At 35.0% G+C, this 115,343-nt stretch carries 102 protein-coding genes, 1 other RNA gene and 3 pseudogenes (1 of these 106 running past the window's edge); 54 read left to right on the top strand and 52 right to left on the bottom strand.

Annotated features, from left to right (window positions below):
• A protein-coding gene (rhaD, locus tag U8521_RS00530; protein ID WP_334351517.1) for a rhamnulose-1-phosphate aldolase crosses the window boundary here: on the top strand, nucleotides 1-142 show its final stretch. The gene continues 692 nt to the left of window position 1, outside the view; 142 of the gene's 834 nt are visible here — the last part of the coding sequence; the start codon falls outside the window, past its left edge; it ends in the stop codon at nucleotides 140-142.
• An 86-nt stretch (nucleotides 143-228) separates the two neighbouring features.
• Here rhaD and U8521_RS00525 read toward each other — a convergent pair whose 3' ends face one another.
• Nucleotides 229-1,212 carry an AraC family transcriptional regulator gene (locus U8521_RS00525; RefSeq protein ID WP_334351516.1) on the bottom strand — a complete coding sequence of 328 codons (984 nt, stop codon included), beginning with the start codon at nucleotides 1,210-1,212 and terminating at the stop codon, nucleotides 229-231.
• 113 nt (nucleotides 1,213-1,325) lie between these two features.
• Between U8521_RS00525 and U8521_RS00520 the strand changes: the two genes are divergently transcribed.
• Together U8521_RS00520 and U8521_RS00515 are read left to right on the top strand one after the other, a co-directional pair.
• Nucleotides 1,326-3,713, top strand: coding sequence for a glycoside hydrolase family 2 TIM barrel-domain containing protein (locus U8521_RS00520; protein WP_334351515.1), 2,388 nt, complete (start codon nucleotides 1,326-1,328; stop codon nucleotides 3,711-3,713).
• A 218-nt stretch (nucleotides 3,714-3,931) separates the two neighbouring features.
• The gene (locus U8521_RS00515) at nucleotides 3,932-5,134 is read left to right on the top strand and encodes an MFS transporter (protein ID WP_334351514.1); all 1,203 of its coding nucleotides are present in this window, start codon (nucleotides 3,932-3,934) and stop codon (nucleotides 5,132-5,134) included.
• 54 nt (nucleotides 5,135-5,188) lie between these two features.
• Here the strand turns inward: U8521_RS00515 and U8521_RS00510 are convergent, their stop codons facing one another.
• Nucleotides 5,189-6,175, bottom strand: a complete 987-nt coding sequence (locus U8521_RS00510; RefSeq protein WP_334351512.1) for an AraC family transcriptional regulator — start codon at nucleotides 6,173-6,175, stop codon at nucleotides 5,189-5,191.
• Nucleotides 6,176-6,238: 63 nt separating this feature from the next.
• Here U8521_RS00510 and U8521_RS00505 point away from each other — a divergent pair, with 63 nt between their 5' ends.
• The gene (locus tag U8521_RS00505; protein ID WP_334351511.1) at nucleotides 6,239-8,866 is read left to right on the top strand and encodes an alpha-L-rhamnosidase; all 2,628 of its coding nucleotides are present in this window, start codon (nucleotides 6,239-6,241) and stop codon (nucleotides 8,864-8,866) included.
• A 22-nt stretch (nucleotides 8,867-8,888) separates the two neighbouring features.
• On the opposite strand, the gene U8521_RS00500 is transcribed toward U8521_RS00505, so the two are convergent.
• On the bottom strand, nucleotides 8,889-9,869 hold the full coding sequence (locus tag U8521_RS00500) for an AraC family transcriptional regulator (RefSeq protein ID WP_334351510.1): 981 nt from the start codon (nucleotides 9,867-9,869) through the stop codon (nucleotides 8,889-8,891).
• Between the two features lie 138 nt (nucleotides 9,870-10,007).
• Between U8521_RS00500 and U8521_RS00495 the strand changes: the two genes are divergently transcribed.
• The 4 genes from U8521_RS00495 (at nucleotide 10,008) to U8521_RS00480 (ending at nucleotide 14,205) form a co-directional block, all read left to right on the top strand.
• Nucleotides 10,008-11,186, top strand: coding sequence for an MFS transporter (locus U8521_RS00495; RefSeq protein ID WP_334351509.1), 1,179 nt, complete (start codon nucleotides 10,008-10,010; stop codon nucleotides 11,184-11,186).
• Nucleotides 11,187-11,306: 120 nt separating this feature from the next.
• The gene (locus tag U8521_RS00490; RefSeq protein ID WP_334351508.1) at nucleotides 11,307-11,870 is read left to right on the top strand and encodes a glycosylhydrolase-like jelly roll fold domain-containing protein; all 564 of its coding nucleotides are present in this window, start codon (nucleotides 11,307-11,309) and stop codon (nucleotides 11,868-11,870) included.
• 70 nt (nucleotides 11,871-11,940) lie between these two features.
• The gene (locus tag U8521_RS00485) at nucleotides 11,941-13,380 is read left to right on the top strand and encodes a glycoside hydrolase family 1 protein (RefSeq protein ID WP_334351507.1); all 1,440 of its coding nucleotides are present in this window, start codon (nucleotides 11,941-11,943) and stop codon (nucleotides 13,378-13,380) included.
• 141 nt (nucleotides 13,381-13,521) lie between these two features.
• Nucleotides 13,522-14,205 (top strand): type 1 glutamine amidotransferase domain-containing protein, encoded by a 684-nt coding sequence (locus U8521_RS00480; RefSeq protein ID WP_334351506.1) that lies wholly within the window; start codon nucleotides 13,522-13,524, stop codon nucleotides 14,203-14,205.
• A gap of 108 nt (nucleotides 14,206-14,313) precedes the next feature.
• On the opposite strand, the gene U8521_RS00475 is transcribed toward U8521_RS00480, so the two are convergent.
• The 4 genes from U8521_RS00475 to U8521_RS00460 all read right to left on the bottom strand — a co-directional run bounded on the left by U8521_RS00475 (nucleotide 14,314) and on the right by U8521_RS00460 (nucleotide 21,183).
• Complete coding sequence (locus tag U8521_RS00475; RefSeq protein ID WP_334351505.1) at nucleotides 14,314-14,985, bottom strand: YczE/YyaS/YitT family protein; 672 nt, start codon at nucleotides 14,983-14,985, stop codon at nucleotides 14,314-14,316.
• Between the two features lie 145 nt (nucleotides 14,986-15,130).
• Entirely contained in the window at nucleotides 15,131-16,669 is a 1,539-nt protein-coding gene (locus U8521_RS00470; RefSeq protein WP_334351504.1) for a glycoside hydrolase family 43 protein, read from the bottom strand.
• A 2-nt stretch (nucleotides 16,670-16,671) separates the two neighbouring features.
• The gene (locus U8521_RS00465) at nucleotides 16,672-19,470 is read right to left on the bottom strand and encodes an alpha-L-rhamnosidase (RefSeq protein WP_334351503.1); all 2,799 of its coding nucleotides are present in this window, start codon (nucleotides 19,468-19,470) and stop codon (nucleotides 16,672-16,674) included.
• Between the two features lie 9 nt (nucleotides 19,471-19,479).
• A complete protein-coding gene (locus U8521_RS00460) occupies nucleotides 19,480-21,183 on the bottom strand; it encodes a glycoside hydrolase family 3 protein (RefSeq protein WP_334351502.1) in 1,704 nt (567 codons plus the stop codon).
• Nucleotides 21,184-21,325: 142 nt separating this feature from the next.
• Between U8521_RS00460 and U8521_RS00455 the strand changes: the two genes are divergently transcribed.
• Together U8521_RS00455 and U8521_RS00450 are read left to right on the top strand one after the other, a co-directional pair.
• On the top strand, nucleotides 21,326-22,351 hold the full coding sequence (locus tag U8521_RS00455; protein WP_334351501.1) for an AraC family transcriptional regulator: 1,026 nt from the start codon (nucleotides 21,326-21,328) through the stop codon (nucleotides 22,349-22,351).
• Nucleotides 22,352-22,504: 153 nt separating this feature from the next.
• Nucleotides 22,505-23,698, top strand: coding sequence for an MFS transporter (locus U8521_RS00450; protein ID WP_334351500.1), 1,194 nt, complete (start codon nucleotides 22,505-22,507; stop codon nucleotides 23,696-23,698).
• Nucleotides 23,699-23,782: 84 nt separating this feature from the next.
• On the opposite strand, the gene U8521_RS00445 is transcribed toward U8521_RS00450, so the two are convergent.
• The 3 genes from U8521_RS00445 to recU form a co-directional block, all read right to left on the bottom strand.
• A complete protein-coding gene (locus tag U8521_RS00445) occupies nucleotides 23,783-24,820 on the bottom strand; it encodes a zinc-dependent alcohol dehydrogenase (RefSeq protein WP_334351499.1) in 1,038 nt (345 codons plus the stop codon).
• A 135-nt stretch (nucleotides 24,821-24,955) separates the two neighbouring features.
• Entirely contained in the window at nucleotides 24,956-27,424 is a 2,469-nt protein-coding gene (locus U8521_RS00440) for a transglycosylase domain-containing protein (protein WP_334351498.1), read from the bottom strand.
• Nucleotides 27,421-28,047 (bottom strand): Holliday junction resolvase RecU, encoded by a 627-nt coding sequence (recU, locus tag U8521_RS00435; RefSeq protein ID WP_334332437.1) that lies wholly within the window; start codon nucleotides 28,045-28,047, stop codon nucleotides 27,421-27,423. Before recU ends, U8521_RS00440 begins: the two co-directional genes overlap by 4 nt.
• Nucleotides 28,048-28,112: 65 nt before the next feature.
• Between recU and U8521_RS00430 the strand changes: the two genes are divergently transcribed.
• The 4 genes and pseudogenes from U8521_RS00430 to U8521_RS00415 all read left to right on the top strand — a co-directional run bounded on the left by U8521_RS00430 (nucleotide 28,113) and on the right by U8521_RS00415 (nucleotide 30,888).
• A complete protein-coding gene (locus U8521_RS00430) occupies nucleotides 28,113-28,661 on the top strand; it encodes an SLOG family protein (RefSeq protein ID WP_334332438.1) in 549 nt (182 codons plus the stop codon).
• A 63-nt stretch (nucleotides 28,662-28,724) separates the two neighbouring features.
• A pseudogene (gene gpsB, locus U8521_RS00425) lies at nucleotides 28,725-29,165 on the top strand (cell division regulator GpsB); the annotation flags it as partial.
• 180 nt (nucleotides 29,166-29,345) lie between these two features.
• Nucleotides 29,346-29,702, top strand: an RNA gene (rnpB, locus tag U8521_RS00420) — RNase P RNA component class B.
• A 67-nt stretch (nucleotides 29,703-29,769) separates the two neighbouring features.
• The gene (locus U8521_RS00415) at nucleotides 29,770-30,888 is read left to right on the top strand and encodes a THUMP domain-containing class I SAM-dependent RNA methyltransferase (RefSeq protein ID WP_334351497.1); all 1,119 of its coding nucleotides are present in this window, start codon (nucleotides 29,770-29,772) and stop codon (nucleotides 30,886-30,888) included.
• Here U8521_RS00415 and U8521_RS00410 read toward each other — a convergent pair.
• From U8521_RS00410 to U8521_RS00400, 3 genes are all read right to left on the bottom strand, one after another.
• The gene (locus U8521_RS00410) at nucleotides 30,885-31,829 is read right to left on the bottom strand and encodes a magnesium transporter CorA family protein (protein WP_334332441.1); all 945 of its coding nucleotides are present in this window, start codon (nucleotides 31,827-31,829) and stop codon (nucleotides 30,885-30,887) included. The genes U8521_RS00415 and U8521_RS00410 overlap by 4 nt on opposite strands.
• A 94-nt stretch (nucleotides 31,830-31,923) precedes the next feature.
• The gene (lplA, locus tag U8521_RS00405; RefSeq protein ID WP_334351496.1) at nucleotides 31,924-32,937 is read right to left on the bottom strand and encodes a lipoate--protein ligase; all 1,014 of its coding nucleotides are present in this window, start codon (nucleotides 32,935-32,937) and stop codon (nucleotides 31,924-31,926) included.
• Between the two features lie 64 nt (nucleotides 32,938-33,001).
• Nucleotides 33,002-33,406, bottom strand: coding sequence for a reverse transcriptase-like protein (locus U8521_RS00400; protein WP_334332443.1), 405 nt, complete (start codon nucleotides 33,404-33,406; stop codon nucleotides 33,002-33,004).
• 28 nt (nucleotides 33,407-33,434) lie between these two features.
• Here U8521_RS00400 and U8521_RS00395 point away from each other — a divergent pair, with 28 nt between their 5' ends.
• The 7 genes from U8521_RS00395 (at nucleotide 33,435) to U8521_RS00365 (ending at nucleotide 40,986) form a co-directional block, all read left to right on the top strand.
• Nucleotides 33,435-33,833 (top strand): EbsA family protein, encoded by a 399-nt coding sequence (locus U8521_RS00395; protein WP_334332444.1) that lies wholly within the window; start codon nucleotides 33,435-33,437, stop codon nucleotides 33,831-33,833.
• Nucleotides 33,817-35,499 carry a formate--tetrahydrofolate ligase gene (locus tag U8521_RS00390; protein ID WP_334351495.1) on the top strand — a complete coding sequence of 561 codons (1,683 nt, stop codon included), beginning with the start codon at nucleotides 33,817-33,819 and terminating at the stop codon, nucleotides 35,497-35,499. The genes U8521_RS00395 and U8521_RS00390 overlap by 17 nt, the downstream gene beginning before the upstream one ends.
• Complete coding sequence (lspA, locus tag U8521_RS00385) at nucleotides 35,499-35,963, top strand: signal peptidase II (protein ID WP_334332446.1); 465 nt, start codon at nucleotides 35,499-35,501, stop codon at nucleotides 35,961-35,963. The genes U8521_RS00390 and lspA overlap by 1 nt, the downstream gene beginning before the upstream one ends.
• Nucleotides 35,956-36,864: an RluA family pseudouridine synthase gene (locus U8521_RS00380; RefSeq protein ID WP_334332745.1), complete on the top strand. Its 909-nt coding sequence runs from the start codon at nucleotides 35,956-35,958 to the stop codon at nucleotides 36,862-36,864. The genes lspA and U8521_RS00380 overlap by 8 nt, the downstream gene beginning before the upstream one ends.
• 96 nt (nucleotides 36,865-36,960) lie before the next feature.
• The gene (gene pyrR, locus U8521_RS00375; protein WP_135371387.1) at nucleotides 36,961-37,488 is read left to right on the top strand and encodes a bifunctional pyr operon transcriptional regulator/uracil phosphoribosyltransferase PyrR; all 528 of its coding nucleotides are present in this window, start codon (nucleotides 36,961-36,963) and stop codon (nucleotides 37,486-37,488) included.
• Between the two features lie 28 nt (nucleotides 37,489-37,516).
• Entirely contained in the window at nucleotides 37,517-38,605 is a 1,089-nt protein-coding gene (locus U8521_RS00370; protein WP_334332447.1) for a carbamoyl phosphate synthase small subunit, read from the top strand.
• Nucleotides 38,596-40,986 carry an ATP-binding protein gene (locus U8521_RS00365; protein ID WP_334351494.1) on the top strand — a complete coding sequence of 797 codons (2,391 nt, stop codon included), beginning with the start codon at nucleotides 38,596-38,598 and terminating at the stop codon, nucleotides 40,984-40,986. Before U8521_RS00370 ends, U8521_RS00365 begins: the two co-directional genes overlap by 10 nt.
• A gap of 23 nt (nucleotides 40,987-41,009) precedes the next feature.
• Here the strand turns inward: U8521_RS00365 and U8521_RS00360 are convergent, their stop codons facing one another.
• Complete coding sequence (locus tag U8521_RS00360) at nucleotides 41,010-42,668, bottom strand: Rqc2 family fibronectin-binding protein (RefSeq protein WP_334351493.1); 1,659 nt, start codon at nucleotides 42,666-42,668, stop codon at nucleotides 41,010-41,012.
• A gap of 136 nt (nucleotides 42,669-42,804) precedes the next feature.
• On the opposite strand from U8521_RS00360, the gene U8521_RS00355 reads away from it, so the two are divergent.
• The gene (locus U8521_RS00355) at nucleotides 42,805-43,671 is read left to right on the top strand and encodes a DegV family protein (RefSeq protein ID WP_334332450.1); all 867 of its coding nucleotides are present in this window, start codon (nucleotides 42,805-42,807) and stop codon (nucleotides 43,669-43,671) included.
• A gap of 129 nt (nucleotides 43,672-43,800) precedes the next feature.
• Nucleotides 43,801-45,057 carry a CAP domain-containing protein gene (locus U8521_RS00350; protein ID WP_334351492.1) on the top strand — a complete coding sequence of 419 codons (1,257 nt, stop codon included), beginning with the start codon at nucleotides 43,801-43,803 and terminating at the stop codon, nucleotides 45,055-45,057.
• Between the two features lie 55 nt (nucleotides 45,058-45,112).
• On the opposite strand, the gene U8521_RS00345 is transcribed toward U8521_RS00350, so the two are convergent.
• The gene (locus U8521_RS00345) at nucleotides 45,113-45,913 is read right to left on the bottom strand and encodes a MerR family transcriptional regulator (RefSeq protein ID WP_334351491.1); all 801 of its coding nucleotides are present in this window, start codon (nucleotides 45,911-45,913) and stop codon (nucleotides 45,113-45,115) included.
• Nucleotides 45,914-46,042: 129 nt separating this feature from the next.
• On the opposite strand from U8521_RS00345, the gene U8521_RS00340 reads away from it, so the two are divergent.
• Together U8521_RS00340 and U8521_RS00335 are read left to right on the top strand one after the other, a co-directional pair.
• Nucleotides 46,043-48,553: an excinuclease ABC subunit UvrA gene (locus U8521_RS00340; protein WP_334351490.1), complete on the top strand. Its 2,511-nt coding sequence runs from the start codon at nucleotides 46,043-46,045 to the stop codon at nucleotides 48,551-48,553.
• 21 nt (nucleotides 48,554-48,574) lie between these two features.
• Entirely contained in the window at nucleotides 48,575-49,549 is a 975-nt protein-coding gene (locus U8521_RS00335; RefSeq protein WP_334351489.1) for a zinc-binding dehydrogenase, read from the top strand.
• Nucleotides 49,550-49,676: 127 nt separating this feature from the next.
• Here U8521_RS00335 and U8521_RS00330 read toward each other — a convergent pair whose 3' ends face one another.
• Nucleotides 49,677-50,264: a site-specific integrase gene (locus U8521_RS00330; RefSeq protein WP_334332455.1), complete on the bottom strand. Its 588-nt coding sequence runs from the start codon at nucleotides 50,262-50,264 to the stop codon at nucleotides 49,677-49,679.
• Nucleotides 50,265-51,048: 784 nt separating this feature from the next.
• On the opposite strand from U8521_RS00330, the gene ppsA reads away from it, so the two are divergent.
• On the top strand, nucleotides 51,049-53,442 hold the full coding sequence (gene ppsA / locus U8521_RS00325; protein WP_334332456.1) for a phosphoenolpyruvate synthase: 2,394 nt from the start codon (nucleotides 51,049-51,051) through the stop codon (nucleotides 53,440-53,442).
• A gap of 154 nt (nucleotides 53,443-53,596) precedes the next feature.
• Entirely contained in the window at nucleotides 53,597-54,052 is a 456-nt protein-coding gene (locus U8521_RS00320) for a dihydrofolate reductase family protein (protein WP_334351488.1), read from the top strand.
• Between the two features lie 54 nt (nucleotides 54,053-54,106).
• Here the strand turns inward: U8521_RS00320 and U8521_RS00315 are convergent, their stop codons facing one another.
• The 3 genes and pseudogenes from U8521_RS00315 to U8521_RS00305 all read right to left on the bottom strand — a co-directional run bounded on the left by U8521_RS00315 (nucleotide 54,107) and on the right by U8521_RS00305 (nucleotide 56,926).
• Nucleotides 54,107-55,369, bottom strand: a complete 1,263-nt coding sequence (locus U8521_RS00315; protein WP_334351487.1) for a replication-associated recombination protein A — start codon at nucleotides 55,367-55,369, stop codon at nucleotides 54,107-54,109.
• A gap of 197 nt (nucleotides 55,370-55,566) precedes the next feature.
• A pseudogene (locus U8521_RS12740) lies at nucleotides 55,567-55,890 on the bottom strand (acyltransferase); the annotation flags it as partial.
• Nucleotides 55,891-56,092: 202 nt separating this feature from the next.
• Nucleotides 56,093-56,926, bottom strand: a complete 834-nt coding sequence (locus tag U8521_RS00305; RefSeq protein ID WP_334332460.1) for an aldo/keto reductase — start codon at nucleotides 56,924-56,926, stop codon at nucleotides 56,093-56,095.
• A gap of 107 nt (nucleotides 56,927-57,033) precedes the next feature.
• Between U8521_RS00305 and U8521_RS00300 the strand changes: the two genes are divergently transcribed.
• The gene (locus U8521_RS00300) at nucleotides 57,034-57,924 is read left to right on the top strand and encodes a LysR family transcriptional regulator (protein ID WP_334332461.1); all 891 of its coding nucleotides are present in this window, start codon (nucleotides 57,034-57,036) and stop codon (nucleotides 57,922-57,924) included.
• A 66-nt stretch (nucleotides 57,925-57,990) separates the two neighbouring features.
• Nucleotides 57,991-58,203, top strand: coding sequence for a type II toxin-antitoxin system RelB/DinJ family antitoxin (locus U8521_RS00295; protein WP_334332462.1), 213 nt, complete (start codon nucleotides 57,991-57,993; stop codon nucleotides 58,201-58,203).
• 206 nt (nucleotides 58,204-58,409) lie between these two features.
• Here U8521_RS00295 and U8521_RS00290 read toward each other — a convergent pair whose 3' ends face one another.
• Nucleotides 58,410-59,303 carry a LysR family transcriptional regulator gene (locus U8521_RS00290; protein ID WP_334351486.1) on the bottom strand — a complete coding sequence of 298 codons (894 nt, stop codon included), beginning with the start codon at nucleotides 59,301-59,303 and terminating at the stop codon, nucleotides 58,410-58,412.
• 127 nt (nucleotides 59,304-59,430) lie between these two features.
• Here U8521_RS00290 and U8521_RS00285 point away from each other — a divergent pair, with 127 nt between their 5' ends.
• The 5 genes from U8521_RS00285 to U8521_RS00265 are packed head-to-tail and all read left to right on the top strand — an operon-like array spanning nucleotide 59,431 to nucleotide 62,285.
• Nucleotides 59,431-59,823, top strand: coding sequence for a hypothetical protein (locus tag U8521_RS00285; RefSeq protein ID WP_334351485.1), 393 nt, complete (start codon nucleotides 59,431-59,433; stop codon nucleotides 59,821-59,823).
• 9 nt (nucleotides 59,824-59,832) lie between these two features.
• Nucleotides 59,833-60,471 carry an NAD(P)H-binding protein gene (locus U8521_RS00280; protein WP_334351484.1) on the top strand — a complete coding sequence of 213 codons (639 nt, stop codon included), beginning with the start codon at nucleotides 59,833-59,835 and terminating at the stop codon, nucleotides 60,469-60,471.
• Nucleotides 60,472-60,500: 29 nt separating this feature from the next.
• A complete protein-coding gene (locus U8521_RS00275) occupies nucleotides 60,501-61,244 on the top strand; it encodes an SDR family oxidoreductase (protein WP_334351483.1) in 744 nt (247 codons plus the stop codon).
• An 18-nt stretch (nucleotides 61,245-61,262) separates the two neighbouring features.
• Entirely contained in the window at nucleotides 61,263-61,580 is a 318-nt protein-coding gene (locus U8521_RS00270; protein WP_334351482.1) for a cyclophilin-like fold protein, read from the top strand.
• Nucleotides 61,581-61,625: 45 nt separating this feature from the next.
• A complete protein-coding gene (locus U8521_RS00265; protein WP_334351481.1) occupies nucleotides 61,626-62,285 on the top strand; it encodes an NAD(P)H-binding protein in 660 nt (219 codons plus the stop codon).
• Nucleotides 62,286-62,462: 177 nt separating this feature from the next.
• Here the strand turns inward: U8521_RS00265 and U8521_RS00260 are convergent, their stop codons facing one another.
• The 3 genes from U8521_RS00260 to U8521_RS00250 all read right to left on the bottom strand — a co-directional run bounded on the left by U8521_RS00260 (nucleotide 62,463) and on the right by U8521_RS00250 (nucleotide 64,747).
• Nucleotides 62,463-63,419: an NAD(P)H-dependent flavin oxidoreductase gene (locus U8521_RS00260; RefSeq protein ID WP_334332469.1), complete on the bottom strand. Its 957-nt coding sequence runs from the start codon at nucleotides 63,417-63,419 to the stop codon at nucleotides 62,463-62,465.
• 73 nt (nucleotides 63,420-63,492) lie between these two features.
• Nucleotides 63,493-64,347, bottom strand: a complete 855-nt coding sequence (locus U8521_RS00255) for an arginase family protein (protein WP_334351480.1) — start codon at nucleotides 64,345-64,347, stop codon at nucleotides 63,493-63,495.
• A 79-nt stretch (nucleotides 64,348-64,426) separates the two neighbouring features.
• Entirely contained in the window at nucleotides 64,427-64,747 is a 321-nt protein-coding gene (locus U8521_RS00250) for an ArsR/SmtB family transcription factor (RefSeq protein WP_334332471.1), read from the bottom strand.
• Nucleotides 64,748-64,834: 87 nt separating this feature from the next.
• Between U8521_RS00250 and U8521_RS00245 the strand changes: the two are divergent.
• Together U8521_RS00245 and U8521_RS00240 are read left to right on the top strand one after the other, a co-directional pair.
• Nucleotides 64,835-65,227, top strand: a pseudogene (locus tag U8521_RS00245) (EamA family transporter); the annotation flags it as partial.
• On the top strand, nucleotides 65,216-65,695 hold the full coding sequence (locus tag U8521_RS00240; RefSeq protein ID WP_442886103.1) for a DMT family transporter: 480 nt from the start codon (nucleotides 65,216-65,218) through the stop codon (nucleotides 65,693-65,695). The pseudogene U8521_RS00245 and the gene U8521_RS00240, both read left to right, overlap by 12 nt.
• Before the next feature lie 119 nt (nucleotides 65,696-65,814).
• On the opposite strand, the gene U8521_RS00235 is transcribed toward U8521_RS00240, so the two are convergent.
• From U8521_RS00235 to U8521_RS00225, 3 genes are read right to left on the bottom strand one after another with little or no spacing between them, the layout of a single operon-like run.
• On the bottom strand, nucleotides 65,815-65,964 hold the full coding sequence (locus U8521_RS00235) for a type II toxin-antitoxin system Phd/YefM family antitoxin (RefSeq protein ID WP_334351479.1): 150 nt from the start codon (nucleotides 65,962-65,964) through the stop codon (nucleotides 65,815-65,817).
• Nucleotides 65,965-65,998: 34 nt separating this feature from the next.
• Complete coding sequence (locus tag U8521_RS00230; protein WP_334332473.1) at nucleotides 65,999-66,157, bottom strand: hypothetical protein; 159 nt, start codon at nucleotides 66,155-66,157, stop codon at nucleotides 65,999-66,001.
• A gap of 56 nt (nucleotides 66,158-66,213) precedes the next feature.
• Nucleotides 66,214-67,080, bottom strand: a complete 867-nt coding sequence (locus U8521_RS00225) for a LysR family transcriptional regulator (protein ID WP_334351478.1) — start codon at nucleotides 67,078-67,080, stop codon at nucleotides 66,214-66,216.
• Between the two features lie 134 nt (nucleotides 67,081-67,214).
• Here U8521_RS00225 and U8521_RS00220 point away from each other — a divergent pair, with 134 nt between their 5' ends.
• From U8521_RS00220 to U8521_RS00200, 5 genes are all read left to right on the top strand, one after another.
• Nucleotides 67,215-67,958 (top strand): SDR family oxidoreductase, encoded by a 744-nt coding sequence (locus U8521_RS00220; RefSeq protein ID WP_334351477.1) that lies wholly within the window; start codon nucleotides 67,215-67,217, stop codon nucleotides 67,956-67,958.
• Between the two features lie 14 nt (nucleotides 67,959-67,972).
• Nucleotides 67,973-68,353, top strand: a complete 381-nt coding sequence (locus U8521_RS00215) for a DUF2255 family protein (RefSeq protein WP_334332476.1) — start codon at nucleotides 67,973-67,975, stop codon at nucleotides 68,351-68,353.
• Between the two features lie 83 nt (nucleotides 68,354-68,436).
• Nucleotides 68,437-69,111: a flavodoxin gene (locus tag U8521_RS00210; protein ID WP_334351476.1), complete on the top strand. Its 675-nt coding sequence runs from the start codon at nucleotides 68,437-68,439 to the stop codon at nucleotides 69,109-69,111.
• A gap of 12 nt (nucleotides 69,112-69,123) precedes the next feature.
• Nucleotides 69,124-70,413 carry a ferric reductase-like transmembrane domain-containing protein gene (locus U8521_RS00205; protein ID WP_334351475.1) on the top strand — a complete coding sequence of 430 codons (1,290 nt, stop codon included), beginning with the start codon at nucleotides 69,124-69,126 and terminating at the stop codon, nucleotides 70,411-70,413.
• Between the two features lie 175 nt (nucleotides 70,414-70,588).
• A complete protein-coding gene (locus tag U8521_RS00200; RefSeq protein ID WP_334332479.1) occupies nucleotides 70,589-71,770 on the top strand; it encodes an MFS transporter in 1,182 nt (393 codons plus the stop codon).
• Between the two features lie 62 nt (nucleotides 71,771-71,832).
• On the opposite strand, the gene U8521_RS00195 is transcribed toward U8521_RS00200, so the two are convergent.
• Nucleotides 71,833-73,017: an amidohydrolase gene (locus U8521_RS00195; protein ID WP_334351474.1), complete on the bottom strand. Its 1,185-nt coding sequence runs from the start codon at nucleotides 73,015-73,017 to the stop codon at nucleotides 71,833-71,835.
• Nucleotides 73,018-73,170: 153 nt separating this feature from the next.
• On the opposite strand from U8521_RS00195, the gene U8521_RS00190 reads away from it, so the two are divergent.
• Together U8521_RS00190 and U8521_RS00185 are read left to right on the top strand one after the other, a co-directional pair.
• Nucleotides 73,171-73,749, top strand: a complete 579-nt coding sequence (locus U8521_RS00190; protein WP_334351473.1) for a DapH/DapD/GlmU-related protein — start codon at nucleotides 73,171-73,173, stop codon at nucleotides 73,747-73,749.
• 14 nt (nucleotides 73,750-73,763) lie between these two features.
• Nucleotides 73,764-74,354, top strand: a complete 591-nt coding sequence (locus U8521_RS00185; protein WP_442886101.1) for a sugar O-acetyltransferase — start codon at nucleotides 73,764-73,766, stop codon at nucleotides 74,352-74,354.
• A gap of 91 nt (nucleotides 74,355-74,445) precedes the next feature.
• Here the strand turns inward: U8521_RS00185 and U8521_RS00180 are convergent, their stop codons facing one another.
• A complete protein-coding gene (locus U8521_RS00180) occupies nucleotides 74,446-75,069 on the bottom strand; it encodes an NAD(P)H-binding protein (protein WP_334351472.1) in 624 nt (207 codons plus the stop codon).
• A 310-nt stretch (nucleotides 75,070-75,379) separates the two neighbouring features.
• Nucleotides 75,380-76,549, bottom strand: coding sequence for an RNA-guided endonuclease TnpB family protein (locus U8521_RS00175; protein ID WP_334351471.1), 1,170 nt, complete (start codon nucleotides 76,547-76,549; stop codon nucleotides 75,380-75,382).
• A gap of 243 nt (nucleotides 76,550-76,792) precedes the next feature.
• Between U8521_RS00175 and U8521_RS00170 the strand changes: the two genes are divergently transcribed.
• The gene (locus U8521_RS00170; protein WP_334351470.1) at nucleotides 76,793-77,656 is read left to right on the top strand and encodes an ABC transporter ATP-binding protein; all 864 of its coding nucleotides are present in this window, start codon (nucleotides 76,793-76,795) and stop codon (nucleotides 77,654-77,656) included.
• Nucleotides 77,646-78,536, top strand: coding sequence for an ABC transporter permease (locus U8521_RS00165; protein WP_334351469.1), 891 nt, complete (start codon nucleotides 77,646-77,648; stop codon nucleotides 78,534-78,536). Before U8521_RS00170 ends, U8521_RS00165 begins: the two co-directional genes overlap by 11 nt.
• 26 nt (nucleotides 78,537-78,562) lie before the next feature.
• Here the strand turns inward: U8521_RS00165 and U8521_RS00160 are convergent, their stop codons facing one another.
• A complete protein-coding gene (locus U8521_RS00160; RefSeq protein WP_334351468.1) occupies nucleotides 78,563-79,105 on the bottom strand; it encodes a TetR/AcrR family transcriptional regulator in 543 nt (180 codons plus the stop codon).
• 309 nt (nucleotides 79,106-79,414) lie between these two features.
• Between U8521_RS00160 and U8521_RS00155 the strand changes: the two genes are divergently transcribed.
• Nucleotides 79,415-79,966, top strand: a complete 552-nt coding sequence (locus U8521_RS00155; protein ID WP_334351467.1) for a GNAT family N-acetyltransferase — start codon at nucleotides 79,415-79,417, stop codon at nucleotides 79,964-79,966.
• Nucleotides 79,967-79,978: 12 nt separating this feature from the next.
• A complete protein-coding gene (locus U8521_RS00150; RefSeq protein ID WP_334351466.1) occupies nucleotides 79,979-82,876 on the top strand; it encodes an MMPL family transporter in 2,898 nt (965 codons plus the stop codon).
• A gap of 1,987 nt (nucleotides 82,877-84,863) precedes the next feature.
• On the opposite strand, the gene U8521_RS00145 is transcribed toward U8521_RS00150, so the two are convergent.
• The 10 genes from U8521_RS00145 to U8521_RS00100 all read right to left on the bottom strand — a co-directional run bounded on the left by U8521_RS00145 (nucleotide 84,864) and on the right by U8521_RS00100 (nucleotide 95,299).
• Complete coding sequence (locus U8521_RS00145) at nucleotides 84,864-85,709, bottom strand: metallophosphoesterase family protein (RefSeq protein WP_334351465.1); 846 nt, start codon at nucleotides 85,707-85,709, stop codon at nucleotides 84,864-84,866.
• Nucleotides 85,710-86,017: 308 nt separating this feature from the next.
• Nucleotides 86,018-87,817, bottom strand: a complete 1,800-nt coding sequence (recQ, locus tag U8521_RS00140; RefSeq protein WP_334351464.1) for a DNA helicase RecQ — start codon at nucleotides 87,815-87,817, stop codon at nucleotides 86,018-86,020.
• 50 nt (nucleotides 87,818-87,867) lie between these two features.
• The gene (locus U8521_RS00135) at nucleotides 87,868-88,515 is read right to left on the bottom strand and encodes a TetR/AcrR family transcriptional regulator (RefSeq protein ID WP_334351463.1); all 648 of its coding nucleotides are present in this window, start codon (nucleotides 88,513-88,515) and stop codon (nucleotides 87,868-87,870) included.
• A gap of 4 nt (nucleotides 88,516-88,519) precedes the next feature.
• Nucleotides 88,520-89,587 (bottom strand): ABC transporter permease, encoded by a 1,068-nt coding sequence (locus tag U8521_RS00130; RefSeq protein WP_334351462.1) that lies wholly within the window; start codon nucleotides 89,585-89,587, stop codon nucleotides 88,520-88,522.
• A complete protein-coding gene (locus tag U8521_RS00125; protein WP_334351461.1) occupies nucleotides 89,584-90,300 on the bottom strand; it encodes an ABC transporter ATP-binding protein in 717 nt (238 codons plus the stop codon). The genes U8521_RS00130 and U8521_RS00125 overlap by 4 nt, the downstream gene beginning before the upstream one ends.
• Nucleotides 90,301-90,410: 110 nt before the next feature.
• Nucleotides 90,411-90,899: a methylated-DNA--[protein]-cysteine S-methyltransferase gene (locus U8521_RS00120; RefSeq protein WP_334351460.1), complete on the bottom strand. Its 489-nt coding sequence runs from the start codon at nucleotides 90,897-90,899 to the stop codon at nucleotides 90,411-90,413.
• Between the two features lie 365 nt (nucleotides 90,900-91,264).
• Nucleotides 91,265-92,596: a PTS sugar transporter subunit IIC gene (locus U8521_RS00115; protein ID WP_334332492.1), complete on the bottom strand. Its 1,332-nt coding sequence runs from the start codon at nucleotides 92,594-92,596 to the stop codon at nucleotides 91,265-91,267.
• Nucleotides 92,597-92,726: 130 nt separating this feature from the next.
• On the bottom strand, nucleotides 92,727-93,587 hold the full coding sequence (locus U8521_RS00110) for a MurR/RpiR family transcriptional regulator (RefSeq protein ID WP_334351459.1): 861 nt from the start codon (nucleotides 93,585-93,587) through the stop codon (nucleotides 92,727-92,729).
• Between the two features lie 66 nt (nucleotides 93,588-93,653).
• On the bottom strand, nucleotides 93,654-94,550 hold the full coding sequence (gene murQ, locus U8521_RS00105) for an N-acetylmuramic acid 6-phosphate etherase (RefSeq protein WP_334351458.1): 897 nt from the start codon (nucleotides 94,548-94,550) through the stop codon (nucleotides 93,654-93,656).
• 11 nt (nucleotides 94,551-94,561) lie between these two features.
• Nucleotides 94,562-95,299: an alpha/beta hydrolase gene (locus U8521_RS00100; RefSeq protein WP_334332495.1), complete on the bottom strand. Its 738-nt coding sequence runs from the start codon at nucleotides 95,297-95,299 to the stop codon at nucleotides 94,562-94,564.
• A gap of 146 nt (nucleotides 95,300-95,445) precedes the next feature.
• Here U8521_RS00100 and U8521_RS00095 point away from each other — a divergent pair, with 146 nt between their 5' ends.
• From U8521_RS00095 to U8521_RS00075, 5 genes are all read left to right on the top strand, one after another.
• Nucleotides 95,446-96,336 carry a BadF/BadG/BcrA/BcrD ATPase family protein gene (locus tag U8521_RS00095; RefSeq protein WP_334351457.1) on the top strand — a complete coding sequence of 297 codons (891 nt, stop codon included), beginning with the start codon at nucleotides 95,446-95,448 and terminating at the stop codon, nucleotides 96,334-96,336.
• Between the two features lie 17 nt (nucleotides 96,337-96,353).
• Nucleotides 96,354-97,442 (top strand): DUF871 domain-containing protein, encoded by a 1,089-nt coding sequence (locus U8521_RS00090; protein WP_135371421.1) that lies wholly within the window; start codon nucleotides 96,354-96,356, stop codon nucleotides 97,440-97,442.
• A gap of 276 nt (nucleotides 97,443-97,718) precedes the next feature.
• Entirely contained in the window at nucleotides 97,719-98,198 is a 480-nt protein-coding gene (locus tag U8521_RS00085; protein ID WP_334332497.1) for a PTS sugar transporter subunit IIA, read from the top strand.
• An 80-nt stretch (nucleotides 98,199-98,278) separates the two neighbouring features.
• Nucleotides 98,279-99,106, top strand: a complete 828-nt coding sequence (locus tag U8521_RS00080) for a site-specific integrase (RefSeq protein ID WP_334332498.1) — start codon at nucleotides 98,279-98,281, stop codon at nucleotides 99,104-99,106.
• Nucleotides 99,107-99,118: 12 nt separating this feature from the next.
• Complete coding sequence (locus U8521_RS00075) at nucleotides 99,119-99,688, top strand: LOG family protein (RefSeq protein ID WP_334351456.1); 570 nt, start codon at nucleotides 99,119-99,121, stop codon at nucleotides 99,686-99,688.
• Nucleotides 99,689-99,912: 224 nt separating this feature from the next.
• Here the strand turns inward: U8521_RS00075 and rbsK are convergent, their stop codons facing one another.
• The 12 genes from rbsK to parE all read right to left on the bottom strand — a co-directional run bounded on the left by rbsK (nucleotide 99,913) and on the right by parE (nucleotide 113,546).
• Complete coding sequence (gene rbsK, locus U8521_RS00070; RefSeq protein WP_334351455.1) at nucleotides 99,913-100,818, bottom strand: ribokinase; 906 nt, start codon at nucleotides 100,816-100,818, stop codon at nucleotides 99,913-99,915.
• A gap of 61 nt (nucleotides 100,819-100,879) precedes the next feature.
• Nucleotides 100,880-101,839, bottom strand: a complete 960-nt coding sequence (locus U8521_RS00065) for a D-ribose ABC transporter substrate-binding protein (protein WP_334332501.1) — start codon at nucleotides 101,837-101,839, stop codon at nucleotides 100,880-100,882.
• Nucleotides 101,840-101,867: 28 nt separating this feature from the next.
• Complete coding sequence (locus U8521_RS00060) at nucleotides 101,868-102,854, bottom strand: ABC transporter permease subunit (RefSeq protein ID WP_334332502.1); 987 nt, start codon at nucleotides 102,852-102,854, stop codon at nucleotides 101,868-101,870.
• Complete coding sequence (locus U8521_RS00055) at nucleotides 102,838-104,337, bottom strand: sugar ABC transporter ATP-binding protein (RefSeq protein ID WP_334332503.1); 1,500 nt, start codon at nucleotides 104,335-104,337, stop codon at nucleotides 102,838-102,840. The genes U8521_RS00060 and U8521_RS00055 overlap by 17 nt, the downstream gene beginning before the upstream one ends.
• A gap of 16 nt (nucleotides 104,338-104,353) precedes the next feature.
• Nucleotides 104,354-104,746, bottom strand: coding sequence for a D-ribose pyranase (rbsD, locus tag U8521_RS00050; protein WP_135373383.1), 393 nt, complete (start codon nucleotides 104,744-104,746; stop codon nucleotides 104,354-104,356).
• Nucleotides 104,743-105,774, bottom strand: coding sequence for a LacI family DNA-binding transcriptional regulator (locus tag U8521_RS00045; protein ID WP_334351454.1), 1,032 nt, complete (start codon nucleotides 105,772-105,774; stop codon nucleotides 104,743-104,745). The genes rbsD and U8521_RS00045 overlap by 4 nt, the downstream gene beginning before the upstream one ends.
• Nucleotides 105,775-105,918: 144 nt before the next feature.
• Nucleotides 105,919-106,803 carry a ribose/proton symporter RbsU gene (gene rbsU, locus U8521_RS00040; protein ID WP_334351453.1) on the bottom strand — a complete coding sequence of 295 codons (885 nt, stop codon included), beginning with the start codon at nucleotides 106,801-106,803 and terminating at the stop codon, nucleotides 105,919-105,921.
• Between the two features lie 277 nt (nucleotides 106,804-107,080).
• Complete coding sequence (locus U8521_RS00035) at nucleotides 107,081-108,013, bottom strand: manganese-dependent inorganic pyrophosphatase (protein WP_334351452.1); 933 nt, start codon at nucleotides 108,011-108,013, stop codon at nucleotides 107,081-107,083.
• Between the two features lie 25 nt (nucleotides 108,014-108,038).
• Complete coding sequence (locus U8521_RS00030) at nucleotides 108,039-108,644, bottom strand: LysR family transcriptional regulator substrate-binding protein (protein ID WP_334351611.1); 606 nt, start codon at nucleotides 108,642-108,644, stop codon at nucleotides 108,039-108,041.
• 6 nt (nucleotides 108,645-108,650) lie between these two features.
• Nucleotides 108,651-108,998, bottom strand: coding sequence for a LysR family transcriptional regulator (locus tag U8521_RS00025; protein WP_334351451.1), 348 nt, complete (start codon nucleotides 108,996-108,998; stop codon nucleotides 108,651-108,653).
• 89 nt (nucleotides 108,999-109,087) lie between these two features.
• Nucleotides 109,088-111,532, bottom strand: a complete 2,445-nt coding sequence (parC, locus tag U8521_RS00020; protein ID WP_334351450.1) for a DNA topoisomerase IV subunit A — start codon at nucleotides 111,530-111,532, stop codon at nucleotides 109,088-109,090.
• A gap of 10 nt (nucleotides 111,533-111,542) precedes the next feature.
• Nucleotides 111,543-113,546, bottom strand: a complete 2,004-nt coding sequence (gene parE / locus U8521_RS00015; protein ID WP_334351449.1) for a DNA topoisomerase IV subunit B — start codon at nucleotides 113,544-113,546, stop codon at nucleotides 111,543-111,545.
• A gap of 205 nt (nucleotides 113,547-113,751) precedes the next feature.
• Here parE and plsY point away from each other — a divergent pair, with 205 nt between their 5' ends.
• Together plsY and U8521_RS00005 are read left to right on the top strand one after the other, a co-directional pair.
• On the top strand, nucleotides 113,752-114,372 hold the full coding sequence (plsY, locus tag U8521_RS00010; protein WP_334332510.1) for a glycerol-3-phosphate 1-O-acyltransferase PlsY: 621 nt from the start codon (nucleotides 113,752-113,754) through the stop codon (nucleotides 114,370-114,372).
• Between the two features lie 134 nt (nucleotides 114,373-114,506).
• Nucleotides 114,507-115,226, top strand: a complete 720-nt coding sequence (locus U8521_RS00005) for a DUF3862 domain-containing protein (protein ID WP_334351448.1) — start codon at nucleotides 114,507-114,509, stop codon at nucleotides 115,224-115,226.
• Nucleotides 115,227-115,343 lie beyond the last annotated feature (117 nt).

Raw genomic sequence — 115,343 nt, 5'->3', positions numbered from 1 at the left:
TTGCCAAATTTATACTACTATTCAAGCTCAAGGTGGCAATATCTTACAAAGTATCACTGATGATGACTTGAGAGATTTGGCCAAATCATTCCACGTGACACCAAATCCTAAGTTCTTGTCAACTGAAACAGTCAACAGCTAATAGGTGACTTATAAAAATTTATTCGAATACAAATAAAAAGCCTGGTAATCGTTTTGATTACCAGGCTTTTTGGCTTAGTTGTTTAACTATGGTTCTAAACGGCTTGTTCCACGCTCTGTAAATTTATTTCGATAAACATTAGGGGATAAGTTCACATGTTTTTTAAAAAAATGATAGAAATAAGTTTCATTACTAAATCCTAATTTTTGCGCGATATTTTGAACAGTTAAATCTGTTGTCGTTAATAGCTCTTGAGCTCGATGGACTCGAACTTCTTGCGAGTAAGTAGTTATCGTTTGCTTAGTTTTTTCTTTCAAAAGTCGGTTTAAATATTCAGCGTTGTAATGTAATTGTTCCTCTAAAGACCTTCGAGAAATATTACCAGCGTTTTTATCGATCAATTCGATAACTCGATCAGCCAGAAAATCTTGCTTAGAATTATCAAGTAAGTTAGTGATAACTTGAAAATGATGTTGATCTTCTAATTCCGCTAACAATCTTAATACTAGACCACTTTGAAAATATTTTGCTCCAATTTTGACGGTAGTTATTTCTTGTTGCAACGAATCCAAAATGATTTTTAAAATTCTATCAGAATTGCTATTGAGGCGATGAAATTTCAAATAATTCCGTTGCCAACCGTTTTTGTCATCAAGATTGTGTTTCAAAAATGCAAAAACTGTATCTTCAAGTTCGATGTCGGCTAAAAGCTGGCGTAATAGTGTTTCTGACAAATTCAAAAAGACTACTAAACAATCGTCTTGTAATTTTTCCGTGTGCTTGACTTGGGGATTCAGTAGGCAGCCTTCACCAGTTTGGAAAGTGAACGCTTGATCTTCTAAATAATTCGTCAACTGTCCTTTTAAGACATACATTAATTCAAAATCTCGATCACGGTGCATTTTTTGATAGTCTGGAGCTTCAAAAGAATGAAATTTGCCATTTTGAAGCATCGTATACAGGACTTTTTGAGAATTCTTTCGTTTATAAAACATTGTTAAGGGAACGTTAGTGGAGATTTCAGGACCATTGTAGGCCGAAGTATCTAAATTATTAAAATCTTCCTTCATCCATGTACCTCCAAGTTGGAAAATTGCAGTAAGCGTTTGCTTAAAATCGCTTATGGACATTATAGCATAGCGGTATTTTGTCTAAAATTAAGTATGATGAAAGGATTGATATTATGACTACAAAAGAATCTTTAAATAAAAATTGGATGTTTCATTATGGTGAAGTGAAGCGTGTCCCTTATAAAACGACTAAAAAGGCTGTATCTCTGGGAGGAATCACCGCACCTATTAATGGAGAAGAGGGCAAACGTCTGCCCGTCAGTGCCGGAGGCAGTCATTTTTTGAAATTGATTGCCCAAGGCGATGAGCAACAAGGTTTACTGAATCTGGCCGACACTGATTTAACCTCAGAGTTGTCCGCGGATTGGAAAAAAGTAGATTTGCCTCACGATTGGAATCGGCAATCACCCTACATCAATCAACCTGAGAAGTTGATGAGCGGCTCAAAACCCGATGCCTGCGGTTATTACCGTAAGACTTTCACATTAGATACTAGTGATCTTAAAAAATCAAGGACAATTCTGCATTTTGACGGAGTCATGCGGATGGCTGATGTCTGGTTGAATGGAACTTATTTAGGACATAATAATAGCGGATACAATGCCTTTAGTTTCGATATTACTGAAATGGCTCGATATGGTACTGAAGGTGTCAACGTCATTTTAGTTCGAGCTGATACGACAACTGGCGCTGAAGGTTGGTGGTACGAAGGTGCCGGAATTTATCGCTCAGTTTGGTTAGAACACAAGCCACTAATTTCTTTGAAGGAAGATTCTTGTTACATTTATACCAAGTCTTTGAATGATGATGGCGCACGATTAGGAGTTGAACTGACAGTTGAAAACAATACTGATACTCAACAAGTCGTTTCACCGCGAGTTCTGTTAAATGGACAGGAAGTAGTTCAATTTGGTGATGTTGAAGTTGCCTGTTATCAGACTCAACAGTTTGAGACCACTATTAAAGTGGCTGATCCTGAACTTTGGACTCCAGAAAATCCTTATTGTTACAAGGCGGAATTTACTGTTGCAAATGATAAAGTAGAAAAGAATTTTGGTATTCATACATTCGACTATACGACGTCAGGCTTCTTTTTGAATGGGAAGAGTTACCAATTACACGGTATTTGTGAACATCAAGATTTCGTTGGTGTCGGGACTGCTTTGAATCAAGACATCGTTGATTATAAAGTTTCAGTAATGAAAAAAATGGGTGTCAATGCTTGGCGAAGTACCCATCACTTTGCTTCTGAAGAATTGTTAGATGCTTGTGACCGTTACGGAGTCATTGTCATCGACGAAAATCGATTGTTGGAGAGTTCTCCTTGGCGAATCAATGACCTACAACAGATGGTACAAAAAGATCGGATGCACCCATCAATTGCTTTTTGGTCAATTTCAAACGAAGAGTTAGTTGGTAATACACCACTGGGTAGCCGAATTGCTAAAAAAGTTGTTAGAACAATCAAGAAGTTCGATTTTGAACATTTGATTATCGGTGCAGAATTATTGACTCCTGAAGGAATCATTGATGAAGATTACGTTAAGAATTTGGACGTGCTTGGTGTCAATTACCCTGAAGCCGGTGTTATGGGTTCTGGCGCTAAATTAATTCATCAAAAATATCCCGATTTACCAATGATGAGTACTGAGAACGCTTCTTACTTTTCAACAAGAGGCGCCTATAAAGACAGTGGTGATTTGGATCAATGTAATAACTTTGGTTCATATTTCTCAATGGTTTTACCAGGAATCAGAAAACCAGGGGACCCAGGTTTAGGCGGTACAGCACATCCCGAAACGGTCATGCAATATTTGCACGAAAATCCTTATATGGGTGGCGTCTTCTTGTGGACCGGCTTCGATTATTACGGCGAACCCTCACCATTTAGTTGGCCCGCAATCAGCTCTCAATTTGGAATTGCTGATCTGTGTGGTTTTCCAAAAGATTACTATTATTACTACCAAGCTCACTGGACAACCAAGAAAATGGTGCATTTGATGCCTAGTTGGAATAAAGAGCAATTAGAATTGGATAAAGACGGCAAAGTTACCGTTAAAGCCTTTAGTAATGTCGAAGAAGTTGAATTATTCGTCAATGACAAGAGCTTCGGCAAACAAAAGGTAAGTGATTGTTCAGCTACTTGGGAGGTACCATTTGAAGCTGGTGCAATCAAAGTCCTTGCTTATGAAAATGGCTCGGTAGTAGCTTCTGACATAAGATTCACTAATAGTGATACCGTTCGAATCAAGAAGTGCAAAATCTATGAAGGACAAACAACGACACTTTACAAGTTAATGGCAATCGACGAACAAGGCAATTTGGTTGAGAATGCTAACGATGAAATTAAGTTACAAGTAAAAGGTGGCAAACTCATCGCCAGTGGAAATGGTAATCCTATTGATCAAAATCTGAGTTTTGATGATATTAATTTGTTCAATGGTTTGGCATTGGCGATTGTTTCTAAAGATAGTGAATTGACAGTTAGTATTAAAAAATAATTTTAAAAAGTAGATGTTGATGACGTCTGCTTTTTTTATTTAAACCAATCTTTGATTTCAACACTATTATCGTTCGATTTCTTTATTATTTTCAATTTCAGGAAGCGCTATCATATTGATTATAGAAAGGTAGTAATTCGAATTATTTTAATTTCAAGCTTGAAAATCTATCTTCGAAAAATACATATCAAAGATAATAAAGAAGTTTGATAAACATTATGAATAAATTAAAAATTCGTATTGGTATTTTAAGTATGGCGCTTTTAACCATGAGTGCATTGGTCATTACTAGTGCTTTTAGTGCAATTATCAGATCATTTCCTAAAGAATCCGTTGCTAAAATTCAAATGATTGGCACTTTACCCAGTCTTGGAACTGTTATCGCAACTTTTTTAGTTAGTTTTTTAGCTGTTCACATGTCAAAAAAAGTACTTGGTTTAATAGGTGTCACTCTCAGCGCCTTGGGTGGTCTCTTACCGTTAGCATTTCACAGTAGTGTTAATGTGTTATTAATGTGCGCACTTCTTTTAGGACTTGGACTTGGCTTTATTAATCCAATTATTCCAATGTTAATTTCAATGTTTTTTGATGGCGATGACCGTGCTGAAATGATGGGACAGAACACGGCTATCAACAGTCTTGGCTCTATCATTTTAATGTTATTAGGCGGTTTCTTGGGTGCTAATAACTGGGTTCATACATACTACGCATTTTTTATCACAATTATAGTTTTCTTACTTGTCTTATTTTTCTTGCCGAAGGATAAAGTTGTGAAAATGGATAACAACAAACAAGTTAATACACTTCATTTATTAGGAGGATTAAATAAGTATGTTTTTTATGCATCAATAATTGGTCTGTTTATGTCAATTATTTATACTATCTATCCAACAAATTTATCGATTATCGTTGATTCAAAACAATTGGGTGGTACAAGTATTACTGGTATCGTTAATGCCGTTGGTACAATTGGTGGTTTTATCGCCGGTTTTAGTATGAAAAAAATAAATCATGCAGTTAAAGATAAGGCCTTGCCCGTTGGATTCTTTCTTTTAGCATTAACTTTCTTATTAGTAAGAATCGCAAATAATATTGTAATTGTTTTGATTGGTGCAATTTTATCAGGTTTTGCCATGGCAATTGTTATGTCGACTATTCCATTTTATGTCTCATTAGTTTCAAAACCGATTGAGTTAGCTGTTTCAATGTCAGTTTTCCAATTTTTAAATGCCTTGGGAGGAATTTTTACACCACTGATTTTGAGCTGGTTCAACATTCAATCAGGAAATGATGCTTTTACTTTTGGAATTATTGCTAGTTTTGTAATGATGGTAGTATGTTTGTTCTTTAATATCGGTAAGAAAATCTTGCCATCATCTAAAAAGAAACAAATTCAAAGAAGCAGTCAAGTTGTATCATAAACGATGTATGATAAAAGGCACTCAACTAATGAAGAGTGCCTTTTATTGATAGACTTATTGTTTGACTTGATTCTTTACTCGAAATTGAGTAGGGGTTACATTGAAGAATCGTTTAAATTCATGGTAAAAATAGGAAGTATCAGAGTATCCTATTTTTTCCGATATTTGTGCAATGGTTTCATTCGAATGGACTAAGTATAGTGCTGCGGTATTAAGTTTTTGCAGTGTTATCAGCTGAGTAAAAGATTTACCGGTAGCCAATTTTAGTTTTGCTGATAAGTAATTTGGATGAAAATGAAAAGTTTTCGCCATGTCTGTCAAAGTCAAATTATTAAAATTATTCTCAATATAAATTAACATGTCAAAAATATCAGATGTTTTGTCAGCAATTATTTTTGGCTGTTTTGATTGGCGTAGTCTAATTAATTCAACTAACAATTTCAAGATATCTAAATTGATGATCTGTTGACTACCAAAAGTAGGTTGATAGTATTCAAAAATTATTTCTTCTAAAATGGATTGGATTTTTTTACTATCGGATGTATCAAAAAAATTATATTCACTTTGTTCGATATTTTCATTTTGTAAAACTGAGAAAAGTAGCTTAGCAACAGTTCCGACGTCCCTTAAAATCCTTAACCGTTCTTGTGTCAAAAAATCGACAGTTATAGCAATATTAAAAACAATTGCTTTCGAATTAATTTTTCTAATCGTATGGATAGTATTTTTGCCAATTAAAATTATTTGTCCTTTTGATAATTTTATCGATTCTTTGGGAAAATCTAATTGTATTTGACCATTGATGACAGTAGTCAACTCAATATAATTATGAATATGCCAAGGAGTGTCCCCAAAGGGTTGCATGGAAATGGCAATGCTTCTTTGAACAGCGTTTAATGGTTGATTCAAACCATCAGACAAAGTTTGATAGTATTTAAAAATTTTACCAAATGGTTGGATTTGGAAACTTTCAGGATCAAATTTGTTTATTGAAGTTTTTTGCGGAATTTGTGAGATTAAGTCAATTAAAGTTTTGTCCATAGTATGAGCCTACCTTTTAGTATTACCAATATATTATATAAAAGAATGTGAGGAGTTTCTTATATGAAAATAACAAAAACTAAAATAAATAATCTGTCTATTTCAGAAGATCAAATTCTTGTTCCATTGAGATTAGCAATGTTTAACTGGGTAACTGAAGATAATAAACAAAATAACTATCAACTAGGTTTCAATTTAATTATTCAAAATGAAACGGGAGAAATAGTCTTTAATTCAGGATTCGTGAAATCTGACCAAGCTAACTATCAGGTTGATTTATCAATCTTGTTGGAAAGTACGACGTATTCTTGGCAAGTTAAGGTATTTGATAAAGATCAACAAGTCAGTCCTTGGTCCAAAAAAATGTATTTTACGACAGAATTGAAAACGTGGGATGCTAAATGGATTGAGCCTAAACAAGCGCACGTTTCTGAAGAAGAAAAACTCGATTTGGCTGCTATGTTTGGTGGTAAGCCAATGCCAAAACAAGCTTCTCCTGATGAACGTTTACGTCCAGTTCAATATTTACGGAAAAACTTTGATCTCAGTAAGCCAGTTAAAAAGGCACAATTATTTATGACCGCCCATGGAATCTATTATCCAATGATCAATGGTCAAAGAGTGACATACGCTCAGTTCATGCCCGATTTCACTTCTTACAACAATATTCTGCAATATCAATATTTTGATGTTACCGATTTATTAGCTTCTGAAAATGACTGGACCACGGTTTTGGCTGACGGTTGGTATTCTGGCCGCATCAGTACAACCGGAAATGGAGGACAGTTTGGTGATAAGAATGGCATTTTGGGCGAGTTAATCGTCACTTTTGAAGATGGCACTCAAGAAGTTATTGGAACAGACCAGAGCTTTGTTTCAACGACTGGTAAATATACTTATAGTGATTTATTTATTGGAGAAAAACAGAATTTCAATAACTCACCGGATTGGTGTCACGCAACTAATGTCGAGGAAGTCGACTATAATCTCGATAATTTAGAGCCACAAAATGCTCAATATGTTCATGAATTAACACCAATTTCACCTAAGAAAATTTGGTTCGACGGTGACGATTTGTTAGTCGATTTTGGTCAAGTTATTGCTGGAAAAGTCTGTTTATCCGTATTTTTAGACAAAAATCAGGCAATAAAAATTGAACACTCAGAAGTCCTCGATAAAGATGGTCACTTTTTCAATAACATCACGGGACGAAACAAGGACCAAACTGACTTCTTTATCGGTAAGGGCAGCTTCGAAACATTAGAACCAGACTTCACTTTCCATGGATTCCGCTATGTTCGCATTACTGGCTTGCGTGACACAATTTCTGCAAGTGAGATTGTTGCAATTCCTCTAATGACTGATATGGAAGAATTAGGTTCTATCGAAACGTCAAACAAAAAAATTAATCAACTATTACAAAATATTAAATGGAGTCAACGTGGCAATATGATTTCGATTCCAACTGACTGTCCACAAAGAGAGCGTGCTGGATGGACTGGTGATACACAAGTGTTTGCGCCGACTTCCTTGTTCAATATGGATTCGACGGCACTACTAAAGCGTTGGTTAGAGAGTGTTCGTGCTGAACAAAGACCTGATGGTCAAATTCAGGATTACGCTCCAGCACCAAAGGAATTCTACACATCAAGTCCGCAATTTACCGGGACATATTCATCTGCTGGTTGGGGAGATGCTATTATCATGGTTCCTTGGACGATTTATCAAAACAATGGCGATATTTCTGTTCTAAAAAATAATTACTCGGCAATGCAGAAATGGCACGACTATGCTGTAGAAAGCGCTGCAGAAAGCAAACCAGATGATTCAAGTCAATTTATTTGGAATACAAAATTCCACTATGGGGATTGGATGTTTCCAAGTTACATGTTTGGTAAAGATGCTAAAGGACCTATGGGAACGGCTAAAGCAACGAAAGATTTAGTTGGGACAGCTTTTCTAGCATATAGAAGTCAATTGTTGAGCCAAGTTGCTAGTGTTTTGGATGATAAAGAGAAGAGTGTCCACTATCAAAATTACGCAAAAAAGGTTGCTTCAGCTTTCCAAGAACATTTCTGGAAGAATAATCAACTTACTGCCGACTTTCAAGGCTGCTACGTTTTGGCGATTGCTTTTGATCTCTTGGATAAACCAACGAAGAAATTAGCAGTCAATCACTTGGTAGATATGATTCACGCTAACAATGATTGTCTAGATACAGGATTTCTCAGTGTTCCATACTTAATGGATGCGTTAGTTAAAAATGGACAAAGTGATTTAGCAGAAAAAATACTTTTGCAAGAGAAAATGCCTTCATGGCTCTATGAAGTCGATCATGGAGCAACAACAATTTGGGAATCATGGGCTGGGATTGCTCCAGATGGAACGGTTGGAACATTCTCATTCAATCATTACGCTTTTGGATGTATAGAAAATTGGATCGTTAAAAATATTGGAGGATTAACAGCAATAGAACCAGGTTATAAAACATTCAAAGTTGTAATCCCAGAAAAATCAGATTTTACTAGCTCAAAATTGGCATACAGTTCTGTCAATGGTTTGATCAAGGTTAACTGGAAGTACACTGATTCAAACTTGGAAGTACAGTTGCATGTGCCATTTAATACCAAAGTACAATTAGTTATTAATCATGAGACGAAAACTTTGGGTAGTGGTGATTACGAATTTTAATAAAAGAACAAGATATCTAAAATTAATCAGATATCTTGTTCTTTTTTCTTATATCATTAGGTTTCTGATGATAAAACAATTCAAACTTTTTATAAAAATTTGATCGATTAGTCATGCCAATCTCTTCTATTATAGAACCAATGGGTAGATCAGTGTTTTCTAAATAGTCATATGCATGTTGCATTCTTTGCTCAGTTTGAAGCTGGGAAAAAGTTTTATTAGTTTTTTCTTTAATTAAATTACTAATATAATTTCTACTGTAGTTTAAGGTATCAGCAATTTTAGCAACGGTTATCGTAGCATAATTTTCTTCAATAATTTTTAGTATTGGATAAATTATTTCCTTGTTAACAATGTTATCATGCTCAATTTGAGTATTAATGTCGCGTGCCAACTCAAAAAAAATGATTGGAATATAATTTTTTATAATTTGATTAGAAAATGCTTTTGGAAAAAAATATTCATTCATGACATTGTTGAAGATTGTAGGTAAAGAACTATTCTGATTGTGTAAGTACATAAAGTTTTCATGATTGTTATCATCGCCGTCCATGGCAGCATTCATTATGAATTCAAATGAAGGCGAAAATTGTTGATTAAAGTTATTTAAAAAATTCAAACTTAAATCGGATCTTTTAAATAAAAAGTTGATTAGTATATCATTTTCACCCAATGGATCTATCTTATGTCGACTACCTGTGTCTAAAAGTAATATGTCATTTTTTTTCAAATATAATTCTTTACCATTAACGACTTCTCTACAAGTTCCTGAGTACATATAATTCAACTCAAGGAATTGATGTGAATGTGTGGGGTATGATGCGAATCTAAATTGTTTGGAAATATATATAGAATTGTTTTTAAAGAAGATCTCATTGTTTAAGTGATAGTGACCGTTTAAAATCCTTTTTTCTTTTTGTGGAAAATCATTGATAAAGTCATGTTTTTCCAATTCTCTTTTTTCTACGGGGTTAAGTGTTCTTAGCAAATCATCTAAATTCATTTTGTCACCACCTGTGAATGTGTTACATTTTGCAGTTACTTTTGACCTTGTGAAGATAAAGTTAACATTGTTTAATAAAATTGTAAACGATGTCAAGCAATATTTTATTTGGTTGGGACGTTTAACAGGAGGCTTTGAATGAAAAAAAGTTGGTTAAAGAAGTTTTCTCTATTATCAATTTCATTAGTGTTAACTTCGGCAGGGGCTATATCAGGCAATATTCCTGCCATGACAAAGGCATTTGCTGATGAATCTGTTTCATCCGTAGAAATGCTGATGACTATTCCGGCCTTATTTATGGTTATATTTGTACTTTTTAGTAGTTTTATTTCTAAAAGAATTGGTCAAAAACTGACAGTCATTTTGGGATTAATAATTGCTTTAATCTCAGGCGTAATTCCGGCTTTTAGCAAAAATTTCATTATTATTTTAATATCTAGAGCTACATTGGGTGCCGGTTTGGGATTATTCAATCCATTAGCTATAAGTATGATTAGTGATTTTTTTGATGGTGATGAAAGAGCAAGATTGATTGGTTTTCAAAGTGCATTTCAAGGTGTAGGAACAGCCATTATGACATATGTAGCAGGGCAATTATTAAAGATTAACTGGCATACAACATTCTGGGTCTATGCAATTATTTTGCCAATTTTAATATTGTTTATTCTCTTTGTACCTGAGCGCAAGAAAATACATATAAAGGTCGATAATTCAAATCAAAACAAAAACAAGCAGTCAATCAACCTAAAAGTAATTGGCTATATTATTTTAATATTCATAGTAATGATCATTTACACGGGAGCGCAGGTCAAAGCGGCACTCTTATTCACTTCGAATAGTTATGGTAGTGCTACCGATGCTGCAAGTATGATAAGTATTATGTCTATCGGCAGTATGTTAGCCGGGTTCATATTTGGGTCAGTCTTAAAAGTGATTAGACATTATATGACTGCACTTTCTATTTTTTTAATGGGTGGTTCATTTTCCTTATTAGCAATCTCAAAAAATATTTTCATTTCAAATATCAGTGGGGCGTTAATAGGAATTTCATTCTCATTATTACTGCCATATTTGTTTAATCAAATTGCAATAGTTTCATCAGAAGGTTCAGCAACATTATCTACATCACTACTTTTGGTTGGGGCAAACTTAGGTTCTTCATTCTCACCATATGGTTTAGCGGTCTTGGGATATTTATCAGGTGTGAAAACTGTTAATGGAATATTTATGGCTGGTGGAATCGTTTTAGTTACAATAGCGGTAATTGAGTTAGCAATTACCATTTTAAACAATGAAAAGGATAAAGAAAACAATTAATAAAGGTGGTTAAAAGTTATTTTTTTATAAATTCGCCAGAAAATGCATTTCGCATTTTGTACATAATATAGAAAAATTAATATATTAATTGGTGCAGTTCCCTTCAGTTAAGAAAAGAACTTGAAAGAAGTCGGGGGAAAGACAGCTGTTAACTATAATAATGGGAAAGTTCATTTGAGATTAGCCGCTGGTCAATCAGTAATTTTTGTTGCAAGTGATGCTTATTATCCAGTAAAGGCTGATTATGAAACAACAAATAAAATAAAATTGAATCTGAAAAACATAAAATTATCAGTTGCTAATGCAGAATCATATCCTAAATTTGAATCAAAACAAATTTTGAATAAATTAATTAATGTTAATTCAGTTAAGAATTTCAGACAATTCAGTGGCAATATCAAATATTCTATGCAGTTTGACTTGGATCAAGTACAAGAGGGGATGATACTTGATTTAGGTAAAGTTAATGAAGTGGCTACAGTCGAGTTGAATGGTCATAAACTAGGCACAAAGATTGCTTATCCTTATGAATTTAAAGATATTTCATCGTATTTGGTTGCCGGTACAAATAATTTAGAAGTAGTCGTTGTAAATAATTTAGGAATTAACCAACAAGACTTTCTATCACAATATATGTTGATTAAGCCAGCAGGATTATTGGGACCAATTTCATTGAAATATTAATATAAAAATTGAAATTCAAAATTATCTAGTTTAAAATTTAAGTTAAGCGCATACAAGAGAGGAGAATTTTATGACAGAGTTTCCAAAAAACTTCCTATGGGGAGGAGCTACCGCAGCTAATCAATTAGAGGGTGGCTACAAAGAGGACGGTCGTGGTTTTTCGATTGCGGATGCTTTACCTGGTGGAAAGCAAAGATTTGCGATTGTTCAAAGTCCTGATTTTGACTGGACAATCGATGAGGATAAATACAAGTATCCTAATCACGTTGGAATCGATTACTATCACCGTTTTAAAGAGGACATTAAATTATTCGCGGAGATGGGCTTCAAGTGTTATCGCTTCTCAATTGCCTGGTCAAGAATTTTCCCAAATGGTGACGAAACTGAACCAAACGAAAAGGGATTAGAGTTCTACGACCAAGTTATCGATGAGTGTTTGAAATATAACATCGAACCAGTTATTACAATTTCTCATTATGAGTTGCCTTTGAATTTAGCTAAAAACTATGGTGGCTGGAAGAATAAGAAGTTGATTGAATTCTTCGAGCGTTTTGCCAAGGTCGTTTTGACTCGCTATTACAAGAAAGTTAAATACTGGATGACTTTCAATGAAATCAACAGTGCTGCTCATTTCCCAGTTATGGGTCAAGGCTTGGTTCCTTCAAATGGGGCAAACGATAAATTGAACGTCTTCCAAGCTTGGCACAATCAATTTGTTTCCAGCGCTAAGGCAGTCAAGATTGGTCACGAATTGGACCCTGATCTTCAAATCGGTTGCATGATTCTTTATGCTACAACTTACAGTTATGACGCAAATCCAGTTAATCAATTAGCTACTTTGCAACAAAATCAAGATTTCAATTTCTTCTGTGGCGATGTGCAAGTTAGAGGTCAATATCCTAGCTACACTAAGAGATTGTTGGCAGAGTATGGCTTGAAAATTTCTGATTTGGACAGAACTGATGAAGAACTTGAATTGATCAAGAAATATCCGGTTGATTACATCGGTTTCAGTTATTACATGTCTTCAGCCGTTGAAACAACTAAGAAAGACAATGACACTGTTAGTGGAAACTTGCTGGGCGGTGTAAAGAATCCATTCTTGAAAGCTAGTGACTGGGGTTGGCAAATCGATCCAACTGGTTTAAGAATTGCTTTGAATCAATTGTATGATCGTTATCAAAAACCACTCTTCATCGTTGAAAACGGATTGGGTGCCATTGATAAGCCTGATAAGAATCACTATGTTGAAGACGACTATCGAATCGATTATCTTAAGGAACACATCAAAGCTATGGCTGGAGCAATTGACGACGGTGTTGATTTGATGGGTTACACTCCATGGGGCTGTATTGATTTAGTCAGTGCCTCAACTGGTGAAATGTCCAAACGTTATGGATTTATCTATGTCGACTTAGATGATGATGGTAATGGCACAATGGACAGATACAAGAAGAAGTCATTCTACTGGTATCAAAAAGTTATTGAAAATAATGGTTTAGAAGACTAAACAAAAAGAGAACCTGAGAATTAGGTTCTCTTTTTGTTATGCCGGAGCAAATGTTTGTTTATTAATTTTTTTAGCAATATACTAGAAAATACATTCTGTACATAATACAAAAAAATTAGTAAATTAAATGGAGAAATTTTTATGACGAAAGCATTAATCGTAGTAACAAATACCGCAAAATTTCCAACAATCAATCGTGCCACGGGTTTATGGTTGAGTGAGGCTACACATTTTCATGAGGTAATGGCTGAAAACAATATTGAAGTTGATTACGTTAGTCCAAATGGTGGCTATGTTCCGCTAGATCCAGGAAGTTTAGCACCGGATTCAATGGACGAGACCAACTGGAAATATTATACCGACATTAATTATCGTAACGAAAAGTTAGCTAATTCACTCAAACCAGCCGATATAAATTCCAAAGATTACGATATTATTTATTTTGCTGGTGGCCACGGCGTTATGTGGGACTTCCCAGATAATGAAGAATTAGGTAAGATTTCCCAAGACATCTACGATCAAGGTGGGATCGTTTCTGCAGTCTGCCACGGTGTCGTCGGTTTATTATCAATGAAAGACGCCGCAGGTAAAAATTGGATCAGTGGTAAAAACTTAACAGGATTCACAAATGAGGAAGAGAGAATCAATCAATTAACAGATGCTGTTCCATTCCTAACTGAAGAAGCTTTGAAGGAAGCTGGTGCTAATCACACTAAGACAGCGGCTTATACAGAAAATGTTGTTACAGATGGTAGGTTAGTAACAGGTCAAAATCCACAATCAGCACATGGTGTTGGTGAAAGTGTAATTGAGTTATTATCATAGGGTACAAATTCTATTTCGAATCATTAGAATAAAATAAGCTAGGGTAATCGAAATGCGGTTATCCTAGCTTATTTATTTCAGTAAAAAGTAATTAAAATATTTTTGGTTTCAATTTTTGTGTGCTTGAATCCGAAAATTGTGATGTAACTTAGGCCAAATATATTTATCAGCCAATCCAATGAAAGGACCTGTAAAGAACATACAGAAAAGGGTTCCAATATTAACTGAATAAATTTTATGAGTAATAAATACTGTAATGACAATGATTATTGTTGGAGCAAGAAAGTTAACGATTTGAGCTTGTACTACTTTCCCTTTAAAGAATCGAAAACGAATAATATTAGTTGTATCATCATTTGGATGCATGATTATATTTGCTCGCTGATAAAGTGAGATAGCCGAACAAAAAATAACTGTTCCGACTAAACAGAGAATTATTTTGGAAATGATTGATAATTGAGGCACGCCTATATCTGTAAAGAATGAAACAAAAATGTCGGTAAAATAACTAAAAAAAGAAACAAATAAGATTCCACCAATAAATCTCGTTGCATCCCATTTTCCAATTAAAAATTGATTAACAACGGCAGTTATTGCTCCCACCATAAATATTGGCCAACCAACAGATATTCCCAACATATGACCTAAATTTACTTCAGAAGCAGTCCAGGGACTAGTTCCCATGTTTGTGGCAACCGTTAAACCGCTTCCCAATGCATTGAATAAAAGCCCTAAAAAAAGAGCAATATATCTTTGTAACATAGAATTATTGTTTGACAATTTACGACTTCCTTCTTAACACTACATTGGTTATCCTATTTTTAGTTCTAAAAAAGTCAAGGTAATCAAAATGGTGAATCTATTATTAGACACAAATAATGGTCAGCGACATAAATCGCTGGCCATTATTAATATAAAATGAAAATCATTTTTCTTTCTTAATCATGAAACGCTTAGCTCTCTTTACAGACATCCTAGTATTTTTACCAATAATATAAAGTCCTTGAATGTCACCAGTATTCAAAGCACTGATAGCTTCATTAGAGAAGTGCATGGCAGCCACTTTGAAAGATAACTTTTGATCATTGTCTTCAGCCACGAATTCTTTAGTAGCAGGATGATTAATTAGACTGAATTTACTTGGTAAGGTATTAATTTCAGCAATTTTTTCTTTAACCACTAAATCTAGAACGTGAACTGTTTTAATTAAATCAAAAGTACTATGATCATTTTTTTGAACTGTTAAACTGGCAAAGTGATCACTGTCGATTGTCACGGCAATTCCAAATTGGCCATCTGTCAGTGAACAATTTTTGGGATTCAGATTAACCTTAAAAGTTTCGTCCTGTTCAGTTTGTCTGATTCCTAAAAACGATGGTGTGCCTATATCAGAAAGTGTTAAATTGGAACCGCTTAAAGTTAAATCGTTTTCTTTGACAGTTAGTCTATCTTTAAGTGAATTTCTCAATGAAATCCATTCTGGACTAAGGCCATTGGCGAAGTTGTCTTCAAATGATGAGATTTTTTGCTCAGACAATGTTTTAGCGTGTTCTGGGTACTTAGTTAGATCAACTTCTTGAGAAGGTAGTCCACCATTAATTACTGGCCAATCACCACTCCAATCAACAGGGTAGAGCATTGTTTCACGACCGGTGTTGGTGAAGGTCTTGAAATTGATATTAGCGGGTCTAGTTCCTAAGCAGGTGAGCCACCAATTACCATTGTTATCCTGGAATAAGTCTCCATGACCAATGTTTTGCAGTGGTTCATCGGCTCGATCACGATTAGTGAAGATTGGATTATTCGGACAACTTTCAAATGGTCCCCAAATGTTCTTGCTTCTAAAAATTGTGATCATATGTCCTAAACCGGTTCCACCTTCTGCAGCGAGTAGGTAGTAATAACCTTTATTTTTGAGGATGTGTGGACCCTCAACGTCACGTCCACCGGTTCCATAAGTTAGAATCTTTGGACCTTGGATAACTTTTCCTGAGGTGAGTTCGATTTCGACTTGTTGAAGGGCTTTTTGACCGGATTTCAAGTAGCCAGTGTATTGGACAAAAGTATGTCCATTCTCAAAGAAAATGTCAGGATCAATGCCATTTACGTCGATATTGATACGTTGCTTGTCCCAAATAATCTTGTCGTTATCTAGTTTCCCAGTAATGATGAAAGTTTTGAATTCAGCAAAATTAGTTGTGATGACGTAGAATTTGCCTTCATGATAACGAATGCAGACAGCGAAGATGCCTTCGTTGGACTTGGATTTTGTTAAATCGGCTTGGGAGTGGTCGGTCGCAATGCTAGGGAGTGTTTCCCAGTTCATAAGATCGGAACTTCTGGCCAAAGTGATTCCCGGGTAATATTCGAAAGTACTGTTGACAATATAATAGTAGTTTTTGACACGAACGATGCTTGGATCTGGGCGCATCCCACGTAAAATTGGGTTAGTGTAACTCTTCAAAGCTATCCCTCTCTTTCACTTAAGACTGGTGTGGTGACTAAGATATCTTTGATTTGTTTCATGTCACTTTCAGGGATGTTGATGAATGGGAACAACTTGTTAGCTTCTGGAATTGACATTTGACCGAGGCGTTCTACGTTTGCTGGGTCATTGAACATATCTAGTTCGTGAGTGATTGTCTTGATCTTGTCGAATAATTCTTTATCAGCTGTGATGTTCAACAATTTTGTTTCTGCTGAGTAACGTCCGATATAGTCGTGAGTAGGGATGTATGAAATTTCGTGATGTCCAACTGTTAAAGTGATTGTTTCGTCGTTAACGGTTTTACCATCGACAACAATTTCTTTACCAACTCTAGGCAAAGTCAATTTCACGGTTTGCCCAAATGGAACGTCGATTACGGCGGCAATCGTGTGTTTATCATCAGTTTCGAGGTCGTATTTAACTTTCAAGTCACCATATGAACTGTCATAATGACCAGAAATATGTTTCAAACGATAATCGAATTCTGGTTCCAAGTAGACGGTTTGATAGCCGTTAGCTTGTTTGTGTAGACCGAGGACAAACTTATAAGCCCATTCCATGATGGCACCGATAGAGTAGTGGTTAAGTGAGTTCATTCCTTCTGGATTCATTGAACCGTCAGACATAACTGAATTCCAACGTTCCCAAATAGTTGTGGCACCAAGTTTGACGGCGTACAACCAGCTTGGATAGTCTTCGTTCAAGAAAATCTTGGTAGCTAAAGCATGTTGACCATTTTCGGATAGAACTTGGCACAAGTATGGAGTACCAACGAAGCCTGTTTGGAGGTGGTCATTGTCTTTCTTGAGACGGGCAACCAAATCTTTAACAACACGTGGTTTCAAGTTTTCTGGAACTAAGTTGAAGTACAAAGTCAAAGCATAGGCGGTTTGAGTATCAATAGCGACACGACCAGTTTCAGTAATGTATTCCTTCAAGATATTTTGTTTGATATCGTCGCACAAATTCTTATAAGTTTGATAATCTTTCTCATTGCCTAAAATCTTGGCAGTTCTGGCAACGATACTTGATGAGTAGTAATAATAAACTGAAGCGATGAAGTCTTCATCAGTTTTACCATTTGGAACAGCAGGATTTTCGCTATCAAGTGAAAGCCAATCACCGAATTGGAACGAACCTGTCCAAAGGCCAGTGCCAGATTTTTCAACGTTCTTGCTAATCCAATCGACCCATCCTTTCATACTTGAGTAATTTTGCTTCAAGATTGCTGTGTCACCATATTTTTCATACATGTTCCAAGGAATAATTGTGGAAGCGTCACCCCAAATGGCAGCACCGCCTTCATCAACGTGTAGAGATGGGGCATACATCGTTAACATTCCGTCATGATGATCTTGTTCAATCTTCATATCTTTAGCGTATTTTTTGAAGAAAGCATAGACGTTCATGTTATAAGTTGAAGTGTTTGAGAAAATGTCGGCATCACCAGTCCAACCAAGACGTTCATCACGTTGAGGACAGCCAGTTGGCACATCAAAGAAGTTACTCTTTTGACTCCATTGAATGTTTTCAAACAAACGATTGACCAATGGCTTGTCAGTCTTCATAGAACCGGTCATCTTCATGTCAGAGTATACAACAGCAGCCCGGAAGTCATCTTTTTGCAATGGTTTAGTATTGCCAGATACCTTGATGTAACGATAGCCAAAGTAAGTAAAGTGAGGACGAACCCACTTCTCTGTACCATCTGAGATATAAGTAAAGGCAGCTCTAGCTTCACGCAAGTTATCACGGTAGAAATTGCCTTGTTGGAGAATTTCACCGACTTGAATAGTTATCTTTGTGCCTTTAGGTTCGCGATTGTAAAATTCAACGATACCAGCTTGATTTTGACCAAAGTCGATTACTTGCTCATCTTTTGGTGTCTTAATCAAGTCTTTAGGAGGCAAGTATTCTTGAACTTTCAATGGCAAACTTAGTCTGTCAGCTAATGTATCAGTTGGATAGTCGAGGACAGAAACTGGAGTCCAGTTTTCAGGCACAATCGTATCGTCGACATCTTCACCATAGTAAATAGCTGATTTAGTAACTTTGCCAGCAGTCGTTAACCATTTATCATCTGAATTTACAATTTCTTTTGAACCGTCGGTATATTCTAAGTGAAGTTCAAAAATAGCACGTTGTTGATCGCCATAAATTTTATCTTTTCCACCGTCGAAGCCAAGATTACCTTTATACCAACCATCACCAAGGGAAATTTCGATATTATTATGACCTTGAACAAAATTCTTAGTAACATCGTAAGTTTGAACTTGAATCAAGTAGTCGTAATTAGTTGAGCCGGGAGCGAGAAGTTCGTCACCAACTTTTTTGTCATTGATATTTAATTCATAAACACCTAAGCCTGTCATGTAGATACGGGCTTTTTTAACGTCTTTAGAAAGGGTTACGTCACGTTTTAGAAGCGTGTTTTGGATATTTTTATCTGAGTTACCAATCCATTTTCCTGTAAATGGTTCGTTCATTTTACCTGTTTCAAAAGTTGAGTTTGCGGATACTTCTTCAGACGCCGTTTTAACACTAATTGTGAGTTCATACTCAGTTCTTGGTGTTAATTCAAAATCGGGTTCGAAATAGTTGTTATCATAATCTTGCCAACCAGTTTGATAAACGATTTTTTCAGCATTTTTTATCTCTAATTTCTTTTGAACAGCGAGATTTTTATCAGTATCGAGTGCAAATTCAATTTTTAAATTGCTTAAATCAACCCCGAGCGGTTGAATCATATGATTTACTTGAATGTTTTCAATTTTCATTATTTTCCCTCACAGTCTTGTATCTAATTTGCCACAGAATGGATCTACTGGACTCTTGCCTAAAAATTCTTCTTGACCAGTGATCTTCTTAACAACAGCTTTAATGGATTCTGGGTTGCCAGTGTATGCATTGATCATTGTTGAAATATTTGGAATATCGAATAAATGATATGGATTGCACATTGAAATAAATAAGGTTGGAATAGAACGCATATACCAAGGAGCATCAGCAGCCATTAAGTGTATCCAATCAATTCTCGTGGTAGTTTGGTTACTTGCGGTTTCAATGTTGGCAACATAAATTGCTAAATCAAATTTTTCTTTCATATCTTGGACGCCTTCTTCGAAGACTTCGTGGAAATCAAGATTTTTCCGATCAAAGAGTGAAACTTTGAATCCTTGCGCTTCTAAGTCTTGCTTGAAGAGTTTTGTGACGTGGCCACCTTCTTTAAAACCACCATCATCACTATCACCCAAGACAACTAGGCGAACGCGTGGATATTTCTTGCTAGTTACAGGTAAAATTTTATCTCTATCTTTAACTAATGTAACAGCATGTTTTGCAAGATCTGCAGTTTTCTTTTGATGGTCCTCAAGCTTCAAATCTAGTTTTTCGGGAACTTGTTGAATCAATTCGTTGTCAGTATTCATAATACCTTGAGCTAATTTAGTACCAAGAATTCTACGAATAGCTTCTTCGACACGTTCCATTGAAACGTTGCCATCTTTAACTGCATCGGTTAGGAACTTATAATCCTCATCAATATTTTTATTGAATAAGATCATGTCGATACCAGCATTGATCGTAGCAGGAATAGCTTTTTCACGAGGAAGAACTGAGGTGTAACCAAGCATTGGCGTGGCATCAGTAATGGTCATTCCATTGAATTGCAATTCTTTATGAAGTAGACCGTCAATCAAGAGTTTCGAAGTTGAAGCAGGACGTAAGTCTTTATCTTCAATACCAGGTTCAAGTTTACGTTCCCAGGCTGGTTGCATGATGTGAGCAATCATTACAGCTGGAAGACCTTGCTTGATTAAATGACGATAGATTTGACCATAGGAATTCATCCATTCGTCAGTTCCTAAAGAATTGATTGAACTTACTAAATGTTGATCACGTTCATCGACACCATCGCCAGGGAAGTGTTTAGCAACTGGGATGACATCGTTATTCTTTAGTCCTTTAACTTCAGCATCGACCATCCGCATAACACGATGTTTATCACTACCAAAAGTTCTGACATTCATGATTGGATTACGGAAATTGTTATCGATATCAACGATAGGTGAGAAGGACATATTGTCACCGACTTGAGCAGCTTCATATCCTGAAATGTCACCTAAGTTGAAAGCTTGTTTTGGATCATCGGTTGCAGCAACTGACATAGGACGTCCGAACCAAGTACCTTCATTGATCAAACCATTACCACCGGCTTCAAGGTTAGCAGCAACGAAAACTGGAATCTTTGATTCGTGTTGAATCTGTTTTACTTCTCGTTTAATTTTTTCAGCACTATCAGGACGGTACATGATCCCACCAGGATGGTACTTATTGACGAATTGTTTTAAATCGACATTGTCTTCATCCTGACCAATTACGAAAAATAATTGTCCGATTTTTTCTTCTAAGGTCATTTCATTGATTTGTTTATTAATATATTTTATTTGTTCTGTCGAAAGGTTATACGGCATTTTTGTTAAATCTAACATAAAATTCCTCCACAATTTATTGATCTAATTAAATTGTAAGCCCTTAATATTTTCTCAACTATTGTCAAATGATATTCGTACTATGTTCATTTCACATATTTTATAAATAAGCTATAATGACAATTAGTGAGGTAAATGACAAATGGCTAAAAGTATCATGGAAATTTTACGTTCAAATAATTCTCCTAAGGAATTTTCTAATGTTTTGGAGAAAGTTGAGAAAAATGAAACTAGTATTGCCCCAACTAAAACGATTAATGGCAAACCAGTTTATCGATTTTTTAATACATATAACGACAATCTAGAGTTAAATACCAATCCTATATCGATCTCAGTTCAACCAATTGAATCAGACGTGCCATACCATTATCACAATTTTGTCGATATTGTTGCTCCACTGGTTGGTAACTGCACGGCATTGATCAATGATAAGGAAATTAAAATGCAACAGGGTGATTTATTATTTGTTGGTAATCACACGATTCATACAGTGGAACCGATTGGGACGAGTGACATAGTGATCGATATTGCTTTGAGAAATACAGCTTTTTCATTGAATGAATTAAATTCTTTATTACACGATAATCGTCAAACTAATATTTCGGGGATGCTGTTTTCACTCTTATCAGATAGAAATTACGGGGAAGGGCAGTATAGTTTTTTCAAGACCAATAACAATTCCAAAATCAGCCGCAATGTTTGGGATATCATTGATGAATACTACCATCCTGATAAAGAGTCAGATAAAATTACTCGTCTAGAAATTATGGTTTTGTTTTCCAGACTGATTCGGGAAACGGCTAAAACCAACAACGTTGACTGGAAATTGAATGATAAGAAAAGAGCCAATATTTTATCATTATTGCTCTATATTGAAAATAATTATTCAAATATAACGCTCGATGAGATGGCCAAACATTTTGGTTACAATTCCAATTATTTGTCGTCTTTCTTGAAAAAGTCCACCGGAATGACGTTTATTAAGCTAGTTCACTTGCAAAGAGTCAATGCTGCGGCCGAATATTTAAATTATACTAGTGCATCAATTGAAAAGATTTCTTATAAAGTTGGATATGAGAATCCGTCATATTTCTATAAAATATTTAAGAAAGTATTAGGGATTTCACCAGATTTATATAGGCAGAAAGCCCAATCTAACAACAATTAGTCTATAAAGGATTTCTCATTCAGAAAAGAACAAAAGACAAGCTAATCTGTGAAATGAACATAGATTAGCTTGTCTTTGCATATAGCCCTAAGGTGATCTTCAGAATATGATTAATTTGTAAATGAAAGCGTAAACATATTTGGAGGTTACAACATGAATAAAAAGAAAATCCCATTAGTTCTTGGTATTTTAAGTATGAATTTACTGTTGATGTCAACTTCAGCAGTTAGTGCTGCCATTGCAGCTATAGCGAAATCATTCCCCAAAGAACCAATCTCAAAAGTTCAAATGATTGGTTCAATTCCACAGTTTGGTCAATTGATTGCCACAATTATTTTCAGTTATTTAGCATTTAAATTGACTAGAAAAAATCTTGGTTTGCTAGCCGTCGCAGTCGTTGGTGTTGCCGGATTGTTACCAGTTTTCTATTCAAGTAGCTTAAATCTAATTTTGGCATGTATGATCTTAGTTGGTTTTGGTACTGGTCTTATTAGTAACGTTGCACCGGTCTTACTACAAATCAATTTTGACGGTGAAGAACGTGCCACTGCCATGGGTTGGTCTGTTGGTGCTAACAACATTGGTATGATGGTCTTTACAGCCTTAGGCGGTGCTTTAGGTGCTACTGATTGGCACAATCTTTTCTGGATCTATGCTTTGACGATCGTTATTTTCTTAATGGTATTTTTCCTAGTTCCACAAGATGTCAAACTTGCTAAACAAGGTAATGACAAGTCAGAAAAGACTAATTTCAAGAGTATCATTAGTTCATTAGATAAACACGTTTACTTAATTTTGATTATCAGTTTTGTTTTATCACTATGTATGATGATTTTCATGACAAATCAATCAATCGTTCTTGCAGGTAAAGGTCAAGGTACTGCATACGTTGCTATGGTTACTGCTATTGGTAATATTGGCGGTATCATCGCTGCGGTATTGATTAAATATATTCGTAAAATCACAAAAACTAATACAATTGCTTGGGGCTTTGTTGCTTTTGTCTTATCCTTTGTTCTAGTGCTATTCACAAATAATATCGTACTTCACATTTTAGGTAACATGTTCTCTGGTGTTGGTATTGTTTTAGTTAATGCTACAATTCCTTATGAATTATCAGTTCTAACAAATGAAAAAGAATTTACCGTTGCTATTGCGATGAATACTTTTGTATCATCCGTTGCCGGAATGTTTGCACCAATGATTATTTCATTGCTACACGTTTCAGCTGGTGAACAATCGTTCATTGCCGGTGCTATTCTTTCAACTGCAGTCTTTGTAATTTTGATTATCAGTCGCTTTGGTAAGAAGATTGAAAAGATTGGTGAAGCTGAAGGTACTGTTTAAAATATTATTAAAATCTTAGATAAAAATGAGGTCTAGAAACCAATTTGATTTCTGGACCTTATTTGCATTTCTTTACTTAAAAAATTAATCGTTATTCTTATAAACTACTTTAACGCCTGTGCCACTAATATTTTTAGCCATCGCTTCGTTCAATTGATCAATTGGATAAGCGTTTGTTATCAATTGGGTCATATCAATTCCTTCTTTTTGAGTTTCTCTTAAAAATTGTGTTGCTTCGACCCAATCTTCTGGAACATAGGCCCATGATCCAGTTACTTTAGTTTCAGGCATACAAATATTGAAATGGGGATTATAACTAGCCTTGCCGTTATCTACAAAGAAACCGACTTCACAGATTCCACCATGATCGGTCAAGAAATTCCAAATTGTGCTTGCCCCTTGTGTTGAGCCAGTACATTGAAAGGCGAAGTTAACACCTTTATTGTTTGTTAAACTTTTTACTTCCTCGATAGGATCTCCATCTTTGATGTTAACTGTATCAGTAGCACCGATTTTTGCTGCTAGTTTCAAACGGTCAGAATTGCTGTCAATGGCAATGATTTGATGAATCCCAAGTGTCTTCATTTGAGCAACAACCATTAACCCAATAGGTCCAACACCTTGAACTGCTACGGAGGAACCATGCTTAAAAGTATAAATCTCCTTGGATTTAGCAACTGCGTGTGAACTGACAGCCGCTGGTTCAATCAAAATTCTTAAATCTAGAGGCATATCAGAAACATTAAAAACAACACTATTTGGATTAATTACCATATAATCAGACAACCAACCATTGAAATAGTGTTTTTCACCGCCCATTAAACCATAAATATCACCATTAGCAGATGGACCGCAAACTATTTTATCACCAACTGATAATTTCTTACCAGTCCAATCAGTTTTGATATTTTTGCCCATTTTGACAATTTCACCAGTACCTTCGTGTCCTAAATTTACTGGAATGTATTTGAATGGGTCGCTCTTGTACTCAAAAACGTCGGTTCCACAAATGCCACATCCTTCAACTTTTACTAACATTTCGTCATCGGTAATATCTGGAATAGGTAAGTTTTTAACCTCTATATCATTTGTTTTTGTTAAAACAGCAACTTTACCATTCATAAATGAATGAACCTCTTTTCTTATTATTGAATCCGGTTTCAGTATAACATCCTTAATAATTTTTATTACCAGACGGATTGTCTGATATAAATAAAAAAGCATGACGAGATTTTCGTCATGCTTTTTATATAGAAACTATTGTTGAGCTTGTGTCACACTACCAGAAGAAGTGGAGGAACCATTAGTTGTTGCACCACTATTCGTAGTTGATCCGCTATTAGTTGTACCACCAGTATTGCTATCAGTACCACCGGAATTAGAATTATTATCGTTGGTATTTCCAGTTGTACCTCCAGTATTTGAATCGGTAGTACCACCATTAGAATTATTATTGTTATTAGTGTTTGTATCGTTGGTATTATTATTGTTATTCGTATTATTCTGATCAGTTGAATTTGTATCAGTATTCGTTTGATCAGTTGTCGTATTATCAGAGTTAGTGTTGTTATCGCTATCAGTGCTATTTTGCTCAGTATTGTCATTTTCTGAATCAGTAGATTCAGATGAACTACTTGAGTGATTGTTTGATGTTACTTCGTTGCTGCTTGAGTGTGTCGAGCTTGATGAAGTGTAATCTGATTCTTTATACGAACTTGATGGGGCATGGCCTTTAACGAATAATTCTTTAGTATAACTTTGTGAACTACCTGGTTTTAAGACTTCAGGTGTTTCTGAACCGTTACTTACGATTCTTCTCATCACAACGGAACTTGGTTTCTTCCACTTAGGATTGCTGTTTGTATTTTCCGCCAAATAACTCATTTCAGCTTTATAAATTTTACCAGCAACACTTTGGTAAGTAGAGGAGATACCATTTTGATTTGGAGAATCGTATCCTGTCCAAACACTGATTGAATAGTTCTTGGTATATCCGTTATACCATGAGTCCTTAGCAGTTCCACTTAATGCAGAATTTTGAGCAATTGATTCAGAACTGTAGTTGGTTGTACCTGTTTTACCAGCTTGGTTTAAACCTGAGATATTTGCATAAGTTGCGTAACTTGTTGGTACACCTTTGAGCATATCTGTGATCATATAGGCTGTTGAATCTTTCATTGCTGTCTTACCAGTTTTACTATAAGTATGCGTGATCCCATCAGCAGTTTCGATTTTAGATACGTAATAAGGTTTGTAATAAGTTCCACCATTGGCAAAAGCAGCATAGGCTGAAGCACCTTGAAGAGATGACACGTTACCACCAATACCGACTGATAAGCCGTCCTCAGTAATTGTAATACCTAATCTCTTGACGAACTTTTTGGCGTTAGATAAGCCGACTGCTTCCAAAGTTCTAATAGCTGGAATATTTCTGGAATTTACTAAGGCCTTTCTCATACTCATTTGACCTTCATATTGTTCATCCCAGTCTTTTAATTGAATATTAGTTCCGGCATAAGTATATTCGGTATCTTCCAATTGATGGTAAGTGGACCAATTGAGGTTTTCAATTGCGGGAGCGTAGTCGAGTAGGGGCTTCATAGTTGAACCATTACTACGACCAGTTTGAACCGCACGGTTCAAACCAAATTGAACGTCACCTAAATTTCTACCACCAATCATCGCTACAACTTTACCATTGTTAGGATTTACGACAGTTGCCCCAACTTGTAATTTTGAGTCAGGGAATGAAACGTAATTAGAAGAATTAACGATATTGTAAAGACGTTTTTGAGCTGCATAGTCCATATTAACGGTAATCTTCAAGTTGTCACGATAAGGATCGAAGCCTTTTTTCTTAACTTCAGTGATTGCTTCCTTAATGTATGGGTCAGCGATGATCCGTTTTTGATTATTGCTGTTACTTACTTTCTTATAGGGCTGTAATCCTGATGAAATAGGCGTGTTGATAGCTTCTTCAGCTTGGGCTTTAGTGATTTTATTATTGTCATACATTGCCCGAATCACCAAATCACGACGATTTTTAGAAGCTTCAGGGTGAGTATATGGATCGTAGTTACTTGGTGCATTTGGCAAGCCAGCTAGCATGGCCATTTGTGCTAAACTTAATTTATCAAGACTCTTGCCATAATAGTATTTAGCACCAGTTTCGATACCATAAATACCATTATTTAAATAAACTTTATTCATGTAAAATTCAAGGATTTGCTGCTTAGAGAATTTTTGACTGACACGCATGGCCAACCAAGCTTCCTGCATTTTACGTTTGAAAGTTTGGTCCTTTGTTTCAGTCGAGAAGACGGTTAACTTGACTAATTGCTGAGTTAACGTACTTCCACCTTGCAAAGTTCCCTTAGTAATATTGTTAAAAGCTGATTTAACGATTCTGACGGGGTCAATCCCTAATGGTTCATTGTAAAAGTTCTTATCCTCAATTGAAACGACCGCATCTTCCATCTGTTGGGGAACCTTGTCGATCGTGATGTAATTTCTTTTATTATCCCCCAAAGATGCTATTTGCTTACCAGTTGAATCAACAATAGTTGAAGAACCACCACTTTGGAGATTCTCTTGACTAATTGAAGGAGCACTGAATGCATAATAGACGAAAATGAACAAGAATATTCCTGCTAAAACAGCAATAATTGCTGCAAACCATTTCAGAATATTTTTGAATGTTAACACACTAGTATTCTTTTTCTTCATTTTTTCTCCTTCCCACTTTCGATTAACTGTTGAACAGCATTAATATAAGGTAAAGTAGGATTATAATCTGCTTTGATTTCGATAGAGCTTTTTTCAATGTCTTTTAATTGAATTGATTTAGCTCCGTCGAATTGAGCATCCCAATGAATGAAGATTTCATCCGCAGGCATTACAAAATAGCGTTTTAATTCGACGTATTTTATAATAACGAAGCAGATACCACCTTGTTTTTGACACATTTTTAGATGGTCAATTTGATGTTGGTGAAAGTTCTTTAAAGGAAAGGTATTTTTATTCTTCGTTTCCTTTGCTTCGAAATCAACATAGTAACCATTGTATACACCATTGTAATCGGTAGTTGATGCCTGTCGGAAGTATGCTTCACGAATGACAGCACGACTTCTTTTAGGATAATCAACTTTTACGATTTGAATTGGTGTTGGTTTCTTATATATTACCGCTATATCGTGTGCACGATAATATTTATTACTTTCATTAATTTCTTCCTCAAGCGTCATACCACGATCACCAAAGATCAATTTCTTTTTGGCGTTCGTCGTATGCAGTGAAGATTTTGATGGCTGATTATTAAAGATTCGACCATCGGGGTAGTTTATTTCCAAAATATCAACTCCTACTGTGCAAATTATACCATGATGGCAAAGATATTAATTAGGGGAGATTTTTTATGCTTAAAAATATATGGGTGACTGGTTATCGTTCTTATGAGTTAGGTATTTTTAAAGATAATGACCCAAAAGCAAAAGTAATTCAAGAGTTTTTTCAAGAAAGAATAATTAATTACGTAGAAAATGGTACAGAATGGATAATTACTGGCGCTCAATTAGGAACTGAACAAATTGTCGGCAAAGCTATACAAGAAGTTAAGAAAAAAGGCTATAATATTAGACATGCAGTGATGTTACCTTATGCAGAATTTGGTAATAAATGGAATGAGACAAATCAGCTATTACTAAAAAATTTTTTAAGAAACGCCGACTATGTCAACAAAGTTTCCAATATGAGTTATCATTCTAGTAGACAATTAAAAGTATGGCAGAGTTTTATGTTAAAGCATACTAACGGAGCTGTAATTTTTTACGATCCAGATAGTGGTGGTAAGCCTAAGTACGACTTTGAAGCAATTAAGTCTTATCAAGATCGTGGCGTCGATTATCAATTAGAACTAATTGATTTTGATTCCATGCAGGATTTTGCTAATATGTTAAATGATTAAGCTCCACCTTTTTAAAGAATAAAATTTTCACTGGGGTGTTTAATAATGAATAATATGAATGGAATGAACCAAAACGGCAATAACAACAATGGAAATGACTTCGCATTGAATTATCAGCCAAATGATATTCTGCAAAAGGAATTCAAAACAAAGATGCGCGGCTATGATCCTAATGAGGTTGACCAATTCTTAGATGGAATCATCAAAGATTATGAAACTTTTGCAAATGAGATCAGTCAATTAAAAGCTGAAAACGAAAGTTTGCTACAAAATCGTGGTAACAATGGTCCTCAACAGATGCATGGTAGAAGACCACAAGCTCCACAACAAAAACCTGTTTCTAGCTCAGTTGCTGAGGCTTCAACAAATTACGATATTTTGAGACGTTTGTCAAATCTTGAAAAACGTGTCTTTGGTCATGACTTTGCGAATGGCGTACCAGAAAACAATGGTCCTAAGCAATTTGCTTCTGCTGTAGTTCCTAATAATATGAATAATCATGATGGAGTAGAGAGCGGTCATACTGAGATCAATCCTGGTATGAATAGCAATTTCAACCAAAATGGTTTTTCAAATAATCGTCCAATGAACAACAATAACGGACAAAATCAAAATAATTTTAATGGAAATCAAAATAATGGTGGAAATTTTAATAGGTTTTAGTGTATACTAGTCGAGTTGGTAAATTACGAGTAATCGCGGTCTAGTTATCTAGGCTGAGGAAAGTCCACGCCAGCGCGAGCTGAGATGCTTGCAGTGTTTGTGCTTGGCCCAATAAGCCAAGGTACCTTCGGGTAACGGCAGTGAAAGCACTAAGGTTTTTAACTATGTGTGAATAGCTTGAAAGTGCCACAGAGACGCAGTGTTGTAAGAAATTACAATGATGGAACGCGGTAAACCCCGCAAGCTGGCAACCCAAACTTTGGTAGGGGCGCTTCATAACGAGAAATGAATCTACTGTGAAGGCTTAATTGTAGATAGATGATTACTGACTGCACTAGATTGCCAGTCTAGTGCATGAACAAAACGTGGCTTATAGGAATTTACTAAGGCGAAGGGACGACTTGTTCGTCCTTTTTTTATACAAAAAATTAAAGAAGAGGTCAATATGAAATTAATTGCGACTATGTCAAGCGGCTTTGAATCTGTAACCGCAAAAGAATTACAAGATTTGGGATACCAGACAAAGACCGAAAATGGGAAAGTCTATTTTGATGGCGAGAATGAAGATATTGCTAAGACTAATCTCTGGCTTAGAAGTGCTGATCGAATCAAAATTTTGATTGGCACTTTTAAAGCTACTAGTTTTGAGGAACTATTTGATAAAGTTTATGCCATTGATTGGGACAATTGGTTGCCACTCAATGCAGCTTTTCCAATCAAAGCTAGAACTGTTAAGTCAAAATTGCATTCAGAACGTGACATTCAAGCTATTACTAAAAAAGCCATCGTCAATAAGATGGCTGACGTCTTCATGCGTCGTGGTCGCTTGCCAGAAACAGGCGCAAAATTTCAAATTGAAACTCGAATTCATAAAGATATGGTTGAAGTCACTTTAGACACTACTGGTGACTCACTTTATAAACGTGGTTACCGTGTTGAACACGGTGCTGCTCCTTTGAAGGAAAATTTTGCTGCAGCAATGATTTTACTAACTGTTTGGCATCCTGAAGAAGATCCATTTTTAGATCCAACTACAGGTTCAGGAACAATTGCCATTGAAGCTGCTCGCTTAGCTAAAAATATCGCACCTGGAATCAAAAGACACTTTCTATTTGAAAACTTTGATTGGTTTGATCCCAAGATTCTTGAGAATTTGAAAGAAGCAGCTGAAACAGGAGTTAAAAAGGATTTAGATTTAGACATTTATGCAAGTGATATTGATGGTTCAATGATCGATATTGCAAAGCTGAATGCTCACGACGCCGGAGTCTTACATGACATTCAATTCAAACAAATTGCGGTCAAGGATTTGAAGATCGAAGGGGAATTTGGGACGATCGTCTCTAATCCTCCTTATGGTCAACGTATGAGCGATATGGCTGGTGTTAGAAAACTATATAAAGAAATGGGAGAAGTTTTCTCAACTGCCCCCACTTGGAATAAATACATTTTGACTAGTGATACGGAATTTGAAAAGTATTACGGACAACTCGCTACTAAAAAACGTAAACTATACAATGGTTCACTGAGAACTGACCTTTATCAATATTGGGCAAAACACTAGAGACTATTTCTGCGGTGTAGATCCCATAAAATAATTAAAATAATAACTATGGTAACGATTAGAGAAAAAATCCAGGACCAGCCTTGGTCAGCAATTGGAAGTTTCATATTCATACCATAAAAACCTGATACGATCGTGGGGATGCTTAAAATGATGGTGTAAACTGTCAGCACCTTCATGGTCGTATTTGTTCGATTATTTAAAATATTATTGTAAGTATTAGAAATTCGGTCAATTATGTCCGAGCTCAAATTTACTTGGTTCTTAATTTGCTCAATTTCAATCACGGAATCATGTAAGTGTTCTCGAGTTGATTTGGTCAAATGCAACTGCTGCACTTTACCACTTGAAATGAGTTCGATCTCGTTGACAACATTGGAATTGTCACTTATGGAAGTATTTAAATAAGTGGTTAAATCTTGCAGGTCGGCTAAATCTAAGATCAAATTTTCAGATGAACGATGGTGCTTAATAGAAATTTGAATCTTATTTCTCTTGGCATCAGTTTCACTGATTTGGTCGCTGTAATCATTAGAAATTTGATCAAATGTATAGAAAATGAATTCCCACAAGAGATTTTCTTTCTCTTCATTAAAATGATTCAAGGCATTTAACACATAGTCTTTAATGTAGTGTGTTGCATCATTAGTAAACAAAAAAAGCTGATTATCTTTAATTGCAAAGGAAATAGGTAGGACTCTTTGTGAAAGATTATCGGTTTGATTATTTTCATTTTGGACATTGTAGACGATCAAATATGTATGACTTAATTCATCATATTCAAAACGAGCGCGCTCATTTTCATCATCAGCGTAGTCTAAGATTTCATTAGTTAGACTGTAATCCTCAATCAATTTAGTCCGATCAGAATTGTTAAGATTATTGGTTGAATGAACATCTATTAATTTGTGTTGTTTATTTAAAACTATTTCATTAATCATTTTTTATATCCTCATTAAGATTAATGATACCAAAAATAAAAAGGTGGGTTGAGAATTATTTTTTCTCGACCCACCTTTTTTATTAAAATAATTTCTATGGAGTAAATAATTTCGTTAATTCATCTTGGGGAATACCCTTGAAGTAGTCATCTAAATTAAATTGATTTAAGACATTTAAAATATCTTCGCGGTCAAATTTAATATTTAATAACTTTTGCTTAATATCGTTAACATCTTTCATACCAAAGAAGTCACCGTAAATTTCCATGTCAGCAACTTTTCCATTGGCAATGTTATAACGAATATCAACTGTTCCCATATCAAAATGCTTTCTTTGCTTAGCTGTAAAAGCAGGAGATTTGCCGTAGACCCAATCCCAATTGTAGTAATAGTCTTGTTTGATCTTATCGATTTCTTGTTGGTCTTTGTCGGTGATTTGATATTCACGGTCTTTGATCTCGTCTAAACTGTCAGCATGGAATAATTCGAGTAATAAACGATCACGGAACTGTTCAGTCGTTAAATTTTGATATTCCTTAGCAAGATAGGGACGTAAGTTAGTAACACGGCTTCTAATGGATTTAATCCCCTTAGAGGCAATCTTATCCTTTTGGACGTGTAAAGCCTTCGTAAGGACATCTAAATCGACATCTAGTGATAAGGTCCCATGGGAGAATGTCTTGCCGTTACGAGAATACATGGCATTTCCAGAGAACTTCTTACCATCGACCAAGAGGTCATTTCGGCCAGAAACTTCAGCTGTGGTAGCACCCATTTGGTGTAAAGCGTCGATAATAGGTTGAGTGAATGACTTGAAATCACCAAAATTTTTGTCGTCTGAATCAACCACGAAACTGAAACATAGATTACCAAGATCTTGGTAAACAGCTCCGCCACCGGAAATTCGACGTGTTACCGTAATGTGATTATCCTCGATGTAATCACTATTGATTTCTTCGATCGTATTCTGATTACGACCGACGATGATACAAGGTTTTTCAATGTAAAAAAGAACTAGTGGTTCATCGAACTTAACGTAGTTCATTAGATATTGCTCTGTAGCTAAATTATCACGAATATCGCGATCTTTCATAACAACGTAGTACATTAGAGTACCCCCTCATCAAATTTGGAAACGTTTTTATCGTATCACAATTGTTGATTTTTGAGTATTACTTACCACTGTGTTTACGAATATTTAACATCTTTTGATGCACTAACGCATGAGCCTCACCGTTTTCCTTATCAGCAATATGTTTGATAAAATAGCTGGGAAATTGTTTTAGATCAATCAATATTTCATCTAAAATCGGTTGATAATGTTTTGAATATTTTTTTTCGACACTGTCGACAACGATTTGACTGTCTGAGTGAATTAGAATTATCTCATTATTCCATTCATTTTTTATAATTTCATCAAGGGCAATTTTTAATGCTAGAAATTCTAAATAATGGTTGTCATTATAATTTTTGACCAAGGCATCGGTATAATCATTTTTATTTACTCTTATTACAAAGCTGACAACACCAAGATTTAAATTAGTATTTAATCCGGCGTCGGTGTACAATTTAATCATATTTATTAAAAACCTTTCAGGAGAAATTATGTCAAAGAAACATTTTGTTCAACCAGCTGGCCCATGGGGGATTATTATGTGGTCGGTTGCGCTTAGTCTCATATGTTTGGGGATCATTTTACAATTGGAGATCATGGCGTTTAGTGTTTATCCATTTTTAATTTGGATATTGGACGCGGTCTATGTAGTTTATATTATAGCTAATTCGTGGGTGAGGTTTACAAATAATCAAGTGATAATCAAGGAACCTTACTACAAAACCCGTGTATTTCCCAATAGTGATGTTAAGATAAGGGCGAATAATCAATGGTCTTTGGAATTTAATTTCAGTAATCATGATTATTTTCCTTTTAAGATTACTTCCACAAAGGGTATTTTAAAATTAATTAGAAAAGAAGCAGGTGAACGCAATGTCATTTCCAAGTGATATCGAAATTGCTCAAATCAATGAGCATGATAATATGAAAAATATTAACGAAATTGCCAAAAAAATTGGTTTAACACCAGATGATATTGAACCATATGGACATTATAAAGCTAAGTTTTCTGGTCAAAGTATCAGAAAAGCCATGGAAAAAGATGATGGCAAACTTATCTTAGTTACTTCAATCAACCCAACTCCAGCTGGAGAAGGTAAATCGACTGTTGCAATTGGTTTAGCTGATTCTTTGCAATCCATCGGTAAAAAGACTGTCCTAGCTCTTCGTGAACCATCCCTTGGTCCAGTTATGGGGATGAAAGGTGGCGCTACTGGTGGCGGTTATGCTCAAGTAGTACCAATGGAGGATATCAACCTACACTTTACTGGTGATATGCATGCCTTGACTTGTGCGGTGAATACTTTAGCTGCCTTGATCGATAACCATATTCACCAAGGAAATGCTTTAAACATCGATCCTCGTCGAATTGTCTGGAAGCGCGCCTTAGATATTAATGATCGTTCTTTGAGAAATACAGTCATCGGTTTAGGTGGTCCTTTCAGTTCAATGCCACGCGAGGAACATTTTGAAATTACTGTTGCTAGTGAATTAATGGCGGTACTTTGTTTATCTCAAGATATTGATGACTTAAAGGAAAGAATTTCTAGCATCTTAATTGCTTATACTTTCGATAAAAAGCCAATTTTTGTTCGTGATCTACATGTTGAAGGGGCTATCACAGTTCTTTTGAAAGATGCTTTGAAGCCTAATTTGGTTCAAACACTTGAAAACACACCAGCAATTATTCACGGTGGTCCTTTCGCTAATATTGCTCATGGTTGTAACAGTATTTTAGCTACAAAATTGGCTATGAAGCTCGGTGATTATGCTGTAACAGAAGCCGGATTCGGAGCTGATCTTGGTGGTGAAAAGTTTATGGATATCGTAGCACCAAGATTGAGTCACGCTCCTAATGCTGTTGTTATCGTTGCCACTATCAGAGCTTTGAAATATAACGGTGGTCAAAGTCTTAAAGATATTCAAAGTGAAGACTTGAATGCTTTGAATATTGGATTTAAGAATTTGAAACGTCACATTCACAATATGCGTTATTACCACGTTCCAGTAGTCGTAGCCATTAACAAATTTGCAACAGATACCGATAATGAAATCAAATTATTGACTAGTCTTTGTGACGAAGTCGGTGTTGATGTTGAATTAGCTGAAATTCATCACAATGGTAGTAAAGGCGGTCAAGCTTTAGCTAAAGCTGTCGTTAAAGCTACTGAAAAAGAAGCTAATTACACACGCTTGTATGAAGATGAAGAAACAACTGAGAGTAAAATTGCTACGATTGCGTCTGAAGTTTACGGTGCTAATAACGTTGAATACAGTAAGAAAGCTAAATCACAATTGCAAACTCTCAAAGATAATGCTTGGGACGATTTACCAGTTTGTATCGCTAAAACTCAATATTCATTGAGTGATGACCCTAAGAAACTCGGCAGTCCTAAAGATTTCACCTTGCACGTTTCTGAAGTTGTTCCAAAACTTGGGGCCGGATTTGTCGTAGTTTTGACAGGTAATATCATGACTATGCCCGGTTTGCCTAAGAAACCAGCGGCCTTAAATATGGACGTTGATAATGAAGGTACAATCGGAGGATTGTTCTAGTGCAGTTGATCTACTGGCTATTAGCCCTTGTTTTGGTTGTTGGAGATCAAAGCTTAAAAGCTTATGTCACAAGTTCTATCGCACCAATGAGTGTTCACGAGTTCATTCCTGGGCTCTTGTCCATTACACATATCACTAATACAGGTGCAGCCTGGAGTATGCTAGAAGGGAAGATGATGTTCTTCTATCTCGTTACGATTGTCGCTGTAGTTGTTTTAGTTTACTTATTCGTTAAAGCTGATCAAAAAGAATACTTATATCGTTTCGCCTTGATTTTCCTATTGGCAGGAACTATCGGTAACGCAATTGACCGTTTTACTAGACATTTTGTGGTTGATATGTTTAATTTAGACTTTATGAATTTCCCAATTTTTAATTTAGCGGACACTTACATTACCGTTGGTGTAATATTAATAGTTGTGTCATTGATAATCCAATTAGCAGGTGAGAAAAATAATAAGTAAGTCTTTTGATTTAGAATATAATGAACCAAAGAAAATGCGTTTAGATGCATATTTAAATGATGAGATAGACGATTTAACTCGTTCTCAAATTCAGAAATTGATTAAGGATGAAAATATCTTAGTGAACGGGCAAGCTGTTGCTAAGACTGGTTACAAAATTGTCAACGGTGATAAAATTTCAGTCACTATTCCTGAAGAACAGCCGATTGAAGCAGTCGCAGAAAATATCCCATTAGATGTGGTCTATGAAGATCAAGATGTTTTAGTTGTCAATAAACCTCAAGGGATGGTTGTTCATCCTGCAGCGGGTCATCCTGATAAAACCTTAGTCAACGCTATTTTGTATCATTGTCAAATTAACGATGATGATGTGATCAGACCGGGTATCGTCCACCGAATCGATAAAGATACTTCAGGTTTGTTAATGGTTGCTAAAAATAATTTAGCTAAGCAATCGTTGATGAAACAATTGAAGGAAAAAAGTAATTTGCGGGAATATTTAGCAATCGTTCACGGAAACTTTAAAGAGAAAACTGGCAAAATCAATGCCCCACTTGGCAGATCAAAAGTTGACCGTAAGAAACAGGCAGTGATTGAAAATGGTCGCCACGCGGTGACTCACTTTGAAGTCTTAGAACAATTCGAAAATTATTCCTTATTAAAATTAAAACTGGAAACTGGTCGGACTCATCAAATCAGAGTTCACATGCAATACATCGGTCACCCAGTGGCCGGAGATCCTTTGTATGGTCCCAAAAATACCTTGGAAGGTAATGGACAATTCTTACATGCAAAGACGCTCGGATTTGAGCATCCAAGGACACATGAATGGATGGAGTTCTCGGTTGAACCACCAAAAATTTTCCTTGAGACACTCAAGCAATTACGTACAGAACATTAAGTCGTGCTATAATCTACAAATAGGATTGTGTGCGATTATAAAATAAAATGAAGCACTCACATTCTTTGTGAGTGCTTTTTTGAAAGAGGGAGAAAGATGGCTAAAGAAATTATTGACGGTCAAACAATGACACGTGCTTTGACCAGAATTACGTATGAAATTATTGAAAGAAACAAAGGAATTGATGATTTAGTATTAGTTGGAATTAAAACTCGCGGTGTCTTTGTAGCACACCGAATTGAGTCACGTTTGAAGCAATTAGAAAACATTTCTATCCCAGTTGCTGAACTAGATATTACTCCTTATCGTGATGACAAAACTCACGAAGAAAAGGATATTTCTAAAGTGAAAACTGAACCTTTAGATATTGATATCAACAACAAGCATATTATTTTGACTGATGATGTACTTTATACTGGTAGAACGATTCGTGCAGCGATGGATGCTTTGATGAGTGCCGGTCGTCCTAAGAAAATTTCACTAGCTGTCCTAGTTGATCGTGGGCATCGTGAATTACCAATTAGAGCAGATTTTGTTGGTAAAAATATTCCAACCTCTCAAAAAGAAAAAATTAAGGTTTCGATGAAAGAAATCGATGGCGAAGATAAGATTGAAATCGAGTAATTATTTATTATTGAGGAGTTGCTAAACTATGAAGCGTTATTTAATTTTAGAAGACGGAACCGTTTTTCCTGGAGAAGGGTTTGGATCTTCTATCATTACTACCGGACAATTGGTAATATCAAATAATCGAACCGGAATTGAACAATCAGTTACTGACCCTAATTCTGAAGGTCAAATTATTGTATTTACGATTCCATCAGTTGGTAGCTCAGGCATTAATCGCGATTTTTATGAATCAATCAATTCACAATGTAAAGGTGTTGTGATTGGCTCATCTAGTTTGTCAACAGTCGACAATTCGGTTTCTTTTGAAGATTGGATCACTAGTTTAAAGATTCCTGGAATCAAAAACGTTGACGTTAGAGCCTTAGCAACTCATATTGCCGAACACGGTGAAATGAAAGCTAGTATTATGGATACTCATGACGAACACGCCATCGATCAAATCAAAGCTTTGGTTTTACCACCAGATTTAGTTAAAAGGGTTTCAACAAAACAATCATATCCTAATCCCAATATGGGTTTAAAGATCGTGATAGTTGATTTGGGATTAAAATATTCAATTTTAAGACAATTATCTTATCGTGACTGTAACTCTGTTATTGTTAACTATAATTCTAGTATTGAAGAGATCAAAAACCTCCATCCTGATGGAATTATTTTTTCAAATGGCCCTGGAGATCCGAAAGATTTACCAAATGTTGTATCGATAATTCAAGCACTGCAAAAAAACTATCCCATCATGGGGATTGGCCTCGGTAGTTTGTTGATTGCACTAGCAAATAAATGTGAAATCGAAAAATTACCAACTCCGCATCATGAGTCTTCACTAGCTGTAAAAGAAGTCGCCAGTGGCAAAATTGATTTCGTTAATCACAACCATTCATACACTTTGGATCAAAAATACATTGGTTCATCTGATTTTATCGTTACTAATATCTGTGTTGCTGATGGAACGATTGAAGGAATCCGGCACGAGTATTTGCCAATTATGGGCGTTCTCTTTGAACCAGAAGCCGCACCAGGTCCAACAGATGGCTATTATGTTTTTGACGAATTCATCGATTTGATCGAGTCAGTCAAACAACAGGAAGGAGATAGAAATCAATGGAATTAAACGATATTCATAATATTTTAATTATCGGTCCAACGATCAGTGATAAAAATGTTGACCTTTCGACAGCACTTTATGATTCAGTTGATATTTTGCATCAATTAGGTTATAAAATTTCCATCATTGTCGAAGATCCAACGTCATTGTTATCCGCTGGACACTTTTTTGACAAAGTTGTCGTTGAAAAAGTTAGCGGTGAAAATGTTTTGAAATTTGTTCAAAAATACCATCCCGATGCTATCTTGCCAACTGTTGGGGATCGAAATGCGTTAGGAATTGTATCAAGTTTGAATGGAAAAATTGGTAACACAAGGATTTTGGGTGCCAATTACGCTTCATCACTGGCAACTTTCAAGCGTGATTTGTTTATCAAGAAGCTAAACAAAGCTCATTTACCCGTGATTAATTTCATTTCTTCGGATGATGAAAAAGAAATCTATAGTTTTATTCGTTCGATCGGTTTTCCTATCATTGCTAGACGACGTTACTCCAACCGTCATTCTAGTGGTTGGACGAATATTAATAATTTGTTCGAATTGGACAATTTTATGGCTTTAGAAGATTTAAAAGATACTAAGATTGAAATTGAACGTTCGATTCGAGGGTTTAGTGAATACTCATTTACAATTGTGCGTGACAGGTTTGATAATTCTGCTTTGATTGGCACGATTGAAGACATTGAACCAATTGGTATTCATCATTTGGATTCCAATTTAATTTCACCGGCAATTTCTCTGAATGATTCAAAATTGCAACGTTTAAGAAACTATTCCATCAAATTAGTTCGGGCATTTGATATTGTGGGTGTTTGTACGGTTCATTTTGCCTATAATCATGTTACTAATGAAACTTTTATTACTGAATTTATTCCTCGTTTAAGTGAAGAAACAAAATTCTTGGAATATGCAACGAGTTATCCTATTGCTACTGCTACGGCAGAAATTTGTGTCGGTTATCATCTGGATAAATTACAGCTTGATGCTGGTAACTTTTTCAATGGTGCCACGGAGCCTTTTGTCGACCATATAACATCCCGCTTTCCACAATGGAATACCCCAGGCCAAAAATACCTTGGTCCCAGTAAAACTTCTAATTCCAGTGTGATCGTCAACGGCTTTAGTCTTGAAGAAGTCCTCAATAAAGGGGCCTTGAACGATAAATTAAATAACAATTTCACTCGTTACGAGCAATTACGCAAGTTGGACGACGATGAATTATTTGAAAAGATTATTCATCCTACTAATTGGATGCTAGATGTTCTCCTTGAAGCCATGCGTAGAAATTTTGAGAAACCAGTATTATCTGAAATCACGGGCATCAATATGCCATATTTAACTGCCTTACAAAATATTATCAATAATAATCTGATAATTCGTGAAGGCGAAATTGATGGTAAAAATGTTGAACGAATGGTTGAAATGGGTATCAAAGGAGTAGGGCACAGTAAACTTTTGCTTGATAGTCCCGATATTGTTACCAAAAGTGTTGTTAAGAGTAAATCGGCTATCTCAGTCGCTAATAATAATTATGGGAATAACAATTATTTCGTTACAAGCGGTATCACTAATGATTTGAAATTAAATGACCGAAAAAAAATCGTTGTTCGTACGCCGATCATCACTTCAAAAACAGACGTGACGATTCGACAGTTTGTCTTGTTCCAATTGACTAAGTCAATCAATCAAAATGGACTTGAACCAATTATTATCGGTCGTGAACCATGGAACGCTCCCTTAGCTATGCGTAGAAAGTTGATTGAGATCGATGATCCACATATGGAAATGAAATCATTGAATCTGATTCCGAGTGACAGTATTTTAAATATTATCGACTTATCCAAAAATATGATTGACACTGACGATAAGCGTGTTTTCCAGTTCAGTGCTCAAGAATTGAAAAATATTGGTTTACAAGGTGATACAGTTGCTCGAGTGATGGTGATTACGGATGGAAATAATTTCTTAGTACCGTCAGTGATTTATCGCACTAAACGCAACAACCATCTTTATGAGGTCAGTTCGGTTAACAATTTCATGCAAGTGGAAACATGCAGTGAATTTGCTAAACTGATCAAACAGGAACTAGAAGATGAACATGAAGTTGCCATTTATAATTTTGAACTGATCTTACAAAATGATCACTGGCTCGTTTCAAAGAAATATCGTGGAATGACTAATGATATTATTCGCCATGAATTAGCCAGTTCCGTTCATGTCATTGACACTTTGGTAAAATTGTTACTAGGTAATAAAATTGATGACGATATGCCTTTAGATAAAATCTTCAGCAATTATGATGAAGATTATCTTTTAACGATTGACGACAAACGTTATAAGTTATTAGACAAAGAAGGTATGCAAAAAGCTATGGATGATCTCAAATAAAAAAACGCCAAAATTGGCGTTTTTTATTTACTCTTTAATTCGTTCACTAATTGACGATTAGGATCGACTAAGATGGTCTTTTGACCTTCAAAGATAACAAATCCTGGTTTTGCTCCATTTGGTTTGCGAATATTTTTTATTTGAACATAATCAACTGGAACTTTCGATGAATCTCTAGCCTTTGAATAGTAAGCAGCAATTTGTGCAGCTTCAGTAATTGATTGTTCATCTGGATGACTGTCTTTCAAAATCACATGGGAACCAGGAATATCCTTAACGTGGAACCAATAATGATTCTTTTGAGAAAGTTTCATCGTCAATTGATCGTTTTCGAGGTTGTTCTTACCAACAGTAATGTCAAGTCCGGAAGTTGTCTTAAAGTCTTCACCAACATGCTTCTTACGTTTCTTACGAGCATTCTTGCGTTTCTTTTTGATATAACCGGCATCGATCAATTCATCAACGATTCCGTCAACATCTTCTATATCAACGTATTCTAACGAGGCTAAAACTGACTCCAAGTAATTGACTTCATTAGTGGTAATCTCTAATTGTTCCTTAATGTGAGGAATAGAATTTTGTAACTTACGATACTTCTTATAATAATGTTGAGCATTATCAGAAGGGGAGTATTCTGGATTCAGCTTAATTTTGACATCTTCATTATTATAATAATTTGTCAAAGTAATGGAAGAGCTACCACGTTGAACTTTAGACATATAAGTCGTCAACAATTCACCATATAAATTGTACTTGTTCATTACATCGGTCTGTTTGAGTTGCTTGTTCAACTTCTTGATTTTAGACTTATCTTTTTTCAAAATAATATCGAGTCGATGGGTGATACTCTTGGTTTGATTTTCGATCCGGTCTACTCGTGCCTTATCTAAGTAATAATTATCGAGTAATTCACTTAAATTAGCGAAATCTTTGACCTTAGTCGTTGTATAGTTAAATTCTATTGGGAAGAAACCTAATTTTTTCTTATCATTTGAATTTGCGGTATTTGGCATTGGGTGATTACTATAGAGATCAGTAAAGTCACTCAAACTTTTTCCATCAGCTAATGCCGCTGCTAATTCGCTAGAGGTATCCAAACCGATTCCTTCATATTTTTGACGTAATTCACTAGCTGAGAGTGCTTCAGTTAAGTGTTCCGTGAAGGGATTCAATTTATTTTGTGCAGGTGGCAATTTGTAGTCGTCACCCGGCAAGAGTCCACGATAGCTATTATTTTCTGGGGAAACTCGTTTGATCAAGTCAATAATTTTATTGTTTTCCTTATTGATCAAAAAGATATTGCTATGGCGACTCATGATCTCAATGATAACTGTGTAATCGTGAATATCTCCTAATTCATTTTTAGCACTGAGATCAATCATGACGATTCGGTCATTGTTCAATTGTCGAAAATCTTGTACTATTGCACTAGTGATGTATTTTCTCAAAGACATCACAAATGTTGATGGTTTAGCAGGATTTGCAAATGGTTGTTGTGTAATTTGTACACGAGCATATGAAGGATGAGCGGATAAGAGTAGTTGCTGATTCTTGCGATTACTTCTAATCGTTAAAATCAATTCGTTAGCGAACGGTTGTTGGATTTTGGCAATACGTCCACCACGTAAATTTTGGTTCAATTCGTTTACCATCGCATGGGTAAACATTCCGTCAAAAGACATATTTGACTTCCTTTCTGATAATATCCGAGAATTTCTGAAACTTTTAAACTGTAACAAATATAAATTTGATTGAGTATGATATAATCTAATGGTTATACAATCATTATACGTAACCAAACAAGGAATTGATAAATTTATGAAAATAGCCATTGTAACAGATAGTACATCTTATTTGCCACAAGAAATAGTCGATAAATATAATATAACAGTTGTACCGATAGAAGTAGTGTTTAATACGAAAACTTATCGAGAAGATATAGATATTTCTACTTCAGAGTTCTATAAACTTCTTCAAGAGTCACCCGAACTGCCATCTACGGCCCAACCTTCGATTGGTGAAATGATGAATATTTACGATAAATTGGCTAAAGAAGGCTATGATACCGTAATTTCGATTCATTTGGCAAGTACCATTTCTGGATTTGTTAACAATCTCAAGAGCGCTGCACAAACAATTGATAACATCAATGTTGTTGTTTACGATTCACATATTACTGTACGCTTAATGGGCTATTTAGCACAAGTCGCAGCTAAAATGGCTCTAGAAGATAAATCACTGGACGAAATTATTACACGTTTAGATAGTTTAAGAAACTCAATTGGTGAATCCTTTGTAGTTAACGACTTGAAAAACTTAGTCAAAGGTGGAAGATTATCAAATACTTCAGCTGTAATTGGGACGATGTTAAATATTAAACCACTATTAGAGTTCGATGATAAGAGTCACAAAATTGTTGCTTATGACAAAGTTCGTTCAATGAAGAAAGCCAAGCTAAAAGCCGAAGAAAAATTAGCTAAAGCTATGGCAAGTGCCGATTATCCATTACGTTTGTTAGTAATCGACGCTGACGATAAAACTGATGGTGATCAATGGGCTAGTGAATTGAAGGAAAAATATCCTGATGTTACACTTGATCGATCATATTTTGGACCAGTTATTGGAGCTCATTTGGGTAAAGACGCATTGGCAGTCGCCTGGATCAGGGATTTTGACAAATCTTAATTAAAAGCCGAAAGGTTTTTTATTTTACTGGAATATTATAAAATATTAATTATAATCAAAGCTTTATTAATACACATTATGAGTTAAAATAAGTGTAACCATTATCTTCACAAGGAAAAGGGGAGTATCATGTTTTCTAAAACTAAGAGAGCAGCTATTTTATTAGCCGCAAGTGCACTTCTAGCAACTAGTTTAGGGGGAAACGTCGTTTATGCAGATGAAGCAAATGCGAATGATTCTACCAATACAACTAATGTAAAGAATGATACGACTGTATCAACTGCCACAAATACTAATGATACGAACAACCAAGTTGTTAAGCCATCATCAGATTCAAGTAGTAATTCTAATAGTCAGGCAAGCAATTCTAATAATTCTGCTAGTTCGACTACTGCAAAAACACAAGCTGCTTATAACAATATTGACATCATGGCTGTCAAAACTGCAATGTTGAATGAATTGAATCGTTTGCGTGCTCAAAATGGTTTAAGTGCTTTGAGTCAAGTAACTGAATTGAACAACTATGCTCAATCAAGAACTGACAGTTTTACTCAAACTGGGGTCGATAATCATGCCGGTTGGAATTCAGCAAATATGTACCCTTATTATTTGGATGCGGAAGAAAATATTGCTCAAATGCCATATTCAATGATCGGTACAACTGATCCAACTATTATTGCTGAAAAGATTACCCATGAATTTTACAGTGAAACTTATGATCCAGAACCTAATTACGGTCACCGTAAAAATATGCTAAATCCATATATTAATTATGTTGGTATCGGTGTAAGTGTTGGTTCAGATGGTATGATTTATTTCTCACAAGAAATGGGTAACAATCAAGAATCACATAGTAAATATAATGCCAGTGATATTTACGCTTACTACTTAACTAATGAAAATGATTACGCTAATGTATCTAAATATGATTTAGCTGATAGTAATCGTAAAAATGCTGACTATATAGCTCGTGATAATTATCAAGTTGCTGATGTTCGTGGCGGTGTTACAACTAAAGACCAAAAAACTGTTATTTATGACCGTAACGGTAATAAACGTGTCGATTTAGCATTGGCACCAAATACTTCATGGGCATCAGATATAATTGCAATCATTGATGGCAATTTCTATTATCATGTATCTACTAATGGATTTGTTGCTGCAAAAGATGCCTTACCTTGGGCTAGTTTCCTAGCTGGTACAACTGTTACAGCAACAACGAATGCCAAAATTTACGATGATAATGGTTATTATACAGGTAAAACAGTTCCAGCTAAATCAGCTTGGATCGTGGATCGACGTGCGGTAAATCCATCTACAAAGATCAAGATGTATCGCATCGGTACTAATGCCTGGATTCAACAAAATCAATTAGTTAGAAATTAACATACAAAAACTAGAGAATTTTTTAAAGATTCTCTAGTTTTTTTTACTTAATTTTTTAATTACGAATGCCATATTCAAGCCATCCATATTTGGAAGCACCAGTTTCAACGAATTCGTTGTTGGTATTGATTTGCCATAGATTATCATCAACCTTCAAATCATTATTAAGACAGAACTTTTTCAAAGAGGTTAAACCAAAATTGATTCCTTCTTGATTATTTCTAACTAAAATACAAGCGTAGTATCCAGCTGGCTTAGTAATAATTGGTAAATTGACTTGTTGTTTACCAGTGACTTCCTTGATGACTTGAAAAGAAGCATTTGGATATTCATTAGGATTATCAACAGTTAAGTCAGTGAAGAATCCAGATTGACTATTTTCCATAATTGCTAAATTATCTAATTGTTTATAAAAATTAGAAAATAATTGGGCAACCTCATCAGGGGTGCAACCAACAGATTTAGTTGAATTCCAGAAGATATGCTTTGACAATTTTTTAATCGCCGGCTCATAAAGATGTTGTTCGTCAACAAAGTCATGTCTTTTCACCTTTTGATTAAGAACTTTTTGGATTCTTAATAATTCGGAAATTTTCTTATTGATTTTTTTCTGTGTATTAACCAATAGAGTCTCGGAAGTAGTGGCTGAATTTTGAATTTTCTTTATATCATTCAAGGGAACATCTAAATTCCGTAATCCTAAAATGAATAATAAATCATAAAGTTGATCATAATCATAGTAACGATAACCATTGTCACTGCGATGATTAGGCGTAAAAATGTCTTGTTCATCGTAAAAAATTAATGTTCGTCTGGTCGTATTGGCTAAATTAGCCATTTCACTAATCTTTAACATCTAGCTGCTCCTCTTAATAAAAATCATCTTGACTGTAACGCAACTGTATAGTTTACACTAATTATACAGTTAAGCAATAATCAAATACCAATGAAATAATTAAGTTATATTATTAATGAAAGGAATTACATGAATAATAAAATTGAAGTCCGTGGGGGCAAAGTCAATAATCTTAAAAATATCAATGTCGACATACCTTTAAATAAATTTGTCGCAATTTCAGGTCCATCAGGGTCTGGGAAAAGTTCTTTAGCCATGGGAATTCTTTATGCTGAAGGATCGCGTCGATATTTAGAAGCCCTATCTACCTATACTAGAAGACGTATTAGTCAAAGCAAACGTTCAGATGTTCAAGAAGTTAGACATATTCCATCAGCGATTGCTTTACGTCAGCGTCCTGGAGTTCCATCAGAAAGATCCACTGTCGGTTCGATGAGTGAAATTTTTAATGTGGTGAGATTGATTTTCTCACGTTTAGGTTCCACCGTTTGTCCAAATGGTCACCGAATTGAACCCAGTTTAAAGATTGCTCAAGCAATGGATTTACCCGGGGACCGCATGGGCGTCATAACTTGTCCGGTCTGTGGTGTGGAATTTATGGCAAAATCTGCCGAAGATTTTGCTTTTAATTCCGGTGGTGCCTGTGTCAAATGTCACGGTACTGGTAAAATTCGTAGTTTGGATGAAAGTAAATTAATCGGTGATGAAACGTTGACTCTTGATCAAGGAGCAGTGGCTTCTTGGCATTTGCCAGGTAGAAATTTCATGCCAACAGTTGCAGCTACACTAGGAGTTCGGATTGATGTTCCATATAAAGATTTAACTGATAAGGAAAAAGATATCGTATTGCACGGCGAGAAAAAACAATATTCGGTTGATTTTCGAACTTCAACTGGACGAGTTTTCCATACTGACAAAACACTTTATGAGAATGCTTACGAAGCTGTTTATGATTCACTAAAAACTGTTAAGAGCGAACGTTCCATCAATAAAATAAATGAATTCTTTCATTTTTCAGTTTGTCCAGTCTGCCATGGGACTCGTTTGAATCCAGAATTGTTAACGCAAATTGTCGGTCAAAAAAATATCGCCGAAGTTTCTGATTTAACACTGGGTAAATTGGAAGATTGGGAAAAGCAAACCAAAGTTGAACTTCCTGACGAAATGCAAGCTATGGCACGAGTCTTATTTAAAAATCTTCGAGAAACTTTACAGCCATTGTTAGATTTAGGTTTAGATTATTTAACTTTGTCTAGAAACGGAAACACATTATCAACTGGTGAATTACAACGAATTCAGTTAGCAAAGACATTACGAACTGAAACAACTGGCGTACTCTATGTCTTAGATGAACCCTCGATTGGACTACATCCTGACAATGTCAAAGGTTTGATCAATATTTTTCGAAAATTGATTGCTCAAGGAAATTCATTAGTAGTGGTTGATCATGAAGTTGACATTATCAGTGCCGCCGATTGGGTGATTGAAATCGGTCCTGGATCTGGTGACGCTGGTGGCAAAATCATCGCGCAAGGTACACCAGAGGAATTAACTCATAATAAAAATTCACTGATTGGCCCATTTATTTCCGGTCAAACTAACATCATGCATGAAAAAGTCACTTCTATCAAAGACTCTGAGAAACTAACCACTGCTTTTAAAGTTGATAATTACTTCAATCTTCACAATATATCCACTTCGATTCCAGGAAATAAAATTACTGCTGTGACAGGATTTTCAGGTGCAGGTAAAACTAGTTTGATTTTAGATAGTTTAGTTCCTGCTATTGAAGCCAAAGAAAAAAAGCAACATTTGCCAAAACAAATAGTCAAATTAGATACTAAATTAAATCACGTCGTTAGTATCGATGCTAAACCTGTCGGAAAGAATACTCGCTCAAGCTTAGCTACTTACACAACAATTATGGATAATTTAAGGAGAATGTTTGCTGATTTACCTGAATCTAAAGCTAAAAAGTATACAATTTCATATTTTTCATATAATAGTAAACAAGGCGCATGTGAACACTGTGGCGGAATTGGCAAAATTTCGTTAGATATTCAATACTTACCTGATATGGTTGAAGTTTGCCCTTATTGTCACGGCAATCGTTTTAAAGACGAAATTCAACAAATTCGTTGGCATGGTTATTCAATTGTTGATCTATTGAATTTATCAGTAAAAGATGCCTTAAAGGTTTTCAAGTCAGTACCCAAAATAGAAAAACAATTAAAGTTGTTAGATGAAATTGGACTTAATTACTTGCACTTAGGAGAAAGTACTCCAGAATTATCCGGTGGGGAAGCTCAACGACTAAAATTGGTCAATCATCTGACGGGTAAACAAAATAAGACGATGTTTGTCTTCGATGAACCATCGGTTGGACTGCATCCAATTGATGTTCAAACTTTGATTGGGGTAATGAATAAATTAAAAACTCAAGGTGCAACAATCATCATTATTACCCACGATCTTGATTTAATGACTAATGCTGATTATCTAATTGACCTTGGTCCAAAAGGCGGAGCTAATGGTGGTAAATTAATGGCGGCCGGCGAACCTATGGAACTTGTTAAAAAGTCGAAAAGTTTAACTCTTGATTACTTAAAAGAACATTTTCAAAAATTTAATTTAATTTAAAAATATAGAGGAGATCTAAATATGAAGGCTATTAGGTTAACGCAACCATGTGAAACAAGTGAAATGCAACCGGTAGAAGTTGAAAAGCCAACACTTAAACCTGGTTTTATCATAATTAAAGTAAAAGCATTTGGTATTAATGAATCTGAAGTAATTAGTCGCAAAGGTAAATCAGATGGTGACTTCACTTTTCCAAGAATTTTAGGAATTGAAGCAACTGGAATTGTTGATGAAGTAAATACAGGTAGCAAATATCAACCAGGTCAACAAGTGGTTACAATGATGGGTGGTATGGGCCGTGCAATTGATGGTGGATACGCCGAATATGTCATGGTCAAAGAAGAGAACGTAATTCCATTTGAAAGTGACCTTTCGTGGGATAAGATTGGTGCTCTTCCTGAAATGTTGCAAACTGCATATGGTTCATTAAATGAAGGTTTAAACTTGAAAAAAGATGATATTTTATTCGTTCATGGTGGGACTTCAACAGTTGGTTTGATGGCAATTGTATTAGGTAAACTCATTGGAGCTAAAGTTATTGCCACGAGTCGCAGAGAAAAAAGTCTCGCAGATTTGAAGCAGTATGGTGCTGATTATCCCTTAATTGACGACGAAAAGCTTGAATCGGAAATTAAAAAAATCGCTCCAAATGGAGTTGATGCAACTTTGGAATTAGTTGGTTTCACCGTACTTTTTAAAGATATGGCTTTGACACGTAAAGGTGGCAAAGTTTGCTTTACTGGAGAACTTGATGGTAAATGGACCTTGGACAATTTCACTCCATTTATGATTCCAACCGGCGTCTTTTTGACTAGTTATGCCGGTGAATCAAGTGATTTACCAGCAAATATGTTGCAACAAATTTTGGACGATGTGAAGGCTGGCAAAATTGAAATACCAATTGCCCACGTATATAAAGGCTTGGAAAGTGTAGGTCAAGCACAACACGACTTAGAATCTAATAAGTACAATGGAAAGCACGTTGTAATAATTTAGAATCAAAGAATGGGAATGATTTTGAACAACTTATTTTAATTTATGTTATGTAACCTTAAAAATAAATTCGTAAACATTAAGAAGCGGATTCAATATTGTAAATACTACAATATTGAATCCGCTTTTTTTATCCAAAATCAATTTGATCTAATATTTGTTCACGTGATTCTTGGTCAAGTCCTAAGTACGCTAAGGTCATCTGCTGACTACTATGATTCAATAAACGCATCACCAAGCCAATATTGTAGTTTGATTGAACATAAACACGGTAAGCTCCAGTTTTTCTCATCGTATGCGTTCCGAGATAATTAATATTCAACAAATCACCGGTCTTAGCCATCACTTTATAAAACTGCTTTTCTGTAATATGTCGTTCTGGTCGTTGCATTGATGGAAATAACCACTCAGAATTCACTTTATTCTCTAATAACCATTTTTGATAAATCAATAGATCCCGAGTAATCGGTTTCAAATATAAAGTATTAGGCTTTCCAGTCTTTTTGTCATGAATAAAAGCTGTCTTCTTCAATTCGTCATAGTTATCAAAAACGTCGTTATATTTCAAAGCCAAAACATCTGAGACTCGAAGTAGGGTAGCCTTGCCAGTTTGAAAGATCGTATAATTTCTCCGTCCGTATTTAAAATTTCGTAACAAGGTATCTTGAACTTCACTTAAAATGTTACTGTCTTTGATTGGTAAAACTAATTGTTTCATTTTTTCTCCCTTCAGAACTATTGATAATGATTTTATAGATTAATTACTTAAAATACTGGTTTAATAGGCTTCTTTATTGTAGGGGTTATTATTTAGTATATTAGATAAATAGCCCTTTGATATTAATTGTAATTTTTTTGGCTTGTTACGTCAATGTTTTGCAGGGGCTATTTATTACAAATAGCCCCTATTTTTGTGTTAAAAACGTTATTTTTTTAAATATCAATTCTACGGTCGAGTTCATTCTTTAAACCATCAACTATACACAAACAATTCATAGAATGCGTCTCTCAGACATAAGTGAAATAGAAGCATTTTCTACAATAATACGGGCATGCATTTGATTGAATCATCGTTAGGTGGTTTTCATTTTCTTTGAACCAAGAATTCTTTACTATTTGATGATTACAAACCGACGAATGAAATGTGACCTTAAAATAATCAGATAATACAACTAATACGACAATTTCGTGAAGAAAAATTTGATAGAAATGATCAAAAAAAGTTCCATATTGTGAAACAATTAATTTGCAAGAAACAAAATATATTTTCTGTCTCAATCAATACCAATCATTTGTAATCATCGGTTATTACTGAAATATAGGGATTGCAATATAATTAGACCAATTCAAACGGTCAAAAATAATCATAAAAAAGTATAAGAAAAACAGAAAATAGGGTAACATTTTGTTACAAAGTGAACTATAATAAAATTGTAATTTGAAAACGGTTACATCATAGTTTTGAAGAGATTCAAGGCAAAATTTAAAGGGAGGTAATATTTATGAGTAGTCGTGATACTGCTAATGTTCTATGGTTTGATGAATTACACCGCAAGGATGTCAATCTAGTAGGAGGTAAATCTTCATCACTTGGTGAAATGACATCTTCGATGAATGTACCGGTGCCTTATGGCTTTGCAACAACCGCACGTGCATATCAGTACTTTATGGACCAGACAGGATTGAACGACAAGGTTAATGCATTGCTTGAGGGTATCAAGGACTACGAAAACTCAGATGAATTACATGCAACTTGCGAAAAGATTAGAAATTTGATTGTTGACGCAAAGATGCCTGAGGATTTGGCACAAGACATTGAAAAAGGTTATGCTGACTTAGCTGAAAAGATGGGTCAAAAAGATCCATTCGTTGCTATCAGATCATCAGCTACAGCTGAAGATTTGCCAAATGCATCATTTGCTGGACAACAAGAATCATATCTAAATATCAGTGGGGCTGCAGATGTTGTAAACCGTGTACAACAATGTTATTCTTCACTATTTACCGATAGAGCTACTTACTACAGACACAAGCAACACTTCCCACATGAAAAAGTTGCTCTATCAGCCGCAGTTCAAATGATGGTCTTCTCTAAGGCTTCAGGTATTATGTTCTCAGTTAATGTTGCTAATGGAGATCCTACAAAGATTGTTATTGATTCAATTTATGGTTTAGGTGAATATATCGTGCTAGGTAAAGTTACACCAAATCATTTTGTTGTTGACAAACAATCAATGAAGATTCAGGACAAGACTATTGTTAAACAAACCATTAAATTGGAAAGAGTTGAAGATGGAGGAACTGTAGAAAAACCTGTTCCTGAAGAATTACAAGACAAACAAGTTCTTACTGATGATCAAGTTATTGAATTAGCTGGATATGCTAAGGAAATTGAACGTCACTATGGTTGCTATATGGATATGGAATTTGCTTTGGACAAGAATACAAATAAACTTTGGATCGTTCAAGCTCGTCCAGAAACTGTATGGTCACAAAAGAAGAACGAAAAGAAGAATGCAGGGGATGAGAATGTGGTTGAAGAAGCAGATGCTGAAGTTGCTGTTCGTGGATTACCAGCCAGCCCAGGTCTAACAAGTAGCGTTGTTCACGTTATTGATAGTCCTGATGACATTGACCAATTCAAGACAGGTGAAGTTCTTGTAACATTAATGACTTCTCCTGATTGGGTTCCTGCTATGAAGAAAGCCGCTGCTATTGTTACTAACAATGGTGGTATGACTTGCCACGCTGCTATCGTTTCTAGAGAAATGCAGATTCCATGTATCGTTGGTACTAAGAGTAGAGGTGCTGCAGCTACTGACGAATTGAAGACTGGCGACGTTGTCACTGTTGATGCCACAAACGGTACTGTATACAGAGGTAAAGTTGACAGTATTTTGAAGAAGAACGATGAAAAAGCTCAAGCAAACGTTGTAGCCGCTGAAACATTTGCTCCAACAGCAACACGTGTCATGATGAACTTGGGTGATCCTGATCTTGCTGAAAAGTATTCAACATTACCTGCTGATGGTATTGGACTAATGAGAGAAGAGTTCCTATGGACAACCTTCATTCACGAACATCCACTATACTTGATCGAACAAGGCCATCCAGAAAAAGTTGTCAACATGTTGGCAGATGGTATTGCTAAAGTTGCTCGTGCAATGGCACCAAGACCAGTTGTATTACGTCTATCAGACTTCAAGTCAAGTGAATATCGTAACCTTAAAGGTGGAGAGAAGTACGAACCACATGAACCAGCTGATTTATTAGGCTGGCGTGGTGCATCACGTTACTATGATCCTAAATACATTGAAGCCTTCAAACTAGAATTAGGTGCTGTCAAGAAAGTTCGTAACGAACTTGGACTCAAGAACTTGAACATTATGATTCCATTTGTTAGAACAGTCGACGAAGCTAAGAAGGTTACTGACATCATTAGAAATGAAGGTTTGGTTCGTGGAGCTGACTTCAAGATTTACATGATGGCAGAAATTCCAACAAATATCATCTTGGCTGATCAATTCAATCAATACGTTGATGGTTACTCAATCGGATCAAACGACTTAGCTATGTTGATTCTTGGTTGTGATAGAAACAACGATACTGTTGCTCATCTATTCGATGAACGTAACTTAGCTGTTAAACGTGCTATCAATCACTTGATCAAGACAGCTCATAAAGATGGTAAAACCGTTTCAATCTGTGGACAAGCTCCATCAGAATATCCAGACTTCACAGACTTCTTGATCCGTTGTGGTATTGACTATGTATCAGTTAACCCTGATATGGTCAAAGCTACAAAACGTAATGTTGCTCACTTCGAACAAAGAATTATGCTCGACAAGGCAACCGGACGTGGACTAAATGACCCAACAAACTATGATTGGGAATAATTAGAATAAAAAGATGCCTTCATGAAAAAAATCATGAAGGTATTTTTTTTTGCCTATTTTTGTAATGAAGCTTTTAAACGTTTGATAAATAGTTGTGAAACTTTAGATAGAACAGTATTTTTTTTCCAAACTACAGTGATTGGTTCGACTATTTGTGGAGATAACGGACGAAAGACTAAATATTGAATATTATTTTGATTCAGCAAATGATCAAACGTTAGCATATAAGAGTGACTGCTTTGTACTAGCAATTGAGGTTCTTACTGAACAAGCTTCAAAATCTTATTTGGCTTTCTTACAATCAATGGAAATACCATATATTATTTGTGGTACTGAAAATTTAGACCTAAATCAAGCTCTAACAAAATTGAAGAAACACTTTGGTATTACAGCTATCTCTTTAGCCGGTGGCGCAATAATCAATGGAGCCTTCTTAAAAGCCCATTTAGTTGATGAAATATCATTGGTCGTATCACCATATGTTAGTGGTGATCAAAATATAAAATCAGCTTTTGACACTTTAGGAATATTTGTAGATGACAAGTTTACGATTAAAACCACTAAACCATTAGGCGATGGTGGGGTTCATTTATTATACGTTAAAGATTAAAAAGCAACTCGCAATAATTTACTACGCTTAGCGTACAAATATTTGCGAGTTGTTTTATTTTTTATAATCTTCATGGTAAATGAATTTATGCAGTTTTAAGTATTGCTCGCCAAACTTTTTTTCACTCTCATTATTTTTAGGATAATAATAACGCTTACCAGTAAAACCTTCTGGCATGTAGTTTTGAGAAGCAATTTGAAATGGTTGAGCAAAAGGACTTTTGAACAGACCTCCACCAGTGATCTCTTCTGAATGCTTGTAGTGAGCATCCCGCAAACCTTTTGGCATTGGATGTAAATTAGGGTGTTCAGTGTCTTTGTCTAACAATTCCCAAGTTTCATCAAAAGAACCGGATTTTGGTGACAGACACATCAACATCGTCGCAAACATCAGAGGGTACTTAGCCTTCGGCATGCCAATTTTTTCAGCTTGGTTGGCTGCAATCACTATTTGGGTAGCTTGTTGTGGGTTAGCTAAACCGATGTAAGTATAAGGAATTTCCCGTAATCTTCTAACGACAGAAGGTAAGTCACTGTTTTTGAGAAGGACAGTCAAATAGTACAAAGCAGCGTCAGTCTCGGAACCGGCCATCGAATCAGAATACGCTGACAAATAATCATAATGTTTAGTAGCTTTTTTGTCATAGCTAAAATGTTGCTGTTTGGCAAAACGTTTGACATCTTTAACAGTTATTTTGTCGGGATTGATGGCGTGAATCGTTTCTAAGATGTTCAAGGCAATTCTTAAATCTCCACCAGAAGAAATAGCAATCAATTTTAAAGAATCAGTTTCAATTTGATTTGCTTTTAATTTGAAAATGTCATCAGTAGCTCGCTTCAAAGTTTTGGTAATATCTTCAGTATCTAGCGGTTTAAATTCAAAAATCTGACATCTTGAACGAATCGCGGGAACGATTGACATGATTGGGTTCTCAGTCGTTGAGCCAATCAACATGATGTGACCATTTTCTAAATATGGCAATAGAAAATCTTGCAGTGTTTTGTTCATGCGATGAATTTCATCAATCAATAGAACAAAAGACTGATAAGGGTAGGTGTCGATTGATTGCGTTAGTTGGGCTTTATTGTCAGTTGAGGCGTTGAATGAAACGAAGGGATATTTGTATTTTTTGGCGATAATTCTTGCCAAACTAGTTTTCCCTGTCCCGGGAGGTCCCCAGAGGATCAAAGGGATGTTGACAGTTTTATCGATTATTTGGCGAAGTGGTTGACCGGTTTTTAAGAGATCTTGTTGGCCGACCATTTGTTCCAATTTAGTAGGACGCATTTGGTCAGCTAATGGTGTTTTGAATGCCAAGGCTAATTTCCTTTCATTAATTATTGATATAAAAATTGTAACTCAAAAAGAAATTATGGTAAAAGCGTTTGTTGTTTGACGTACTTATATACATATCTCAAAAGATATAAGAGTACAGGTGGAAAATCATGCAATGCGAAGAATGACTAATCCTATTCAAGCAAAAAAAGTCAAGTCCATTTCAAGACTTGGCTTTTTTATTTAAGATTTTTAATCAATTTAGCTGGATTACCACCAACGACAGTATATGGTTCAACATCCTTCGTCACTATGGCACCAGCGCCAACGATGGCGTGTTCACCAATTGTTACACCTGGTAAAAGAACTGCCCGAGCGCCAACCCAAGCACCTTCTTTAATATGAATTGGAGCTGTTTTTAAGATATTCATATGTTCAATATCGTGATTAGCTGTAAGCATTGTCACGCCTGGAGCAATCTGAACGTTGTCTTCGATTGTAATACCACCTAATGCCACCGTGATAAAACTATGATTAATAAAAACATTTTTGCCAATCTTAATTTTATTAGCACGATCAATTTGAGTCGGTGACCAAATAGTACTATTTTCGGGTAATCTATTTTCGAATAGTTGATTTAAATAATCTCTAATTTTAGTATCGCTAGGATCTAGATTATTAATCTTAAAGCAAAGAGACTTGCTGCGAGTACTTTCCTTAACATCATCAAGATATTCTTTCGAGTTCATATCATATATCTTCATATTAATTGACCTTTGAAAGAAATTCAGCACCCTTAGCAGTCAAATGATCGATAAAAGTCGATTCTTTAGTGTCGAGTTGTTTGATATTATCCATTTCTTGATTTGTTAAATTGAAATCAAAAATATCAATATTTTCTTGTAAATGTTTAACGTTACCAGAACGTGGGATTGCGACGACGTTTCTCTGCATCAACCAACGAAGAATAATTTGGGAAACTGATTTTTGATGCTTTTCAGCTATTGATTGTAATATTGGTAATTTGTTTAAGATTTGGATTGCTTCACCAAATGGAGCCCAAGCTTGTGGTTGAATATCATTTTGAAGTGCATAGTTGGTTTCTGAAACTTCTTGGAAGAAGGGATGCATTTCAATTTGGTTGACCATCGGTTTGATATTACTGTGCATGGTCAAATCTACTAATTGAAATGGTGCAAAATTTGAGACACCAATAGCTTTAATTTTGCCATCGTTATAAAGATCTTCCATTGCTCGCCATTCGCCTGAAACATCCCCATAAGGTTGGTGAATCAAGTAAAGGTCTAGATAGTCTAAACCTAATTTTTCCAAAGATTCTTTAAAAGCTTTGATTGTTCCATCATAACCCTGTGATTGTATTTTTAATTTTGAAGTTATGAATAAATCTTGTCGGTCGATCTTACTATTTCTGATTCCTTGACCAACTTCTGCTTCATTATCGTAATTAGCAGCGGTATCGATCAGTCGGTAACCCGCATCAATTGCTTGTGGTAGTACTTCAGGCAAATTCTTAACGTTCATTGTCCCTAATCCTAATTGGGGCATGGACAATCCATTGTTTAAAGTTACATTTTGCATTTTATCACTCCTCATTTATTGACTGACTCTATCTTAAAAGAGTATTTTAAATATGTAAAATACCTATATTAAAACTTTATCCATCCATTTATTGAATAGGAGAAATTATGGAAACTCGATTATTAAAATATTTTTTAACTATTGCTCAAACAGGAACAATTTCCCAAGCGTCACGAGAATTACACGTCACGCAACCAACTTTGAGTCGACAATTAAAGACGCTTGAAGAGGAATTAGGAACAGAATTATTTATTAGAAAACAGCGTCAGATGGTTTTGACTAATGCCGGCGTACAATTGCAAACTGACGCTAAACAAATTTTATCGATGTTAAATCAAGCTAAAACACGTGTTCAAGAAACTAATAATAAAATTGTAGGGACTATTGCGATAGGCTGTATTGAATCTAATGCTGCAAAATTACTAGCACAAACTATTAAGCGGTATCATAAACAGTTCCCGGGTGTAAAAATAGAATTATATGATTTAGATAGCACTGATATTCAAGAACGTTTGGATCAAGGCTTACTGGATGTAGGAATTGTTTTAAAGCCTAGTGAAACTGCTAAATATTTTGTAAAAGACTTGCAGTTGAAAGATTATTGGGGAGTAGTAGTTTCAAAATCAGCATTCTTAAAAAAAGATAATATTTCAAAAGCTGAATTAAGAAATATTCCTATCTTTATAACACGCAACAATCTAATTCAAGCTGAAATGACTACTTTATTGGAAATCCCGTTATCAGAATTGGATATTATTGGTAAACAAAATCTTGTTTCTAACTCTTTGTATTTAGCACAGAATCAGACGGCTTACCCATTATGTGCAAGAGGGGCTTTTGTTGGTGATACTGATGATTTGAAATTTTTGCCTTTGAAAGATGCAAATTTAATTGAACAACAAGTGATTTGGAGTAAACAGCGTAAAATTTCAGACCTCATTCAAAAATTTATTGATCTATTGGTTAGTGAAGATCAGAAAGTACTTGGGAATGGTTAGCTGTTATCTTTTGTAAATTCTGGTATTATGTATTTGAAATTAACATAAAAGAGGAAAACACTAGTCATGATTAAAGAAGATGAGGTTACTATTCAATTTGAAGTTGATAAGAAACTACAAAAAAATGTCGAAAAAGTCCTCAAGAATCTTGGTATAACGACAACAGATGCGATAACACTTTTGTATGAACGGATTGCTAAAACTAATTCTTATCCAGTAGATTTAACATTAACTCAAAGAGAAATCTTTAATATAATAGAAAAAAGGAATAATCAATAGAATATTCATATGAGGGGATGATGCGAATTTCAAAAGAAGGTAGAAATACATTAAATACTGACAGTGAAAAAATACGTCCAGAAATTCTTGAAATAGCTAAAAAATTATATAACAAGCATTCTAACTTAATGGAGCGATTAAAAGATTTGTGACAAAACAAAGGACCTTTCCTAACATTGGAAAAGCCCTTTTTGTATCTCGAAATATTATAATTTGAGTACCTTTGATAGCTCTAGTAAGAAATTATCAACCTTACTACCAGGAAATTTAGTCGTCAAAATTCCATAGGATACATGAATATCAGTCTTCAATGGTATAGAAACCAAATTAGGATGAATCCTCTTCCAAGGGGTCAAAGTAATCAAAGGGATGTTCTCTTCAACCGCTTGATTAAAAGTATTCATATCATAACGTCCAGTAGTTTCTACTATTTTAATAGTGGGGTATTTATCATGAATGATTGTTCTTAATTGATCGTTTTTCTGACTGATTCCCATTGGAACGCTCAATAATTCTTGGTTATCTAAATCTTCAAAGCCAATTTGACTAAGTTTAGCCAAGGGATTGTCACTTCTAACAGCAACGCCAAAATCGTACTGACCTAAAGTAATTGCATCAAATGATTGTTTTAAAGTCGTATTATCAAAAGTTCCTACTATTATGTCACAACTTTTTCCTAACATTGCATATTCACGATTTTTTGAACGTAAATCTTCTTGTAACTGCACAATACGCATCTGATAATCCGGCATTTGTGTAGTTATTTTTTTCCAGATTTCCATAAACGGATCGGCCGGATGCAAAATAGAAGTTCCAATATTAATAATATTTTTTCCTGAAAGACCAGCTTTTCTAGTCTCTTCGATTGCAGTATCTAATAAACTTAAAATTTGATTTACATAGGGAAGAAACTTTTCACCTTCAGCCGTTAATTTAGTCCCGGTAGCTGTTCTAACAAAAAGTTTAAGGTTTAATTCACTTTCTAATCTATTGATTTGTTTCATAACCGCCGTTCCCGAAATGAAACTCTGTTCGCCAGCTTTAGTGAAGCTACCGTATTGACTAACGCGGACAAAGGTTTGCAACTGTGTTATATCCATGATTCATCCTCCTTTATAGTATTAACTGTTGGTTTATACTGATTAAATCATTGGATTCTTCAAATATTCTTTAAAGCTATTATACTAGTATTTGTAATCAAGAGCGAGTTAAGAAAAGGAGCGTGACATGAACAAAGAGTTTAAAGGAGTTTTATCAACAATTATCTTTGTTGAAATTTTAATGTTTATTAGTTTCCGCTTTGGACCTAGTGATGACTCTTTAGCTGCTAAGAATACAAGCCGTGTTTCAACGGTTAAACAAATTAGGGACAAAGATGTAGTTGGTGTTTGGATCAATCATCACAACAAAAATCTCCATCAAAAGATAACTTTCCATAAGAATCATAAATGGAATGAGAACCAACACGATGTTAAAAATATTTATTCTGGTACGTGGAAGATTGTCGGCAAGAGAACTATCCGTCTTGCACCGTATGGAGAAAAAATTGTTTTTGATAAACACAATATTAAGAAAATCAATGTGGTCAATTATCATCACATTTTGAATAAAAAGAGATAGGAGAATTACATGAAAAAAATCGTTTTATTAGGTGCTACAAGTAATATTTCGAAATATTTAATTCCAATGTTACTAGAAAAATCTGACAACGAAATCACGTTGTTTACTAGACGTGCTAATCAAAGGTTATCTGAATACAAAGAAAATTCGAGAATTACTTTAGTTGATGGAGATTGGAATAACGTCTCAGATTTAGAAAGTGCTATTAGTAATCAAGATATCGTCTATATGGCAACGGGTCATTTTATTGAAGCTAATCAAAATGTTGTTAAAGTTATGAAAGAAGAAAACGTTAAACGTCTAATCGTTGCTGGTGGACTAGGAATCTATGACGAAGTTGCTGGTAAATTTGGTAAGTGGAACGCCAGAATGATGGGTGATTATACTAATATCAAAAAAGCAGCCGCAGTTATTGATAATAGTGGTCTAGATTATACCTTCCTAAGAATGAGTTGGTTATACAATCAAGACGGCAATTATAATTATGACATCGTTCCTCAAGGTCAACCAATGAAGGGAACTCAGGTTACTCGGCAAGCAGTTGCTAAATTGATCAGTAATATTGTTACCAAACCAGATTTATATAAGTCACAAAGTATCGGTGTAGTTGAACCAAATACAGAATGGGATAAACCATCGTTTTACTAATTAAATAAAATAATAGGAGAGTATTAAATATGTCAGTTGAAAATAAAGTAGTTGTAATTACAGGAGCATCATCAGGTATTGGCGAAGCAACAGCTAAGTTGTTAGCAAAAAATGGTGCTAAAGTCGTTTTAGGAGCTAGACGTGAGAATCGTTTACAAGAAATCAGTCAAGATATCAAAGATGCAGGTGGCCAAGCCGCTTATAGAGTAACTGATGTTACTAATCCAGATGATTTAAAGGCTTTAGTTACTTTAGCTAAAAAAGAATTCGGCGCTATCGACGTTATCTACAACAATGCTGGAATCATGCCAACATCACCAATCAGCGCTTTAAAGACCGACGAATGGAATATGATGATCGATGTTAATTTGAAAGGTGTTTTGAATGGTGTGGCTGCGGTTATGCCAGATTTCACTACTCAAAAACATGGTCAAATTATTACAACTTCTTCAGTTGCCGGATTAAAGAGTTTCATTGGTTCAGGTGTTTACGGAGCAACTAAGTTTGCAGTTAGAAACTTGATGGAAGTCATTCGTATGGAAAGTACTAAAGAACAAACTAATATTAGAACGGCTACTATCTATCCTGCTGCTATCAACACTGAATTGTTACAACACATCAGTGATAAGAACTCTAAAGAAGGCATGGATAAATTGTATAAGTCAGTTGGTATCACACCAGATGCTATTGCCCGTGTCGTTAACTTTGCTATCGATCAACCAGAAGATGTTAACGTTAATGAATTTACTGTTTATCCTACAAAACAAGGCTAATAATACAGGAGAAAATAAATGACAAAAGTAAAATTAACTATTAACGATCAAGAATTAACCGCAGACTTTGACGATAATGATACATCGAGAGCAATTATGGCCCAATTTCCATTAAAAGTATCAATGATGAATCTCTACTCACGTGAAATGACTTATCGTTTTAAAGAAGCTTTGCCCGCCAAGAAGGCTAAAACTAGCGGTTATGAAGTAGGCGATATTGCCTATTGGGCACCACGTCATAGTTTTGTTATCTTTTACAAACAAACCGGTGAAGTAATTGTGATTTACAGAAGATTGGTCATATTAAAGATGATATCTCCTTTTTTAATCAATTAGGGGACACCGATATAGAATTCTCTATAGAATAGGAGAAAATAACACATGAAAAAAATATTGATCTTAGGAGCCTACGGAAAGATTGCTCGTATCGTTGAGAAAAGACTTCTGGATAACTCCGATTATCAATTAACTCTGGTTTTAAGACATGCTAGTCGATTAGATTCCTTAAAAAATCACAATAATGTGACTGTGATTGAAGGGGATGTCAGCGACAAAGAATTTTTGACAAGGGTAATTGCTAATCAAGATGTAGTTTACGCTAATCTCAATGGACAAATGGAACGCTGGGCACAAAACATAGTCTTTTCGATGCAACAAAATTCAGTAGCACAGTTGATCTGGATAACTGGTTCAGGACTTTATCACGAAGTGCCTGATCCCTTTGGCTCATGGGTTGAGAATTATGTTGGGCATGCTTCAAAAGAAGATACTAGACGTGCCGCTAGAATTATTGAAAGTAGTCAATTATCATATACCATTATCCGTGCTGCTTATATGACTGATGATACCGAAATTGATTATGAATTAACTAAAAAGGGTGAAACATTTAAAGGAACTATGATTTCTAGAAGTAGTATCGCTGACTTTATCATTAAGATCATTAATGATCCTAATAAGTATCAACGTGAAAGCTTTGGAATCAGTAGGCCTGGTACAGACAATATGCTTCATCATATTAGAGAAATTGAACACGATCTCTAATTATAGGAAAATTTATTCTCGGTAGAATTTTAAAAAAAATAAGTTGACAAAAAATATACCTCATCTATTAGAAAAAAGTAGATGGTGAAGTGAACCCCCTAGTTTGTTTTCTGTCCAAACTAGGGGGTTCACTTCACCTCAACATTGAAGAAATCTATTTTTTTACTCTTATTAAAATTAAGCCATTAATTGCTCAATTAGATCAGTAACTGAAGGTATTGTAGTGATAGATCCAATACCGGTATTAACACTGACGATTCCATTTTCAAAATCGCCCATTAACATTCCAGGTCTTAAACCACCATTTTTACTAATTTCTCTGTCCAATTCGTTATTGAAAGGATCTTTAGCCAATTCTGATGAATATTCCAAAGCCTTTCCAAGTTCAATTGCTCGTTGTGTAGGCGATACACGGATTACATCATGAGAATCAGACTTTAATATTAAATCTTTAGCTTTACTATTTAATGGAGACTCTTCAGTCATTAGAAAACGACTACCAACATATACTCCTTGTGCTCCTAAAGAAAATGCAGCTTTCACACTACGATTGTCATTAATTCCTCCAGCTGCCAAAACAGGGATGTTCACTGCATCAACCATTGAAGGAACAATTGTAAAAGTACCAAATTCTTGATTTGGTAAAATTCCGCCTTCATCAGAACCAGTAGCCACAGCTACATCCGCTCCATATGATTCACCCAGTTTCATCTGTTCTACGGTAGGAGTTAATGGTCGGAAAATTATTTTACCATTGTGTTGTTTTATTTGTTCAAATACCTCTTTATGAGCTGTTCCGACTACTGCAAAGTATTGTATTCCTTCATCAAAAGCCATTTGGAGTAGTTCATTAGTAAAAGTAGATTCGGATAAACTTTCATTAGGTCTGGGTGTCAAAATATTAAGTCCAAAAGGTTTATTAGTTAATGCCTTAGTCTTATGTATTTCATCTCTCATTCTGCTAGCAGTTTCTTTAGGATCAGAGGTGACCTCAGTTTGTCCCGCATTAGGTCCCAATATTCCTAAACCACCAGCATTACTAACGGAAGCAACCAATCTAGCATTAGTCATCCATGACATCGGTGCCTGAATAATAGGGTATTTGATATTTAAAGTCTTTGTAACGTTGTTCATAATAATCTCCTTATATTTATATATCGGTAATTGTGAATATATATGTTGAAAAATAAATGCCTGAGGCATCTAATTAATCAAAAATGGCTAATTTTGATAATCCATTGTGTAGATTAATATCATCCCAAGGCATGTGTTCGGCTATCGAAAGACCAACTAAATCGGTATTATTTTCAACATCTTCTAATAGACGAACCATTTCAGCAAGTTTCATTGCTCCGATGGCAGCACCAAATTTACTACGATCAAGACCAATCTCAGCAGGAAGAATTGCTCTAAAATCGTCTGGATCTAAAACATCAAGATCAAGATGGATAGCAATGTGTTTGATATTATTGTTCTTTATCCAATCTAAAACAGGTGAGCTGTCTTTTTTAAGTTCTTCTGGTGTGACATAAGACATGTTTAAATCTTTGACTAAATTATCCATTGGACGTAAATCATTATATTTTAATCCAGCAAATAAAACTTTTTTAGGATCAATCGGATTTTTAACTTGTTCATTAAAATTCTTTGCGCCTTTATGAATCAAGTTTGCGACTACCATTTCGTGAATGTGACTGGAAGTAGTAGGGTTAGAAATATCTGGATGAGCATCTAACCAAATCATTCCAAAATCATTTGGGTACTTACCATGTAGGTAATCAAAAGGTGCTTCAGAAATTGAACAATCTCCGCCAAGAGTGATTACTTTATCTGGATTTTTTATAGTGAGTGTATCAAAAGTTGTTTTCATTTGATTTAACAAATTTTTTTCTTCATCTACAATTCCGTTAGTTTGATGTTCTTCTTTAGAAATAGGGATTTCCAATGTTTCTGTTTGATTACTTTCTGGAACTAGTGCATTTAATAGTTTGGCTCCTAAGCGATAGTTAGGATTCATTCCACCTTGCCATTGTGGTAAAACTATTCTTAATTTATTAGACATAAAACTCTCCTTAATCTTATAAATCTAGTTTTGTCGATATGAATGTTTAAATAAAAGAAACTCTAATTAAAGCCTCTTCTTAAAGTTTATTAGCAATATATTTTGATAGTTCTTGGATATTTTCTTCATTCCGACGATAGTAGGTCCATTTACCATGACGTTCAGAGATTAAAAGGCCACAATTTTGAAGATCACTCAAATATTTAGAAACAGTTGACTGTGCTAAGCCGGCACGTTTAACAATATCAGCTACACAAATACCTCCTTTTTCATTCATCATGTAGCGAACTGTTTCACAGGATACTGAAGTAATTTCTTTTTCTGGATCTTTTAACCATTGTAAAATATCTAATCTTGTTTGGTTGGATAGAGCCATAAATAATCTTGCATTAACATTCATGAATACATCATATCGCGATTTATCGAAATGTCAATAATTAATTACTTATTTATTTTCCAATAGTTTAATCCAACCAACAAAAATAAAATAATAGGTAGCATATATTTAACATTAGCAGCATGTATTTGGGGTGGGATGTTTGTCGTCGTCAAATCAGTCGTCAGTGAAGTTCCCCCAATTCAATTGGTTTGGTTACGGTATCTCATCGGTTCAATTTCCTTATTGGTAATCGCCTTAGTCGTAAAAATTCAGTGGCACTGGGATAAAAGAAATTTATAATTGATTTTCTTAATCGGATTAATCGGTGACACGATTTCTATTGTTGCTCAAGAAACAGGCACGATGTTTTCTTCAGCTCAATTAGGCTCAGTTGTGACGACAGCAACACCAGCATTCATGATTATCTTCAGTTGGCCATTATTAAAAATCAGACCAACCAAGGGTAAGTGGATCAGTCTATCTCTAGCAATATTAGGTGTTGTTTCAATTGTTGGTTTCCATTTTAACGGAAAGAATCTATTACTAGGAGTAATCTTTTTGTTGATTGCTGGTCTTACTTGGGCCTTAATGTCAGTCTTGATTGAATTAGTTGATAAGAAATACAGCATTATCCAAGTTACTTTTTTAGGTACTTTGGTCGCTATTGCTTGCTTAACACCTGTTATTTTCATACAAAAGAGAACCTTATTAAATATCTCCTGGGGTAGCGTGCACATTTGGTTAAGTCTTTTATACTTAGGAATCGTTTCTACTGCAATTGCATTTTTCCTTTGGAATAAAGGATTAGTCTTATTTCACAGTCCAACATCAGGATTGTTCTTTTTGTTTCAACCAATCGTTGGAACATTATTGGGATGGTTATTTTTGAACGAATCAATTAAAGTTGGATTTTTTGTCGGCTTAGGATTGATTTTAGTAAGTATCGTCGTATCTATTAGAAATGAATAGAAAAAATAAAGCCAATCAACTTATTTTATATTGTGAGTTGATTGGCTTTTTAATTGATTTAAAGATTCATCTAAATTTTTACGATTAGCTTCTGTACCAAGTAAGTACATGGTTTCTTGCTAAGATTGGAATTCCTTTTCTGAGATAATAACCACATTACGATTCTTAGGCTTTGTAATAATTACATGATCATCAAAATCTGCTACATCATCAGTTATTTTTTTTAGATTTTTTCTTGCTTCAGAGAGAGTAGTTGCAGTTATTGTCATAATCAAGACTCCTTTTTATTATCTTTTCTTGAAATTAGAAGAAAATCAAAACTAAGCCACCAACTAGTAGAAAAATATAAAAATATAATCTATCCGACATAATCTTTCTACCGAACTGTTTTGAATTACTAATATTCCCAACGATAGCAAAGATTGCTAAAACTATTAATCCGATGCCTAAAAGTATCGTCATGTAAGATCCCCCATATCCTTAAATGCTCAGTAATTACATTATCTTACTTTTTCAATTTAAAAATCAACTGTTGACCATTGATCTTGTGTCTTTTGAATCAAAGATTTAAGTCGATTTTGATTGCGTTTTAAAAAACTAATATAGAAATTTTGTGTTGCCAATTCATCAGTTAATGGCTTTAATACACGGTTCTTAGGAAGATTCTTCCCCCAATTTGGATCTAGTTTGGTCAAATTAGTAGTAAAGAAGGGCAGACTAGAGAAACTAAGCAATTCTTTATACTCAGTTGATTGATTTTGATAAATAAATTTACCATTAGGAATTTGTGATTCATAAATATCTTGCCAAAATCCTATTTCTTGAGGACATAGGAATGTATTACCAGCTAAATCAGCAAATTTCAAAGAATCTACCTTCGACAAAGGATTTTCAGAAGGGATGTTGATGGCCATACTTTCACTACCAAGAAATCTTGAAGTTATGTAATCAGTTTCTATATCCTCATTAGTCAGTAAGCAAGTCAATTGCTCTTCGTTTAGTATCGTTTCAAAATCCTGTTGAACGTGTTCATCTTGTACAACGAGGTTATCTAAGTGTAAGGAGCGAATAACTATCAAAGGTCCTGGGGCATTAGCGCCAATAGTGATAATTGATTGATTTTGTTCAAAAAGTTTAACTTTGTCCGTAAATTTGTAGTTGTCTTCAAGGACTTTTTTTGATTGCTTAACGGCATATTTGCCAGTATCAGTTAAATAGAGCCGATTGGGTCTGCGGTCAAACAATTTAACATCCAAATTTTCTTCAAGATTCTTTAATGAATGGGTCAAAGCCGGCTGAGTTACGCCTAAATGATCAGCAGCTTTAGAGAGAGTTCCATATTCATCAAATGCTACCAAAGCCTCCAATAAGTAAAAATCAATCATCACTATACCTCCAGTATTAACTGTGTTTATACTAGCATTCACAATAGTAAATTTTCAAGTAACAAGTTACGCCCTATACTAATGTCATTGATTCGGACATGAACCAATCACAAAATATAGAGGAGATTTTAAATATGATTAAAGATAAAGTAGTAATTATTACTGGAGCATCAAGTGGTATTGGAGCATCAACAGCCATGCTATTAGCAAGTAAAGGAGCCAAATTAGTTTTAGGAGCTCGTCGTGAAGATAAACTTCAACAAATCGTTAATAAAATTAAGGAAAACGGTGGTGAAGCAATTTACAAAACTACTGATGTTGTAAATCCTGATGACAATAAGGCCTTAGTTGAAGCAGCCAAAAAAGAATTCGGCAAAGTCGATGTAATTTTCTTAAATGCTGGTTTAATGCCTAGTTCAGAAATTGATAAGTTGAAGACTGATGAATGGAACCGTACAGTCGATGTAAATATTAAAGGTGTATTAAACGGTATCGCTGCGATTATGCCTACCTTCAAAGAACAAAACGGCGGACATATCATTACAACTTCTTCAGTTGCTGGTTTGAAACCATATCCTGGTGTTGGTGTTTACGGAGCAACTAAGCATGCAGTTCGTGACTTAATGGAAGTTTTGAGAATGGAATCTGCACAAGCTAACAGCAATATTCGTACAGCTACTATTTATCCAGCCGCAATTCATACCGAATTATTGGATACAATTACAGATCCAGAAGCTGCTAAAGCTATGCAAGCAAATTACGATAAGTATCAAATTAGTCCATCACGCGTCGCAAATGTCGTTGCCTTTGCAATTGATCAACCAGAAGACACGAATGTCAGTGAATTTACTGTTGGACCAACAAATCAACCTTGGTAATAGGAAGGAACAATATGACTGAAAAAACATGGACCACTGAACAACTCAAAAATTTTGCAAAAGCGGACGATTTTCAAGTGTCACCATTTTATGATGATGGGAAAACCTACGGAACACCTACTTGGATTTGGTCGGTAGTTGCTGATGGAAGATTATTTATTCGCGCTTGGAATGGACAAAATTCGCGCTGGTATAATTCTGCAATCAAACAAAAAGCTGGCAGAATCTTTCTCGATGGATCAAATCATGAAGTTGCCTTTAAGAAACTCAACGATGACAAAATTAATGATTTAGTCGATCGTGGTTATGAAGAAAAGTATCAGGGTAGCACATATTTGCCACCAATGGTCGCAAAAGGACCTCGCAGTTCAACCGTTGAAGTTATTCCAAGATAGAAATAAATAAATATCTTTAAAGTCAATGAAAAAGTCCAATAAGTTCATTGGCTTTTTTTATAAAATTAAAAGTGAGGATAATTATGAAACATACAAAAAGGGTCAAATTGATTGGTATTCTAACTACGGTATTAGTCGTATTGGGGGTCGTTTTGGGAATCATCTATTCAAAATCTAATCTGCAAAGCAACAAATCTACTTCAAATCAAGCAATCAAAGAGACTTCCCAAGGCTCCACTAAAAAATCGAATGGAAAAACTCTCATTATTTATTTTTCACATTCGGGTGCTAATTATGAAGGTTATCGAAAAATAGGAAATACACAAGTAATTGCCAATTACATCAAGTCAAAAACTAATGCCGATATTTATCGAGTAATTCCCGCAAAGGCTTATCCTGACAAGAGTCTCTCAAAACTCGAAGACATTGCGACAGAAGAAAAGGATAATAACGCTAGACCTAGTATCAAGGGAACACTACCAAATGTCGATAATTATAAAAATATCTTTATTGGTTCACCAATTTGGTATAGTGAGTATCCAATGATAATGAGAACTCTGTTTGACAAAATTGATCTCAATAATAAAACTATAATTCCTTTTGTGACTGATGGAGGTTCTGGATTCGGTAGTACTCAAGAAATACTACGAGATCAATATCCTAAAGCTACAATCTTAAAAGGTTTCCAAGTCCAAGGATCTGACGTTGAAGATGCTAAGGGTGATGTCAATCAATGGCTAGCAAAATTAGGATATTAATAAGGTGGGAAAATGAGAAGAAAAAGGGTTGTATTGAATATTCTTTGGTTAATTATACTTTTCTTAATTCCAATACCTTTAATTGTTATTTTAAATACACAATTGGTGGCTTCAGTCAGTGACTTAATCGTGTATGACTTTGGAATTGTTGCTTATATTTGGTGGTTAGTAATTACTTATTTGTCAACAAGGCCAAGTTGGTTGGACCGTTTAATTGGTTTACCTTCAATGTATCTAGTTCATGGACTTTTAGGAACGATTGCTTTGATTGCTGCTACTATTCATAAATTTTTAAGTTTTAGTTTTGATCAAAATGTTAAAAACACAGGCAATATTGCTTGGTATTTAGCTTTATTTGGATTTTTCTACGCCGTTTTCTTCATGTCAGGCTGGTTGATCAATTACTTTAAAATTGCTGACACGCTCAAGAAGAAGCTCAATCATATTTTTAAACATCAAGTTTCTATCTGGGTCCATCGCTTAAATTTAGTGGTAATCGCCTTGATTTTCTTCCATGTCCAATTAATCGTTAGAATTAGATCTATCACTGAATTCATGGTTATTTTTGATACCTATACAGTTGTGATACTAGGATTGTATTTTTTTAATAAAATAAGATTATTAACGATGAATAACGGAACAGTAATTTCTAATGAATCCTTGAATTCGGATACTCAAGAACTAGTTATTCAGATAAAAAGCCAGAAAAAATATCATCCAGGTGACTTTTACTTTGTATCATTCAAAGGTCTCAAAAAACTCGGTATTGAATCACATCCATTTTCTGTCACTTCAGCTCCTACAAATAGTCCACGATCTGTTACTTTTACTATTCAAAATGTTGGAGACTTTACTAATGAGATCTCCAAGGTTCCCACAGGTACTAAGGTAAAACTAGAAGGACCCTTTGGATTGTTTGATAAATCAATTAGACTGGAAAATGTTGAGACACCAATTATTCTTTATGGCTTAGGGACGGGGATCGCTCCTTTGTTAAGTATTGCTGCCGAATATGCAGGAAAGCGACCTATCCATGTATTGTGGACAGTTCAATCACAAGACAAATTATATTATTCCGATAAATTTAGAAATTTTGAATCTAAATATCCAAATTTCAAGTATTATGAGCAAATTCATCGAATTAAGAAACAACAATTAAGAAATCTTCTTTCAGAGGGCGAAATTTTAAAAGGACAATTTTATATTGTAGGACCAGCGACTGCGATAATTGAAATTGAAGATAACTTGAATTCCATTGGAGTAAGTAGAAATAGATTAAATGATGAAAGATTAACATTATAAAAAGCAGAGATACTAGTAAATCAACTAAGATCTCTGTTTTTTTATGGCTAAGTATTAATTCAATTTATACTAGGATTCAAAAGACTGAATTTTCAAGTGACTAATATCCCTATACAATAATTGATGTTGATAAGGCAAGAAGTTATTTATATAAAAAATAGAATTGAGGTTTCAAATGAAAAATAAAAAATTATTGATATTCACATTAGCAACGGGTACTTTCAGTATTTTAAACACAGAAGTTGGAATATTGGGAATTTTACCTATAATTGCTAACCGTTTTAATGTCTCAACAGCTACGTCAGGATTATTCGTCAGTTTGTTTGCAATAATAATTGCTATTTTTGGTTCAATAATGCCAATCATCTTAAAACACGTTGACCGTAGAAAAATCATGTTGTTGACATTATCCTTATTCGTTGTTTCCAACGTATTAGGAGGCTTGGTAACTAGCTTTGTACCTGCGTTGATTTTTAGATTGTTGCCAGCAGTTTTACATCCGGTTTACTGTTCTTTAGCATTTACGATTGCTGCAGAAATTGCTGACAAAGGGCAATCCTCAAAATCAGTATCACGAGTTATGATTGGCGTTAGTGCTGGGACAGTTTTGGGTACGCCGTTAACTACCTTGATTGCCAACAATATCTCTTATTCAGCAGCAATGTTCTTCTTTGCATTAGTTAGTTTGGCCGCTTTAATATTAAATTTCTTTATCCTACCAAAGGAAAGTACCAATACTGATAATGAGAGTACAGAAGAAGTTTCTGGATTGAACAAGGTTTTAGTAAAGAAATCACTTTGGATTTCCGGGTTAGGAACAATTTTAATAGGTAGTGTATTATTCGTCGTTTATGGTTATGTTTCAGATTTATTGTCTCAAGTTAGTCACTTCTCAGCTAATCAATTGAGTATCGGACTTTTCATTTTCGGATTAATGAGTATTTTAGGTAATTTGATTGCCGGAAACGTTTTGTCAAAAACACCTCGTAAATTAGTAACGATTTACCCATTCTTATTAATTGCTGTCTATGGTTTGATTATTTTGTTTGGTCACTCTACATCATTAATGTTCCCAGTAGTTATTCTTTGGGGGATGATTTACGGAATAGGTAATAATATTCAACAATACTTGATTTCTGCTGCTATTCCTGAAGCTTTGAGTTTAGCAAATGGTCTCTTCATTTCAATGGGGAATATCGGTACAGCTATAGGAACTAGTATCGGAGGTTTGTTGTTAGCAAATGGTTTGATGATGTTGCCAATCGGTGGAATTAGTATTTTAATCTTCACATTCATCATAATTTTAATCAGAAATAAAGCCGTTAATACGGAATTGAACGAAGTCGAATACGATTAATACAAAAAGAGTTTCAATGATACTGTTAAAGTTAGTGTCATCGAAACTCTTTTTGTTTATTCTTAATTATTTAACAAGTTCAAAACAACCGTACCCATACTTTTTGCTGCAACGAGTAGACATTTTTCATCCATTAAAAACTCTGGACTGTGGTGGGGATGATTCATACCATCATCAGGATCACAGCCAACGTAGAAGAAACAACTGGGACGTTCTTGTGCAAAGTATGCAAAGTCTTCAGAAGGATCTTGGGGACCGCAATCAAAGACCTGTTTAACTTCGGAAATTTTAGCATCTTTGATTGAATTTACCACTTGTTTAGTTAATTCTTCATCGTTGACTAAAACTGGGTAATTGTCATTATAGTCAATTTCAACTTTCATATCGAACATTGTAGCAACGCTTTTAGCGATAGTTTCGATACATTGATGGATTGTTGATCTAGTAGATTCCTTCATGATTCGAACGTCACCTTTTAATTCAACGGAAGCTTTAATAGCGTTGTTTGAACCTACGCCGTCAAATGAACCAATCGTAACGCTGGCTGTATCAAAGGGGTCGATATTACGTGAAACAACTGTCTGTAAGGCCGTAACGAAATAACTACCGGCAACGATACTGTCTTTTGATAAGTGGGGCATTGAAGCATGTCCGCCTTTACCGATAAATTTGATTAAAAAATCTGCTCGACCAGTTTGCGTTTCACCCCAGTGATAACCAATAGAGCCAGTTGGCATCGAAGTCATAACGTGTGCACCAACAACTTCGTCAATACCATCGAGGACTCCATCTTTAATCATACTTTTAGCACCACCTGGAGTGATTTCTTCGGCAGGCTGATGAATAATTCTAATTTTGCCACTTAACTTATTCTTCATTTGATATAAATTCTTAGCTAAAACCATCATGTAAGCTGTATGTCCGTCGTGGCCGCAAGCATGCATGACACCTGAATTTTCTGACTTAAAGGAGAGGTCATTTTTTTCTTGAATAGCTAAAGCGTCAAAGTCAGCTCGTAAAGCAATTGATTTTCCAGGTCGATCTGAATCAATATCGATTGCAAAACCGTAGCCGTCGCCATAATCTTTAGTTTCAATACCTAATTTATGATAGAAGTCCTTGATATATTTTGAAGTATTTTTTTCGTGGAAAGATGTTTCAGGATGTTGATGAAGGTAGCGGCGAATTTGGATAATTTCTGTTTCAGAATCGTTCAAAGCTTGCATTAATTCATTTTGAATTGTCAATTGATTCACTCCTCTTAACTCTTGATACTTCAAATGTAACACAAAAGGGAAATTTATTTGTTATGCAATAAGCGTATTTCTTTGAATACAAGATAAGTATTAGATAAAACTCAAATTATCCTTTACGCTAAAAGTAAAATGCAAGGAAAGAATGTGTTCAAAATCAACAAAGAAGAAGTTTTGAAGAAGGCACGCGAAGGTGGCAACTTAAAATTTACTAAAGAAGAACTCGGATTAGTAGATGAAATCGTTGAAAAAAATTCACTGATAATTGACCAAATCAATCAGCATTCGCATAATACAAAACAACGTCGAGAACTATTTAGTCAGTTGTACGGATATCAAATTCCCGAAACGACTGATATCAAGGCACCTTATAACGCTGACGTGGGATGTCAAACATTTGTCAAAGGCAACGTTTTTATTAATAAAGATTGTTTCTTCATGGATCTTGGTGGAATTTGGATCGATGAACAAGTCAAAATCGGTCCTCGAGTTAGTCTAATAACGGTTAATCACGCTGAAGATCCTAATCATCGGGATGACCTAATTACAGGTTCAATCCATATTGAAAAAAATGCTTGGTTAGGGGCTAATGTGACTGTTTTGCCCGGAGTAACTATTGGTGAAAATTCAATCGTCGGGGCTAATGCTTTAGTGACTAAGGACGTTGAACCAAATAGTATTTATGTGGGTTCGCCAGCTAAAAAATTACGTGATTTAAGATACTAAAGGAGAGATTTATTTTGATGACAGAACACGAAAAATTATTAGCAGGACAAGATTATGATTATCGTGACCCTGAGTTACAGGGGATGATTCAAGATGCCAGGCAATTAATTTCCAAATTGAATAACGAGGCAGAGAAAAATAAAAAACAAGCAATTGCAAATGAACTCTTTGCACACATTGGTACAAATCTAACAATCAATGGTGACATCGGAGCAATTTATGGAAAACATATTTCTTTTGGTAATGACGATTTCGTCAATGGCAATTGTTACTTCCAAGATTCCAATAAAATAACTTTTGGTGACCGTGTAATCATAGCGCCCGATACTAAATTCTATTGTGGAGAACATTCATTAGATGCTACTAAACGTTTTGGAACTAGAGATGACGGTAGTAAATATTTAATTACTTATACTCAATCAATTTCTGTTGGTAATGATGTATGGATAGGTGGCAACTGCACCATAATTGGCGGTGTCCACATTGGTAATAATGTTATTATCGGAGCTGGAGCGGTTGTTGTTAAAGATGTTCCAGATAATTGTGTTGTCGGTGGGGTTCCCGCTAAAATCATCAAGAAATTACCTGCTTTAACGACAAAATAAAATTAATGATTTTGTAAATTTTAGATAGAAAAACTTCATTAACACCTTCAATGTTTTAAGAATTGAATTTGTTAATGAAGTTTTTTTCATTTTATCTTGTTGGTTGATTAAGTCCAAGACTACCACGAGAAGCATGTAAATCACCAGTAATAAGTCGTACTGCAACTGAACCGACTGAAGAGATGGTTGTCGTATTTCCCGAAACATTCTCGCCACGATGTGTAATTACAACTGAATCAGGTCCAGGGACCAAAAAACCAGGTCGAAGGAGGGTATAATCCAATGAAGATTCCTCAATTACTTTAGCTGCACGAAGATTATGAATTTGAGCAGGGTTGTTATCAACATTATCCTGTGCACCAACTGATTTAGGAATTTCGTTGTAAATTCCCATAGCGACCATAAAAATCAATCGTTTAAGATGTAATTCCTGCATAGCGTTAATAATATCTTGGGCTAATCTAGCAAGTTCATCAGGATCACCCTCAGATGAAAGGGCAGAAAACACGATATCTTGTCCTTTCATTGCTTTGATCAATGCATCATGATCGTGTACGTCAAGTTGAGCTAGTTTTTCCCGTTTGGGATTTGGTGTAAGTTGATTAGCATGTCGTGAAACTAATGTTAAATGTGCATCCGTTTGTGATAAAAGTGCTTTTCGAACACCGGAGCCAGCTGTCCCTGATGCACCTAACAATAAAATATTTTTAGCCATTAAAATTTCTCCTTTTATTCTTAATAATAATAAAAATCAAAATTATGTAAAATACTTATAATGATACGACTACAATTCAAATATCGAATAGTTCTTTTGAGTCATTTATTTCAATTGGTTTCATAAGTTACCATGGTACCAATAGTGGACCGCAACTTTCTCTTTTTTGATGCTATATTAAAATCACAATAAATCAAAAGCGAGGAAACATTATGACAGAATGTGAACTACGTCGGCACTAAAGTACCGAGTTTCTAGGAACATTCCATACTTGCCAACTAGCATTTCAACTAGTCGGTAGAGGCTAGAACTATCTTACTAAGGCTTGTTCCAAGCCATTGTTTAATATGTTTTTACTTGCATTAATGTCACGATCATGATGAATACCACAACTAGGACAATCCCATTCTCTAATATTTAACTTGTGTTTACCGTCATCGTAACCACAGTTAGAACAGATTTGACTAGTTTTGAATGGATTAACAACCAGAAGTTTCTTGCCGTACCATTCACATTTGTATTCAAGCATTACTCTTAATGCTCTCCATGATTGATTAGCGATGGCACGTGATAGTTTATGATTGCCAAGAAGATTTTTGGTTTTCAAATCTTCAATAATAATCAAATCATTATTTTCGACTAATTCACGAGTTATTTTATGGAGATAGTCTTTTCTTTGATTAGCAATTTTTTCACTATACTTAGCTACCATTAGTTTAGCTTTCATATAATTTGAATATTGTTCTAAAGGTTTTGGATCAATTAATCCAAATTTCTTCTTATACTGAATATCCTTTAGAGCTTGATTACGTCTTCTAGCTAATCGTTTTTCCCAATAGTGTTTCTTTTTGGCAAGTTTCTTATCAAAACGGATAGTTTTATACTTACTTCCGTCTGAACAGATTACTAAATCAGAAACACCCATATCAAGACCGACAGACTTGTTTGTCTTTGGTAATTGAGATATTTCTTCATCAACTGTAAGAATTGCATAGTACTTGTTAGTTGATGGTTTACGAATAGTCACGTACTTGATGATACTAGGGATAGCTTTCTTGTTCTTATATTTCATTACTCCAAGTTTAGGTAATTTAATATAAGAACCATCAATGATTTCAACATTGTTATTAACAAATTTAGATTGATAACTTTGTTTTGGATATTTCTTACTTTTGAATCGTGGGAATTTACGTTTTTTACTAAAGAATCCCTTGTACGCCTCAAATAAGTCTTTATTAGAAACTTGTAAACTAGTACTTTCGGCTTTCTTTAACCAAGTATGTTCTTTTTTGAAAACTGTTAAAATGTAATTCAAGTCAAATGCTTTCAAAGATTTCAAATCAGGATTATTTTCATGACGTTTGATCATCATGTCTAACATATTATTCCAAACAAAACGATTAGCACCAAAGTTATATTCAATCAATTCCTTCTGGTAACTATTTGGATAGATACGTAGTTTGATACCCTTTAAAACCATATGAACCCCCTCCCATGATTTGGTATCGTAATTATATCACACGTAGGGGAACATATGTTTGTGAAAACACCTAAAATCGCACAAATCATTGATTCATCACGGCAATAAATTACCGTGTTTTCTCAATTAGCGATTTTTATAAATTATAATTTATGAATCGAATATCAACACTTTAAAGAAAATTGCTTATTGAACATAACCATCAATCTCCATTATCCTTAAAAAAGATAGGAAGAGGTTAATTTGGAAAAAATAATATCAGTTGAGCATCTTGTAAAAAATTATGATAACCACAAAGCAGTTAATGACCTAAATTTCAGCGTCGAAAAGGGTAGTTTTACAGCATTTCTTGGTGCAAATGGTGCTGGCAAATCTACTACAATATCAATCTTAACTACTTTATTAAAATCCACATCGGGCCAAGTTAAAGTAGCTGGATTCAAAATAGGTACAGATGATGCCAAGATTCGTGAACAAATAGGTGTCGTTTTTCAGTCATCAATTTTGGACAATCTTTTAACACCAAAAGAAATCTTAGAAACTAGGGGCAAATTATACAATTTATCAAAAGAAACATTACAAGATAGAATAAATAATTTAAGACAATTATTGGATATGAGTGAGTTCTTTAATCGCCACTATGAATTATTATCAGGCGGACAACGTCGAAGAGTCGATATTGCTCGGGCATTGATTCATGAACCAGCAATTCTCTTTTTAGATGAACCGACTACTGGATTAGATCCACTAAGTCGAAGACAAGTTTGGAATACTATCGAAAAGCTAAGAAAAAATCAACATTTAACAATTTTCTTAACAACACACTATATGGAAGAAGTGGATAACGCTGATAAAGTATTAATCATAAGTAATGGTCAATTAAGAGCAATGGGGACACCATATGAACTGAAGAAAAAATTTGCCAGAAATACACTAGATATTATGATGAACGATAAAAAAGAAACCATCTATTTTAAAGAAACTAAGGCTGCCCTTAATTATTTGGAAAATCATTTTACTGAAATCGATGATTTCGAATATCGCCATGGTTCTATGGATGATGTATTTTTAAATGTGACCAATGGAGAAAAACAATATGATGATTAATCGACTAATTTCACTAACTCAAAGAAATATCAAGGTGTTTTATAGGGATAAATCAAGGTTAATTTTCTCATTATTTTCTCCAGCTATTGTCTTAGTTCTATATGAAGTATTTTTAAAACAAAATATGATTAACGAATTTACACAAGCTTTCTCCAGTTTATCATTGTCTGATTCTCGAATAGAAGGATTGGTTCAATCATGGATAATTTCGGGGGCATTATATTTAACAACTCTTTCCGCCGCAGCTGCCGCGATAAATGGATATTCTTATGACCGCATAGAGAAGAGATTTGATGACTTTTTTGTCACACCAATTTCAAGATTTGAATTAGCCTTGAGCTATTTATTATCGACCATGATAGTTACATTTGTCGTTACCATGACTTTATATTTAGTTTCATTAATAGTACTAGGTAAGTATCTATTCTTTAGTTTGGAAATTATCGAAGTGATTTTTTTGGAAAGTCTTTTATCATCAGCAATATTGTCATTTTTCTCGATGGTTTTCGTTCATTCGGAAGGTGGTGCAACAACAGTTGTATCCTTAGTTAACTCTTTAGGTGGTTTCTTTGCTGGAGTTTACATTTCTTTTGGGACATTGGGTACCACGTTGGTTAATATCTTAGGATGTCTTCCATTCGCTCAAGGGTCTACCTTATTTAGATATCAATTCATGAATGCTAAACTTGAAGAAATTTTAAGTACAATTCCCAGCAATATGCGACTCGATGTTAAGGAGAAAGTCTATTCTTCATTAGGAATCTCCATAAAAGTTTTTGACAAAAGTATTTCCATCACTGGAATTCAAATCATTGCTTTATTTCTCATAATTATTTTAACAATTTTAGCTTCAATATCATTGACCAGGAAAAAAGACTAGCGATTGCTTCAATCGCCAGTCTTTTTTTAGTCAAATTTACTTAAAATATCCGTCAGTTGCTGAATCATACAATCTTCTGATAATCCATAGGTACCTAGTTGCCAGGCCATAAGTACGCCCACGATCCCATTAACGTTATAAATAACATCTATTACGTCTGATGAGTCTGTTTTATCAATATTTTCTTTAATTAGAATTTTTTCCACAAATAATTGTCTAACTTTTTCAATGAAAGATGGTCCTCGATCGGAATTTAGCAAAACCGAAAAAACGTCTTCTTTTTGGTCAACATAGTTAATAATATGTTTGGTCAAATCTCGAAAATTTGTGCTTGAACCTTCAAGATAAGTTTCATCGAATGCTGATTCCAAATCATTTAATACCATTTTGACGACCTGATCATATAAATCAAAAACATCTTTGTAATGGAGATAAAAGGTTCCACGATTAATATTTGCATTTCTTGTGATTTCAGCTACAGAAATTTGAGACAACTTTTTTTGAGATAACAACTTTAAAAAAACTTCAATTATAATTTGTTCAGTTTTGATGGTCCTTCGATCAGACAAGACTATTCCCTCCACGTCATGGAATACTATTTCTATTTTAAGTATATTGAAATTATTCATCCCAATCAACACGTGTTCAATATTTGCTTTTATTTCTATCAACAATAATGCCAAAAGTGTTTAGTAATCAACGCTTTTGGCATTATTGTTTGGTGACTGATGATAAATAGCAAGTTAATATATAAAAGTAAGTTAATCAACACATGTTCATAAATGGAAGGTGAATAAACAATCGATTATTGTAAAGCAACTAAACAAGATATTCCAAAAATTGCAAAACTTTTAGCAGATTCATTTAAAAATTACCCGTTGTATACAGAATTTGTTAAACCATATTTCAAGAAAACAGATTTATACCATAAATTCTTAGTCAGCTTATTTTTAATTCAATCAAGAATTGAATTAAAAAAGGGGATTGGAATACTGATTGTAGATAACGGGCAACTAATAGGCATCGCATTTTTCGGTCCTAGCCATACTATTACTGATTTATGGGATTACCTGTGGGCTGGTGGATTGAAACTTATTCCATATTTAAAAAATAAAATGCTATTTGAACTTTTGAAACAAAATAATCTTGCTGAAGAAGCATGCCAAAATGAAGCCGGAAAAGGTACTTGGTATTTGAGTTTATTAGCAATAGATGCCAGGTATCAAGGCCAACACCTAGGAAGTGATCTTTTAAATCATCATATTTTCTCATATTTAAAAGTAAAACAGGTAAAAAAATTAACCTTAATAACTAACACTGAAAATAATTGTAATTTTTATAAGAAGAATGGTTTTAAGAATTTTGACATAAACATTTTAGGTTCAAAAGAGCATACGGTGAATAACTGGTCATTTATAAAAAACATTTAGAGGTATATAAAATTGAAGAAATTTAAAAGTAGCTACGTTTGGGCAATAGTGGTCTGGATTATTTTGGCCTTTGTTGCTGTCATTACGCTTCCAAACACTACACAGCTAATCAAAGAAAAAGGGCAAATCACCTTACCCAGCAAGAGTGAAAGCTCTAAAGCCAATAAATTAGCTAAAGAAGTTAGTGGTGGCAAGTCTGGGACTGATGTAACCTTGGTTTACCATAATAATCAAGGTTTAACTACTGATCAACAGTATCTAATAGCGGATAAAGCAAAAGAATTAAAAAATGATAAATCTGAATATGGAATCAAGTCAGTTACTAGTGCCGCTGATAGTGAATCCGTTAAAAGTCAGGTATTATCAAAAAATAAGAAGACTGAATTAATTGTTCTAACTGTTTCAAACAAAGGTTCATTGATTAATCGAGCCGAGAAAATACAAACTAATTCCAAAATAAATGGAGTGAAGACTTATATAACTGGTAGTGATCTTCTAACAGATGAATTCTCTCAAATCACTGAGAAAGGTATTCAAAAGACTGAATTAATAGCTGCTATATTCATTTTCATTGTATTGATTTTAGTTTTCAAATCACCTATAGTTCCAATTATTTCATTGTTGAACGTTGGAGTAGCATTGGTTGTTTCACTTGGATTAATAATGAATCTTGCCAAATATGCTAGTTTACCATTATCAGATTTCACTCAAGTTTTCTTAGTAGTTGTTCTCTTTGGTATCGGAACAGATTACAATATTTTACTGTATGATAAGTTCAAAGAAGAATTAATAAAAGGTCTGGACAAGCATAGTGCTGCACGGAGCGCACAAAAGAGTGCTGGCAAAACTATGTTATACAGTGGATCATCAGTATTAATTGGATTTGCTGTTTTAATTTTAGCTCAATTTTCGTTTTATCGCTCTGCTTTTGGAGTCTCCATTGGTGTATTTATATTATTAGCAGTTCTTTTATCCTTAAATATGTTTTTCATGCATTGGTTAGGAAAGAAAATGTTTTGGCCATCTAAAAACTTTAATAAAGCAACTACTAGTAAATTGTGGTTTGGTTTATCTAAAACAGCAATTCAACGTCCTTTCATCGCTTTAGGATTAATCGGAATTTTCGGTGGAATGTTTGCATTGAATGGATACGGAACATTGAACTTCAATACTGCCGATGAAATTCCCGATTCAAATTCTAAAAAACAAGGATATTTAATAGTTCAAAAAGATTTCTCGAAAGGAACTGCATCACCTACAACGCTTTATATTAAGTCTGACAAAAAATTAACTAACCAAGCTGATTTAGCCACATTAGATAAATTGACGGATTACTTAAAGAAAGAAAAAGGTATAAAGCAAGTTATGTCTGTCACTCAACCTACGGGCAAGAGAATTAAAGCACTGTATCTTAATAAACAGCTCAAAACCCTAACTAATGGTTTAACTCAATCAAACAAAGGACTTAGTACCATTAATAGTGGTTTGAACAGTGCCTCTTCACAAATTAGTAGTGCTAACGTTCAAAAACAATTGCAGAGCGTTAATACATTAGCTGAAGGTACTGAAGAACTTCAAAGTGGAATGTCACAATTGGGTAGTGGAGCCAATACCTTGTCAAATGGTTTAAGTCAAACTGCTCAAGGAAGTAATGAGCTTCAAGAACAATATAGCCAAGTTAATCAACAAGTACAAAAATTATCATCGTTGCAATCACAACTATCTGAATTATCTGAGCTTACTGGCAGCCAATCAATAACCAATATTTCTAATAAATTGATTGAAGCCGCTTCTATATCAAATTCAATCAATAGTGGCATATCATCATTAAATTCTGCTATCGGTCAAATAAATTCATCAACACCGGAACTCACTTCTGGCATTTCTGAAACTTCTAGTGGAAGTCAAGAATTAGTATCAAGTGGATCAGAATTGACCAGTTCGGCATCAACATTATTGAGTGGGACTCAAAGCGTCAATTCAGGAGTTCAAGAGTTAAATCAACAGCTTCAATCTCTAGGCTCTCAAGTAACTCAACTTAGCTCTGGATTATCTAGTGCAAGTACAGGGATTACGCAAGTAAAAGATGGATTAACAAGCATAAAAGATTATCTTAATAATTTAAAAGATTCTTATATGGGAAATGAATTTTATATTCCTAAATCTAGTTTGAATGATTCATCATTAAAAGAATCCTACGATACTTATTTCTCTAAAAACCATAAAATTGCTACTTTGTCAGTTATTTTAAAAGATGATCCAAGTAGTTCTAAAGCAATGAAGACTATTCAACGTTTAGAAAGCGATACTAAAGCTAGATTAAAGGGCACATCGCTTGAAAGCTCACAAGTAGCTTATGGTGGAGAGACATCTCAAAATGCTGATTTGAAAGAATTAGCTAATAGTGATTTCTCAAGAACGGCGATTATTATGTTAATTGGTATTGGTCTAGCTTTGATATTGGTCACACGATCAATAATGCAACCATTAATAATTCTATTAACTTTGATAATTACTTATGTGACATCAATGGGTATTACCAAATGGATCTCCGGAACATTCCTTGGAGACGATATGTTGACTTGGAACACACCATTTTTCACATTTATCATGTTAGTAGCTTTGGAAGTCGACTATAGTATCTTCTTAATGATGCGGTATCGGGAAGAACTAAATAATGGTAATTCAGCCACAGAAAGTATTTTAAATGCAGCCAAAATAATTGGAGCTGTGGTCTTATCTGCAGTGATTATTCTTGGTGGTACATTTGCCGCATTAATTCCTTCGGGTGTCACAACACTTATTCAAGTTGCTATTGGTGTAATTACAGGACTAATTATCTTACTATTGATTTTACCAATGACAATATCTGCCTATATAAAGAATACATATGGCGACAATAATAAATAATACTTGATTGTAAATGTAACTAATCATAATTGAAAAAATTCCTTATGATTAGTTATTTTTTTATTTCCACGTTGACCAAGAAACAATCTTTCATTGCTTTGAAATTAAAGAAGCTCTTTTTATGAGTATTCTATTGGAAAATTACTATTTGTTTTTCTCCAATAGTACATAAGCTAAAGTATGTTATGCCACGTCAACTTTATCCGATCCCGATTCAAGTCATAGCGGAAGGAAAGTCAGTTGTATGGGTAAACGTATCAGCATTAATAAAAGACGTTGCTGTCAATGGTGTTTCTCATAGAACGCCGTAAAAAAAGCAGCTTTATTTATGACGTCAAAGTATAAATAAACGTCAATCAACTAAAAATGAAATCAGATTACCACAAAATATTTTTAATGCTGTTTTGGAACTTTGATATTCATTCGATATTCATTTAACAATCTTCTTTATAAGAAATAATTAAATATTTATGATTATTGTTTATTTATATGTAAATCGGTAATATTAAAAAAAAGCAGTAATGCAAAGTTATATAGAAAATACTGGAATAGTGGAGGAACGTTACTTTTGATAAAATCATTATTGATTTCAGTTATATACTTGATTGCTATAACAATTATTGTCATAAGTGTAAACAAATTAATAACGTTAAATATGAATACAAAAATAACCAGTGAAACAAGCGTTCATACAATTGCAAAATTGATTGCTGCAAGGTATCCAAATGAGTCCAAAATGCTATTGAAAGTTAAAAGAATTTCGAAAATCTTGATTACTCTTTTTTTTATTTCTTATGTAGTCTTTCTAGTCTTATTTGTAATGAGACAACTTGACTTGATTATTTCCCTGCAGATAATTCCAATTTGCTTAATAGTTTCAATTCTTCTGTCCATAATTCAGATAGTCCAATATAAACTAAGCAGTAATGTTACTAACAATTATCTGAAAAAGAATAACTCAAAGAATAAAGTTGATATACTTAATTTTTTAGTTCTTGACAAGCAATACGCCATTACTTGGGTTTTTATTAATATTGCATTTATATTTTTCCCAATTTCAATTTATTTTCTATATTAATAAAAGATTCGTTTAATTTACTGAATATAAATTTGACGACGTCAATATTAATCAAGTTGAATTCTTATCTAAAAAAGATTCAGAAAATCGTAATGATCTCTGGATCTTTTTTATTTAGGACTTTTGTCTCAAACCCATTTATATGTGTTATGTTTTAATTTTTTATTTCAAAAATACTTGATAGTACTATCAAATTTGAGAGGGAAGAAACCATAATGTGAATATTTTTCTATTGTCTTTAAATCAATTGTTGATTTTAGAAAACTTAAGCATTATTTCTTTATAGTGATAAATAAGTGTAGATAATCTACGATAAGCAGCAAAGAGATCGATACTTGCTAAATAGTTTAAAAATTACATATCTTGAAGCAAATGTGTTAGTCCCATGCAATTAATAGCAACAAATCAGAAAAGAATTATTTTTAATCCAGGATACGGATGAATTAGTGGATAATTCATCATAATTAAAACGAAAATATATTAAATTCCATGATCAACCAAAGATTTGACCATCAAAATAAGCGTTAAAAAAAGCTAAATTCTAGTTATTTAGTAATATATGTGAATCTGCACATATATTTATAAAAATCTCGGGTTAGTGGTAAAATTCAATCTAAAAAATTAGACTAAACAACGAAATCTAATCAGATGGCTTATGAAGTTGCCAATCAATGATCCAAGCGAGCTTTTAGCAGAATTGTTTTAATGTCAGATATATAATGCATCCAGAGAATTCATTGTCAGTTTTATTTTTGAAAAGAAAAATAGGAGTTGAATTAAAAATGTCGAACAGTAGCAGAGTAAAAAGTGGAGCAGAACAAAAAACATCAAAATCCAATCACTAAATCGAATTTTGATGTTTAAGGTTACATAATATGTATTATAAGAAGTTATGTTATTTTACGAAAATCACTCAAGAGTCTTTAAATATTTTAAAGCATCTTCTTTATAATGATGTTTGGCGATCACAGCATTTAAAACTTCATTATCATGAGTAAAAGCTTTGCCTTCAGTAAAGATTTTTTCATACATTTCAAAAAATGGTAATGGATTGTCTTTAGCGAATAGCAATTCATCTTCAATTGAATAGTCAACTTTTCTGAAGTCAATTCCACGATAAGTTGATCGATCAAAAGTTAAAATGGCGTACTGAGCGCGTCTGTCAGCACTGAATTTACTCCAAGCAGTGTATGGTTGTCCAATCGAGCCAGGATTGATGACTAGTTGATCTTTACTGCTGGTTCTGAGCAATTGATGGTGTGTATGAGCGTATACAGCAATGTCACAATCGTCATCAAACAACAATTTATCGAAGTTTTGCTGCTTTTCATAAGGTAGCAATTCATGTCCAAAGTTCTTTTGCGGATAGTTGTGCGCTAAGGTGATATTGAGGTCACCAACAGTTGTTTTGGCAGTAATAGGCCATTGACGCATCTGATCGATGTATTTTTGATCGAGGTTTTGATAAATATACTTGTATAATTCCAGTATATAGGTAGTCTGAGGTTCGTTGATGTACTGCTTGCTAATTGAAGAAACATCTTCAAACAAAAAGTCGTCCCAATTTCCACGTAACTTGATAGTAGTGTTAACCGAGTCGAGGAGTTTCAAAATTGCGTTAGTCCCAGGGCCGGGCATAAGTAAATCACCGAGAAACCAATACTCCTCTACGCCCTGCTTTTCTGCATCTTGAAGTACCCTCTTAAATGCTGTGTAATTTCCATGTATGTCTGATATTAGTGCAATTTTTTTCATAGTTACTCTCTTTTTTTGTTTCTATGTTTTCGTAAAACATTTATTATAATTTAAAAATTTTATTCACCTTTTTGATTTAGACGCGTTCTCTGTGCTTCAGTTCGCATAAAAATGCATCAACTCATCACAAAAAAGTCAAAAACAGCTCCATATATAACGTCTATATTGAACTTTTTTCCACTTTTAAGCTTCATTTTCGGCTTTTAGGGACTTCTCCACTTTCAAGAATCCCTTTAAACCGGCCTTCTCTACTGGTTTCTTTTTTTGTCTTGTTTTCGTAAAACATTTCGTTATACTCTACTTCAAAACTAACCGGAAACTTTTTCGCTTTGATACTCAGCGATAGCTTTAAGAAAGACTTCCCCATACTGTTCGAGTTTCATCTTTCCGACCCCACTGACGTCCAAAAATTCTTCACTGCTAGTTGGTAAGAGTTCACACATATTCTTCAAAGTCCGATCAGAGAAAATAATAAACGGTGCTACCTCTTGCTTGCGAGCTAATTCTAAACGTAATTTACGTAACTTTTCAAATAGATCCACGTCAAAACTACCGTCAGCCACGATTGATTTAGGCTCTGAGGGCATTTCTTCTTCTTTGCGACGGATTACATTTAGCTTACCTTTTAGAACCTGAAGCCCTTTATCAGACAACAAAAGCGTTGGATATCTCCCATTGCTGCTCTTTAAATAACCATTGGCCGATAGAAAATCAATCAAACGACCAGTTTGCTTCAAGGTATTGTCCTTCATGATCCCAAAAGTTGATAATTCCTCAAAGTGACGCCAATCATTAGCAACGTCATCTTTTCCAACTAAAACCCGAGTGATGGTTTTTTTACCATAGCGCTGATGCATTCTAACAATACAACTGAGCACTTTTTGGGAATCACTGGTAATATCAACGATCTCCCGATTATCTAGACAGTTAGAACAACGACCACATGGCTGAGTATCTTCCTCACCGAAATAATCCAGTATAAACTTCATCAAACAAGACTCCGTACCGGCATACTGACTCATTTTGAACAATTTATTCTTCAGACTCAACTTATATTGGTCATCACCTAAAGATTTATCAATAAAGAAGCGATGCAATTGTAAATCAGCTGGAGCAAATAACAAGACAGCTTCTGCCGGCAATCCATCACGACCAGCACGACCAACTTCTTGATAATAGTTTTCAATCGTCCCTGGAATCGTATAGTGAAGCACATATCTGACGTTAGTCTTATTGATTCCCATACCAAAAGCATTCGTAGCAATAATCAAATCAATCTTATCAAATAAGAAGTCCTCTTGTTGCTGATGCCGCTCTTCATCACTTAATCCAGCGTGATAGCGGCCGACTTTAAAACCCTTATTCAGTAAAAATTGATAGAGATTATCAACGTCTTCACGCCGACCAGCGTAGATAATACCTGACTCATTGTGATGTGACTCCACGTAATTCAAAACAAACTTCATCTTATCGACACCACGTTCAATTTTTAAGGTTAGATTTGTTCTAGCAAAACCAGTTTTGACAATGTTTTCAGTTGGAATATCTAAAATATCCGCCAAGTCATTTTGAACTTGTTCAGTTGCCGTCGCCGTCAAGGCTAACCAAGCCGGGTTACCCGGTAATTGCTTTAAGGGTTCAACCATCTTCAAATAACTACTCCGAAAATCATGACCCCATGACGACAAAACATGAGCTTCATCAATTGCAATCAAAGAAATATCGATTTGTGATAGCCAACTGTAAAATTCCTCGTTGACTATTTTCTCCGGGGCTACAAACAGTAATTTGACTGCACCAGTTTCAATATAGCGCATCCGTTCTTCTCGGTCGTGCCACTCGACAGTACTGTTCAAAAAAGTTGCGGGAATCCCAACTTCATTCAAACTGTCGACTTGATCCTTCATCAAAGAAATCAGTGGTGAGACGACCAAAGTTAATCCTGGTAAAACCGTGGCTGGCAATTGATAACAGATTGACTTTCCGCCACCCGTTGGCATGATGCCCATAGCTTTTTTACCAGCTAAAACCATTTCAATCAGTTCTTTTTGACCGGTTCGAAAAGTATCATATCCAAATTCATCTTTTAAAATCGTTTCTAAATTCAAGGTCAATTTCTCCCTTGCTCTAAAAATACTAAAATAAGCATATCACACTCTTATGATTTTCTAATTGCTAGAATTACGTTTTGAATAATTTTGTCCAGTTGTTTTTCTAAAATTTTCTCATCATCAACTACCAGGATTCTTTGCGATTGGATGAAATAAAAGACCAATTGACCAACAAAAACATGAATGAAATCCTCTAATGTCACATCATCCCTCAACTCATCAGTATCTTGTAGCGATTTCCAAAGTTCCTTCGCAAAAGTTTTCTTAAAGAGTTCAATCTTCTCAAGTAACATGTTTCTGATCGAATCGTCAATCAAAGTTTGAGCGACCAAGATCAATGCTGCATCTTTATTTTGCTTGAGAAAATAAAAACGATCATAAGCCATGAAGCGAATCAATTCTTCTAAATCACCACCATTATTTTTAATTTCCTCAACAAAATCTTGCCCGTATGTTGGCAAAATATGCTCGATCATTGGTTTAATGATCACCTGCAACAATTCTTCTTTCGATTTAAAATATTTAAAAATGGTTGCTTGACTCATTTGTGACTCTTTTGAAATCATCGCTGTCGAGGTAGCGTGATAGCCATACTGAGAGAATAATGACATGGCTGCTTTAATTACCTTTTGCTTACCTTTTGGCATTTGCTTCATATTTAACCAATTATCGACATCTTCAAACACTCTATTCATAGGTTTAAACCTTCCTATACTTTTTTAATCCTAAAATATTTAACATCGTTAAAACTACCAAAAAGACTAGTAACATCAATAATGATTGAGAAATGCTTTTAAAATTTGCTCCCGACATGACTACTTGTGTCAATGCATCCCCGGCATATTTCATCGGTAGAAAATAAGAAATTACTTGAACGCCACTGGCCATCGTCTCTAACGGAATCATACCTGAGAAAAAAATCTGGGGCACGATGATCAACGGGATAAATTGCATCATCTGAAATTCTGACTTAGCAAACGTCGACATTAAGATTCCAAAAGCCATCGCTACTAGTGCTAAAACGAAGTTAATTAAAATTACGTAAAAGAGGTTGCCAATGACCTCAACTTTTAACGCCCAAATCGTGAAAAAGACAATTATTAAAGTTTGCACGATGGCAACCAAACCGTAACTTAACATATAGCCAAAGACGATCTCACTTCTTCTGACCGGTGTCGCTAACAGTCGATTCAAAGTACCACTAGTTCGTTCATTCAACAACGACATCCCCGAGATCAAGAAGACGAAGAAAAAGACGAAAAATCCCATCAATATTGGCACGATCTTGTCAAAAAAATTCGTGTCTTTATTACCGTATTGGTAGTGATTAGTGATTTTAAACTTTTTATCAGGTACATTGTAAAATTTCTTCACGCTACTAGTTAACTGTGATAAACGAGTGCTCATTAAAGCCATCTGCAATCTTTGCTTGATAAATTTTGTTTTACTAGCATCGGTATTACTATAAGTAACGTCTAAATCATCATTTTCGGAAACGATTACGGCATCTAATTTTTGGTTTAATTCTTTGATTGCGTGTTTCTTGTTAGCGTAATTGACAACTTCCATATGCTTGCTATCTAATTTCTCAACTAAAGAACTCTTCACTCCAACAACTCCGACGGTTACATCTGTTTGCGAATTGACGGAAAAGACGAGTTTCATTAAAAATAAAATCAACAGTGGTGCGACAAAGATCAACACTAAGGTACGTTTGTCACGTAACAGTTCTATTAAAATTCTTTTGGCTATCATCCAAGTTCTCATAAGGTTTCCTCAGCTTTCAAAAAGACTTCTTCAATCGTTTTTACCTGATATTTCTCCTTTAACTTCTCCGGTTGATCAAATTCGATAATCTTGCCATCCATTAAAAGAGCCACTTCATCAGTTAATTCAGCTTCACTCATCACATGAGTCGTTACTAAGATGGTCATTCCTTGATCACGCAATCTTTGTAACTCTGACCAAATCTTCTTGCGCAGTGCTGGATCAACGCCGACAGTCGGTTCATCTAAGATCAAAATTTGGTTATCGCCTAAAAGCGCAATTGCTAAGGACAGACGGCGTTTCATTCCTCCTGAGTAATTGATCACTCGCTTATCTAAAGCATCTGTTAAGTCAACTACTTCAGCAATATGCTCTATATAGTTCGTTGCATGATGCATTTTTTTCATTCCCGCAAAAAACTTCAAATTCTCTAATCCAGTCAACTGTTCATATAAGGCGTCACTCTGAGCCATATAACCAATTTTATTAAGCAATAGTCGATTAGGCATCTGCTTTCCTAAAAGCTTCGTACTACCGCTATCAGGCAACTCCATCCCCAAAATAATCTTAATGATAGTTGACTTTCCTGCTCCCGATGGTCCAATTAATCCAATAATTTTCGCATTTGCAATCTGCAAGTTGATATCATTTAAAACCGTCTGAGCGGCAAATTTCTTCGTCAAATGATTGATTTCAATTATGTTTTTACTCAAAAGACATCCTCTTTTCTTTAGGTGAGTGTTTACTCACTTTTGATATCTTAAGTATAATACTGGATAAAAAAATGTCGAGCTAATTTTTCTAGCTCGACACTTTTCTAAGTTTAATTTTTTTCTAGCTGCAATAACGCTTGTTTCATTTCCAGACCACCACGATAACCTCCCAAGCGATTATCCTTAGTCAAGACTCGATGACAAGGCACTACGATCAACAAAGGATTCTTCCCAATTGCTGATCCAACCGCTCGAACTGAATTAGGACGACCGATTGCCTGAGCAATTTGCGTATAATTTCTCGTTTGACCATAAGGTATCTCTAGCAGTTGTTTCCAGACTGCCTTTTGAAAATCAGTACCATTGAATTCAAGCGGCATCGTAAAGGTAGTTCTCTGATGATTAAAATATTCTTTCAGTTGATCTTGATATTTTTCTAATCCTTTTTTTACTTCAATTATTTGATAATCTGGGAAAAAACTTGTCAGTTCGGTAACTCCTTTATCCCATGAACCAATAAATTGTAATGAATCGTCATTGCCAGCAATAATATATTGATGATTTTTGAAATTAAATAATTGATACTCAATTTTTTTCATACAATCTTCCTTTCTAACGCTCTAACGACAAAAAAAGTAGATCCAATTTGAACCTGCTTTTCTCACGGTGTTTTAAATCTTAGACTTTATTAGCCACTCATGTTGTTCAATCATAAAGTTTAATGCAAAAACGGAACACAATACATAAAGAATAATTGAGATCACACTATTCAAATGTGGGAACAACGCTTTGGGGATAATAACAACCAGAAAGGCTGCTGTAGCCCAAACCCAACGATTAATCTTTATACCGTGGGCCTTAATCCATTTAAGAAATCTAGTACAAAAGAATAGTAGTGCAATAAATGCAACAAAAGTTAAAAACCAGTAAAGATAAGTCATAAAAGCACCTCTTTTAATCTAAATTAGGCATTAGCTGTTTCTGTGCTAGCATCAGCGTTTTCTGCATCTTCAGCCGTTTTATCTTCATTTTCTGTCTCAAGCATATGTTTATCATAAGCCTTTACGAATGGATAGTAAATGACTGTGGCAACTATCAAGTTAAAGACAATCAAAACAATTACACGCCAGTCATTACCAGCAGATAAGTAACCACCAATAGGAGCAGGTAACGTCCAAGCTGGAATTGTGGTGAATCCATTGACCCAGCCAGCTTTGACGACAAAGTAACTAATTGTAGTTAATACTAGTGGAACAACGTTGAATGGAATAAACATATAAGGATTTAACATCATTGGAGCACCGAAAATCATAGGCTCATTAATGTTAAAAATACCAGGAATAATTGAGAAACGTCCAACTTCTTTCAAGAACTTAGACTTACATACTACTAAGAACAAGAAAGCAACTACAACAGTAGCACCGGCACCACCGATAGTAACTGTCCATTGATAGAATTGTTCTGGTGCGATGTATGGCAAGTGAGTAGCTGAAGTACCATCAGCTAAAGCTTTTGCATTACCGTCCAACATAATCAACCAAAGAGGTCTTACAGCTGAACCAACAATACTCATACCATGAATACCAAATGACCACAAAATATGAATGAAGAACATTGGTAGCAAAGCGCCTAACAAGTTATTACCAAGGATATTTGTTAGTGGTTGGAATAATTTCAATAATAGACCATTAACATCAATATTTGCAATATCACGAATAATCCAAACTGATGTTAAAATTACGGCTCCAGGGATCAAAGCCTCAAAACTACGTGCAACTGCAGGTGGAACTTGTTCAGGCATCTTAATAGTAATGTGATGATTTGTGAAGAAACGATAAATCTCAACAGCAAAAATCATTGCTAAGATACCTGAGAACATACCTGAAGCACCCAATGAATTCATTGGTAGAACAAATCCAAGTGGAGCACTCTTTGGCGTTAAAACATTAACTGGAACTTGTAACATGAAGAATGCACCTAGAGATAAGATACCTCCAGTTACAGCATCCAATTTATATGATTTTGCCAAATCTGAACCCATAACAAATGTTGCATAGATTGACATCAACCCCATTGTAATACGATAAGGCAACACAATTGTGTTTGTATATGGTGCCAAAGCATTTTTCCATGCATCAACTGGCAAGTTTACGAATACCATGAAAAATGTACCAATTAGAACCAATGACAACGTAGAAACAACACCATTACGAATAGCTAACAAGTGACGCTGTGATCCAATTTTGGCCATAGGTGGGACGACTTTATCTTCCACCACTTTCATAAATTTATCCATAAAAAAATTCACCCCTCTAAAAAATAAGATTGTTTTGTATCCGTTTCCAAAATTATTGTAACACGGTGAAATTATATTTCAATATAATTTCTAAAAAAGGTGAATTTTTGATATTTATTTTTAAATAAATTTATTTTCGTAATTCTCGTTTGAACTCCTGAATCGCGTCGTGTGAGGCAGTTAGAGCCTTCGAACTCTCAGCGAATGTTTGGCTGACAAAATAATAAAAAATGACGTCAATAATCATAAATTGGGCCAACAACGAATTAGTAGCCGCAATTCGATTAGGACTTTCCTTTGGTTGTGACGTATGCACCGCGATATCTGATAATTTGGCTAAATCATTGTTACCAAAGCGAGTTAAAGAAACTAGTTTGATGCCATATTTTTTAGCAAACTTAGCTGCCATCAATGCTTCAGGAGATTGACCAGAATTTGAGATCACCCACAAAATGTCCTTTTCGTTGGCATTGACCAACTTGGGGATCAGACCATTTAAGTCATCATCCCCAATCGTAGGGTAATTAATTCGATTCCATTTTTGTGAAATATCTTCAGCTGCCAAATGAGATGCGCCCACACCAAAAATAAACAAGCGGTCAGCCTGTGAAATAGCCGTAACTAATCGTTGAACCTCATCTTCATTCAGTTGATCTGTTGTCTCCCTGATTGAATCTAAAGCACTAGTCAGTAGTTTTCCCTTGATAGATTTCAAATTCTCATTTGGCTTGATATCATCATTCATTTTAGGATCTGACTCCTTTTTAGTTAGATCCGATGACAAAAGAATTTTCAAAGTGGTAAAACTATCGATATCTAAACTTTTAGTCAGTCTAATAACTGACGCTGGGCTCGAACCTGATTCTTTAGCTAGTTGGGCCGCCGTCATTTGAATAGTTTTCTCTGGATTATTTAAAATAAAAGTTGCTACCTTACTCTCTGCCGTTGATAACTCCGATTGTGTATTCAGTATTCGACCCTTGACTGACATGACCTCATCCTCTTTTCTTCTTTTTCATCTTAAAAAAATAAGGTGACAAATCTTCACCTTAAGAAATTAACGTAAACTCTGAACCGCTTTTGCAATAAAACCATCATTTTTAACCAAGGCATCGTTAGCTGCCGCAAAGTCACAGTCTCCGATAATCATCACTATAGCGACTTTGGGTTGATGGTTTGATAATTCATAATACTTCGTTGCTTCCGTTCTTGAAACACCAGTAGCTTCTACAATAATTCTCTGAGCCCGATCAACTAGTTTAATATTAGTTGGTTTAACATCAACCATCAAATTGCCATAAACTTTACCAAGTTTAATCATGCTAGTAGTCGATATCATGTTTAGAATCAATTTTTCAGCGGTTCCAGCTTTCATCCTTGTAGAACCGGTTACGACTTCAGGGCCTACTACCGCCTCTATTGCAATATCTGCGTGTTGACTAATTAAGGCATCATGATTACAAGACAATGCCCCAGTCTTTGCGCCGATACTTTTAGCATAATCTAATCCACCAATAACATACGGTGTCGTACCACTGGCGGCAATTCCTAAAACAAAGTCCTTTTCACTAAGATCATGATCTTCTAAATCCTTTTGTCCCTCTTCTTTTGAGTCTTCAGCTCCTTCAACCGCGTCAGTAACTGCCTTTTTCCCACCGGCAATCAATCCTTGAACTAACTCGGGGCTGGTTCCAAACGTTGGCACACATTCAGCTGCATCCAAAATACCTAAACGACCACTAGTCCCGGCACCAGTATAAAAGAGTCGGCCACCCTTCTTTAAACAATCGACAACCGTATCGACAACTTTACTAATTGCATTTATTACTTCAGAATTACCAATTACTTTTGGTACTGCTTGATCCTGTTTATTGATCACACTCAAAATGTCGATTGTGTTCATCGTATCAATGTGCATAGTTTCTTCATTACGTGCTTCTGTCATTCTTTTCATTTTTCGTTCTCCTATATTTTCCCTAAAGGTAACCATTCAAAAATTTTTGCTATTTCCATATCCCAAAAATCCCAGTTGTGACTGCCAGGCTGTTCATCATAAATAAGGTTTAAGCCAATGTCTTTTGTTAAAAATTGGGTAAATTTATCACAGTCATTTTTCATAAAATCATCATTTCCAGTAGCGACATACCACCGTAATAATTTTAGTTGTGTTAAATCAGCTTTTTTAAACATACTTTCTAGCTGGTATTGACTTGCTTGATAGTCATCAAAAACTGCTTGATAATCTGGCATGATGTCTTTTACCACTTTTAAATTAGTAACGGGAGATATTGCAGCAACGGCGGAAAACTTATCTGGAAAGTTAGCTGCCAATTTTAATGCGCCATATCCACCCATAGAGTTACCTACTAAGTAATTTTCACTAGCTTTTTGACTCAATGGAAAGTACCTTTGCATTTGAGGTATCAGTTCTTGTGTCAAGTAATCCCAATAACGAACGTTAGAAGCTGTATTTGTATAAAAGCTTCTTTGCATGTCAGGCATAATCACTGCCACATTGTATTTACTAGCGATTCTTTCCAAGCTAGTTTTTCTTAACCAACAAGTTCCATTATCACCTAAACCGTGAAATAACCAGATCACTGGTATTTTTGCTTGAATTTTTATTTCATCTGGTAAAATAGCGACTACATTAGTTTGATTACTCAATATCTTAGAAGATCTTGCTAAATTTAAAACGGCCATATAATTACCTCTTTTTTCTCCTTATTATCCTAATTATATTTATAAAACAAAAAATCACATTTTTCAATTAAATGTTGAAAAAAAATTTCAAATAAATATAATTAAGAGTAAGGGTTTACATAAAAAATGTCAAAGGAGATTTTCTTATGAGTTACGTAATAGGTATCGACAGCGGTGGAACCCACATCGTTGGTCAAGCTTTTAACGAAGATAACCAGTTACTTTCGCAAGTTCAAAGTGGACCTGGTAATATTTTTCTCAATGAAGAAGAAACTTTAAAGAATCTTAGTGAGGTAATTGATTCTTTAATAACTCAGCATGGTCGTGCTAATTGTAAATACATTCTAATAGGTATCGCCGGCGTTGAAACAAAAGGAAATTCAAAAGAAGTCGCTGAAAAATTGACCCAAAAATTCCAAATAAAAACTTATGTAATCAGTGATGCACAGTTAGCGCTTTTAAACGGACTGGAAGGAAAAGATGGTACTTTAGTGATTTCTGGAACCGGATCAGTCGTTTATGGACGCCAAAATCAGCAAATGCTTCGTTTTGGCGGTTGGGGTAACTTACTAGGAGACACTGGTAGTGCTTATAAAATTACAGTTACCGCAATGAAGAAGATGCTTCATCAATATGATTTGGGTAAAACTTCATCGCTGCAATCTACCCTCTTAGCTCAATTAGATGCTCAGTCTCCAAAAGAAGCTGTAAAAAACTTTTATGCCTTAAATCGAAAAGAGATTGCAGCGATTGCACTTGAAATTGCTAAATTAGCTGATAACGCTGACCAAGAAGCTATTGAAGTAATCAAAGAAGAAGCTCTTGCTTTAAGTAACGAAATCATCGGCTTGTTCTCAAGATATCAAGGTCAGCATCCAAAAGACATCGCTTTATCTGGATCTGTTTTAGTTCACAACGCGATGTTCCGTAAGTTTTTGACAGAAAATGTCTTGAAATCTTACCCCGATATCAATGCAACCGTTGTAGATACTAATAATGCTCGAGGAGCCATCTTTTGGCCACTATGGAATAAATAATTAAGGAGAAATTAAATATGACAATGAGAAAATTAGGTTTATCCATTTATCCTGACCACAGCGATTTTGAAAAGAACAAAGCATACTTAGAATTAGGTCACAAGTATGGCTTTTCAAGAATTTTTATGAGTATGTTGGAAGTTCAGGGATCAGTCGAAGAAACGAAAGCTAAATATCAAAAAATCGTTGATGTTGGTAACAAATTAGGTTACCAAACAATTATCGATGTTTCTCCAAGAATTTTTGACCAACTACACATCAGTTACGATGATCTCGAATTCTTCCATGATCTTCATGTAGCTGGCATCAGATTAGATCAAGGATTCGATGGTGCAACCGAAGCAATGCTTTCTTACAACAAATATGGTTTGATCATTGAATTGAACATGAGTAACAACGTTGACTATTTGAATAACATCATCAGTTACCAAGCTAATACATCCCATATTTATGGGTGTCACAATTTCTATCCTCAAGTGGGTACTGCTTTGCCATATGATTTCTTTATGAAATGTAGTGAAAGATTTAGAAAATTCAACATTCATACTGCTGCTTTTGTGGCCAGTCAAGTTGGTAATATGGGCCCTTGGAATGTTAATGATGGCCTACCTACTCTTGAGATGGATCGTCGTTTACCAATTGAAGTACAGACAAAACATCTATTCGCTTCAAATATGATCGATGATGTCATTATTGGAAATGCTTACGCTTCTGAAGAAGAATTGAAAGCAATGTCTAGTTTGAATAGATATCAAGTCGAATTTCATATTAATTTTGTACCTGACGTCAACGAGATCGAAAAAACAGTTGCTCTTACTCCACAACACTTTAGACGTGGAGACATGAACAATTTAGTTATTCGCTCGACTATGCCTCGAGTAACATATAAAGAAGTTCCTAACAAACCACATGATAACGAACAAGAATTTCAACGTGGGGATGTTTTAGTCGGTAACGACGGCTTTGGAATTTACAAAAACGAACTACAAATAGTATTACAACCACACAGTGAAGCACGTAAAAATAAAATCGGTAGTATTAGTCCTGATGAACTCATTCTCTTAGACTTTATTAAGCCATGGAGTAAGTTCAAATTCTCTGAATAAATTTATTCAATAATTTCCTAACAATTTGGGAAATTATTGTTTTTTTATTAATCTAGACCATTTTTAGCCAATTTTTATTGAAATTACACAAAGGTAGTTATACTATTAAATAATAGTTAAGCGCTTACAACGGCTTTTTACAAGCTAATAACTGATTTTTTTAAGGCTTGTTTAAAATATTTTTCATAAATCTTAAAAGAATCTATAATATAAATGTAAGGTTGTAAACGTTTTAGTAGAACTCATCTACTGAAAAACTTGAGAGGAAGATTATATATGGGGTTGTTCACAAGAAAAAAGATCGATGAATTCGTAGCACCTGCCACGGGTAAACTGATTCATTTGGATAAAGTCAGTGATCCAGTATTTTCACAGAAACTTATGGGAGACGGATATGCACTAGCACCAACTGAAAACACGATCGTAGCACCAATTGGTGGTGTTATTGGGACTGTCTTTCCTACTAAACACGCCTTGATGATCACAACTAAGCATGGTCTTGAAATTATGCTTCACCTTGGAATCGATACGGTTGAATTAAAAGGTAAACCTTTTGAAATGTTCATCAAAGAAGGCGACACCGTAAAAACAGGTCAAAAAATTGCTACAATGGACTTGAAACAAGTTAAGGAAGCTGGAAAAGATACTTCCCTTATGACCATTATTACTAACTCGGATGAAGTTAAGGAAATGGGTGAATTTGAGGAAAAAGACGTCTTAGCTGGTGACAAAGCGATGGATATAAGTGTAAATTAATATTTAGGACTAGGTTTTTCCTAGTTCTATTTTTTTACAATTCTTTAACTAAGGTATAATAAAATTAGGAGGTGAAGAAAATGGTTAAGGTCCCCTATTTATCAGGATTCAATGCCTATTTGAAAACTCGACATATCTCACCTAAAGCTCATACTGAATATATGAACTCTTTAAATGATTTCTTCAACTATACAGTCCAGCACAATAATGATTTTAAGATCTCCGAAAAAATCACCGATGTTCACGAAATGGATGTCAGACTTTTCAAGGACTTCATGTTAGAAAATCTCAAATTAAGTCCTAGTACAATCAATAAAGTTATCAGCAATTTAAATGTTTACTTCAAATATCTCTTCAGTATTAAAAAAACGCCTGAGATTCCAACTTTAAATGTTAATAGTGTCACAGTCCCCAAGCAATCGGATTTCCCTGTACAAGTCTTTTTAAAGTTATCTGATTATCTAGAAATGGATCTCAGTGTCTACACGAGATTATTGATTTTGATCATCTCCAAGGGATTCAATTATAAAGAAGCGCTTCAAGCGGATTTTTATAAAAAATTCAATCAATTGCAATTCAATCGTGATGAAAAACATTTTTTAGACATCTATCATAGTTATATTGAGCCTTACAAAAACTATTGGGATAACGATAATCTCTTCTTGAGTCGTAATAAGGCCGCTAATTCACCACTCTTGACTGTGACGGCTTTACATCGTGATTTAAAGCGAGATAGTGAAACGACTAAACTTGATCTTGCACCTAAAAAGCTTTATACGACCTTCATTCTAGTAGCACTCAGTACCAAAACTTTATCAGACGATCAACTGCGAGCTTTAGAAGCTTTGGACACGGCTTCAGTTTTGTATTATCGACGTTTGAAGCGTGAAACAAATTTTGAAATTTAAGGATAAAAATTTATGAAAAACATTGCGGTTTACTGTGGTGCCTCAACTGGTAACCAAGAAATTTATCAAACTAGTGCCAGAGAACTTGGCCACTGGCTGGTCGAAAATGATTATGGACTCACTTATGGCGGGGGGAATAAAGGGCTGATGGGAATCGTCGCCGACAGTGTTCTAGAGAAAAATGGATTCGTCCACGGTATCATTACTCAAAAATTGTTCGATCGAAATTTAGCTCATGACAACTTAACTAAATTAGACATTGTCCAAACTATGTCCGAACGAAAAGAATTGATGCTTCAAGATTCAGTCGCCAACATTGCTTTACCAGGCGGTCCAGGAACGTTAGAGGAAATTTCGGAAGCTTTCTCGTGGACCATTATCGGTGAAAGCAGTCATCCCTGTATCTTCTTTAATCCCAATCACTACTATGACAAATTGGCAAGTTTCTATGACGAGATGACCACGCAAGGTTTTTTGGATAAAAAGGTCCGCCAAACGTTGTTATTCAGCGATTCTTTACCAGAAATAGGCCATTTTATCACCACTTTTCAAGCTCCCGGATTACGAAAATATCGTGAGTAAGTCAATCAAATTATTTAACTATCATTCAAAAAGAAACTACATTAGAGGTGTCAGGTAGATATTACCTGATAAATATTCTCCTTAGATATACATTACAAAATGTGATTTTCTCATTAACACTACTTATAATAAATATCCTCCCAATTTGTATTGATCCAAGTACAAATCAATTTTATAAACTCTCTGATATAAAAAGGCACGTCGAATTTTTCGACGTGTCTTTTTTAAATCTCATCTCGAACTGGGATGGATGGAAAAGCTCCTAATTTTTGGACTGTTAATGATGAAGCTTTACTGGCATAAACGATTGCTTCGTGTAAATTAGAAAAATCAGTTTTTAGTTCTGCAGACAAAGCTCCAATAAAAGTATCTCCTGCGGCTGTAGTATCAACTGCTTCAACTTTAAATGCCGGAATCTGTTCGTTCTCACCTTTATAAGAAAAAAATGAACCTTTTGAACCTAACGTGATAATTACGCAGGCAATTCCTAGATCATGATAGAATTTGGCAGATTCTTTCATTGAATCAATATCAGTGACTTTAATACCAGAAATCAATTCACTCTCAGTCTCGTTTGGGGTAATAACGTCAGTTAAACTCAATAATTCTTTTGGAATCTCTTTATGAGCTGGTGCTGGATTTAAAATTGTCGTTTTATTAGCTTCATGAGCAATTTTAAAGGCTTCGATTGCCCCAGAAACCGGAGTTTCAAATTCAGTTACCACAAAGTCACTTGCTTGAATAGTTGTTTTAGCCTTTTTTACATCTGCTGGAGTAACAAGAAAATTTGCTCCAGCTTGGACAATGATTGAATTCTGACCACTCTTTTGTAGAAGAATATAGGCTTGCCCCGTATCTTTTTTAGGTGAAACTGTAACGTGATCAACGTTAATCTGATTATCTTTTAGTTGTTTTAGCATGAAATTTCCATTAGCATCATCCCCGATTCGACCTATAAAACTAGTTTGGGCTTTAGAACGGGCTGCCGCTACAGCTTGATTAGCACCTTTTCCACCAGCGGCTTTTGAAAATGAATTCATTTGAATCGTTTCACCAGGCTTTGGTAAATTATCGATATGTAAAATACTATCGACGTTAATACTTCCCAAGACAGTCACTTTATTTGCCATTTTATTACCTCCAAAAAAGGGAAACATGAAAAAATTTCACATTTCCCTTAATTCATGTCTGTTATTTGTTTAAGCTTTCTGTTGTAACTAACTTCAATGGTGATTCAATACTCTTCTTAACTTTCTTACCGTTGAAGTAATCATAGGCTGCTTGAAGTGACAAGCGACCCATTTCTTCTGGTTGTTGAGCGACAGTTGCGGCCATTTTACCTGATTTAACAGCCTTAATTCCGTCTTCTTCACCATCAAAACCAACAATTGTAACTTCTTTGTTAGCAGCTTTAACTGCTTGAACAGCGCCTAGTGCCATTTCGTCATTTTGTGAGAAAATACCAACGATATCTGGGTTACCTTGAAGAATATTTTCAGTTGTACTCAAACCTTTAGCACGGTCAAATCCAGCTGTTTGTTTTGCAACAATATCCAATTTACCTTTGGAGTAATTATCAAAACCTTTACCACGTTCACGTGTAGCTGAGGCACCTGGAATTCCTTGTAATTCAGCAATCTTCGCATTCTCACCTAATTTTTCAATCAAAAACTTAGCAGCCATTTGCCCACCTTTGGTCGAATTTGAAGCAACTAAGGATAGAACTTTACCACCATCACTGGAACGATCAACTGTGATAACTGGGATTCCAGCATCATTAGCGTCTTTAACTGCCGGCGTGATAGCTGAAGAGTCAACTGGGTTAATGATCAGGATGTCGACCTTTTTAGTGATTAAATCTTCAATGTCGTTATTCTGTTTTGCTGTATCATTTTGTGCATCAGAAATTTGAACTTTGGTATCATTTTTCTTAGCTAAGTCATTGATACCTTTCTTAACTGAAACGAAGAATGGATTGGATTGTGTTGAAAGACTTGCTCCAACTTTAATATCCTTTGGTTTCTTCTTTTCAACTTTAGAGTCACTGGAGTTTCCGGAATCTAATCCTGTATTACCACATCCAGCTAGAGTGATCAATGCTAAGGCTGAAACACCCACGGTCAATAGAATTCGTTTTAAAGATTTTTTCATAATAGTAAATCCCCCATTATTAATATGATTAATCATTTGATGAACGTCTATCAATAAGTACAGCGATTAAGATTACGATACCTTTAACAATTTGCTGATAGAAACTGGAAATTCCTAATAAGTTCATTCCATTATTCAAAGTACCGATAATCAAAGCACCAATTAAAGTTCCAAAAATCCTACCTTTACCACCAGCTAGAGAAGTTCCTCCTAGAACAACTGCGGCGATGGCATCCATTTCATATGAAGTACCAGCATCTGGTTGAGCTGAACTTAAACGAGAAGTTAAAATGATTCCCGCTAAAGCTGCCATTAATCCTGAAATGGTGTAGATCCACATGGTAACGACCTTAGTCTTAACACCAGCGATGTAAGCTGCTTGCTCGTTGCCACCTAAAGCATAAGTTTTGCGACCAAAAGTCGTCTTATGTAGTAATAAATATAAAATTAAATAAACAATTGCCATAATGAAAATTGGTACTGGTATTCCGAGTAAGTAACCACGACCCATGAATTGGAAAAGAAAACTATTATTCATTTTAGTTCCAGTAATCGGATTACCATTTGTAAAGACATAGGTTGCTCCACGAAAAATAGTCATTGTTGCTAAGGTAGCAATAAACGGAGCTGCTTTTCCATAGGCGATCAGAACACCGTTTAAAAAGCCAAGGATTCCACCCATTAATAATCCGACTAAGAGTGCTAATCCAGCTGACATACCACTGACTAACATTGAAGCGGTAACTGCACCTGTCAAAGCTAGGATCGAACCAACTGACAAATCGATTCCACCTGTCAAAATTACAAATGTCATACCAAAGGCAATAACTGCATTGATTGAAACCTGACGCAAAAGATTCAATAAATTACTTGGTTGAATAAAGCCGGGACTAAGTGCTGTGACTAAAATTATTAAGATGATCAAAGCTACTAAGGGTCCCATTTTACTAATAAATTTCTTAAAATCGAAACTCTTTTTTTCTTTAGATTGACTAACTTTAGTTTCCTGTTCCATCTTTGACTCCCCCTGTCGCTAAGGTCATAACTGATTCTTGAGTGGCGTTCTTAGTATCTACAATTCCAGTGATTTTCCCCTCATAGACGACCGCTATTTTATCGCTCATCCCAAGAACTTCTGGTAAGTCACTAGAAATCATAATAATAGCCACGTGACGGTCAGTTAATTCGTTCATTAGATCATAGATCTCACGTTTAGCACCAACATCGACACCACGAGTTGGTTCATCTAAAATCAAAACTCTCGAACCTGAGCCAACCCATTTAGCTAAAACAACTTTTTGCTGATTACCACCACTCAGACTACTAGCTGATACATCGGCACTTTGAGCTTTAACACTAAGGCGTTTTAGTAACATATTGGTAAAATCATTGATTGCTTTATCATCGATTAAGCCATGTTTTACAAAGCCATTGATGGAAGGTAAAACGATATTATCACGCAACGAATCATTTAAAATCAATCCTTCGTCTTTTCGATTCTCAGTTAAAAAGCCGATCTGATGTTTGATGGCTTCTTGTGGTGAATGAATATGTACTTCTTGCCCATCGATTAAAATTTTTCCTTCATTGTGAGGATCAATTCCAAAAATTGACCGCATAATTTCGGTCCTTCCGGCTCCCATCAAACCAGAAAAAGCTAAAATTTCCCCTTCATGAACTTTAAAATTAACATCTTTGAAGACCCCATTTTCAGTTAAATGCTGCACTTCTAAAGAAACTTTCCCAAATTTTGGATTTCGATCCGGATAAAAATCGCCAATTTCTCGACCAACCATATCCTTGACCAATTGCTTCATCGAAACATCCTTAGTGTGATATTCATTAATTGAGATACCGTCTCGCATAACTGTAACTTTATCAGCAATTTCAAATATCTCTTCCATTCGATGGGAAATATAAATGAAACCTACACCTTGTTCCTTTAATCCCCGAACTATTTCAAACAACTGTGCAATTTCATTTTCAGTTAAAGCAGCCGTTGGTTCATCCATGATGATAATTTTGGCATCTGTCATCAATGACTTGGCAATTTCAATCATCTGTTGGCGCCCAACACTTAAACTGCCAATTGGTCTGTCGACATCGATTTTTGCACCCAGTTTATCAAGATAAGTTTTGGCTTGTTCACGCATTTTATTTTCGTTCATCAAACCGAATTTGTTCTTGATCTCTTTATTCAAAAACATATTGTCGACGACTGACATTTCCAAGAAGTTATTCATTTCCTGATGAATAAAAGAAATTCCATGTTTCTCAGCATCAAGTGGTCCACTAAAATGTGCTTTTTGACCATCAACAAGAATCTCTCCTCCATCATCTCCATACAAACCAGTTAAGATATTCATTAAGGTAGATTTTCCAGCACCATTCTCTCCCATCAGCGCATGAACCTCACCTGATTGAACCGTGAAATTAACACCTTCCAAAACCTTATTAGTTCCAAAGGCTTTACTGATGTCTTTCATTTCAATCTTCATCAAGAATCACCCCCATTTAAAATGTGACTCCACTTTCCAAAATGATATTTGAATAAGGACTGGCTTCTCCTGTACGAATGAAAGCTTTATCAGAACTTAAATGTTTTTTCATCTCCTCATGTGGCATAAATTCAATGGGAACATCAATGATTTTCTTAATATTAGCTAATTGCTCTGGATTTTGAGTTTTAATTTCCTCAGCCAAATAAACCTTTTGAATCTGTAATTCAGACAGGACATTTTTTAAAACATCAATAAAACTTGGTAATCCTTTTTGAACTGCCAAATCGATTTTCTTTGTTCCAGCTGGTACTGGCATACCTGCATCTCCAATTGATAATGTGTCAAAATGACCCATATCAGCGATCACTGCTGAAATTTGTGTATTCAAAACTAATCCTTTTTTCACAATACACGTCCCCCTTCGTTTAATTTCCTGGTGGAATCTCCAATCTTCAATTTAGTATCTAAGACAATTTTCTTGCTAGGTCGGTTTGGATATTTTATTCGCTCAATCAACAGATCTACAACTTTTTGACCAATTAGATCAATTGGTTGTGCCATCGTTGTCAAACTAGGAATCAAATACTTATTCAAATTGAAGTCATCGAATCCAACCACTGAATAATCACCTGGAACTGTTTTTCCAAGCAGATTTAAACCTTTATAGATTCCCATCGCAACATCGTCATTAATCGCAATGATTGCCGTTGCGTCAGTTTTAACAATCTCCTTTGCCGCTTTAACACCACCTTCTGGATTGAAATCCGTACGAAAGATTAAATCTTCTGATACCTCAAGACCATGTTCAACGAAAGCTTGTGTATACCCGGTAAAACGTTTTACTAAATTCATTGTTAATTTCTTTGGTATCACAAAAGCAATTCGTCGATGATTTAATGAGATTAAATAATTTGCTATCTCCTTTCCAGATTTTTCTTCAGCAATCAATACTCGGTCATCATCAGTACTCAAATCTGCTTGATCAGTTAAAACCATTGGAATCTCGTTGTGAAGTGATAATTTATCGACAATTTCCTTTGAAGCACCAGGGGCAGCTAAAATTAATCCCTTTTGTGTTCCCGAAGCAAATTGTTCAATAAAATAATCAATATTTTCCTTAAATCCATTAACACTGAATATTTGTGGAAAATAGCCCTTCGGAATCGCTGCCTGTTCAATGCTTAGAGCTAAACAAGAAAAGAAAGGGTTTTTAATATTTGGAATCACGATTCCTAGAGAATTATTCCTCTGACCAACTAATCCTCGTGCGTAATAATCTGGATAATAATCCAAATCTAGTTGCGCTTGATGAACTTTTCTTTTTGTTTCACTGCTGAAACGTTCACCTTTGCCATTTAAGATCAACGAGACTGCAGTAACCGAAATACCAGCTTTCAACGCAACGTCTTTAATCGTTGTCTTATTTGCCTTCAAGTGAATCATCTCCGTATTTGGTAAACCGTTTTACTATTGTTTACAAACACATAATATTATCTTGCGTAAGCGCTGTCAACATTATTTTTATATATCATGGTAAAAAAATAGCCCTACCCTTTACCGGATAAGGACTATAGATTTTTAAATAAAAGCAGTAATAATTCCAGCAATCACAACTAAAACTAATCCTGATAAAACCATTACCATTTCTTTATGAGTTTTATGTTCATGTAAAATATAAATTCCACCTAAAGTGGCGATTAGAACATTCATCTGTGACAAAGTAAATCCAGTTGCCAAACCATTAACATCTTTTCTTGATGAGATCAAATAAGTCAAGGCAGCAAAAGCAAAAAAGATACCACTGATAATATTCAAATAAGTACTTTTAGAACGATATGGCTTAGCTTCACGATTGCTCTTAGTAATAAAGGCAAAAATTGTTGAAGCGACTGCCATCCCTAAAGCTTGTGGTAAAAAGGCTTGGAAGCCATCAACACTCACAGCTTGAGGGAAAGCAGAATAACCAACGTAACCGATTGTTGCAATTAAAACTAAAGTAACACCTTTAACGACATTTGATTCACTTTCAGAAACTTTCTTTTCGCTATACGTTGTCAAATAAACACCGATAATAATCAAAATGATTGAGAAGAAACCAACCAATTTAGCCGTCACACTTGGCCATTCACCTAAGACGATAACTCCCCATAAAGATGTACCAATCAATTGGAATCCAGTTGAAACAGGCATTGTCTTTGAAACACCCATTTCTGCGAACGCATAAAAAACCAAACTTTGTGCAATTGACCAACAAGCACCAGACAAGAAGGTAAATAAGAAATTTTTTCCTGTCAACATAGGTGTTTGCAAGACTAGCGATACAACTATAGCTGACAAAAATGTCCCGTAAGTTGCTCCAACGATTTGGTTGACTGGCTTCCCTCCGAACTTACCAGTCAAAATTGGGAAAACACCCCATCCAATCATTGGCATAAGGCCAATTAAAATATTCATAGCATTCATTAAATAAAAACTCCCTCTAATTTCAAAGTAAAAAAGCATTTTTCAGCAATATTGTTATTATAGCAAAGCCGAGAATGCGTTTTCAAGAAAAAAGCTCGTTTTCATTAATTTTATTGTTAGTTTTTTTACTTATTCACATATAATTAAATAGCAATCGTTGCTTGAAACGATAACATTTTAAAGCTTTTATTATTTATTAAATTATAAATGTAAGCGATTGATGTATTTGTTGAAAAAAATAAGGAATCCGAAAGGATTCCTTATTAATTAAATCATATTAGAATTTTGCATCCAATGGAGGAACAACTTGCTTCTTACGTGAAACAACGCCAGGTAGACTAGCCTTGTTATCTGAAACCTTAGTATTCAAAGCTTCTTCAAAAGTCTTGATAGCATTGTCATCACCAATAATGACACCAGTAGTATCACTAGTTAGGATGTTTGTAATCAATAGTACGAATAAGTTGTAACCATTCTTTTGATTTTCAGCTTTAATATCACTAACAAATTCAGCTTCACGCTTCAAAGTATCTTCGATATCAACTGTGTTAACTTGAGCAATACGAACGCTGTTACCATTCATATCAAAACTCTTAGCATCCATATCGATAAGTTCTTGTGTTGACTTGCTGTCAAGGTTAGTACCAGCCTTCAACATTTCAAGACCATAAGCTTCATAGTCGATTCCAGCAATCTTAGCGAGATCCTTTAAAGCTTTGCGGTCAACATCTGTTGTTGTAGGTGATTTCAAAAGCAATGTATCTGAAATGATTGATGAAGCCATCAAACCTGCAATCTTAGCTGGAATTTCAATTTCATTTTCTTGATACATTTCCCAAATGATTGTACTTACACAACCAACAGGTTCAGCACGATAGTAAAGAGGCAATTTTGTTTCAAAGTTAGCAATACGGTGATGATCAACAACATGTGTAACTTGAACATCGTCAATATCAGAAACACTTTGTTGTTTTTCATTGTGATCAACAAGCATAACTTTCTTAACTTCACCATTGATAGCTGAAATAACACGTGGGTATTTAGCATCAAAATGATCGTAAACAAATTTTGTTTCTAGATTTGGTTCTCCTAAAGCAACAGCTTCAGTATCATAACCTAGTTTATTTTGTAAATATGAATAAGCAACAGCTGCTGAAACAGCATCTGTATCAGGATTTCTATGTCCAAAAACTAATTCTTTCTCTGGCATTTGTTTGTGCGCCCCTTTTTAAAATTTATCTTGAAGATTTAAGACGGTCAATATAACTCATCTCTTCTAAGAAATTATCCCATTCACTAAGGAAATCTTCAATACGCGGAATCTTTTCTTTATCCTCTCGATATACAAATGATAAATCACTTGTGATAGCTGGTTCAAGTGGTGTTTGATAAAGTTTAAACATTGATTTGTGAGCAATGCAAAAACTCTGTGGTAAAACTGTATAAACGTCATCTGATTGTTGAGTGAATTTCAACAATTGATATGGTGAGGAAAATCTCGCAATGACTTTAGGAAAATCAATCAATTCATCACGATATTTTTCACTGATCAATTCAGAGAAATAATAACTCTTCAAATAAGTTGCCCAAGGTTTCGCCGTGGCATCTTTAAAAGTAACACTCTTTTGGTTACTAAATTTTTTATTGTTGTGGATCAACATGATCTCATCACTCATGATTTTCTTAGACCGGTATTGTTTCCAACTCTTAATACTTTTATCTGGTAAGTACATAATTGCTAAATCGATGCGATTGTTTTGGATACTGTCCCACAACTCTTTACGAGTCAAAAGATTCAGATCAATGATCACGTCTGGATTAATACGATTATATTCAACGATAAAGTCCTAAATAACCATTGACTCAGCCGTTGATAACAAGCCAATACTGATCGTACCAGAACGTTCTGATGACTCTTGTTGAATCTGATCAGTAACATTATTGATCATACTAAACATCTGATGTGTGGTCTTTAATAACAAAGTCCCAGCATCAGTTAGATAAATCTTTTTGCCAATACTATAAAACAGTGGAGCACCAACAACCCGTTCAATTTTTTTGATTTGTTGTGTCAAAGCCGGTTGCGTGATACCTAGCAGTTGTGCTGTTTTGGTATAACTCATATTTTTGGTCAATTCATCAAAGTAATTTAAAGCTTTGGAACTAAAAACTCTTCTTGATTTTTCATCTAACAATAAAGAGTCCTCCTAATATTTATGAAAGTAATTTGTAATGCATTTAATAAGATAATAATACTATATAACTACAAAATCTGTTAATTATATTAATTATTATCTACAATCTTTTTCACAAATCTAATTGGATTACCGTCAGATTCAGGATCCATGATAAATGACCCATTTGAGTAGCGGTCCGCATTTTGATGCATTGAAATATCAATCGGCAATTCTTTATTAGTATCAGTCACAATTGATAATTGCAAATTATTAGAGATATTCGTTACTAGTAAAATTCGATGTGGTTGACGTTTCAATTCACGTAAAGTCAAGACACCACGACGAGCACGACTTGTTACAGGAATTTCTGACAACTTCATCTGTTTGTATGAACCACGTTGCGTTAAGACGGCAATCTTATCATCGTCATTATCGGTAATAAAGTAACCAGCTAATTCATCGTCTGCCTTCAAACTAACGAATTTAACACCGATAGCTTTTCCACTAACCACTGGAACTTCTTCGATAGGGAAAGCTGAAGCATAGGAATGTTTTGTAAAGACATAAACTAATTGCAAGGAGTCGTTTGGTACGTAGTAGACATCCATCACTCTGGCATTATCCGTCTTTAACTTGCAATACTTCGAGGCACGAGACTTATAAGTTCGTCCCGGCAATAAATCACTAAAGGCAACTTGTTTAATATAATTTTCATTAGTACCAATCAAGAAATTACCAGTTTCTTTTAAATCTTTAAAGACGAAGGCCTTCAAAATTGATTCATCACTATCCAAACCAATTTCCTGAGAAAGATGTGAACCCGTATCCTTCCAACGACTATCATCAACTTCAAAAATTTGGCGGTAAATCAAATTACCCTTATCGGTAAAAATGAACAAGTGATCCAAAGTATTAACATTCTCGTCAATAATTGGATAATCCTCATTTTTCAAACCATTATCGCCGGCATCAGAGGCTTGATAAGAACGCAAACTGCTGCGTTTTACATAGCCATCATGACTGACCAACAGACGGACATCTTCACTGGCAACCATAACGGTCGTGTCAACTTCAATCTCTTCGACCTTAGCCTCAATCTTTGTTCTACGCTTGTCAGCATAGCTATCACGCACTTGAGTCAGCTCTTTCTTGATGACACTCATTAAAGTTGCGTGATCACTAATAATCTCATTCAACTGATCAATTTGCTCATGAAGTTCTTTATCTTCTTGTTGCAGCTCAGTAACATCAGTATTAGTTAGGCGATAAAGTTGCAAGGAAACAATTGCTTCCGCTTGTTCATCACTAAATTGATAACTCTTGATCAAATTATTTTTAGCATCGGATTTATTCTTACTTGAACGAATCGTTTTAATTACCTTATCAAGAATTGACAGTGCCTTAATCAAGCCTTCCACGATGTGCAGACGTTTTTTGGCTTTAGCCATATCAAATTTACTACGACGTAAGACGACGTCTTCTTGATGTTTAATATATTCCTTCAAGATTTTGATCAAACCGACCTGTTGAGGACGCATGTCAGCAATGGCAACCATATTAAAGTTGTATGAAACTTGCAAATCAGTATTCTTGAACATGTAATTCAAAATACCGTTGGCGTCAACATCCCGTTTCAATTCGATAACGATCGACAATCCTTGACGGTCACTTTCATCACGGACTTCAGCGATTCCTTCAACTTTTTTCATCACACGGATTTCGTCCATTTTCTTGACTAATTGTGCTTTGTTAACTTCATAAGGAATCTCTGTAATAACGATCTGTTGTTTATGACCACGAATCTCCTGAATCGAAGTCTTAGAACGAATATAAACGCGACCTCGACCAGTCGTATAAGCATCTTTGATACCTTGTTTACCTTGTAAAATACCACCTGTTGGAAAATCTGGTCCCTTAACGATCTTCATCAAATCGTCTAAAGTCACATCAGGTTCGTCAATCATCTTGATAACAGCATCGATGACTTCACCTAAGTTATGAGGTGGAATTTCAGTCGCATAACCTGCTGAGATTCCGGTAGCACCATTTACTAATAAATTAGGGAAACGGGCTGGTAACACTTTTGGTTCTTTTTCGGTATCATCAAAATTCCATTCTTCATCAACAGTGTTTTTATTGATGTCACGTAGCATTTCCGTTGAAATCTTACTTAAACGTGCTTCGGTATAACGCATAGCAGCTGGTGGATCACCATCCATTGAACCGTTATTACCGTGCATCTCAATCAATGGATTTCTTAATTTCCAATCCTGTGAGAGACGAACCATCGCTTCATAAATCGATGAATCACCGTGAGGATGGAAGTTACCCATGACGTTACCAACACCCTTAGCTGACTTACGAAAGCCTTTGTCGTAAGTGTTACCATCCAAGAACATTGAATAAAGGATTCTTCGCTGAACTGGTTTTAAGCCATCACGAATATCTGGCAACGCTCTTTCTTGAATAATTGATTTTGAATATCTCGCAAATCGATCTCCCATGATTTTTTCGAGCGAAATATCTTGAATTTTAGGAGAATTTTCAGTCACTATGTATCACCTATTCCTTATTCAATAAATCGTCGACAAGTTTGCTGTCAATTGGATCAGCATCATCATCAACTTTCTCCAGAATGTTATCCCCTTCTTCAGTACCATTGAAGCGAACATTCGATTCGATCCAATCACGTCTTGGTTTAACCTTGTCACCCATCAAAGTTGTTACTCGACGTTCTGCTAAAGCAGCATCATCGATATTAACTCGGATCAAAATACGATTCTTAGGATCCATAGTTGTCTTCCAAAGTTGGTCGGCATTCATTTCACCTAAACCTTTGAATCGTTGTAAATCATAACCTTTACCCATGTCTTTAATACCATCTTTAAGTTCATCAGGGGTCCAGCAATACTTAGTCTTAACCTTGGCACCTTTACCCTTTTGCAAACGATAAAGTGGCGACAAAGCAATATAGACGTGACCCGATTCAACTAGTGGTCTCATATAGCGATAGAAGAAAGTTAATAACAAAATCTGAATATGTGAACCATCATCATCAGCATCAGTCATAATGATAACTTTGTCATAATTACGATCTTCAAGTTTGAAGTCAGCTCCAACACCGGCTCCAATCGTATAGATCATGGTATTGATCTCTTCATTTTTATAAATATCTTCAAGTTTTGCTTTTTGAGTATTTAAAACTTTTCCACGTAAAGGTAAGATAGCTTGGAATTTACGATCCCGTCCTTGTTTAGCAGAACCTCCAGCAGAATCACCCTCGACTAGGAACAATTCATTCTTGTCAGGATTCTTTGATTGAGCAGGTGTTAATTTACCTGACAGCAAACCATCAGTTTTCTTATTCTTTTTGCCGTTACGAGAACTCTCACGAGCTTTACGAGCCGCATTTCTAGCTTCACGGGCTTTCAAAGCCTTTTTAACGAGCATTTGGGCTTGCTCACCGTTTTCCATCAGATAAAAGCTCATTTGTTCATAAACCAACTGATCGACTGCTGAACGAGCCTGAGGAGTACCTAATTTACCTTTAGTCTGACCCTCAAACTGTAAGATCTCTTCTGGAATTCTAACAGAGATGATAGCTGACAAACCTTCACGGACATCACTACCTTCAAGATTTTTGCTGTTCTCTTTCAGGAGACCGACCTTACGAGCATAATCGTTGAAAGCTTTAGTCAAGCCAGATTTCATTCCAACTTCATGCGTCCCGCCATCAGCAGTACGAACGTTATTGACAAAGGAGATGATGTTTTCTGAATAGCCGTCATTGTATTGACCAGCAAATTCAATCTCCATATCTGAATTAGTTCCTTCGACGTAGAAGATTCCACCAAGGGCATCTTTTCCTTCGTTAAGATACTTAACAAATGATTGAATTCCATCTTCATAATGAAAAACATCAGTCCGTTCTTCTTCACCACGTTTGTCAGTTATAGTAAATTTGACACCTTTAAGCAAGAAAGCTGATTCACGTAATCTTTCTGCTAATGTATCGTAATTAAATTTGGTCGTTTGAAAAATCGTTTCATCAGGTTTGAAACTAATTGTCGTTCCAGAACCCTCTTTGGTAGAACCAGTTTTCTTCAGTGTACCAACTGGATGACCACCATTTTCAAAACGTTCTTCGTAAACTTTATGATCACGAACTACTCGAACAGTCATCCAATCTGACAAAGCATTGACAACTGATGAACCAACACCATGAAGTCCACCTGAAGTTTTATAGCTATTCTCAGAGAATTTACCTCCAGCATGCAAAACCGTCAAGATAACTTCAATCGTTGGTTTTCCACTGGAGTGCATCCCGGTTGGCATCCCACGTCCATGGTCAACGACCGTAATACTATTATCCTTGTTGATCGAAACATTAATTTCCTTACCAAATCCAGATAAGGCCTCATCAACTGCATTATCAACAATTTCATAAACCAAGTGATGTAAACCACGTGAATCTGTAGAACCAATGTACATCCCTGGTCTTTTTCGTACAGCTTCTAATCCTTCAAGGATTTGAATTGACGAATCATCATAAGATGATTTAGGCATTTATATCATTCCTTTTCATTTACTACGTAGTGCGATATTTCAATATTATAACACTATTAGCTTAACACGAATATATGTTCGTACATAAGATTTCTTTTATTTTTTGCTGAAATAGTGGATAATATCTAAGTCGGTATCTATAATTCTTATAAAAGCACCATGAATTACAATATACCAAAAATAAAGCTAAAAGAGTGATTTTTTAATGAAACTTCTCATTTGTGCAATCCTAGCCTATCTAATTGGCTCATTTCCCACGGCCTATATCGTCGGTAAAGTCTTTTTTCACAAGAATATTTTCGACTACGGTAGTGGAAACGTTGGTACAACCAATGCGTATCGTGTATTTGGAAAATTTGCCGGTACTGCAGTTTTAATAATTGATATTCTTAAGGGTACCTTAGGAGCTTTGATGCCATTATTCTTTGGACTCGATAAACATTGGGTCCTATTTATCGGAATCTTTGCAGTTATCGGACACTGCTTCTCAATTTTCCTAAAATTTAAAGGTGGAAAAGCTGTCGCCACTAGTGCTGGAATTTTATTAGCTTATAATCCGTTATTATTTTTTATTTGCTTTATCTTTCTAGCAACCATCGTCTATGTAACTAGTATGGTCAGTGTAGCCAGTTTAACGACGGTTCTCTTCTTTACAATTGCCAGTTTATTCTTACACGATTGGATTTTAACAGTAGTCGCAGCAATCGTCACGGTCATTGTATATATCCGTCATATCCCTAACATTAAACGACTTCTCAAGGGAAAAGAAAATTTGGTTTCAATCGGATTGAGGTACAAAAAGCAGCAAAAACAGCAACAAAAATAGTACCTGACAAAGCATCCAGTCAAAAATATTTTGGCTGGTTTTTTATTGTTTATTTTTCTTAAAAAAAGCCCAATTCTTTTTGGTTACTGATAAAATATGATTAAAGTAATATCGTCATTTAGGGGGATTTTGAGATGACTAGTAAAAAGTATCCAAGTCGGGCACAGTATCGACAAGAACACAATATTAAACCACCAAAAAAGGCTTTTTACAAAAAGTGGTGGTTCTGGTTGATCATTGTTATTTTAATCGTCGGAGGGGTTCTCTTTGGGACTTTCGGTAGTTTTTATACACCTAAAAAGAATGAAACTACTACCACACAAACATCCAAAAAGAAATCAACTAAAAAAGAACCTAAAAAGTCCACTAAAGAAATCACTGGGGTTAGTCTAAAACAATACAATGGTATTTATCTAAGTGAAAAAGACGGTTTGTCTTCAGACATTTTAACAGAATACTTCGGCAAACCCGATGAAAGTTCTGTCAGCAAGGTTGATGACCTCCAAACTAACGTCGATACATGGGAAAAAGTCGCTAACGGTACTAAAAATTCCAAAGTTATCGTTCACTTTTATAATGATCATGCTGTTACCAAGTCGATTTCTGGTTTAAAAGTGACTCGAAATGAAAAAATCACCCTTAAAAAGTATCAAGAACTTCAGAATGGTCAAACTTCAACCGAGGTTCTCAATGCTTTGGGCAACCCAAATACTTATAGTGAATCCATGATAAATGGGACTTCCACTAAAGTCTTTAAATATACAACTGGTTTGAATGGGGAGCAAGGTGCAGAAATTACCATTACGTTCAATAACGATACCGTTGATGGTAAGAATCAAACTGGACTAAAATAAATAATTTAAAAAATAAGCCTGACATTATGAAGTGCTTCATAATTGTTAGACAAGAAATCTAATGATTATGGAGCACTTTTTGTATGGTTAAATATAGTTTTGATTTGAAAGCAAAAG

The organism is Companilactobacillus miaonis, from assembly GCF_036913615.1.
In the GTDB taxonomy this organism is placed as follows: Bacteria; Bacillota; Bacilli; order Lactobacillales; family Lactobacillaceae; genus Companilactobacillus.
This window is presented reverse-complemented; position numbering and strand designations above follow the sequence as displayed.

What these genes read in the sequence shown, in the direction of transcription:
- U8521_RS00255 (WP_334351480.1), bottom strand. Translation starts at nt 64,347, where the DNA reads ATGTCTAATAAATTAAGAATAGTTTTACCACAATGGCAAGGTGGAATG.
- U8521_RS00370 (WP_334332447.1), top strand. Translation starts at nt 37,517, where the DNA reads ATGAAGCGTTATTTAATTTTAGAAGACGGAACCGTTTTTCCTGGAGAA.
- U8521_RS00135 (WP_334351463.1), bottom strand. Translation starts at nt 88,515, where the DNA reads ATGAATAGAGTGTTTGAAGATGTCGATAATTGGTTAAATATGAAGCAA.
- murQ (WP_334351458.1), bottom strand. Translation starts at nt 94,550, where the DNA reads ATGAAAAGAATGACAGAAGCACGTAATGAAGAAACTATGCACATTGAT.
- U8521_RS00415 (WP_334351497.1), top strand. Translation starts at nt 29,770, where the DNA reads ATGAAATTAATTGCGACTATGTCAAGCGGCTTTGAATCTGTAACCGCA.
- U8521_RS00285 (WP_334351485.1), top strand. Translation starts at nt 59,431, where the DNA reads ATGAACAAAGAGTTTAAAGGAGTTTTATCAACAATTATCTTTGTTGAA.
- U8521_RS00410 (WP_334332441.1), bottom strand. Translation starts at nt 31,829, where the DNA reads ATGATTAATGAAATAGTTTTAAATAAACAACACAAATTAATAGATGTT.
- U8521_RS00505 (WP_334351511.1), top strand. Translation starts at nt 6,239, where the DNA reads ATGAAAATAACAAAAACTAAAATAAATAATCTGTCTATTTCAGAAGAT.
- U8521_RS00130 (WP_334351462.1), bottom strand. Translation starts at nt 89,587, where the DNA reads ATGAGAACTTGGATGATAGCCAAAAGAATTTTAATAGAACTGTTACGT.
- U8521_RS00200 (WP_334332479.1), top strand. Translation starts at nt 70,589, where the DNA reads ATGAAAAATAAAAAATTATTGATATTCACATTAGCAACGGGTACTTTC.
- U8521_RS00485 (WP_334351507.1), top strand. Translation starts at nt 11,941, where the DNA reads ATGACAGAGTTTCCAAAAAACTTCCTATGGGGAGGAGCTACCGCAGCT.
- U8521_RS00510 (WP_334351512.1), bottom strand. Translation starts at nt 6,175, where the DNA reads ATGGACAAAACTTTAATTGACTTAATCTCACAAATTCCGCAAAAAACT.
- U8521_RS00205 (WP_334351475.1), top strand. Translation starts at nt 69,124, where the DNA reads ATGAGAAGAAAAAGGGTTGTATTGAATATTCTTTGGTTAATTATACTT.
- U8521_RS00460 (WP_334351502.1), bottom strand. Translation starts at nt 21,183, where the DNA reads ATGTTAGATTTAACAAAAATGCCGTATAACCTTTCGACAGAACAAATA.
- ppsA (WP_334332456.1), top strand. Translation starts at nt 51,049, where the DNA reads ATGAGTAGTCGTGATACTGCTAATGTTCTATGGTTTGATGAATTACAC.
- U8521_RS00075 (WP_334351456.1), top strand. Translation starts at nt 99,119, where the DNA reads ATGAAAAACATTGCGGTTTACTGTGGTGCCTCAACTGGTAACCAAGAA.
- U8521_RS00115 (WP_334332492.1), bottom strand. Translation starts at nt 92,596, where the DNA reads ATGGATAAATTTATGAAAGTGGTGGAAGATAAAGTCGTCCCACCTATG.
- U8521_RS00330 (WP_334332455.1), bottom strand. Translation starts at nt 50,264, where the DNA reads ATGAAACAATTAGTTTTACCAATCAAAGACAGTAACATTTTAAGTGAA.
- U8521_RS00305 (WP_334332460.1), bottom strand. Translation starts at nt 56,926, where the DNA reads ATGCAAAATGTAACTTTAAACAATGGATTGTCCATGCCCCAATTAGGA.
- U8521_RS00120 (WP_334351460.1), bottom strand. Translation starts at nt 90,899, where the DNA reads ATGAAAAAAATTGAGTATCAATTATTTAATTTCAAAAATCATCAATAT.
- U8521_RS00090 (WP_135371421.1), top strand. Translation starts at nt 96,354, where the DNA reads ATGACAATGAGAAAATTAGGTTTATCCATTTATCCTGACCACAGCGAT.
- U8521_RS00300 (WP_334332461.1), top strand. Translation starts at nt 57,034, where the DNA reads ATGGAAACTCGATTATTAAAATATTTTTTAACTATTGCTCAAACAGGA.
- U8521_RS00035 (WP_334351452.1), bottom strand. Translation starts at nt 108,013, where the DNA reads ATGCCAGAGAAAGAATTAGTTTTTGGACATAGAAATCCTGATACAGAT.
- U8521_RS00250 (WP_334332471.1), bottom strand. Translation starts at nt 64,747, where the DNA reads ATGAATGTTAATGCAAGATTATTTATGGCTCTATCCAACCAAACAAGA.
- U8521_RS00340 (WP_334351490.1), top strand. Translation starts at nt 46,043, where the DNA reads ATGAATAATAAAATTGAAGTCCGTGGGGGCAAAGTCAATAATCTTAAA.
- U8521_RS00220 (WP_334351477.1), top strand. Translation starts at nt 67,215, where the DNA reads ATGATTAAAGATAAAGTAGTAATTATTACTGGAGCATCAAGTGGTATT.
- U8521_RS00400 (WP_334332443.1), bottom strand. Translation starts at nt 33,406, where the DNA reads ATGATTAAATTGTACACCGACGCCGGATTAAATACTAATTTAAATCTT.
- U8521_RS00260 (WP_334332469.1), bottom strand. Translation starts at nt 63,419, where the DNA reads ATGAACAACGTTACAAAGACTTTAAATATCAAATACCCTATTATTCAG.
- U8521_RS00005 (WP_334351448.1), top strand. Translation starts at nt 114,507, where the DNA reads ATGACTAGTAAAAAGTATCCAAGTCGGGCACAGTATCGACAAGAACAC.
- U8521_RS00280 (WP_334351484.1), top strand. Translation starts at nt 59,833, where the DNA reads ATGAAAAAAATCGTTTTATTAGGTGCTACAAGTAATATTTCGAAATAT.
- U8521_RS00265 (WP_334351481.1), top strand. Translation starts at nt 61,626, where the DNA reads ATGAAAAAAATATTGATCTTAGGAGCCTACGGAAAGATTGCTCGTATC.
- U8521_RS00080 (WP_334332498.1), top strand. Translation starts at nt 98,279, where the DNA reads ATGGTTAAGGTCCCCTATTTATCAGGATTCAATGCCTATTTGAAAACT.
- U8521_RS00215 (WP_334332476.1), top strand. Translation starts at nt 67,973, where the DNA reads ATGACTGAAAAAACATGGACCACTGAACAACTCAAAAATTTTGCAAAA.
- U8521_RS00350 (WP_334351492.1), top strand. Translation starts at nt 43,801, where the DNA reads ATGTTTTCTAAAACTAAGAGAGCAGCTATTTTATTAGCCGCAAGTGCA.
- pyrR (WP_135371387.1), top strand. Translation starts at nt 36,961, where the DNA reads ATGGCTAAAGAAATTATTGACGGTCAAACAATGACACGTGCTTTGACC.
- U8521_RS00355 (WP_334332450.1), top strand. Translation starts at nt 42,805, where the DNA reads ATGAAAATAGCCATTGTAACAGATAGTACATCTTATTTGCCACAAGAA.
- U8521_RS00450 (WP_334351500.1), top strand. Translation starts at nt 22,505, where the DNA reads ATGAATAAAAAGAAAATCCCATTAGTTCTTGGTATTTTAAGTATGAAT.
- U8521_RS00495 (WP_334351509.1), top strand. Translation starts at nt 10,008, where the DNA reads ATGAAAAAAAGTTGGTTAAAGAAGTTTTCTCTATTATCAATTTCATTA.
- U8521_RS00345 (WP_334351491.1), bottom strand. Translation starts at nt 45,913, where the DNA reads ATGTTAAAGATTAGTGAAATGGCTAATTTAGCCAATACGACCAGACGA.
- lplA (WP_334351496.1), bottom strand. Translation starts at nt 32,937, where the DNA reads ATGTACTACGTTGTTATGAAAGATCGCGATATTCGTGATAATTTAGCT.
- U8521_RS00365 (WP_334351494.1), top strand. Translation starts at nt 38,596, where the DNA reads ATGGAATTAAACGATATTCATAATATTTTAATTATCGGTCCAACGATC.
- parE (WP_334351449.1), bottom strand. Translation starts at nt 113,546, where the DNA reads ATGCCTAAATCATCTTATGATGATTCGTCAATTCAAATCCTTGAAGGA.
- U8521_RS00210 (WP_334351476.1), top strand. Translation starts at nt 68,437, where the DNA reads ATGAAACATACAAAAAGGGTCAAATTGATTGGTATTCTAACTACGGTA.
- U8521_RS00175 (WP_334351471.1), bottom strand. Translation starts at nt 76,549, where the DNA reads ATGGTTTTAAAGGGTATCAAACTACGTATCTATCCAAATAGTTACCAG.
- U8521_RS00390 (WP_334351495.1), top strand. Translation starts at nt 33,817, where the DNA reads ATGTCATTTCCAAGTGATATCGAAATTGCTCAAATCAATGAGCATGAT.
- rbsU (WP_334351453.1), bottom strand. Translation starts at nt 106,803, where the DNA reads ATGAATGCTATGAATATTTTAATTGGCCTTATGCCAATGATTGGATGG.
- plsY (WP_334332510.1), top strand. Translation starts at nt 113,752, where the DNA reads ATGAAACTTCTCATTTGTGCAATCCTAGCCTATCTAATTGGCTCATTT.
- U8521_RS00500 (WP_334351510.1), bottom strand. Translation starts at nt 9,869, where the DNA reads ATGAATTTAGATGATTTGCTAAGAACACTTAACCCCGTAGAAAAAAGA.
- U8521_RS00270 (WP_334351482.1), top strand. Translation starts at nt 61,263, where the DNA reads ATGACAAAAGTAAAATTAACTATTAACGATCAAGAATTAACCGCAGAC.
- U8521_RS00055 (WP_334332503.1), bottom strand. Translation starts at nt 104,337, where the DNA reads ATGAAGATTGAAATGAAAGACATCAGTAAAGCCTTTGGAACTAATAAG.
- U8521_RS00225 (WP_334351478.1), bottom strand. Translation starts at nt 67,080, where the DNA reads ATGATTGATTTTTACTTATTGGAGGCTTTGGTAGCATTTGATGAATAT.
- U8521_RS00165 (WP_334351469.1), top strand. Translation starts at nt 77,646, where the DNA reads ATGATGATTAATCGACTAATTTCACTAACTCAAAGAAATATCAAGGTG.
- U8521_RS00360 (WP_334351493.1), bottom strand. Translation starts at nt 42,668, where the DNA reads ATGTCTTTTGACGGAATGTTTACCCATGCGATGGTAAACGAATTGAAC.
- U8521_RS00095 (WP_334351457.1), top strand. Translation starts at nt 95,446, where the DNA reads ATGAGTTACGTAATAGGTATCGACAGCGGTGGAACCCACATCGTTGGT.
- U8521_RS00465 (WP_334351503.1), bottom strand. Translation starts at nt 19,470, where the DNA reads ATGAAAATTGAAAACATTCAAGTAAATCATATGATTCAACCGCTCGGG.
- U8521_RS00440 (WP_334351498.1), bottom strand. Translation starts at nt 27,424, where the DNA reads ATGAAGAAAAAGAATACTAGTGTGTTAACATTCAAAAATATTCTGAAA.
- U8521_RS00065 (WP_334332501.1), bottom strand. Translation starts at nt 101,839, where the DNA reads ATGAAAAAATCTTTAAAACGAATTCTATTGACCGTGGGTGTTTCAGCC.
- U8521_RS00395 (WP_334332444.1), top strand. Translation starts at nt 33,435, where the DNA reads ATGTCAAAGAAACATTTTGTTCAACCAGCTGGCCCATGGGGGATTATT.
- U8521_RS00275 (WP_334351483.1), top strand. Translation starts at nt 60,501, where the DNA reads ATGTCAGTTGAAAATAAAGTAGTTGTAATTACAGGAGCATCATCAGGT.
- U8521_RS00235 (WP_334351479.1), bottom strand. Translation starts at nt 65,964, where the DNA reads ATGACAATAACTGCAACTACTCTCTCTGAAGCAAGAAAAAATCTAAAA.
- U8521_RS00110 (WP_334351459.1), bottom strand. Translation starts at nt 93,587, where the DNA reads ATGTCAGTCAAGGGTCGAATACTGAATACACAATCGGAGTTATCAACG.
- U8521_RS00335 (WP_334351489.1), top strand. Translation starts at nt 48,575, where the DNA reads ATGAAGGCTATTAGGTTAACGCAACCATGTGAAACAAGTGAAATGCAA.
- U8521_RS00525 (WP_334351516.1), bottom strand. Translation starts at nt 1,212, where the DNA reads ATGAAGGAAGATTTTAATAATTTAGATACTTCGGCCTACAATGGTCCT.
- rbsK (WP_334351455.1), bottom strand. Translation starts at nt 100,818, where the DNA reads ATGGCAAATAAAGTGACTGTCTTGGGAAGTATTAACGTCGATAGTATT.
- U8521_RS00145 (WP_334351465.1), bottom strand. Translation starts at nt 85,709, where the DNA reads ATGAAAAAAATTGCACTAATATCAGACATACATGGAAATTACACAGCA.
- U8521_RS00480 (WP_334351506.1), top strand. Translation starts at nt 13,522, where the DNA reads ATGACGAAAGCATTAATCGTAGTAACAAATACCGCAAAATTTCCAACA.
- U8521_RS00060 (WP_334332502.1), bottom strand. Translation starts at nt 102,854, where the DNA reads ATGGAACAGGAAACTAAAGTTAGTCAATCTAAAGAAAAAAAGAGTTTC.
- U8521_RS00290 (WP_334351486.1), bottom strand. Translation starts at nt 59,303, where the DNA reads ATGGATATAACACAGTTGCAAACCTTTGTCCGCGTTAGTCAATACGGT.
- U8521_RS00445 (WP_334351499.1), bottom strand. Translation starts at nt 24,820, where the DNA reads ATGAATGGTAAAGTTGCTGTTTTAACAAAAACAAATGATATAGAGGTT.
- U8521_RS00295 (WP_334332462.1), top strand. Translation starts at nt 57,991, where the DNA reads ATGATTAAAGAAGATGAGGTTACTATTCAATTTGAAGTTGATAAGAAA.
- U8521_RS00455 (WP_334351501.1), top strand. Translation starts at nt 21,326, where the DNA reads ATGGCTAAAAGTATCATGGAAATTTTACGTTCAAATAATTCTCCTAAG.
- U8521_RS00230 (WP_334332473.1), bottom strand. Translation starts at nt 66,157, where the DNA reads ATGACGATACTTTTAGGCATCGGATTAATAGTTTTAGCAATCTTTGCT.
- U8521_RS00430 (WP_334332438.1), top strand. Translation starts at nt 28,113, where the DNA reads ATGCTTAAAAATATATGGGTGACTGGTTATCGTTCTTATGAGTTAGGT.
- U8521_RS00100 (WP_334332495.1), bottom strand. Translation starts at nt 95,299, where the DNA reads ATGGCCGTTTTAAATTTAGCAAGATCTTCTAAGATATTGAGTAATCAA.
- U8521_RS00180 (WP_334351472.1), bottom strand. Translation starts at nt 75,069, where the DNA reads ATGGCTAAAAATATTTTATTGTTAGGTGCATCAGGGACAGCTGGCTCC.
- U8521_RS00520 (WP_334351515.1), top strand. Translation starts at nt 1,326, where the DNA reads ATGACTACAAAAGAATCTTTAAATAAAAATTGGATGTTTCATTATGGT.
- U8521_RS00085 (WP_334332497.1), top strand. Translation starts at nt 97,719, where the DNA reads ATGGGGTTGTTCACAAGAAAAAAGATCGATGAATTCGTAGCACCTGCC.
- U8521_RS00515 (WP_334351514.1), top strand. Translation starts at nt 3,932, where the DNA reads ATGAATAAATTAAAAATTCGTATTGGTATTTTAAGTATGGCGCTTTTA.